Origin of the sequence: Ruminococcus sp. AM26-12LB (assembly GCF_003480785.1) — a bacterium.
In the GTDB taxonomy this organism is placed as follows: Bacteria; Bacillota; Clostridia; order Lachnospirales; family Lachnospiraceae; genus Blautia_A; species Blautia_A fusiformis.
Map to the genome: position 1 here is coordinate 1 of NZ_QUJX01000001.1, position 115,343 is coordinate 115,343.

The 115,343-nt window shown below is 43.3% G+C and carries 103 protein-coding genes, 1 tRNA gene and 1 other annotated feature; of the genes, 86 read left to right on the forward strand and 18 right to left on the reverse strand.

What is annotated here, in order from left to right:
* Positions 1-89 precede the first annotated feature (89 nt).
* From DW694_RS00005 to DW694_RS00035, 7 genes are all read left to right on the forward strand, one after another.
* Positions 90-305 (forward strand): hypothetical protein, encoded by a 216-nt coding sequence (locus DW694_RS00005; RefSeq protein WP_059086284.1) that lies wholly within the window; start codon positions 90-92, stop codon positions 303-305.
* Between the two features lie 15 nt (positions 306-320).
* A complete protein-coding gene (locus DW694_RS00010) occupies positions 321-758 on the forward strand; it encodes a hypothetical protein (protein ID WP_147420716.1) in 438 nt (145 codons plus the stop codon).
* Positions 759-765: 7 nt separating this feature from the next.
* Positions 766-1,197, forward strand: a complete 432-nt coding sequence (gene tnpA / locus DW694_RS00015) for an IS200/IS605 family transposase (protein WP_021651194.1) — start codon at positions 766-768, stop codon at positions 1,195-1,197.
* Positions 1,198-1,242: 45 nt separating this feature from the next.
* Positions 1,243-2,571 (forward strand): transposase, encoded by a 1,329-nt coding sequence (locus DW694_RS00020; RefSeq protein ID WP_118752335.1) that lies wholly within the window; start codon positions 1,243-1,245, stop codon positions 2,569-2,571.
* Between the two features lie 237 nt (positions 2,572-2,808).
* Entirely contained in the window at positions 2,809-3,039 is a 231-nt protein-coding gene (locus tag DW694_RS00025; RefSeq protein WP_059086280.1) for a hypothetical protein, read from the forward strand.
* A 66-nt stretch (positions 3,040-3,105) separates the two neighbouring features.
* The gene (locus tag DW694_RS00030; RefSeq protein WP_242981939.1) at positions 3,106-3,519 is read left to right on the forward strand and encodes a thioesterase family protein; all 414 of its coding nucleotides are present in this window, start codon (positions 3,106-3,108) and stop codon (positions 3,517-3,519) included.
* A gap of 5 nt (positions 3,520-3,524) precedes the next feature.
* On the forward strand, positions 3,525-3,806 hold the full coding sequence (locus tag DW694_RS00035; RefSeq protein ID WP_021651190.1) for a hypothetical protein: 282 nt from the start codon (positions 3,525-3,527) through the stop codon (positions 3,804-3,806).
* Between the two features lie 10 nt (positions 3,807-3,816).
* On the opposite strand, the gene DW694_RS00040 is transcribed toward DW694_RS00035, so the two are convergent.
* Entirely contained in the window at positions 3,817-5,589 is a 1,773-nt protein-coding gene (locus DW694_RS00040; RefSeq protein ID WP_286186684.1) for a DUF885 domain-containing protein, read from the reverse strand.
* 168 nt (positions 5,590-5,757) lie between these two features.
* Here DW694_RS00040 and trxB point away from each other — a divergent pair, with 168 nt between their 5' ends.
* The 13 genes from trxB (at position 5,758) to DW694_RS00105 (ending at position 22,175) form a co-directional block, all read left to right on the forward strand.
* Complete coding sequence (trxB, locus tag DW694_RS00045; RefSeq protein ID WP_114001924.1) at positions 5,758-6,696, forward strand: thioredoxin-disulfide reductase; 939 nt, start codon at positions 5,758-5,760, stop codon at positions 6,694-6,696.
* Positions 6,683-7,720: a LacI family DNA-binding transcriptional regulator gene (locus DW694_RS00050; protein ID WP_270427410.1), complete on the forward strand. Its 1,038-nt coding sequence runs from the start codon at positions 6,683-6,685 to the stop codon at positions 7,718-7,720. Before trxB ends, DW694_RS00050 begins: the two co-directional genes overlap by 14 nt.
* Positions 7,721-8,154: 434 nt before the next feature.
* Positions 8,155-9,186 carry a PTS mannose/fructose/sorbose transporter subunit IIAB gene (locus DW694_RS00055; protein WP_118752336.1) on the forward strand — a complete coding sequence of 344 codons (1,032 nt, stop codon included), beginning with the start codon at positions 8,155-8,157 and terminating at the stop codon, positions 9,184-9,186.
* Between the two features lie 49 nt (positions 9,187-9,235).
* A complete protein-coding gene (locus DW694_RS00060) occupies positions 9,236-10,051 on the forward strand; it encodes a PTS sugar transporter subunit IIC (protein ID WP_118062547.1) in 816 nt (271 codons plus the stop codon).
* Complete coding sequence (locus tag DW694_RS00065; protein WP_118062548.1) at positions 10,048-10,878, forward strand: PTS system mannose/fructose/sorbose family transporter subunit IID; 831 nt, start codon at positions 10,048-10,050, stop codon at positions 10,876-10,878. The genes DW694_RS00060 and DW694_RS00065 overlap by 4 nt, the downstream gene beginning before the upstream one ends.
* A gap of 199 nt (positions 10,879-11,077) precedes the next feature.
* Positions 11,078-12,757, forward strand: coding sequence for an alpha-glucosidase (locus DW694_RS00070; RefSeq protein ID WP_118752337.1), 1,680 nt, complete (start codon positions 11,078-11,080; stop codon positions 12,755-12,757).
* Positions 12,758-12,917: 160 nt separating this feature from the next.
* The gene (locus DW694_RS00075) at positions 12,918-13,760 is read left to right on the forward strand and encodes a Cof-type HAD-IIB family hydrolase (RefSeq protein ID WP_118752338.1); all 843 of its coding nucleotides are present in this window, start codon (positions 12,918-12,920) and stop codon (positions 13,758-13,760) included.
* A 178-nt stretch (positions 13,761-13,938) separates the two neighbouring features.
* The gene (locus DW694_RS00080; RefSeq protein ID WP_118752339.1) at positions 13,939-14,796 is read left to right on the forward strand and encodes a YitT family protein; all 858 of its coding nucleotides are present in this window, start codon (positions 13,939-13,941) and stop codon (positions 14,794-14,796) included.
* A 730-nt stretch (positions 14,797-15,526) separates the two neighbouring features.
* Positions 15,527-16,216: a C40 family peptidase gene (locus DW694_RS00085; RefSeq protein ID WP_118752340.1), complete on the forward strand. Its 690-nt coding sequence runs from the start codon at positions 15,527-15,529 to the stop codon at positions 16,214-16,216.
* Between the two features lie 205 nt (positions 16,217-16,421).
* On the forward strand, positions 16,422-17,735 hold the full coding sequence (locus DW694_RS00090; protein WP_118752341.1) for a M28 family metallopeptidase: 1,314 nt from the start codon (positions 16,422-16,424) through the stop codon (positions 17,733-17,735).
* 420 nt (positions 17,736-18,155) lie between these two features.
* The gene (locus DW694_RS00095) at positions 18,156-18,917 is read left to right on the forward strand and encodes a DeoR/GlpR family DNA-binding transcription regulator (protein WP_015525379.1); all 762 of its coding nucleotides are present in this window, start codon (positions 18,156-18,158) and stop codon (positions 18,915-18,917) included.
* 28 nt (positions 18,918-18,945) lie between these two features.
* Positions 18,946-19,692 (forward strand): copper homeostasis protein CutC, encoded by a 747-nt coding sequence (locus DW694_RS00100; protein ID WP_118752342.1) that lies wholly within the window; start codon positions 18,946-18,948, stop codon positions 19,690-19,692.
* Positions 19,692-22,175 carry a transglutaminase domain-containing protein gene (locus DW694_RS00105; RefSeq protein ID WP_118752343.1) on the forward strand — a complete coding sequence of 828 codons (2,484 nt, stop codon included), beginning with the start codon at positions 19,692-19,694 and terminating at the stop codon, positions 22,173-22,175. Before DW694_RS00100 ends, DW694_RS00105 begins: the two co-directional genes overlap by 1 nt.
* A gap of 185 nt (positions 22,176-22,360) precedes the next feature.
* On the opposite strand, the gene DW694_RS00110 is transcribed toward DW694_RS00105, so the two are convergent.
* Together DW694_RS00110 and DW694_RS00115 are read right to left on the reverse strand one after the other, a co-directional pair.
* Positions 22,361-23,377 (reverse strand): LacI family DNA-binding transcriptional regulator, encoded by a 1,017-nt coding sequence (locus DW694_RS00110; protein ID WP_118752344.1) that lies wholly within the window; start codon positions 23,375-23,377, stop codon positions 22,361-22,363.
* 3 nt (positions 23,378-23,380) lie between these two features.
* A complete protein-coding gene (locus tag DW694_RS00115) occupies positions 23,381-24,445 on the reverse strand; it encodes a LacI family DNA-binding transcriptional regulator (protein ID WP_118752345.1) in 1,065 nt (354 codons plus the stop codon).
* Positions 24,446-24,688: 243 nt separating this feature from the next.
* On the opposite strand from DW694_RS00115, the gene DW694_RS00120 reads away from it, so the two are divergent.
* From DW694_RS00120 to nagB, 6 genes are all read left to right on the forward strand, one after another.
* A complete protein-coding gene (locus tag DW694_RS00120; RefSeq protein WP_227945571.1) occupies positions 24,689-26,053 on the forward strand; it encodes an alpha-L-fucosidase in 1,365 nt (454 codons plus the stop codon).
* A 64-nt stretch (positions 26,054-26,117) separates the two neighbouring features.
* Entirely contained in the window at positions 26,118-27,473 is a 1,356-nt protein-coding gene (locus tag DW694_RS00125; RefSeq protein ID WP_059086268.1) for an extracellular solute-binding protein, read from the forward strand.
* Between the two features lie 90 nt (positions 27,474-27,563).
* On the forward strand, positions 27,564-28,484 hold the full coding sequence (locus DW694_RS00130) for a sugar ABC transporter permease (protein WP_044962507.1): 921 nt from the start codon (positions 27,564-27,566) through the stop codon (positions 28,482-28,484).
* 20 nt (positions 28,485-28,504) lie between these two features.
* A complete protein-coding gene (locus DW694_RS00135) occupies positions 28,505-29,350 on the forward strand; it encodes a carbohydrate ABC transporter permease (RefSeq protein WP_021653145.1) in 846 nt (281 codons plus the stop codon).
* Positions 29,351-29,380: 30 nt separating this feature from the next.
* On the forward strand, positions 29,381-30,691 hold the full coding sequence (locus tag DW694_RS00140; protein WP_021653144.1) for an alpha-L-fucosidase: 1,311 nt from the start codon (positions 29,381-29,383) through the stop codon (positions 30,689-30,691).
* A gap of 103 nt (positions 30,692-30,794) precedes the next feature.
* The gene (gene nagB / locus DW694_RS00145; protein ID WP_015525385.1) at positions 30,795-31,538 is read left to right on the forward strand and encodes a glucosamine-6-phosphate deaminase; all 744 of its coding nucleotides are present in this window, start codon (positions 30,795-30,797) and stop codon (positions 31,536-31,538) included.
* A 658-nt stretch (positions 31,539-32,196) separates the two neighbouring features.
* Here the strand turns inward: nagB and DW694_RS00150 are convergent.
* The 9 genes from DW694_RS00150 to DW694_RS00190 form a co-directional block, all read right to left on the reverse strand.
* Positions 32,197-32,820, reverse strand: a complete 624-nt coding sequence (locus DW694_RS00150; RefSeq protein WP_059086266.1) for a V-type ATP synthase subunit D — start codon at positions 32,818-32,820, stop codon at positions 32,197-32,199.
* 12 nt (positions 32,821-32,832) lie between these two features.
* The gene (locus DW694_RS00155; protein ID WP_015525388.1) at positions 32,833-34,215 is read right to left on the reverse strand and encodes a V-type ATP synthase subunit B; all 1,383 of its coding nucleotides are present in this window, start codon (positions 34,213-34,215) and stop codon (positions 32,833-32,835) included.
* A gap of 15 nt (positions 34,216-34,230) precedes the next feature.
* Positions 34,231-36,000 (reverse strand): V-type ATP synthase subunit A, encoded by a 1,770-nt coding sequence (locus DW694_RS00160; protein ID WP_118752346.1) that lies wholly within the window; start codon positions 35,998-36,000, stop codon positions 34,231-34,233.
* Positions 35,993-36,580, reverse strand: a complete 588-nt coding sequence (locus tag DW694_RS00165) for a V-type ATP synthase subunit E (RefSeq protein WP_118368531.1) — start codon at positions 36,578-36,580, stop codon at positions 35,993-35,995. The genes DW694_RS00160 and DW694_RS00165 overlap by 8 nt, the downstream gene beginning before the upstream one ends.
* A 12-nt stretch (positions 36,581-36,592) precedes the next feature.
* The gene (locus DW694_RS00170) at positions 36,593-36,901 is read right to left on the reverse strand and encodes a V-type ATP synthase subunit F (RefSeq protein ID WP_118368530.1); all 309 of its coding nucleotides are present in this window, start codon (positions 36,899-36,901) and stop codon (positions 36,593-36,595) included.
* Position 36,902: 1 nt separating this feature from the next.
* A complete protein-coding gene (locus DW694_RS00175; protein WP_015525392.1) occupies positions 36,903-37,334 on the reverse strand; it encodes an ATP synthase subunit C in 432 nt (143 codons plus the stop codon).
* Positions 37,335-37,401: 67 nt separating this feature from the next.
* Positions 37,402-39,342: a V-type ATPase 116kDa subunit family protein gene (locus tag DW694_RS00180; RefSeq protein WP_044962505.1), complete on the reverse strand. Its 1,941-nt coding sequence runs from the start codon at positions 39,340-39,342 to the stop codon at positions 37,402-37,404.
* Between the two features lie 18 nt (positions 39,343-39,360).
* Positions 39,361-40,404, reverse strand: coding sequence for a V-type ATPase subunit (locus DW694_RS00185; protein WP_118752347.1), 1,044 nt, complete (start codon positions 40,402-40,404; stop codon positions 39,361-39,363).
* A 19-nt stretch (positions 40,405-40,423) separates the two neighbouring features.
* On the reverse strand, positions 40,424-40,744 hold the full coding sequence (locus DW694_RS00190; RefSeq protein ID WP_118752348.1) for a hypothetical protein: 321 nt from the start codon (positions 40,742-40,744) through the stop codon (positions 40,424-40,426).
* Positions 40,745-41,544: 800 nt separating this feature from the next.
* Between DW694_RS00190 and trmB the strand changes: the two genes are divergently transcribed.
* From trmB to guaA, 5 genes are all read left to right on the forward strand, one after another.
* Complete coding sequence (trmB, locus tag DW694_RS00200; protein WP_092072632.1) at positions 41,545-42,201, forward strand: tRNA (guanosine(46)-N7)-methyltransferase TrmB; 657 nt, start codon at positions 41,545-41,547, stop codon at positions 42,199-42,201.
* A 222-nt stretch (positions 42,202-42,423) separates the two neighbouring features.
* On the forward strand, positions 42,424-42,597 hold the full coding sequence (locus DW694_RS16780) for a hypothetical protein (RefSeq protein WP_182465461.1): 174 nt from the start codon (positions 42,424-42,426) through the stop codon (positions 42,595-42,597).
* Between the two features lie 94 nt (positions 42,598-42,691).
* A tRNA-Lys gene (locus DW694_RS00205) sits at positions 42,692-42,764 on the forward strand.
* An 812-nt stretch (positions 42,765-43,576) separates the two neighbouring features.
* Complete coding sequence (locus DW694_RS00210) at positions 43,577-45,118, forward strand: amino acid carrier protein (protein ID WP_118752350.1); 1,542 nt, start codon at positions 43,577-43,579, stop codon at positions 45,116-45,118.
* A gap of 120 nt (positions 45,119-45,238) precedes the next feature.
* Entirely contained in the window at positions 45,239-46,816 is a 1,578-nt protein-coding gene (gene guaA / locus DW694_RS00215; protein ID WP_021652384.1) for a glutamine-hydrolyzing GMP synthase, read from the forward strand.
* Between the two features lie 292 nt (positions 46,817-47,108).
* Here guaA and DW694_RS00220 read toward each other — a convergent pair whose 3' ends face one another.
* A complete protein-coding gene (locus DW694_RS00220; protein WP_009247529.1) occupies positions 47,109-47,639 on the reverse strand; it encodes a helix-turn-helix transcriptional regulator in 531 nt (176 codons plus the stop codon).
* Positions 47,640-48,087: 448 nt separating this feature from the next.
* Between DW694_RS00220 and DW694_RS00225 the strand changes: the two genes are divergently transcribed.
* From DW694_RS00225 to DW694_RS00260, 8 genes are all read left to right on the forward strand, one after another.
* Positions 48,088-48,276: a transcriptional regulator gene (locus DW694_RS00225; RefSeq protein WP_009247528.1), complete on the forward strand. Its 189-nt coding sequence runs from the start codon at positions 48,088-48,090 to the stop codon at positions 48,274-48,276.
* Positions 48,277-49,368 (forward strand): site-specific integrase, encoded by a 1,092-nt coding sequence (locus DW694_RS00230; protein ID WP_009247527.1) that lies wholly within the window; start codon positions 48,277-48,279, stop codon positions 49,366-49,368.
* On the forward strand, positions 49,358-49,693 hold the full coding sequence (locus DW694_RS00235; RefSeq protein ID WP_009247526.1) for a hypothetical protein: 336 nt from the start codon (positions 49,358-49,360) through the stop codon (positions 49,691-49,693). Before DW694_RS00230 ends, DW694_RS00235 begins: the two co-directional genes overlap by 11 nt.
* Entirely contained in the window at positions 49,683-50,837 is a 1,155-nt protein-coding gene (locus tag DW694_RS00240; RefSeq protein ID WP_009247525.1) for an AAA family ATPase, read from the forward strand. The genes DW694_RS00235 and DW694_RS00240 overlap by 11 nt, the downstream gene beginning before the upstream one ends.
* 334 nt (positions 50,838-51,171) lie before the next feature.
* Positions 51,172-52,332: a plasmid recombination protein gene (locus DW694_RS00245; protein WP_009247524.1), complete on the forward strand. Its 1,161-nt coding sequence runs from the start codon at positions 51,172-51,174 to the stop codon at positions 52,330-52,332.
* Positions 52,333-52,358: 26 nt separating this feature from the next.
* Positions 52,359-52,736 carry a TnpV protein gene (locus tag DW694_RS00250; protein ID WP_009247523.1) on the forward strand — a complete coding sequence of 126 codons (378 nt, stop codon included), beginning with the start codon at positions 52,359-52,361 and terminating at the stop codon, positions 52,734-52,736.
* Between the two features lie 453 nt (positions 52,737-53,189).
* A complete protein-coding gene (locus tag DW694_RS00255) occupies positions 53,190-54,734 on the forward strand; it encodes an ATP-binding cassette domain-containing protein (RefSeq protein ID WP_009247522.1) in 1,545 nt (514 codons plus the stop codon).
* Positions 54,735-54,818: 84 nt separating this feature from the next.
* Positions 54,819-55,316, forward strand: a complete 498-nt coding sequence (locus DW694_RS00260; protein ID WP_009247521.1) for an aminoglycoside nucleotidyltransferase — start codon at positions 54,819-54,821, stop codon at positions 55,314-55,316.
* Between the two features lie 311 nt (positions 55,317-55,627).
* Here DW694_RS00260 and DW694_RS00265 read toward each other — a convergent pair whose 3' ends face one another.
* The 3 genes from DW694_RS00265 to DW694_RS00275 are packed head-to-tail and all read right to left on the reverse strand — an operon-like array spanning position 55,628 to position 57,133.
* The gene (locus tag DW694_RS00265) at positions 55,628-55,810 is read right to left on the reverse strand and encodes a hypothetical protein (protein WP_118516517.1); all 183 of its coding nucleotides are present in this window, start codon (positions 55,808-55,810) and stop codon (positions 55,628-55,630) included.
* A gap of 18 nt (positions 55,811-55,828) precedes the next feature.
* A complete protein-coding gene (locus tag DW694_RS00270; protein ID WP_118752351.1) occupies positions 55,829-56,449 on the reverse strand; it encodes a hypothetical protein in 621 nt (206 codons plus the stop codon).
* 30 nt (positions 56,450-56,479) lie between these two features.
* Positions 56,480-57,133, reverse strand: coding sequence for a helix-turn-helix transcriptional regulator (locus DW694_RS00275; protein WP_118752352.1), 654 nt, complete (start codon positions 57,131-57,133; stop codon positions 56,480-56,482).
* A gap of 159 nt (positions 57,134-57,292) precedes the next feature.
* Between DW694_RS00275 and DW694_RS00280 the strand changes: the two genes are divergently transcribed.
* The 7 genes from DW694_RS00280 (at position 57,293) to DW694_RS00310 (ending at position 62,560) form a co-directional block, all read left to right on the forward strand.
* Complete coding sequence (locus tag DW694_RS00280) at positions 57,293-57,481, forward strand: HTH domain-containing protein (protein WP_118752353.1); 189 nt, start codon at positions 57,293-57,295, stop codon at positions 57,479-57,481.
* A gap of 11 nt (positions 57,482-57,492) precedes the next feature.
* A complete protein-coding gene (locus DW694_RS00285; RefSeq protein WP_118752354.1) occupies positions 57,493-58,557 on the forward strand; it encodes a site-specific integrase in 1,065 nt (354 codons plus the stop codon).
* The gene (locus tag DW694_RS00290) at positions 58,557-58,922 is read left to right on the forward strand and encodes a hypothetical protein (protein WP_118752355.1); all 366 of its coding nucleotides are present in this window, start codon (positions 58,557-58,559) and stop codon (positions 58,920-58,922) included. The genes DW694_RS00285 and DW694_RS00290 overlap by 1 nt, the downstream gene beginning before the upstream one ends.
* 116 nt (positions 58,923-59,038) lie before the next feature.
* Positions 59,039-60,016, forward strand: a complete 978-nt coding sequence (locus DW694_RS00295) for an AAA family ATPase (RefSeq protein ID WP_118752356.1) — start codon at positions 59,039-59,041, stop codon at positions 60,014-60,016.
* A 109-nt stretch (positions 60,017-60,125) separates the two neighbouring features.
* Entirely contained in the window at positions 60,126-60,359 is a 234-nt protein-coding gene (locus tag DW694_RS00300) for a complexin-2 (RefSeq protein WP_118752357.1), read from the forward strand.
* Positions 60,360-60,716: 357 nt separating this feature from the next.
* Positions 60,717-62,156, forward strand: a complete 1,440-nt coding sequence (locus tag DW694_RS00305; RefSeq protein WP_286186692.1) for a MobA/MobL family protein — start codon at positions 60,717-60,719, stop codon at positions 62,154-62,156.
* Positions 62,157-62,182: 26 nt separating this feature from the next.
* Entirely contained in the window at positions 62,183-62,560 is a 378-nt protein-coding gene (locus tag DW694_RS00310; RefSeq protein WP_118752424.1) for a TnpV protein, read from the forward strand.
* 55 nt (positions 62,561-62,615) lie between these two features.
* On the opposite strand, the gene DW694_RS00315 is transcribed toward DW694_RS00310, so the two are convergent.
* On the reverse strand, positions 62,616-62,888 hold the full coding sequence (locus tag DW694_RS00315) for a helix-turn-helix transcriptional regulator (RefSeq protein ID WP_353615785.1): 273 nt from the start codon (positions 62,886-62,888) through the stop codon (positions 62,616-62,618).
* A 234-nt stretch (positions 62,889-63,122) separates the two neighbouring features.
* On the opposite strand from DW694_RS00315, the gene DW694_RS00320 reads away from it, so the two are divergent.
* From DW694_RS00320 to DW694_RS00515, 40 genes are all read left to right on the forward strand, one after another.
* Entirely contained in the window at positions 63,123-63,401 is a 279-nt protein-coding gene (locus DW694_RS00320; protein ID WP_118752358.1) for a hypothetical protein, read from the forward strand.
* A 179-nt stretch (positions 63,402-63,580) separates the two neighbouring features.
* Positions 63,581-67,891, forward strand: a complete 4,311-nt coding sequence (locus tag DW694_RS00325) for a UvrD-helicase domain-containing protein (protein WP_118752359.1) — start codon at positions 63,581-63,583, stop codon at positions 67,889-67,891.
* A gap of 137 nt (positions 67,892-68,028) precedes the next feature.
* On the forward strand, positions 68,029-69,015 hold the full coding sequence (locus tag DW694_RS00330; protein ID WP_118752360.1) for a PDDEXK nuclease domain-containing protein: 987 nt from the start codon (positions 68,029-68,031) through the stop codon (positions 69,013-69,015).
* 243 nt (positions 69,016-69,258) lie between these two features.
* Positions 69,259-69,912: a helix-turn-helix domain-containing protein gene (locus DW694_RS00335; RefSeq protein ID WP_118752361.1), complete on the forward strand. Its 654-nt coding sequence runs from the start codon at positions 69,259-69,261 to the stop codon at positions 69,910-69,912.
* Between the two features lie 292 nt (positions 69,913-70,204).
* The gene (locus DW694_RS00340; protein WP_118752362.1) at positions 70,205-71,281 is read left to right on the forward strand and encodes a DNA repair exonuclease; all 1,077 of its coding nucleotides are present in this window, start codon (positions 70,205-70,207) and stop codon (positions 71,279-71,281) included.
* Complete coding sequence (locus DW694_RS00345; protein ID WP_118752363.1) at positions 71,278-74,172, forward strand: AAA family ATPase; 2,895 nt, start codon at positions 71,278-71,280, stop codon at positions 74,170-74,172. Before DW694_RS00340 ends, DW694_RS00345 begins: the two co-directional genes overlap by 4 nt.
* Complete coding sequence (locus tag DW694_RS00350) at positions 74,114-74,536, forward strand: hypothetical protein (protein WP_118752364.1); 423 nt, start codon at positions 74,114-74,116, stop codon at positions 74,534-74,536. The genes DW694_RS00345 and DW694_RS00350 overlap by 59 nt, the downstream gene beginning before the upstream one ends.
* A 177-nt stretch (positions 74,537-74,713) precedes the next feature.
* On the forward strand, positions 74,714-75,115 hold the full coding sequence (locus DW694_RS00355) for a KilA-N domain-containing protein (RefSeq protein WP_286186722.1): 402 nt from the start codon (positions 74,714-74,716) through the stop codon (positions 75,113-75,115).
* 123 nt (positions 75,116-75,238) lie between these two features.
* Entirely contained in the window at positions 75,239-76,051 is an 813-nt protein-coding gene (locus tag DW694_RS00360; RefSeq protein ID WP_118752365.1) for a hypothetical protein, read from the forward strand.
* On the forward strand, positions 76,048-76,938 hold the full coding sequence (locus DW694_RS00365) for a macro domain-containing protein (RefSeq protein ID WP_118752366.1): 891 nt from the start codon (positions 76,048-76,050) through the stop codon (positions 76,936-76,938). Before DW694_RS00360 ends, DW694_RS00365 begins: the two co-directional genes overlap by 4 nt.
* Before the next feature lie 13 nt (positions 76,939-76,951).
* Complete coding sequence (locus DW694_RS00370) at positions 76,952-77,506, forward strand: TIR domain-containing protein (RefSeq protein WP_118752367.1); 555 nt, start codon at positions 76,952-76,954, stop codon at positions 77,504-77,506.
* A gap of 257 nt (positions 77,507-77,763) precedes the next feature.
* A complete protein-coding gene (locus DW694_RS16785) occupies positions 77,764-77,901 on the forward strand; it encodes a hypothetical protein (RefSeq protein ID WP_158526480.1) in 138 nt (45 codons plus the stop codon).
* Positions 77,901-78,362, forward strand: coding sequence for a hypothetical protein (locus DW694_RS00375; RefSeq protein WP_286186695.1), 462 nt, complete (start codon positions 77,901-77,903; stop codon positions 78,360-78,362). Before DW694_RS16785 ends, DW694_RS00375 begins: the two co-directional genes overlap by 1 nt.
* A gap of 242 nt (positions 78,363-78,604) precedes the next feature.
* A complete protein-coding gene (locus DW694_RS00380) occupies positions 78,605-79,378 on the forward strand; it encodes a NifB/NifX family molybdenum-iron cluster-binding protein (RefSeq protein ID WP_118752368.1) in 774 nt (257 codons plus the stop codon).
* 208 nt (positions 79,379-79,586) lie between these two features.
* Entirely contained in the window at positions 79,587-80,297 is a 711-nt protein-coding gene (locus DW694_RS00385) for a sulfite exporter TauE/SafE family protein (RefSeq protein ID WP_021652660.1), read from the forward strand.
* Between the two features lie 44 nt (positions 80,298-80,341).
* Positions 80,342-81,535, forward strand: coding sequence for a PucR family transcriptional regulator (locus DW694_RS00390; RefSeq protein WP_173745626.1), 1,194 nt, complete (start codon positions 80,342-80,344; stop codon positions 81,533-81,535).
* A gap of 241 nt (positions 81,536-81,776) precedes the next feature.
* Positions 81,777-83,114, forward strand: a complete 1,338-nt coding sequence (locus DW694_RS00395; protein ID WP_015525486.1) for an aminotransferase class III-fold pyridoxal phosphate-dependent enzyme — start codon at positions 81,777-81,779, stop codon at positions 83,112-83,114.
* 18 nt (positions 83,115-83,132) lie between these two features.
* Positions 83,133-84,260, forward strand: a complete 1,128-nt coding sequence (locus DW694_RS00400) for an iron-containing alcohol dehydrogenase family protein (RefSeq protein ID WP_118071903.1) — start codon at positions 83,133-83,135, stop codon at positions 84,258-84,260.
* A 113-nt stretch (positions 84,261-84,373) separates the two neighbouring features.
* The gene (locus DW694_RS00405; RefSeq protein WP_118752370.1) at positions 84,374-84,709 is read left to right on the forward strand and encodes a P-II family nitrogen regulator; all 336 of its coding nucleotides are present in this window, start codon (positions 84,374-84,376) and stop codon (positions 84,707-84,709) included.
* Between the two features lie 27 nt (positions 84,710-84,736).
* Positions 84,737-86,272, forward strand: coding sequence for an APC family permease (locus tag DW694_RS00410; protein WP_118368510.1), 1,536 nt, complete (start codon positions 84,737-84,739; stop codon positions 86,270-86,272).
* 373 nt (positions 86,273-86,645) lie between these two features.
* The gene (locus tag DW694_RS00415) at positions 86,646-89,264 is read left to right on the forward strand and encodes a cation-translocating P-type ATPase (RefSeq protein WP_118752371.1); all 2,619 of its coding nucleotides are present in this window, start codon (positions 86,646-86,648) and stop codon (positions 89,262-89,264) included.
* 2 nt (positions 89,265-89,266) lie between these two features.
* Complete coding sequence (locus DW694_RS00420) at positions 89,267-90,481, forward strand: AI-2E family transporter (protein WP_243113517.1); 1,215 nt, start codon at positions 89,267-89,269, stop codon at positions 90,479-90,481.
* Between the two features lie 58 nt (positions 90,482-90,539).
* On the forward strand, positions 90,540-90,953 hold the full coding sequence (locus DW694_RS00425; protein WP_059086241.1) for an EamA family transporter: 414 nt from the start codon (positions 90,540-90,542) through the stop codon (positions 90,951-90,953).
* A gap of 37 nt (positions 90,954-90,990) precedes the next feature.
* Complete coding sequence (locus DW694_RS00430; protein WP_118752373.1) at positions 90,991-92,964, forward strand: bifunctional UDP-sugar hydrolase/5'-nucleotidase; 1,974 nt, start codon at positions 90,991-90,993, stop codon at positions 92,962-92,964.
* Between the two features lie 352 nt (positions 92,965-93,316).
* Positions 93,317-94,051: a class I SAM-dependent methyltransferase gene (locus DW694_RS00440; protein WP_044962204.1), complete on the forward strand. Its 735-nt coding sequence runs from the start codon at positions 93,317-93,319 to the stop codon at positions 94,049-94,051.
* The gene (locus DW694_RS17080) at positions 94,032-95,123 is read left to right on the forward strand and encodes a hypothetical protein (RefSeq protein WP_242981809.1); all 1,092 of its coding nucleotides are present in this window, start codon (positions 94,032-94,034) and stop codon (positions 95,121-95,123) included. Before DW694_RS00440 ends, DW694_RS17080 begins: the two co-directional genes overlap by 20 nt.
* 4 nt (positions 95,124-95,127) lie before the next feature.
* Entirely contained in the window at positions 95,128-96,060 is a 933-nt protein-coding gene (locus DW694_RS00450) for a DMT family transporter (protein WP_110102703.1), read from the forward strand.
* A 231-nt stretch (positions 96,061-96,291) separates the two neighbouring features.
* Positions 96,292-96,828 (forward strand): nitroreductase family protein, encoded by a 537-nt coding sequence (locus tag DW694_RS00455; protein WP_015525501.1) that lies wholly within the window; start codon positions 96,292-96,294, stop codon positions 96,826-96,828.
* A gap of 212 nt (positions 96,829-97,040) precedes the next feature.
* Positions 97,041-98,069 (forward strand): alpha/beta hydrolase, encoded by a 1,029-nt coding sequence (locus DW694_RS00460; protein WP_021652865.1) that lies wholly within the window; start codon positions 97,041-97,043, stop codon positions 98,067-98,069.
* Positions 98,070-98,270: 201 nt separating this feature from the next.
* Positions 98,271-99,668, forward strand: coding sequence for a sodium:alanine symporter family protein (locus tag DW694_RS00465; RefSeq protein WP_110102704.1), 1,398 nt, complete (start codon positions 98,271-98,273; stop codon positions 99,666-99,668).
* Between the two features lie 86 nt (positions 99,669-99,754).
* Positions 99,755-100,001 (forward strand) — a binding site (T-box leader).
* An 85-nt stretch (positions 100,002-100,086) separates the two neighbouring features.
* On the forward strand, positions 100,087-100,590 hold the full coding sequence (locus tag DW694_RS00470) for a TRAP transporter small permease (RefSeq protein WP_015525504.1): 504 nt from the start codon (positions 100,087-100,089) through the stop codon (positions 100,588-100,590).
* Positions 100,591-103,923 (forward strand): TRAP transporter large permease subunit, encoded by a 3,333-nt coding sequence (locus tag DW694_RS00475; RefSeq protein WP_015525505.1) that lies wholly within the window; start codon positions 100,591-100,593, stop codon positions 103,921-103,923.
* Between the two features lie 225 nt (positions 103,924-104,148).
* On the forward strand, positions 104,149-105,081 hold the full coding sequence (locus DW694_RS00480) for a GTP-binding protein (protein WP_015525506.1): 933 nt from the start codon (positions 104,149-104,151) through the stop codon (positions 105,079-105,081).
* The gene (locus DW694_RS00485) at positions 105,065-106,177 is read left to right on the forward strand and encodes a DUF3878 family protein (RefSeq protein ID WP_015525507.1); all 1,113 of its coding nucleotides are present in this window, start codon (positions 105,065-105,067) and stop codon (positions 106,175-106,177) included. The genes DW694_RS00480 and DW694_RS00485 overlap by 17 nt, the downstream gene beginning before the upstream one ends.
* 136 nt (positions 106,178-106,313) lie before the next feature.
* Positions 106,314-106,547, forward strand: coding sequence for a hypothetical protein (locus DW694_RS00490; RefSeq protein ID WP_015525508.1), 234 nt, complete (start codon positions 106,314-106,316; stop codon positions 106,545-106,547).
* 212 nt (positions 106,548-106,759) lie between these two features.
* A complete protein-coding gene (locus DW694_RS00495) occupies positions 106,760-107,899 on the forward strand; it encodes a CobW family GTP-binding protein (RefSeq protein WP_110102706.1) in 1,140 nt (379 codons plus the stop codon).
* A gap of 122 nt (positions 107,900-108,021) precedes the next feature.
* Positions 108,022-108,972: a GTP-binding protein gene (locus DW694_RS00500; RefSeq protein ID WP_118752374.1), complete on the forward strand. Its 951-nt coding sequence runs from the start codon at positions 108,022-108,024 to the stop codon at positions 108,970-108,972.
* A gap of 79 nt (positions 108,973-109,051) precedes the next feature.
* Positions 109,052-109,630 (forward strand): aminoacyl-tRNA hydrolase, encoded by a 579-nt coding sequence (gene pth, locus DW694_RS00505; protein ID WP_015525511.1) that lies wholly within the window; start codon positions 109,052-109,054, stop codon positions 109,628-109,630.
* Between the two features lie 7 nt (positions 109,631-109,637).
* Entirely contained in the window at positions 109,638-112,964 is a 3,327-nt protein-coding gene (mfd, locus tag DW694_RS00510; protein ID WP_110102707.1) for a transcription-repair coupling factor, read from the forward strand.
* Between the two features lie 213 nt (positions 112,965-113,177).
* Positions 113,178-114,434 (forward strand): FKBP-type peptidylprolyl isomerase, encoded by a 1,257-nt coding sequence (locus tag DW694_RS00515; protein ID WP_110102708.1) that lies wholly within the window; start codon positions 113,178-113,180, stop codon positions 114,432-114,434.
* 105 nt (positions 114,435-114,539) lie between these two features.
* On the opposite strand, the gene DW694_RS00520 is transcribed toward DW694_RS00515, so the two are convergent.
* Positions 114,540-115,337, reverse strand: coding sequence for an HAD family hydrolase (locus DW694_RS00520; protein WP_242981810.1), 798 nt, complete (start codon positions 115,335-115,337; stop codon positions 114,540-114,542).
* Positions 115,338-115,343: the final 6 nt, after the last annotated feature.

The following is a 115,343-nucleotide window of genomic DNA, read 5'->3' on the forward strand; positions in this document are numbered from 1 at the left end:
GTGGGAGAAGCAAGAATCCCCCTGCTTTAGCTGTGGGGAGTGTCAAGTTTTCTTTGTGTGGTATAATTTATATATCAGTAGGAGTGTTAATGAATAACAATACTATATTTGACGATGTTTTCCGGACAATGGTGGAGAGGATGACTTACCTGCTCGTTCCGCTTATCAATGAGGTGTTTCATACTTCGTATCCGGAGAATGTAAAGATTGTGCATCTTCGGAATGAGCATCAGCTGGAGGATGGGGAATTGATCACGGATGCCCGGCTGTTGATCGGGGATAAGGTGTATCATATTGAGTGTTAGAGTGCGGATGATACTATGATGGCGATCAGGATGTTTGAGTATGATTTTGCGATTGCTTTGGAGAGTAGGCGGAGAGTAGGACGGAAGTTTTATGTGGAGTTTCCGAGATCATGTGTAATTTATTTAAGATCTACGAAGAATACGCCGGATGTTGAGGAAGTGGAGCTGCTGCTTCCGGATGGGCAGGTGTGTGTATATCGTGTTCCGACGGTGAAGGTGGAGCGTTATACAAAGGATAGCATTTTTGAGAAGAATTTACTGATGTTACTTCCGTTTTATGTAATGAGATACGAGGAGTCGGCGCATATAATAGGTGAGGATTCTGAGAAACTACGAAGATTATTGAATAACTGTGCGTCGCATTCTCGTTACTTCAGTAGTGATGAGTTAGACGCACTATTTTTGAAAATGAACAGAACAAATGTTTGTAAACTCTTCTTGCGTATGGTATAATAAAAACATGGAGAAAAATATATTTAATATCAATAATAATGGACTTTCATATGGTAGAGGATATGTGTATTCACTGCAGTACCATCTGGTATGGTGTACAAAATATCGGAAAAAAGTTTTAAAAGATGGTATTGATGCAGAATGCAAAGAAATGCTCTGTGACCTTGCAGAAGAATATAAATTTCAGATTCTGGCAATGGAGGTTATGCCGGATCATATCCATCTGCTTGTAGATTGCAGACCACAGTTTTATATCTCGGATATGATCAAGATCATGAAGGGGAACATTGCCAGGCAGATGTTTCTTGTGCATCCAGAACTGAAGAAGGAGCTTTGGGGAGGGCATCTGTGGAATCCATCTTATTGTGCAGTGACGGTAAGTGACAGGAGCAGGGAACAGGTATGTTCTTATATCGAAGGGCAAAAAGAAAAACAGTAATCTGAAAGAACTCGTTTTTTATATTTGTAAGAAAGAGGAAAAAAGATGAGGACAGTATCCAGTTATGGCGTAGAACTGCGAAAACAGAATATCCCGATCCGCCAGACACTGGATATTTATCGTTCTGCGGTCAGCTGCCTGATTGAGATCTATGCCCAGGCATGGGATGAACTGGCAGTGATCACGGAACCTAAAAAACGTTTCAATACTGCAGAACATCTGGTGCATACCACAAAAAAGAATCAGGCAAGGTTTGATTTTGACCTGCGATTTCCAAAGATGCCTTCTTATCTCAGAAGGGCAGCTATCCAGCATGCCTTGGGAAGCGTATCCTCATATAAGACGAGGCTGGAACTGTGGAAAAAAATGGATAAGAAAGGCGGCACGCCGAAGCTGGTGTGTGGTAATCATGCTATGCCGGTATTTTACCGTGATGTGATGTACCGTGAAGATACGGAGGAAAAAGATGGAGCGTACCTGAAACTTTATGACGGCCATGACTGGAAATGGTTCCGGGTCAGTCTCAGCCATACAGATATGGAATATCTGAGGAAATACTGGGCGGGAAAAAGAACAGCAGCTCCCGTGCTGGAAAAAAGGCATCGTAAATACTTCCTGCGTTTTTCTTATACAGAAGAGGTGCCGCTTACAAAGGCACCTGTAAAAGAACAGATCATCTGCAGTGTGGATTTAGGGATCAATACGGATGCAGTCTGCACTATTATGCGGTCAGATGGAACTGTCCTGGGAAGAAAATTTATTGATTTTCCCAGTGAAAAAGACCGGATGTACCGTGTGCTGGGACGGATACGCAGGTTCCAGCGGGAACATGGTCCTGTACAGGTGAAAAGCAGATGGGCTTATGCGAAGCGTCTTAACACAGAACTTGGAAGAAAGATCGCAGGAGCAGTTGCAGGATATGCGGAAGAAAACCACGCGGATGTGATCGTGTTTGAGTATCTGGAAACAAAAGGAAAGATATCCGGAAGAAAGAAACAGAAGCTGCATTTGTGGAGAAAAAGGGATATCCAGATAAGATGTGAACATCAGGCGCATCGCAGAGGGATGCGGATATCCAGGATCTGTGCATGGAATACCAGCAGGCTTGCCTGTGATGGGTCGGGAACAGTTGTCCGTGATCCAGGCAATCACAGTTTATGTACATTCCAGAATGGAAAAAGATATAACTGTGATCTTTCGGCGTCCTATAATATTGGAGCAAGATATTTTATCCGGGAACTCTTAAAACCCCTTCCGGCAACGGAAAGGTCTTTGCTGGAGGCAAAAGTCCCTTCAGTAAAGCGTAGGATCTCATGTGTATATGCGGACTTAAGAGAACTATTTTCAGAAATGGAACTCTTAAGAGCAGCATAAACACAGGCAGATATACAGCGGATTACCTGCAGTGTGGGAACCTGCCATATCTGGCATGGAAAAAGCGCATGACTGTGCATATCCTAAGCTACAGGCGTATCCGCCGATATTTAGCCTTGTCGCTTAAAGCGACTGAGGAGCATGTGACTTTAGTCATGTGAGATCCACTAGATTGATTGTAAGGATATCAGATTACATTTTCCGAAAAGAAGAAAAAATCAAGGAGTAGATGAAGTTATGGGTGGAAAGGTTTTACAGTTGGAATCGGAACGCTTGTTTGAGCTGGGAGAAGCACGTGGGAAAATTATTGGAAAAGCAGAAGGAAAAGCAGAGGGCGAGGCTATTGGAGAAACGAGGATGAGGATGTTGATCAATCGTTTGATCGCGGATGGTCGAATGGATGAGATTGGGAAAATCATAGACAGTGCGGAGGCTTGCAGGGAGTTGTATAAAGAGTATGGTTTGTGAGAAATAAAGAGGATATTTTGTTACTGGTGACAAATGTCAGATTTTTACAGAAGAGAGGATATAAACATGGGTGTTTACAGGCGTAAGGCACAGTATCATGAGACGGATCAGATGGGGATCATCCATCATTCCAATTATGTGAAATGGATGGAAGAGGCTCGGATCGATTTCATGAAGGAGTTGGGCTTTGGTTATGGTGAGGTGGAGAAGCGGGGGATTGTTTCTCCGGTTGCAGAGGTTTCAGTTTCTTATAAGAAGCCGGTGCTTTTTGATGATGTAGTTGGGATTTCGGTTTCGGTGAAGAAGTACAGTGGTGTGGTTCTGGAGCTGGCTTATGAGTTTTTTAATGTGACCAGAAGTGAGGTTTGTACAGAGGCTTCCTCGAAGCATTGTTTTACCAGGAATGGGGAGCTGGTTTCTCTGAAAAAAGAGATTCCGGAACTGGATGTGCTGTTCAGAAGCTGTGTGAAGGGGGATTGAGTCTGATGGAAGTTGTGGAGATGCTTGATAATCTGAAGGAAAAGGCCCGCAGGGACCCGGCGCTTCGGGAGATGTTGCTTGCTACCCGCAGGGAGAAAGCGCCGCTGGCTGCTTTCTGTAAGAAGTGCCGGGAGCTTGGGGTTCCGGTTTATGAGATGGATCTGATCGCAGCTGGTGAGGAATTTTATGCAGCGATGAAGAGGAGTACCAATGGCGGCGGAGAGAATTCTCCGATGCTTGAGGGTGAGGATGATTTTTATGAACTGTTTTTTGCTGGGTTGGAGTGAAAAAATAGTTTCAAAATTCCGCATCAATATACTTCTCCAGCACCGGGAACTGTACACCACCAATCTTCAGTACCTGGCTGTGGAAAGCTTTCAGATCAAAGTCCTGGCCAAGGCGGTTCTGTTCGGAAGTGCATAAGTCCAGAAGACTTAAGTAGCCCCAGTAGTATTTCAGATAATTTCCCGGGGTTTCCAGGATATACTGGTAGATCTCGGAGACAACGGCGCTGTCTTCGATACCAAAGGCTTTTAGAAAGCTGGCGGCTTCGGCCTGAGTCCAGCCGTTGTAATGGATCTCAATGTCCAGAAGGGAGTACATGCATAAATTGATGCTTCGGTTCAGCCAGGAGATCCTAGCAAGCTCTGTGGCAGAAGGATCCTGAATATAATCGGCGGCGTACTGGTAGGCATAGGGTTCGATGTAGGTGGCCCATCCTTCTGCAAAGCCGGAGGTGCAGAGAAGATTTCGGATGTTGGAGGATTTTTGGCGTTGGAAGGTGACAGTCTGGTAAAGATGCCCCGGAAATCCTTCATGTGCCAGTGTGGTAAAAAGCTCCAGACCCTGGTAGTTGGCAGCCGGATTTATGTAGATCACATTGGGGGTTCCGGTATCCATAGGTGGGGTGAGATAAAAGGCGGGGCTTAGATATTCTTTCATGGAATCGTGGACTGTGCGGAGCTCAAAGGTGACATCTGTGAGAGGTGGGAAGTCTGTTTGGATCTTTTGCTGCAAGGCATTCAGCATCTGGGCAGGCTTTATTTCTCTGAAAGTGATTCCCCGGCTGAGAGTAGTCAGAAGCTCCGGGTTTTGTCGAAGTATGGTTCCTGCGATGCCGATCTCGTCGGAAAGCTGTCCGGAGAGTCGTTTTTCCATTTGCTTTACAGGAACGTAAGAGCCGGTCTGACTCTGAAGAAGATAGAGATAGTAGGCTTTTCCTCCCTTGAAATAAGTCAGGCCACGAGTGTTTTTTCCTGTGCCACGCAAAGCTTCCAGACCGGTCATAAGTTCCTGATAGGCTGGGATGACTTCTGTTTTCATAAGATTTTGGTGGGTCAGGACCAGAGCGTTCTGCTCTGAGGAAGGAAGTTTTCCATATTCGGATAGCTTTTTCTGGAAAATTTCCAGCATATAATTGTTGTCGGGATTCTGGATAAAAGCACTGCATTGTGCAAGGACCCGGTCCAGGGTAGTATCGCTCATAAAGAAGCCAGCTTCGGATTTCTTTTTTTCAAATTTCAGGATGCTCTGAAAGTATGGGCGGATGGTGGTGAGAAGATTGAGGTAGTCGGTGATATCACGATCTTCATAAAAGGCATATTCCGCCAGAAGAACCGGAAGCTGAGCCTGAATACCAAGACTTGGGCCAAGAGGCTCCTGAAGCAGATAATTGTCGCCCAGTGATTTTTCCGTGTGGTAATAGAGGAGCATGGAGTCCAGCGTCAGCTGATTTTCCGTGGAAAGGCGGCTGTAGCGGAAGGATTTCAGCTTTTTTTCGTACTGGCTGCAGATCTGGTATGTATTTTTCATATCTGTGGGGACAGTGCCAAGAGAAGCTTTTTTTCGCCGGATACCCTGTTTTTCCGGATGTGCCAGGGTATAATGGAGGGTAAGGGTGCTGCCGGAAACTTCATTTTGAAAAACTTTTCCGGAAAAGGCTTCGAATTTTCCGTTTTCTGTGATCCCGTGAGTGGAAAAATAACCGGCAGTAAGGCCGATGAGAAGTGCCAGGATAAGAAGCAGAGTGATGATAATAGGAGATTTATTTTTCCTGATTTTAAGAGACATAAGACAGTCTTTCATTACTGTTTACAGACATATACCATGTGGAGAGTGCTGATGGTCTCGAAGCAAACAGTAACGTCCTTTCAGAGTGGCGCTTTGTTCTATCATATTGGAAAATTACGGAATCTATGATATTATGTGAGCGGAAATATACAAAAATGGAGAAATAACATGAGTGATATTTATGATCTTGCAATTTTAGGCGGAGGTCCGGCAGGGATCACGGCAGCGATCTATGCGTCCAGGGCCAGGTTAAATACCATATGGATCGATAAAAACTTTGCACCGGGCGGTCAGGTCACAGCTACCTATGCGGTGGATAATTATCCGGGAATGCCGGGGATATCGGGCATGGATCTCGGAGAAGCCTTTGGGGCACATGCCCGGAAGCTGGGATTGGAACCGCAGCGAGAGAAGATTCTTTCCCTGGAAAATATTTCCGGAGAGATCAAGACGATTCGTACAAAAAAGCATGAATATCAGGCGAAAGCCCTGATCCTTGCATTTGGGGCAGAGCACCGGAAGCTGGATATCCCGGGAGAGGATGATCTGAGCGGCCTTGGTGTTTCCTACTGCGCTACCTGTGACGGAGCTTTTTATAAGGATCGGACCGCAGTGGTAGTGGGGGGAGGAAACGTGGCAGCAGAGGATGCAGTTTTTCTTTCCGGCCTCTGTGAAAGGGTATATCTTGTTCATCGCCGTGATGCGCTTCGAGCAGATCAGGCACTTCAGGAGAAAGTCTTTGCCTGTGAGAATATAGAAATGGTGTGGGACAGTGTTCCCCTTGAGATTCTGGGACAGGATGAAGTGACCGGTCTTAAGATCCGTAATATAAAAACAAATGAAGAGAGGGAATTGACCGCAGAAGGTGTTTTCATTGCTGTGGGGATCGTTCCTAATACGACACTTGTAAAGGACCAGCTCAAGCTGGATGAAAATGGATATATCTGTGCAGGAGAGGAGGGTGTTACCAGCGCACCTGGGGTTTTTGCAGCGGGGGATATTCGTACCAAGGCACTTCGCCAGATAGTAACTGCTGTTTCAGACGGAGCCAATGCAGTGGCTTCCGCACAGAAATATCTCTGGAGGAAAGATAATGGCAACGATTAAGGAAATCGCGCAAAGAGCAGGCGTGAGTACAACAACTGTTTCCAACGTCATACATGGAAAAACAAAAAAAGTATCTCCTGCCAATATTCAGAAGATCGAGAATCTTATCCGGGAGATGGGGTATGTCCAGAAAATGGGACTGAGAGTTCTGAATAAAGAAAAATCCCAGCTGATCGCAGTTGTGATCAATTATCATAAAGACTTCAAGGATTCTATCATCGGAGATCCTTTTTATGGAAAGATCATCGGTTTTATCGAGAAATACGTGCAGGAACTGGGATATTATCTGATGCTGTATTCCGCAAAGGATACAGATAAGATATTCCAGATGGTCATGGGTTGGGATGTAGATGGTGTTATTGCCATTTCCTTCAGCAAAAGCAACTGCGAAAAAATCTATCAGCTGATCAACAAACCGATCGTTTCTATTGATGCATATGGTGAGCTTGATGCAGGCCAGGAAAACCATGTCCTGAATATCGGACTGGACGACGAAAGTGGCGGCTATCTTATGACAAAATATCTTCTGGAATGCGGCTATGAGCATATCCAGGTTTGTGCAGGCCGTGATAATGGTGTGGATCATCTTCGTTACATGGGCGCTCAGCGGGCGGCGAAGGATCTTGCAAAGAAAAAGCAGAAGGTGCAGTTTACTGCTCTTGGAATGAACTACGCCAAACGAAAAGAAAGCTATGCGTGGCTGCTCCAGCGGAAAAAACCAAAGGCCGCACTGTTTTTCCTGTCGGACCTCTATGCATTGGAGGCTATCAGCTTTTTCAGCAGTCGTGGAGTAAAGATTCCGGAGGAAATCGGAATTGCAGGATACGATAACATCAGCTATGCGGAATTTTCCGTGCCTCGTCTGACTACTATCAGTCAGAATGTGGAGCAGAAGGCGTCTCTTGCAGTGGAAATTCTGATGGAACGGATCAATGGAGTGGAAAAAGAGCGTGAAAATGAGATCATGCTTCCGGTCACGCTGATCCCCAGGAGATCTGTACAGCCGCAGCATGAGGAAAAGTAAGTCTGCAGAGAATGTACCTGATCTGATCAGGGGGGTAGATACGAGAAGTCACTGCAGAACTGTGAAAAACAGAAAATCGGGACTTTCAATATAGTAAGAGTACAGAGAAAGAGTACAGAAAATCTGAGATATAAAGATATCAAAAGCCGAAATATACGGGAACTGTCAGTGTCTGACAGTCAGAGTATTTTCGGCTTTTTGTAAATTTACCTGAAATCGTAAAAGAGTTATCCTGTGTAGGTTCGTGCTGAAGATGTGGATAATAAACATTTGCTGTTCTATGTGAAACCTGCACAAAACCATGATTTTGAACTTGTTGCAATGATGGGTTATGTACATAACCTATTTACACAGCCTAACTTTGATGCTATAGTGTGAACATAAAGGTTAGGTACATAACCAAAGGGAAAGAGTACAGAAGGAGTGAATACCAGATGAAACAGATTCTGATCGCCACACATGGAAAAATGGCCTCCGGCATTCGTTATACAGCAGAGCTGATTGTTGGAAAAATGGCTGAGATCACAACCATTGATGCTTATGTGACACCGGAAGACAATGTGGAGAAAAAGTTTGAAGAATATTTCGCACAGCATGAAAACGACAGGATTTTCGTTTTCACAGATCTGATGGGAGGAAGCGTAAATCAGAAGCTTCTGAGATACAGCCAGAAAGAAAATGTCACACTGATTACAGGAACCAACCTTCCGGTCCTGATGCAGGTCATGATGGCAGATGACGATGTGACAGAGGAGGAGATCCAGGAGTTCATCGATGATGCCAGAGAAGAGCTTCAGATGGTAGACCTTGGCGGTGGAAAGAAATCCACATCTGAAAAAAATGCTGAAGAAGATACTGCACAGGGTATCGAAAATACTGCGCAGATTTCAGAAGGTGCTGCATCGTATGCAAAAAAATCCGCACCGAAAAAAGCTCTGGCTCCCCAGTCCTATGACAATTCCACAGCAAAGATCACCGCACTTCGTGTAGATGACCGTCTGATCCACGGACAGGTTGCCATGACCTGGACCAAACAGCTGGCAGTACAGGGAATCGTGGTAGCCAACGATGAGGCAGCCAACGACAATACCCAGAAGATGGCATTGAAAATGGCCGTACCGGGCGGAATCAAATCGCTGATCAAACCGGTGGATGAAGCCATTCGTATCTTAAACAATCCGAAGGCATCCAGGATGCGTATTCTGGTTCTGACAAGAACGGTAAAGGATGCTCTGAAGATAAGACAAAGTGTTGGTGAGATCGGATTTCTCAATGTAGGAAATACGGGACGTTTTGATGGGGTCGATGTTTCCGAGAAGCTTGTCCTGACCCCGACTATCATGCTGACAAAAGCAGAACAGCAGGCACTGAAAGAGCTGGTGGCTCTTGATCCGAAGGCCTGTATGCAGCAGGTACCCAATGATGAGCAGAAGCTTGTGAAGGATATACTGGACAAGCTTGACTGACATCCACTGAATAAATAAAACGTAGCACAAAAAAGGGAGGAAAGAAAAAATGTTAAATGCATTTCTTGTAGCACTTGCCGTATTTATCTGCGTCGGCGGTGCAGAGCTGATCGGATTTACCATGCTGAACCGTCCGATCGTCATCGGACCGCTGGTAGGTCTGTTGCTTGGAGATCTTCATACAGGAGTTATCATCGGAGCTTCATTGGAAGCTGTTTTCATGGGAGTTGTAAATATCGGCGGTGCTTCTGCGGCAGAGCCCGGAATCGCCACAGCTGTAGGAACTGCTTTTGCCATCATGCTTGGCAAAGGCTCTGAGGTTGCCCTGACACTGGCACTTCCTATCGGTATCCTTGGTCTTCAGATCAAAACAGTTCTTTATATCTTTATTGTAGGTATGTTTGCAAAAACCTTTGACCGCCTGGCAGCAGAAGGAAAAGAAAAACAGATCGTTGCTCTTCACTATGGGCTCTGGGCTGTAAACTGGTTTTTATATTCTCTGTTTGCATTCTTCGGGATCCTGTTCGGATCTGACGCAGTCAGCGCACTTCTGGATGCCATCCCGGATGTTGTTATGAATGGTCTGACAGTTTGCGGCGGACTTCTTCCGGCAGTAGGTATGGCAATGCTGATGAAGATGCTCTGGGACAACAAGATCTGTATGTTTTATTTCCTGGGCTTTGTTCTTGCAGCATACTTAAAGCTTCCGCTGATCGCCCTTGCCGTGATCGGTGTGATCATTGCCATTTCCATTGGTATGAACGATTACAAGCTGAACCAGCTTGCGGCACAGAGAGTGGCAGCTTCACCAGCCGGTGGTTCTGACGAATATCTTGATGAAGAAGAGGAGGAATTTTTCTCATGAGTAATTTAACGAAATCCATTCCTGCAGATGAAAGAAAAATGCTGAGAAAAGCGTTCTGGCGTTCCTTCACTCTGTATGCGGCAGTAAGCCCGGCAAAACAGGGAGCTTCCGGTTTCTGTTATTCCCTGATGCCGTTTATCAACAAATTTTACAAAAATGATGAGGAGGGCAAAAAAGCAGCCCTCACAAGAAGTATGTCCTATTTCAATACAACCATCACCTGTTCCACTTTCATTATGGGTCTTGTAGCTTCCATGGAGAAGAAAAACAGCGAGCAGAAGGATTTTGATGCAAGCTCTATCAATGCAGTCAAATCCTCTCTGATGGGACCTCTGGCCGGCATCGGTGATTCCATTTTCTGGGGCGTTCTCCGTGTGATCGCGGCCGGGATCGCAGTAGGTCTTGGTGCATCCGGAAACGTTCTGGCACCGATCGTGTTCCTGCTTCTTTTCAATATTCCGTCTATTCTTGTGAAATATTACGGAACCTTCCTGGGATACAAGCTTGGTTCCGAATACATCCAGAAGGTTTATGCAAGCGGTCTTATGAACATCCTGACAAAGGCTGCCAGCATTGTAGGTCTGATCATGGTCGGCGGCATGACTGCCAGCATGGTAACCTTTAATTCCACTTATGAACTCACCATGAAGGGTGAATCTGTTCTGAATCTCCAGAACATGCTGGACCAGATCTTTGTCGGCATCGTTCCTCTTGGACTGACTCTTCTGTGCTACTATCTGCTGAAAAAGAAAAATATCAGCATCACAGTTCTGATCATTGGTGTTATCATCCTGAGCATCCTTCTCTCTCTTCTTGGAATTGCATAAGCCTTAAGGATAAGGAATAAAGATCAGAATTATGAAAAGGCGGGCCGTATAGGGTCCGCCTATAAAAAAGCCTAAAAAAAGTTATATCGAAATAACTGACCGCAAAAAGGGCAGTTGAAGAACACCTGACCGGATATAAATAAGCAGCAAATACGGATTATAAATATCTGCTCAATGCAAAATAAAGGAGACATAAGAAATGAAAGATTGGTGGAAGAATTCCGTTGTATATCAGATTTATCCAAGAAGCTTTAAGGACTCCAACGGAGATGGCTTTGGCGATCTCAGGGGTATTATTGAAAAGCTCCCCTACCTTCAGAACCTTGGGATCGATGTGATCTGGCTTAGTCCTGTTTTTGACTCCCCACAGGACGACAACGGTTACGATATCAGTGATTACCGGAAGATCTACGCAGGTTTCGGAAGTAACGAGGACATGGATGAGCTGATCCAAAAAGCTCATGAGCATGGTATCAAGATCGTTCTGGATCTTGTTGTCAACCATACTTCCGATGAGCATGCATGGTTTGTGGAAAGCCGGAAGTCAAAAGACAGCAAATACAGTGATTATTATATCTGGAAGGATCCGAAAGCAGACGGCAGTGAGCCGAACAACTGGGGTTCCAGCTTCTGCGGAAGTGCCTGGGAATATGACGAAGAGCGTGGCCAGTATTACCTTCATTTCTACAGCAGAAAGCAGCCGGATCTCAACTGGGAAAATGAAACTGTCCGTAAGGAAATCTATGATCTGATGAAGTTCTGGATGGATAAAGGTGCTGATGGATGGCGCATGGATGTGATCGCGTCTATCTCCAAGGATCAGTCCTTCCCGGATTACCCGAAAACGGATGACCGCAAGTATTATACAGGAAAATATCACAGCAACGGACCAAGACTTCATGAGTTTATCCATGAGATGAACCGGGAGGTGCTTTCAAAATATGACTGTATGACGGTAGGTGAGGCGCCGGGCTCCACACCGGAGGTTGCAAGACTGTTTACAGATCCGGAGCGTGAGGAGCTGAATATGATCTTCACATTTGAGCATATGAACATCGACCGTATTCCGGGCTCTGTAAACCGCAAGTGGGAATTGAAGCCTTTTGATCTCCGTGATCTGAAACGTGTTATGAGTGAGTGGCAGAACAAGCTTTATAACAAGGGCTGGAATGCTCTGTATTTTGAAAATCATGACCAGCCACGTGTGATCTCCAGATGGGGAAATGATACTACTTACCGCGAGGAATGTGCAAAGGCTTATGCTACCGTTCTCCATGGTATGCAGGGAACTCCTTATGTATATCAGGGAGAGGAGATCGGTATGACAAACGTGCAGTTTCCGCTGGAGGAGTACGAGGATATCGAGGTTCGTAATGCATATCAGGATCTTGTCGTTAAGAACAAAACCATTTCTGAGGATGATTTTCGCAAGGCAGTATGGAACAAGAGTCGTGACAATGCCAGGGTTCCGATGCAGTGGGATGACAGCGAAAATGCAGGATTTACGACCGGTAAGCCATGGTTCCGCATTTCTGATCGTTACCAGGAGATCAATGTAAAAAAAGCTCTGGAAAAAAATGATTCCGTGTTTTATTATTATAAGGATCTGATCTGTCTTCGTCATGAGGAAGAGCTTCTCACAGAAGGTGACTATCAGCTCCTTCTTCCGGAAGATGAGAGGATCTTTGCATATTTAAGAACCTCCGACAAAGAGCAGTGGATCGTGGTGGCAAACCTTTCTGAGGATACGGTAAGTACAGAAGGTCTTGTGAAATATGTGTCCGATAAAGAGGATATTAAGATTGCAAACTATAAGGACAGAACAGGAATCAAAGCGGACTTAAGACCGTACGAGGCGTTTATGATGAGGATCCGGTAATTCCTGAGCTGTTGTATATGTAGTAGTAAAGTGGAAGAAAAGTCTCCGCTTTACAGAGAGCAGGTATGAGTATTTGTGCGTATCTGTACTGCCAAAGGATATACGGGTGCAGTGCAGATGCGCTTTTTGCCTGTGAGGAGAAGACAAACAGGAGGAATTTATGGAAAAATATATCATTGCAGTGGATATGGACGGAACTCTTCTGAACAGCGAGAATAAGATCTCTGAAAGGAACAGAAATGTTCTGCAACGTCTGATCGATGACGGACATTATGTGGTGCCGGCAACCGGAAGGACCAGAGAGCTGATTCCCCAGGAGTTTTCTGTGCTCCGGGGTGTGAAATGGGGAATCGTGGAAAACGGCTGTGTTGTCTGGGATTACGATAAAAATGAGATGATCTGGCGAAAAACCATGCCAAAAGGAATGGTGAGAAAAATCCTGAAAGAGGTGGAAAACAGCGGTGCAAAAGGCTGGATCGCAGAGGCTTATGCAAATGGGATCGCCTATTCCGATGCGGATGCCAGAGATTATGTGGCATCTGTAGCGGACAAAGATCTGCTGGAGAAAACCTTTGTGGATTATTTTCTCAGCAGACATAAATATGTTAAGGATTTTTATCATCAGGAAGATATTCTGGATCAGGCAGAGAAGATCAATATTTATTTTGATGATATGGAGAACAGCAGGGAACTTCGCGAGAAATGGAAGGATCTGGATGATGTGGCAGTGACCACTTCCATCAGCGGCAATGCGGAGTTTAATGCTGCAGGTGTGGACAAGGGTGTGGGTCTTGCCATGCTCCGCACAAAGCTTGGTATTGACCGGATGCATGTGATCGCTTTCGGAGATAATGAGAATGATCTGGAAATGCTGGAGGGTGCGGGCATTGGTGTTGCCATGGGCAACTCCAAACAGTATGTAAAGGATGCCGCCAATGAGGTGACCGGAGATAATGATCATGATGGTGTGGCGGAATTTCTGGAGAGGTTTTTCGGGCTGTAAGCTGTGGGCGATCGTGATCGCTGACATAAGAGACAGGGAAATGTATTTTTCTCTGTCTTTTTTTATTTTCATTTTCTGTGATATAAGGTATGATAAACGAAGAGGATGAGGGGATTGCCGGCTTTGACCGGTAGTTCCCAGTGAAAATTTTTTGAGGAGATCAGGAGGATATTTTTTAATGAAAAATCTGATACCGAAGCGTGTGATGGAGTATATCATTATCACATTTGCTGTTGTTCTGATGGATGTGGGGATTTATGTGTTTAAGTTTCCGAATAATTTTTCCTTTGGTGGTGTTTCGGGTATGGCGGTTGTGTTTTCGCATTTTATTCCGATGACGTCTGCGCAGATCAACCTGGTGATCAATCTGATTTTGCTGGTGATCGGGTTTATTGTTCTTGGCCGGGATTTTGGAGTGAAGACGGCTTATGTTACGGTTGTTTCTTCTTTGCTTCTGAATGTGTTTGAGAAGGTTTTTCCTATGGACAGAGCGCTGACGGGGAATATTATGCTGGAGCTTTGCTTTGCGATCATTTTGCCAGCGTTGGCTGCGGCGCTGCTGTTTTTTGAGAATGCTTCGGGTGGTGGCACGGATATTGTGGCGATGATCATTAAGAAGTATTCTACGATGAATATTTCGGGTGCATTGTTTGCAGTGGATTGTGTGATCGTTGTTGTTTCGTTTATGGTGTTTGATCTTACTACGGGGCTTTGTTCTGTGTTGGGGCTTATGGCTAAGACGTTGATGATCGATAAGTCTATTGAGAGGATGAAGCTGAATAAGTATTTTACGATCATTTCCAGTAAGCCGGATGAGATCTGTGAGTTTATTATGAATGGGCTGGATCGGAGTGCTACGGTTTATCATGGGGAGGGTGTTTATTCGCATAAGGATAAGAAGATTATTCTGACGGTTGTTGATGTGAGACAGGCGGTGCTTCTGCAGAGGTTTATTGATGAGGTGGATCCGCAGGCGTTTTTGATGGTTACTAAGAGTAGTGAGGTTGTTGGGAAGGGGTTTATGAGTTATATTTGATGCGATCGTATGGGATTGTATGCTGATCGTAGGTGATTGTGTATGATTGTAAGCTGATGGAAATTAGGAGAGCGTTCTTTGCGGGCTGGATGGGCTGCGGGAGCGCTCTTTTTTGTGGTGGATGGTGGATGGCGGATGCCGGACGCCGGGGAGACGGGTGCCGGTTGGCTCCGGGCTTCGTCGGGGGCTGGCTTCTAGGCTGCCGGAATTCTGCTAAAACCGTTTTTAAAAAGTCCGAACTCGCGGCTTGCTGCCGCTCAGACAGCGGACTTTTTAAAAACAACGCAGATTTCCGCCAGCCAAGAATCAGCTCCCCTCCTGCAGAGTCGTAGCAAACCGGCACCCGTCTCCCCGGCTGTTCGGTTCCGGGCGGGAGGTAGTGGTGGGGGTGTGGGGCGACTGGCGGAAGTGGGGATTGATGAGGGCTGGAGGATTGAGTGGATTCCCGGGAGTTGGATGAGCCATCAGCGCTGCGCTGGATGGCTGGGAGGAAAGGCTGAGTTTCTTGTGGAAGCCATCGTCGCTGTGCTGGATGGCTGATTGGTGTGTGAAGGTTTTGTGAAAGGGGTTTGACAGGTGGGGGTTTTTATGGTAGGATACACACTTACGTAACAAATTTAATAAAAATGTAACAAAATGGCGAATGAGGAGCGTGGCGAAGTGGATTGTGAATGTCTGCCTGAATGGGTGGGTGCTGCTGCGTGGTTTTCTGAGAGGAGTTTTATTGTTTATGTTTTATAAGAAATTTGCTGCTGTTGTTCTGAGTGCTGTTCTTGTGGGTGTGGTTCCTTCTGTTGTTTTTGCGGATGTGGATGGTGTCAGTGCTGTGTCTGATGGAGATGTGGAGGAGCTTTCTATTGAGGATGATTTTTCGGATGGTGCGGATTCTATTTCTGCTTTTGCCAGTGCTCTGGCGGATAAGACGGTTTCTGAGGTTCAGGGGTATCAGGAGGCGAAGGCTGAGGCTGAGGTGATCGCACAGGAGAGGCTTGAGGCTGAAGCGGCTGCTGAGGCTGCGCGTAAGGCGGAAGAGGAGCGGAAGGCTGCTGAGGCTGCGCGTCTGGAGATGCGGCAGGGGATTGTGGATTTTGCGCTGCAGTTTGTGGGGAATCCTTATGTTTATGGCGGTACGAGTCTGACTAACGGGGCGGATTGTTCGGGGTTTGTGATGTCTGTGTTTGCGGAATTTGGGTATGAGCTTCCTCGTGTTGCTGCGGCTCAGTGTGCGGCTTCTGAGAAGAAGAGTGTTGCGGATATTGAGGCTGGTGATCTGGTTTTTTATGGTGAGGGTTGTATTGATCATGTGGCTCTTTATATTGGTGATGGCAAGATCGTTCACGCCAGTACAGCGGCTACAGGGATTAAGGTTTCCGACTATGATTACCGGACTCCGGCTGCGGTTGGTTCGTTTGTGGTTTAGGATATAGATACGGTTGATCTATAGATGTGAAATATAAACTGTCTGCGGAGATTTTTTGGCCGGGTTGGCTGAAAAATAGCTGCAGGCAGTTTTTTTGCAGAAAAATAGTGTATAATTTAACCGAATCAAGTAAGTCTCCTGCGGGTTGCGAAAAGCAATAAGCAGTGGGTGGGACTTGGAAAAAATTCAGAAAGGTTGTGGGGGTATGAATACGAAGGAAATCAGTGGCAGGCGGCAGATGGAGTTTTTGACAGGGTTTGATTTTGTCAGAGAAGCGGGTACTGCGGGGGAAGTGAAGGCGGCGAAGATGATCCGTGATACTTTGGACAGCTTCGGAGTGAAGAATCGGATGGAGGAGTTTGATTTTTGGGGCTTTCGGATCAACAGAGCGGTGCTTAAGGTTGTGGAGCCTTATCAGAAGGAGTATGTGGTGACAGGGTATGGAAGATGTGGAAATACTGGGGCAGAAGGTCTGAAAGCGGATTTTTTGTATGTGGAGAATGGAGATGCTGTCAGTCTTTCACGGGCGAAGGGTAAGATCGTTATGGTGAATGGCCGGGTGAGTGGTGATGTGTATCAGAGACTGGTGAGCGCCGGAGCTGTTGGTTTTATCAGTGTGGAGGGTTCTCCGCTGGATGAAGGAGTGGACAGGGTTCCCTGTCAGCGCAGCCTGCCGATGATCTTTCCGGGGGATGCAGCAGAAGAGACAGAAGGATTGTCGGAGTCTGCAGAGGATATTCACAAGATGCAGGAAAAATATAGTGGCAGGATTCCGGGGGCGAATCTTCATTATAAGGATGCAGTGGAGCTGGTGACGGAGGGTGCGTCTGAGGTGTGCTTAGTTGTGGAACAGGATGTGACGGCGTGCAGATCCCGTAATGTAGTGGCGAGGATCGAAGGTACGGATAAGAAAGATGAGATCTTGACGATTACGGCGCATTATGATTCGGTGCCGGAGGGACCGGGGGCCTATGATAATATGGCTGGGGCAGCGATCATCATGGAGCTTTGCAGATATTTTCAGCAGTATAGACCGCGCAGGACTATGGAATTTGTGTGGTTTGGTGCTGAGGAGAAGGGTTTGCTGGGCAGCCGGGATTATATCAGAGTTCATGAGAGTGAGCTTGGAGCGCATCGTTTTAATATGAATGTAGATCTGGCCGGGCAGCTGATCGGAGGAAATGTTCTGGGAGTGACGGGAGAGGCTTCTGTTTGTGATAAGCTTCTTGAGATCGCTGACGGAGCAGGGATCGGAGCGTCTGTGAAGAATCAGATCTGGGGAAGTGATTCCAATTCTTTTGCATGGAAGGGAATTCCGGCCATGACTCTGAACCGGGATGGTTTTGGCATGCATACCCGTTATGATACTATTGATCTGCTGTCTGCCTGGTCGCTGGAGAGAAGTGCAATCCTTCTGGGATGTATTGCAGATGAACTGGGGAATGCGGAGGTTTTCCCATTTGAGAGAAAGATGCCGGAGAAATTTATCGGAGAGCTGGATGAATATATGTGCAGATAGTAAAAATCTGATTTTATCTGCTCATAACTGGATATTTGTTATGGAACTGTGGGGACTTGTCTGTTTCGAGAAGAGTACAGACAAGTCCTCATAAGTTATTCAATATTTTCAATGTTTATTGACCTTTATAATTCCGCAAGGGAACATGTGGCTTTGAGTCAGGGGGATATTTGCAGCTTTGTAAGGGATTCCAGGAACAGGGGGCAAGCGGAGGTTCGCAATTGAACCAGTGGAATTACTTGATTTGATCAAAATACGATAAAACAATAAAAAATAATACAAAATAATTGACAGTAAGATATCGAACTGTTATACTGAAATCACAGGCTTTCCAGGGATCAATGCGCCGGATATTGTTTTGCGGAGTATTGATTTCTGGAACTTTTATCACAGAAAAATCAGGAATGAGGAGATAGGACCATGTTTACAGAAGAACGACAGAATGCAATAGAGAAATGTCTCCGCGAAAAAGGAAAAGTCAGGGTCAAAGAATTAAGCGAGATGTTTCAGGTTACGGAGGACTGTATCCGCAAGGATCTCAAGATTCTTGAAAATGCAGGCAGATTAAAGAGGACTTACGGCGGAGCGATCCTGTCACAGGAGTATCCTCTGGAGAGAAACGTAGTAGACAGGCGTATGTACAATCTTGATAAGAAGAAAGTGATCGCTGCGAAAGCCTTCAAGCTGATCAAAAATAACGAAACGATCTTTCTGGATGTTTCCACTACAAATATAGAGCTGGCAAGGCTTATCGCTTCGTCGGGTATGCATGTTGTGGTTGTCAGCAATATGATCGATATCCTGCAGATCCTTGCTGCGAATCCGTCCATCACGGCCATAGGCACAGGGGGAACTATGTACCGTTCGGTGAACGGATTTATGGGAGCTGCGGCCATTGAGGTGATCAAGCAGTACAGCTTTGACCGGGCATTTTTGGGAAGCTGTGGCGTGGATATGACAGATTTTGCAGTTACTACATCCGGAGTGGAGGATGGATTGACCAAGAAGGCGGCAGTGCAGAGTAGCAGACATAAATATGTGGTTATGGAGAGAGAGAAGTTTTATTTTAACGAATCTTATAAATATACACATTTTGATGATATCAGCGGGATCATTACCGATGAATTTCCGGATGATACCATTGTGAACATACTGAGGAATACCGGAGTGAAATTACTCTGAGCAGACAGTAATAAAGGGGGATTTTTACATGAAAGACTATATTCTGGAAACCTGTGTGGATTCTGTGGAATCCGCCATGGCAGCAGCCGAGGGTGGTGCGGACAGATTGGAGCTTTGCAGCAATCTGATCATCGGGGGGACAACTCCCGGCCCATGGCTTTTTGAGGAAATAAGGAAGCGTTCAGATATCCGGATCCATGCGCTGATCCGTCCGCGGTTTGGAGATTTCTGTTATACAGATGCGGAATTTTCTATGATAAGGAATGCCGTAAAGGATTTCCGCAAAATGGGAGCGGAGGGTGTTGTAATAGGTATCCTGAAACCGGATGGCACCTTGAATATGGAACAGATGCAAGAGCTGATGGATGCGGCGGGAGATATGTCTGTTACGCTGCACAGGGCTTTTGATGTGTGCGCAGATCCGATCGAGGCTATGGAACAGGCAATCTCGCTGGGAATCGATACGATCCTTACCTCCGGACAGAAGAATACCTGCCTTCAGGGTGCGGAGCTTTTGAAGGAACTGGAAACCAGGAGTCAGGGACGTATCACCATCCAGGCGGGGAGTGGCGTCGGTGCGGAAGTGATCCGCCAGCTTTATCCTCTTACCGGGATCAAGGCTTATCATATGAGCGGCAAGGTTGTAACGGACAGTGCGATGCAGTTTCGCAAGGAAGGTGTCAATATGGGACTTCCGACATTCAGTGAATATGAGATATGGCGTACAGATATTGAAAATGTTCGTGCTGCAAAGAAAGTTCTGGAGGAATTATAATGGCTGAGGGGAAGATTTTTCTGAAAGAAAACCGTGATCGGATTGAAAAAAAATATCGGGAGCAGGTGATGGGGTTACCGCAGGCTTTTGCGGAGATTGATAAAAAGCTTGCGGAATGCACAGACGAAGTGGCTCTGGCGTGCAAATATTTATATGCGTTCATGCCGTACAGTGATATCGGAAATTACGCGTTTGAAGTATTTCTGGATTATGCGGAGAATGGCGTACATTTATGGAAGGAAAACTCCGGGGTGGCAGAGCTACCGGAGGAAATCTTTTTGAATTATGTGCTGTTTCATAGAGTAAATGAGGAGGAGATCGCACCCTGCCGTACATTTTTCCGCAGGGAGATCGGAGAGAGAACTGAGGGAATGAGCTTCCGGGAAGCTGCCCTGGAGGTGAACTACTGGTGTGCACAGGAGGCTACCTATCATTGTACAGATGATCGTACCCTGTCTGCACTTGCCGTATACCGCAGAGGAAACGGAAGATGCGGAGAGGAATCTGTATTTACCGTTAATGCATTGAGAAGTGTTGGTGTACCTGCCCGTCAGGTATATGCACCAAAGTGGTCTCATTGTGATGACAATCATGCCTGGGTGGAAATCTGGTGTGATGGAAGCTGGTATTTTCTGGGAGCCTGTGAGCCGGAGGAGATCCTGAATAAGGGATGGTTTACCAACGCTTCCTCAAGGGCTATGATGGTCCATTCAAGAGTTTTTGATACCAGGATCCCGGAGGGAGAAGTGATCGGCAAAGATGGTATGGTGACTATGCTCAACGAGCTGAAACGATATGCACTGACAAAAGAGATCACTGTGTCCGTAAAGGATTCACATGGAAAACCGGCAGAAGGTGCAGAAGTTTCTTTTGAGGTGCTGAATTATTCGGAATATGCCCCGATCGCAGAACTGAAAACCGACAGTCTGGGAAAAGTCAGCCTGACAACAGGGCTTGGAAGTATTCATATTTCTGCAAGGATGTATGCAGATGGAGAATGGCTGCATGCAGAAAACAGCATGGATACAAAAACAGAGGATTGTTGTGAGATCTGTCTGATGCCCGTAGGAAAGGAAAAGGGTATTTTTTATGAGGAGTGGACGGAAATCGATATGATCGCACCTCATGATGCACCTGTAAATAAAGATATGCCAACACCGGAGCAGAAGGAAAGAGGCAGCAGACGTCTGGCAGAGGCAAACGCTTACAGGGAACAGAAGGTAAGAAACCTGAGCAATCCGGAGTGTCGGAAATTCCTGGAAAAAGAAACCGGAGATTCTTCAATGAGAAAAAAACTCCTTGAAGTCCTCACAGAGAAAGACAGAACAGACTGTATCAGCCAGGTTCTGGAGGAGCATCTGAAATTTGCATTGCCGTATGAAAAAAACATGGATGCAGATATTTTTGTACCATATGTACTGAACCCGAGAGTTGACGATGAAGTTTTGCAGAAATACAGAAAAGCGATCCTTGAGCAGCTGTCGGAAGAAGAGAAAAATATGCTGCAAAAGGATCCGGCAAAGATTCGGAAATGGATTGAGGATAAGATCATTTCCAGCCCGGAGAAAGAACGCAGCAGTGTGATCACCACGCCGTCCGGATGTCTGAAAACGGGAACAGGAAGCATTCTGTCAAAGAAGATCCTTTTTGTGGCAATGGCGAGAACGCTGGGAATTCCGGCACGCCTGAACCCTCATGACCGTTCCATGGAGTATATGAAAAACGGAAAATTCATCCCGGTATCTGCGGAAACGGAGAAAAACGCATCGATTCTTCTGAAGGCAAGTGAGGATATACAGTGGAAATATTTCCAGAACTGGAGCATTGCAAAACTGGAAGCCGGAAAATATATCACACGGAAGCTGGAAGCCGAAAATTTCAGAGATCAGATGATGAAGCTGCCGCTGGAAGCGGGAAATTACAGGATCCTTACCTCAAATAGACTGCCAAATGGAAATATATTTGCAGCGGAATATTGTTTTGAGGTTCAGATCGGAGAAATGAAGAGGGTGGAGCTGGCATTTCGGAATGCAAACCTGGAAGACATGCTGGAGAATATTTCTATACCGGAATTTACTCTCAGAAAAGAGGATGGAAGCACCGTGAAGGCGTCAGAACTGACGGCAGATGGGAAGCATATCCTGGCGTTTCTGGAAGAGGAGAAAGAACCGACGGAGCATATCTTAAATGAGATGATGGAGCAGGAAGAAGCTTTTTCCCGATATGCGAATAGGATCATTTTTGTAGTAAAAAGCAAAAAAGCGCTGGAGACCCCTACCCTTTCAAGAGCACTGGGTAAGCTTGGAAATGTTCAGATCTTATATGATGATTTTTCAGAGATCATCAATACACTGGGAAGAAGAATGTACGTAGATCCGGATAAGCTTCCGCTGATCATTGTGACAAACGGAAGTCTGAATGGGATCTATGCAACCAGCGGATACAATGTGGGAACCGGAGATATGCTGCTGAGACTGCTGTGACAGATATAACGGATATATACAGAAGGAACACAGGCCGTATCATCGACTGTGTCGGTGACGGTCTGTGCCCCCTGTAAAAGCTGTGAAATTATTGCAGTGGTTCAGATGCTCAGAATATGCGGGCAGATCGGAATGAAAATGCCTGTTGTGCTTCCCGAAATTGCCGTAATAAAAGTTGCTTTGCATTACTTAGCATCAGAAAAGAGATCACGCACGGAATCCCGGTAGATACATTCTGGCTTCAGGCGTATCGTCCTTGGAAAATCACTGTAGTCTCCGTTCATTCTGCGAAGCAGCAGATCACAGGCCTGCTCTGCCAGACCGGTCAGCGGCTGACGGACAGCGGTCAGCTGAGGAGAAAGCAGCATGGACAGTTCAAAATCATCAAAGGAGACAACAGACAGGTCTTCCGGGATCCGGATGCCAAGGCTGTAGATCGCTTCATAAATACCGAGGCATAGTGTATAGTTCGCAGAAAATACGGCAGTCGGACGTTCCGGAAGATTCCATAATTTCTGCATTGCCTGATATCCAAAGTCGTTTGCGTAATTTTCAGCGATGATATAATCGGGGTTAACAGGAATATCGTAGTCTTCCAGTGCCCGGAGATAGCCTTTTTTTCGTTCGCATGCGGTATAGGATGCAGGAGAACCGGTGACAAGGGCGATCTTCTGATGCCCCATTTTTATCAGATGCTCCACGATCTCATAGGCTCCGGAGGTACAGCTGGTCTGTACACAGTCTGTACGGTGGAAATGGCTGTGTTCTTCCAGCTCCACAACAGGGATTTTGGCGTGTTCCACAGCAGAACAGATGTCCTGGTTCAGACTGAAAGAGGTAATGATAAGGCCGTCGATCCCAGAACGGAGCATGTGAGGGACGAATTTATTGACATGATCCTTATATTTGTCGCCGCTCATAAATGTGAGAGAATAACCGTGAGCGCGCATGGTGTTTTCTATTTTGCTCAGAAGAAAAGCATTATGCGGAGTATTGGGAGGACCGGATACCAGACCGATACGGTAAGTCTTGGAGGAACGAAGTCCCCGGGCCGTATTTCGTGGAACGTAATTCAGTTTCCGGATCGCTTCGTCGATCTGCTTTTTGTTTTGCGGCCGTACAGTTCCGCCGTTGATATATTTTGAAATGGTGGCCAGTGCCAGACCGGTTTCTCTGGCAATGTCCTTGATGGTTGCACTCATAAATCAATCCTTTCCGGATGCTGTACTGTTGTGTTCGGACAGGTCTTTTACAGAGCGCCGCGGGTGGAATACAACATCCAGCATGTCTATTTTTGGAAAATCCGTATAGTCTCCATGGATCCTTTTTAAAAGTAATTCCACAGCATGTTTCCCTATGCTTGTCAGATCCTGTGAGACACAGGTCATAGCCGCACTCATGGTCTTGAAAAGCGGATCATCGTCAAAGCACACAAAGGAAATATCCTGAGGAACGGAAATCCGTGCCTGGCTGGCAGCGCTTAAACCACCCATTGCGGAGAGATAGCAGTCAAAAAAAACAGCAGTAGGGGGATCGGAAGAATCAATAAGCTTCTGGAAATGCAGGTTGCTTTGGGTGATCGTTTCTGCAGTGGAACCAAAGGAAACAGGGGGGAAAGAATCCTGCTGCTTCAGAAGGTCAATGCCATTTTTCTGATATACATCCACAAAGCCCTGGATCCGCTGCTCGATGGTGTAGGCGTCCAGATACTGTTCCATGATCCAGACCTTTGTGTGGCCTTTTTCCAAAAGGTGCTCTGCCAGCAGTGCACCGCCTTTGTAATTATCAGAAATGACACAGTCTACAGGAAAATGTCTCATGGAAGCAGGAATCTGATCGAGCAGTACAACCGGTATGCCAGCATTCTGTAAAAGCTGGTACAGGTCATCATGCCAGCAGGATGGGAGCATGATAACTCCGTCAAAGTGCTGGGAGATAATATCCTGTATCGTATCGATCTCCTTCTGATGTTCAAAAAAGAAGGAACAGACAATAACTGTATAGCCATGATCTGTGAAATGCTTGATAATGGAGTTGACAAGCTCGCCCCAGAAATAATTACCAAGATCTGAGATCAGGATACCGATGGTATGTGTGTTTTTGGCACGGAGAAGCTGGGCATTCCGGTTTGGGGTATATCCAAGCTCCTGAATTGCCTTTTCTATAAGGATACGATTTTCTTCCCGTATTTTTTTGTGGTTTATATATTTGGAGATCGTTGCGGTGGACAGGCCTGTCGCACGGGCGATATCATTGATTGTAACGTTCATGTAAAGCCTCCGGTTCTGATGCATTTACAGATAATATAGTATTTTCATATTATATCATGAAAAAGAAAATGCCTCAACACACAAGGCATTTTTTACACATAAAGTATCAGAAAAAACGAGTGTATTGTACATAAAATTGATAAAAATGAAACGTTTAACAAAACCTGATACGAAAAAATACACAAAAACAAGACGGAATAATTGTAAAAAATAGGAAAAATGATTTTTGCCCTATGATTTTACTTGAAAAGCTGCTTCGGATGCGGTAAGATAGTCTTAACAAAAAACGAAACGTTTTACGTAACAAGAAAATCAGCTATACGAAACAAGGAGAAGGTTATGGCAGACACAAAGCAGCAGTGGTATAAAGATGCCAAATACGGATTATTCATCCATTGGGGACTTTATTCCATCCTTGCAGGAGAGTGGAAAGATCCGAAGACCGGCGAGGTCACCAAGACAGACCGTATCGCAGAGTGGATCGAGAACAATCTCAACATTGACAAGGAAGATTACAGAAAGCTGAAAGATGAGTTCCATCCGGACAAATTTGACGCGGACATGTTTGTGAAAAGAGCGAAAGAGCAGTGGGGTGTTAAATATATCGTTCTTACTTCCAAGCATCACGAGGGATTCGCAATGTACGATTCCAAAGTCAGTGATTTTAATGTAGTGAAGGCTGCAGGAAGAGATATCTTAAGAGAGCTTTCCGATGCTTGTAAGAAATATGACATGACAATGGGTATCTATTATTCACAGGCTCAGGACTGGGATGATGACAATGCCTATAAGAAGGATTACGAAGACAAGAACGAATGGAAGCCGGAATTCCGTACATACTTCGATGAGAAATGCAAGCCGCAGTTAAAAGAGCTTCTTGAGAATTACGATAACATTTCCCTGATCTGGTTTGATACTCCGATGGGAATGACCGCAGACGAAGCTCAGGAATTAAGAGACTGGGTTAAGGGTATTAAGCCTGACTGCATCATCAGCGGACGTATCGGACACCAGAAGGGCGATTACATGACCACCGGTGATAACTTTATCCCACGTCTTCCATACGACGGTGACTGGGAAGTACCGGCAACTGTAAATGATACATGGGGTTATAATAAATACGATACAAACTGGAAGAATCCGGATGATATCCTGAACCTTCTTCTCAAGATCGTCGGCAGAGGCGGAAATTACCTGCTGAACGTAGGACCAATGGCAGACGGAACTGTTCCGGAAGCTTGTGTCGAGGTTATGAATGAGGTTGGTAAATACGTGACTGAGAATGCGGAAGCAATTTACGGAACCAAGAATGTTGGTATCTATCCGTATGAGATCCCGAGCATTGAATTTACAAAGAGACCACATAAGCTTTACGTACATGTACTTGCACCGAGATATCGTGTTGAGTTACTGAACATCGGTAACCAGTTAAAGGGTGCATATGTGGTAAGCACAGGAGAAAAGCTTCCGTGCCGCGCATTAAAGTGCTGCGAAGGAAACTCGATGATAGAGGTAGAGCTTCCGGAGAAGCTTCAGGGGGCAAAGAACTACTGTGTATGCCTGGAGCTTGAGGAAGAAGAGCCGATCTTTGAGGCGATCATCGATTGATCAATTTATGAACATCAATGGGAAAACTATATAATAAAAAATCATATTAAGGGAGGATTTATTCATGAAGAAACGAATGAAAAAAGTTGCAACACTGTGTCTCGCCGGTGTAACAGCAATGTCAACAGTAGGCGTAACAGGAAGCGCCGTATTTGCAAAAGGTGACACAAACTACGATGTAGACAATATGGATTTTGAAAACGTTGAGCTTCGTGTAGCATTCAGATTTAACAACGGATCTGATACAGACGGACAGGCTAAATGGTATTACAAAGCACTTGAAGAGTTCAATAAAGAGAACGAAGGAAAGATCCATGTAACAGATGAGAGTATTTCTACAGAGTCTGATTACGAAGAGAAGCTTACAACAGATTTCGCTTCCGGTAATGTACCGAACGCATTCCTTCAGTATGGCGGAAGCCGTACAAGAGAGTATGTAGATGCAGGATATATACTGGATCTGACACCATACTTTGAACAGTATCCGGAATGGAAAGAGGGAGTTCAGGATTTTGCATGGGAGACAACACAGTTTGACGGCATTGAAGGAACCTATGGTATTCCGTGGTCCGCTTATCAGCTCTGTCTCTACTACAACAAAGATTACCTTGATCAGGTTGGCGTAGATGTTCCGGAGTCCTGGGATGATCTTGTTGATGCCTGCGCAAAATTAAAAGATGCAGGAATCCAGCCATTCAACTACTCTGACAAAGATAACTATCACTTCGAGCATCTGATGAGTGCTCTTGCTCTGAAAGCTTACGGAACAAGCATCGCAGATGATCTTGCAAGCGACAAAGAGGCTTACAACGGCGAGAAGATGGTTGCAATCTATCAGAAGATGAAAGATATGATTGATGCAGGATACTGGGGAGACGGAATCCTCAGCACAGACTTCAACACAGAGAGAAATATGTTCGAGGCAGGAAAAGCTGCATTCACAGTTGACGGAACATGGAACTGCGGTAACTTCCAGAATGACTCCGATACAACTCTCTTCGATGCTCAGAAGATCGGTGTTACAAGAATTCCTTATATCGACGAAGCAAACAAGACTGTAGAGATGGGCGGCGGTTCTGATACATACTACATCACTACATTAAACAAGAGCGATGAGGAAATCGCAGCAACTGTTAAATTCATCAAATACCTTACAAGTGTAGATTCCATCAACGAAATGTGCAAATCCAGCCCGACAACATATGCTGAGAAGGTTACGATTGATACAGGTAACTATCTGCTTGACGATGTAAATGCGATCATGGCTGAGAATACAGAGTCTAAACTTGAGATTCCTACATATGACAGCAACACAGCAGCTATGGATACAATCCGTAATTCTCTTCAGGCATTAGCGACAGGCGCAAGTGCACAGGAAGTTGGAGACGATATCGTTGACAAAATGTCTGCTTACGAATAAAGAGAATTTTGACTGAACGCATGATGTGTGGATAAGAGAAACAGGGGGAAGCATCATCTGCTTCCCCTTGTTTATTACGGAGGTATACATATGGCAGGTAAATCTGTACCAAAGGTAAAACAGAAGCTGGATAAAAAAGATCTTACGCTTTCTTTAGCGTTCCTTCTTCCGGCAATTTTAATAACTGTTATTTTTGTCATCTACCCTGTTTTTGATACCGTAGGCTTATCATTCCGTAAATGGAACGGTATGTTTGGTGCGGCAAAGCAATGGGTAGGACTTGAGAACTATCAGAAGATTTTTTCAGATAAGCTGTTCTGGAATGCAATGCTCAACAGTGTGTACTTTATGATCGGTGGTTTCGTTATCCTGATGCCGCTTTCATTTGGTCTCGCAATGCTGGTAACTGCAAAGATCAAGGGAACCGGATTCTTCAGAACCTGCTACTTCCTTCCGAATATGTTAGGAACAACAGCAGTAGCCCTGATGTGGACATTTATGTTAAATCCGAACTTTGGTATCTTTAATACCATTGAAAATATTTTCGGCCTTCATGGTACGATCCCTGATGTGCTGACGATAAAGACTGTAAACGTCTGGATCGTTGTTCTGGTAAACGAATGGATGTATGCCGGATATAACATGCTGATCTTTGCAGCTGGTCTGGTGGCGATCCCTGATGAGTTAAATGAGGCTGCAGCGCTGGATGGTGCTACAGGATGGCAGAGGATCCGCTATATCATCCTTCCTCTGATGAAAAACTCCTTCAAGGTATTCTCTATTTTGTGTATTACAGGATGTCTGAAAGTATTCGATATCATCTGGGCAATGACAAGAGGAGGCCCGAACGATATCAGCTCCACACCTTCAATCATGCTTTATACACAGGGATTCTCCTATAAGCTGTTCGGACGAAGCAGTGCATACGGCGTTATTCTGTTAGTGCTGGGTGTTGTGCTGAGTCTTGTGACCAATCATTTGTTCCGTGAAGATAAAGATCTTGCAATGTAGGCGGAAGGAGAAGAGACGATATGGAAAAAACAGCTAATAAACAGAAAATGCATGGAGGAAAGATAGCGCTGTACATTATCGCGATCCTGTGGACAGTTGTTACACTGTTTCCGGTAGTAGTGACCGTAATGGCTTCCTTCAAAACAAACTCAGAGATTTACCTGAACCTGTTAAGCTTCCCTAAGAAGATTATGTTCCAGAACTATATCAGCGCAAACAAAACAGCGGATGCATTGAATACCATCAAGAACTCCCTGGTTGTAGCGACTCTGACAACTGTATTTAATACTGTAGTCGGAATGATGGCAGCATACATCTTATCAAGAAAAGATTACAAATTCCTGAAATGGGTATATGTATTCTTCATGATCGGAGTAATGGTTCCGGTTCACTGTACACTGATCCCGATCAACAACATTGCAACAGCATTAAATGCAAAGAACAACCTGTTCTTCCTGATCCTGATCTATGTTGCGTTTGGTATGTCCCAGGCGATATTCCTTTATACAGGATTCATGGATGGAATCTCCAGGAACCTGGATGAGGCGGCGATCATTGATGGATGTAACAACTGGCAGCTGCTGTGGAAGATCCTTTTCCCTGTTTGCAAGCCGATCATCGCAACAGAGGCGATCTTCGTATTCATCTATGGATACAGTGAACTTGTATTCTCCATGATCCTGATGACAGATACCAAATATTTCACAGTTTCACGTGCGATGCTGAACTTCTCTTCTGCACATACACAGGAGATCGGAAGTCAGTTTGCATATGTAGTAATGTCCGTAATTCCGATGCTTATCATTTACATCGTGTTCCATAAACAGATTGAAAAAGGTATGCTTTCCGGAGCTATCAAAGGCTGATGCTTTTAATCTAAACAGGAGGAAAAAATCATGTATCAGTTTGACAGAAAAGAATATGAAAAACGTATGGAGTGGTACCAGGATGCCCGTTTTGGAATGTTTATCCACTGGGGATTATATTCTATCCCTGCAAGAGGCGAGTGGGTACGAAGCGTAGAGGAAATACCTGAGGAAGAATATCTTCCGTTTATGAAAGAATTTGATGCAAGAGACTACAACCCGAAGCAGTGGGCAAAAGAGGCCAAGGCTGCAGGTATGAAATATGTAGTCCTGACAGCAAAACATCACGACGGCTTCTGCTTATTTGACAGTAAATACACAGACTACAAGGTAACAAACACACCGGCAGGAAGAGACCTGATCAAGGAGTATGTAGAGGCACTTCGTGAGGAAGGCCTTAAGGTTGGAATCTATTTCACACTGCTTGACTGGCATCATCCGGATTATCCGCATTACGGAGACCGTATCCATCCGATGAGAAACCACAAAGAGTGCGGAAATGAGAACCGTGATTTCTCACGTTATACAGAATATCTGTATAATCAGGTAGAAGAGATCTGTACAAACTACGGACAGATCGATATCATCTGGTTTGATTTCTCCTACGACGATATGAGAGGGGAAAAATGGGGCGCAACAAAGCTGATCAACATGGTGCGCAGCTTACAGCCGCAGGTTATCATCGATAACCGTCTGGAAGCCAGCGGAGAGGGAAGAGGATCCCTGTATGAGTGTGATCCGACACCGTACCATGGCGATTTTGTAAGCCCTGAGCAGATCATCCCGCCGGAAGGAATCTGCGATAAGGAAGGCAACCCGATGGTCTGGGAAGCATGCTTCACCATGAACAACAACTGGGGATACTGTGCAAACGACCATTATTACAAACCGGCTTCCATGCTGATCAAGAAGCTGGTAGAGTGTGTTTCCAAGGGTGGAAATATGATCCTGAACGTAGGACCGGATGCCAAAGGTAAATTCCCGAAGGAATCTTCTGCGATCCTGGCTGAGATCGGTCGCTGGATGGATAAGAATCATGACAGTATCTACGGCTGTGTACCGGCTGAAAACATTCCGAAGCCGGATTACGGACGTATCACCAGAAACGGAAACAAATACTATGTGCATATTTATGAGAATACACTGGGACCACTTCCGCTTCTGGGATTTGATAAGGATAAGATCGTGAAGGTGCGTGCACTGGATGACGGACATGAGGTGCCAATCTCCAACGCATGGATGCACAGCGATTACCCGGATATCGCATTCGTTGATCTGGGACCTGACCCGGTACTTCCGGACCCGGTAGACTATGTTCTCGAAGTAGAGATGGCTGAGTAAAAAAACGAATCAATAATAAAAAAGAACGACAGGAAAAGCAGGAGTTATGTGAATCTCAGTTATCCGGTTGTTCTTTTTTACCATAAGGAGAAGGGAAAAGATTATGATCATTTATACAGGAAAAGATTACTATGACGTAAGTAGAAAAGCGGCAAACATCATGTCTGCACAGATCATCATGAAGCCAAACGCTGTTCTCGGACTTGCTACAGGCTCCACACCGGTGGGAATGTACAAGCAGCTGATCGAGTGGTACAAAAAAGGAGATCTGGACTTTTCGCAGATCACATCCGTAAATCTTGATGAATACAAAGGACTTTCCGGAGACAACGATCAGAGTTATCGTTATTTTATGAACACAAATCTGTTTGACCATGTAAATATCGATAAGGCAAGAACCTATGTGCCAAACGGACTGGAAGAGGACAGTGAGAAAGCCTGTGCGGATTACAATGAGATCATCCGCAGCGTGGGTGGTATCGATATGCAGCTGCTTGGAATCGGCGGAAATGGCCACATCGGCTTCAACGAGCCGGGTGCAGCATTTGAGAAGGAGACTCACTGCGTAGACCTTACGGAGAGCACCATCAAGGCAAATGCAAGATTCTTTGAGACTATGGATGATGTGCCGAAGCAGGCATATACCATGGGTATCAAAAACATCATGACTGCAAAGAAAATCCTTCTGGTCGCTACCGGAGAGGCAAAGGCAGATGCCCTTTACAAATCTCTCTACGGACCGATCACGCCCAACGTGCCGGCATCTATCCTGCAGCTTCACCCGGATGTGACGGTAGTGGCCGATGAAGGCGCTTTAAAGCTGATCCGTGAGAAGGGACTGCTGTAAGATAAATATCTGCCTGATCAAAAGAAAAAGCTTCGATCCAATTCTCATTGTGAGAAAGGACCGGAGCTTTTTTTGATACTTTCCGGACGTATTTTGAGAACGGCTGGAAACATGCAGATGAAGGAATCAGCAGCCCCAAAATACCATTATGGCAATATGCACAAAACTTGTCGAACCATGGTGGATAAGTGAAAAACTTTCCAAAAAGTTTTCCACATGACAAAAATCCGCAAATCCGCCAATAATCAAGTTATGCACAAATTTATCCACATTATCCACAAGGATAACCATGTGGATGACCTGATTTACATAAATAAATTTAAACATATGTTTTGTGTAAAATGATAAAATTGTAAAAAATGGGAAAAAAGTTTTTAAAACTATTGACATTTTTAAATTCTAAATATCATAAAATTTATTGCAAAAAAGACATAATATAAAAGAATAAAAACAAATAATCAGATAATAATAAATGAATTCTTGAAAAACTAATCTATTTAAAAGAGGGACTATCGGATGTATGGAAATGAGGATAAAAAAGAACAGTGCCCAGTTAAAACGATCACTGCAAGGTGTTGAAAAGTCATTTTCAGGTGTGGATAAATGTGGATAACCAAAAAATCCTCCGCAGAACCGGAAAGATCTGCGGAGGATTTTTTTAACTATTTTGTTTCATACGTTTGATCACCTTCAGACGAGTAAACTCTTCACGCTCTTTTTCTTCCAGAGCATTGGTGATATCTCTGGTGAGAGTTTCGTATCTGGGGATGGTGATGTTTTTCAGCGCATTGGCACGCTTCTGGGTTTTTTTGATGTTGGTGGCAAGACGGATGGCGGCGTTTTCGATCATGGAGAGCTGGATGGACAGCTCCTTTACACGCTCGAAGGCTGCCTTGGCCTCGTCCAGGGACAGCTTGGTGCTGTAGTAGGCGTAGGTCGGCGTGTTGCCTGCTTTTTTGTCATATTCCACAAGAGGGATCTCGGTTCCCATGACACTCCTGGTTTTGATCCGGATGGAATCTTCCACAGGAACGGTATGAGAGATCTGGTCTACGAAAGCGATTCCAATTTCCATATTTGCCTTCTGAAGAGCCGCATAAGCGGTACGGAAGGTCTCATCGATCTGGGACTGGATATCCTTTGCCTGATCGATCAGCTCCATCATTTCACGGATCAGGATATTACGCTTTTTGTCCATAAGCTCATAGCCCTGTTTGGAAAGAGCCAGAGAGTTTTTTGCAAGTATGAGATTTCCCTTGGTGGGAAAGGTATTCGGATCCATAAAATCACCTCACTAACGGACGGTTTCTCTGTAATACTGATCCAGAACTTTGGTATCGATACGGTCGAGCTCTTCTCTTGGAAGAAGGCCAAGAAGCTCCCAGCCCTTATCCAGAGTTTCGATGATGCTTCGATTCTCTGTTTCTGACTGTCCTACAAATTCTGCCTCGAAGGCTTTTCCGAATACAAGGTACTGCTTATCCAGCGGAGAAAGCTCATCCTCACCGATAACGGATGCCAGAGCTCTTGCATCGCCTACCTTTGCGTAGCAGGAGAAGAGCTGGTTGGCAACATCCTGATGATCAGCACGTGTGAAGCCTTCACCGATACCGTCCTTCATCAGACGGGACAGGGATGGCAGAACATTGATCGGCGGATAGATCGCCTGACCGTGAAGCTGGCGGTCCAGTACGATCTGGCCTTCTGTGATATATCCGGTAAGGTCGGGGATCGGGTGTGTGATGTCGTCGTTTGGCATGGTCAGGATTGGGATCTGGGTTACAGAACCGGTGCCGCCACGGACGATTCCCGCACGCTCGTAAAGGGTTGCAAGCTCACTGTACAGATATCCGGGATAACCCTTTCGGGAAGGGATCTCACCCTTGGAGGAGGAAACCTCTCGCATGGCCTCACAGAAGGAGGTGATATCAGTCAGGATTACCAGGATATGCATGCCTTTTTCAAAAGCAAGATACTCAGCGGCAGTGAGGGCGATCTTCGGTGTCAGAAGACGCTCTACAACCGGATCGTTTGCAAGGTTCAAAAACATCACAACGTGGTCGGACGCACCGCTTTCTTCGAAGGTCCTGCGGAAGAATTCCGCTACGTCGTATTTCACACCCATTGCTGCAAAAACAATGGCGAATTTTTCATCGGAGTCTGCTCCCAGGGAAGCCTGCTGAACGATCTGTGCAGCCAGCTTATCATGTGGAAGACCGTTACCGGAAAAGATCGGAAGCTTCTGGCCGCGGATCAGTGTGGTCAGTCCGTCAATAGCGGAGATACCGGTGTTGATATAGTTTCGTGGATATTCACGGGTTACCGGATTCAGCGGAAGCCCGTTAATGTTCAGGCTGACCTCCGGTGTGATCTCGCCAAGCCCGTCAATGGGCTGGCCGATACCGTTAAAGGTACGTCCCAGGATCTCAGGAGAAAGCCCGATCTCCATAGGATGTCCGGTAAGACGTGTGTGTGTATTGCCGAGGGACATATTGTCAGTTCCCTCAAAAACCTGGATAACGGCCTTGTCCTCATAGATTTCCACGATACGGCCGATCTTCTGGGTGCCGTCCTCCATGTGGAATTCCACGATCTCCTCGTAAGATGCGTTTTTTACACCCTCAAGGACAACAAGAGGGCCGTTTATTTCACTCAGGCCAAGATATTCGATTGCCATAAACTGATCCCTCCTTTAACCGTTTCTTTCCAGTACATTGTCGTAGAAGCGGTCGATATCTTTATGATATTCATCAAAACGCTCCAGCTCTTTGTTTGGAACTTCGTATTTGATGGCGATGATACGTTCAAAGATCTTATCCTCTTTCAGTACGGAAACCGGCATGCCACGGTTTACAAGAGCACGGCATTTCTCGTAGAGATAGAGGATGGTTTCCATCATCAGGAACTGTTTTTCCATAGGAACACTGGTGTCTTCCTGGTGGAAAGCGTTCTGCTGCAGGAAACCCAGACGGATGACTCTGGCGATCTCCAGCGTCAGTTTCTGGTCATCCGGAAGAACGTCGCTTCCGATCAGTTTGACGATTTCCATAAGAGAACTTTCCTGATTGAGGATTGCCATGATCTGGTTTCTGTCGTAGACGAATTTCGGGGAAACATGCTCTCTGTACCAGGGAGTCAGGTCCTCCAGATATTCGCTATAACTGGTCAGCCACTGGATAGCAGGGAAATGGCGGGCATAGGCAAGGGCCTTGTCCAGTCCCCAGAAGCAGCGGACAAATCGTTTCGTATTCTGTGTAACAGGCTCGGAGAAATCACCACCCTGAGGGGAAACTGCACCGATAATGGATACGGAACCCTCTGTTCCGTTCAGGTTCTGCATCATTCCCGCGCGCTCATAGAAGGCGGAAAGCTTACTTGCCAGATATGCAGGGAAGCCTTCCTCTGCAGGCATCTCCTCCAGACGTCCGGAAAGCTCACGGAGAGCCTCGGCCCATCGGGATGTGGAGTCTGCCATGATTGCTACATCATAACCCATATCACGGTAATATTCCGCAAGTGTAACACCTGTGTAGATGGAAGCCTCACGGGCTGCAACCGGCATGTTGGAGGTGTTGGCGATCAGTGTGGTACGGTCCATCATCAGGTTTCCGGATTTCGGGTCGATCAGTTTGCTGAAGTCCTCGAGAACCTGTGTCATCTCGTTTCCACGCTCGCCGCAGCCGATATAGATGATGATATCTGCGTCAGACCACTTGGCGATCTGGTGCTGTGTCATGGTTTTTCCTGTTCCGAATCCACCGGGAACTGCGGCAGTGCCTCCCTTGGCAATAGGGAAAAGGGTATCCAGGATTCGCTGACCGGTAAGGAGTGGAACGCTGGCCGGGAAACGCTTGTAGGTCGGTCGTGGAACACGGATCGGCCATTTCTGGGCAAGTGCCAGTTCTTTTTCAGTTCCGTCATCAAGGCGGATGGTAACAATGGGCTCCAGAACGGTATAGGCACCGTCAGGAGCTGCATGGATAACGGTTCCGTGTGTGATCGTGGGCGGAACCATGGATTTGTGAAGGATGGAGGCGGTTTCCTGTGTCTCGGCAATAACCGTGCCTGCACCGATGACGTCACCTTCCTTTACGGTAATGTGGGTTTCCCATTTTTTTTCTGTGTCAAGAGAGTCAACGCTGACACCACGGGAAATATATTTTCCAGAGGCCTGGGCAATCTCTGCCAGAGGTCTCTGGATACCATCAAAAATATTGTGGATGATTCCCGGACCAAGGAGAACGGAAATAGCGTCTCCTGTTCCGATAACAGTTTCTCCGGGTTTCAGCCCTGTAGTTTCCTCAAAAACCTGTATGGTCGTCATATGTTTCTTAAGACCGATGACTTCTCCAACCAGTTTTTCGGGGCCTACATAGACCATCTCGGAGATCTTGAAGCCGGTGTCGCCCTTGAGGTAGATAACAGGACCGTTAACACCGTAGATAATACCTGTTTTACTCATGTGCTGGACCTCCGTCAAATTTGAATTCTCTGTAAGCTGCCTGATAGCCTTCCTCAAAGGAATTGTCGATGAGGATATTTTTTTCAGGGATTATCGCCTTGATCCCGCCGATAAAGGATTCATCGGAAACCTTCAGCGGGAAACCGGTCTTTACAGTGAGAGACTTCAGACGGGGTTCATCTTCTTTTGAAAGATAGATCTGGATCTCATCGTGTTCCGCGAAGCAGACAGCTTCCTCGATCTTTGTACAAAGATATTCTTCATAGCGGGGAGATTCCATGAATTTCAGGATCTGTACCCGGACATCTGCAAAAAGTTTTTCTTTTAAGCGGCTCTGTCTGGCAGTCCAGTTTCGCCGGATGTGAAGCTGCTCTGCGGAAAGTGCCTTGTTGATCTCACGCTTTGCGTTTGCGATCTCGGCTTTGCGGGAACTGGCAGCATTTCCCAGAGACATTTTTTTATGTTCCTCCAGTGCGGCATCCAGGGCTTCCTTGTGTTCCCGGACATCTTTTTCCGCCTGACGGCGTGCTTCGTCCACGGAGGTGTCATAGAAGTGTGTAAGCTTCTCTTCAATTGTCATAATATCACCTGCCTATAATTTTAATCCGATGGCCTCATTTACATAAGATGTAATGAAATCAGGTCTGCGGCCGGTACCATGTCTGTCAGGAATTTCAATGATGAGAGGTGTTTTGTGATGAAGCTTGACATCATCAATGATCTCAGGAAACTCCCGGCCGAATTTTTCGGTCAGGAGTATGATTCCAATCTCTTTGTCTGCGATGGTGCGCTCCAGAGCTTCCTTCAGCTCGTCGTGCTTATGAACGATCACACCCTCTACACCGGCCAGTCTCATTCCTGTCAGAGTATCAATATTGTCACTGATCAGATACATTTTCATATCAAAGTTTACCCAGGATCATGAAGGAGATGATCAGTCCATAAAGAGCAACACCTTCGGCAAGACCTACGAAGATAAGAGATTTACCAAGGATGCTCTGATCCTCACTGATCGCTCCAAGTGCTGCGCTTGCCGCACTGGCAACGGCAATACCACCACCGATACAGGAAAGTCCGGTAACAAGTGCTGCTGCGATGTAACCCATACCTGTTGCAAGGCCTGCGTCAGCGCCTGTAGCAGCCTGTACGGAAGCTCCGCCTGCAAATGTTACTGCAATGGCAACAAGCATGATCCCGAAGAAGAAAAAGGCGTTGACACCAAGAGCTGTTTTGTAGCGGCCGCGGCTTTTTTCGCCGAGAAGATAATAACCAAATGGAAGAATGATGCTGAGTACAAGTGCAACTGCGATTGTGATCTGTGTAATGACTGTCATGATGATGACCTCCTTAATATTCGTTTAATTGAATGCCCGGATCAGAATGCGTTCCGACTCTGGCATTTTATTTGTTTTTTGAGCAGAACGGCTCGAATTTCCGTCCGCTGCCCTTGTAAAAACGGCTGAACATTTCGTAATATTCCAGACGGAGTACCTGGATACCTACGATCAGGCCCTCCATAGCGCATACGAACAGGTTTCCGAGAATGATGACGATCCAGTTCGGACTGCCGTTCTCCGCGCCTGCAAGCATAAGTACAACCTCCATCATAGCTGCGTGGCTGACTGCAAAAGCACCGATACGCACGAAGGAGAGTGTATTGGAAAAGTAGCTCAGGATAACCTCGAACAGTTCAAAGATACCCTGTACGATAAACATGCCTTTTTCTTTTGGCATAACCTCGGCCTTTTTTTCTACCAGGTTTGTAAGAGGCTCCTTGAAGAAAATAAGAAGCAGCGGTAAACCAAACATAATGGCAAGGACTGCACCACCCGGAACTGCATGCCCGGATACAAAGAGTCCGATGCAGAGAACTGCGGAGCCATAAAATACAAGTCCTGCCACAGCGTTGGTGTCAAACCAGGTTTTTTCAACATCATGCGTCTTAAAGGAATTGATGATGTTGAAAACCATACACAGGAGGATGATTCCCATGCCGAAGCCGATGGCAACGATAAATACGGTATTCAGTTTTCCGATAAAAGGTATGGTCGTCATACTGTCCACAGGCCGCAGCCACAGAGCAGGTATGACATCCTCAAATCCAAAGATACTTCCGAACATCAGACCGAAAAATGTGGAAAAGACTCCGGCGCAGCTGATGATTCCGGCAAGATCGATATGCTTCAGCTTGTACAGGAGCAATCCTCCGATAAAGAGCAGGAGTCCCTGTCCTGCATCACCGAACATGGCTCCGAAAATAAAGGAGTAGGTGATGGCAACAAACCAGGTAGGGTCCATCTCGCCATAGGCGGGAAGTCCGTACATTTTTACATACATTTCAAAGGGCTTGAAAAGTTTCGGGTTTTTCAGCTTGGTCGGCGGCTGATGGTTCTGGTCGTGCTCCGGCGTATTGGTATCTTCTCCGTCTACCAGGCAGAAGATTTTTTCGTCGGATGAGATATCGGCTTGAAAAGCTCTGGTGTCGGCTTCTGTCATCCATCCGCAGAGAATATAGAAATTTTCATGCTTTCCGGTGCAGGCTGCCGCTTTCCGGACATCGAAATTTCTGGAAAACTGAAGAAGTGTGTTTCTGGCGGTAACGATGGTTTCTGCCTGATCCGCAAGAAATCTCTGGTATTTCTGTTTCTGTGCTTCCAGATGCTTCAGGGCATCCTCGTATTGTTTGCTTACGCTTGAAAATGCCTGCTGGGCAGTTCCGGTATAATTATCCGGCACAAAGATCTTTTCAAAGTGCATAGAAGAGTAGGCGGCATCAATTTTGTGCGCATCATGCTTCGGTACGAAGTAAACGCCCCAGACGTATTGGTCATCTTCATCGCATTTAAGGAAGATCGTGTTCAGATTGTCGTAAATATATTTCTTGAATTTCTCATAATACTGTTTCTCGATACGTCCGAAATGAAAATGGATATACTTCAGATGAAGTATGGATGAAATATCATAATCAATATTTCGGAAGGGACGTATGATCCGCAGTGACTCTTCCAGAGAGGAACATTTTTCTTCCAGTTCGGACTGTTCCTTCTGGAGCTGATCCGCCTGGGAGCGGATCTCCTTTACTGTGGAAAGTGCTGTTTCAATACCCGGGCTTCTGTTGGAAGTGGACGGAGGAGTTTTCAGCTCCTCATAAATGGTATTGATGGAATTTAAGGCATCTCTGTAGGGGTTGACATCCAGGAAAGGCGTCAGACTTTCTACTGTGGTCAGCTCTGAGAGAGCGTTTTCCAGATGGATCTCGTACTTGCACAGGTAGGTGTTTACAACCCGGTCGATATCTGCCTTGGGACCGGTGATGCTCAGAAAATTCATTTTTTCAATCACGTTGCTACCTCCTGGTTATTAACCGTTGCGTATATAACGCAGGGATTGTTCTGGGTCCACGCCATAGCGCACGCATTCAAGGGCAATGGTCAGACGGTTGACTTCATGTTCTTTGTGATATAAATAGGAATAGATGACTGCTACGGAATAGGGATCCTTGCGTGCTTCCTGTTCCAGTATGCTGCGAAGAATATAGTTATAAAATTCTTCCAGACTGGCAACGGTCAGCTGTTCGTATTTCTTACCATAATAAGTTCCATTGAAGATACGACGGAACTCTTCTGGTGTAGGGGCCTCCACAAGGGTGGTGATCTCCTCTTTGCGGAGCTTGTAGTTCATGGGGACCAGCAATGCGTAAATAGCAGCCGGTTCCATCTGAAAGCAGCATTTGGAGCGCTGGATGAACTGCAGGTTCAGCATATCGAATTTTTCACCGTAAGCCTTGGTGATCTGTTTCAGATCGTTACCTTTGAAAAGCTTCTTCCGCACATTCCAGATCTGTGAAAAATACGAAAGGTCAAGTGCCATGCCGAAGTCAAAAAGCGTGGCATTTCCACGTTCGTTGACCTGAGACAGCGGAATAAAAAAATCATTTCCCTTCAGTGTCGCAATGAATTCATCCATATTGGTGCAGGCGGTAAGCCTGTCAATGTCCAGCTTGGAATGATGTCTGAAAAAATCGCGGTAGGGAGAAATATCTACGGGATCGGTGTCCCGGTGGTCAAAGAGATTCGTCATGATTTCTTTCAGGACGCGGATCTCATAACGCTTCGAGTAAAGCGACAGGAACGTTCGCTGTTCCTGATTTGCAAAGTGGTAAAGCCTTGAAAAATTCAGGAAGATGGATTTCTTCAGGAGTTTTTCTATCTGTCCGCGGTGAAGATCATTTTCATCGAGACCGGACCAGATATTCTGATATTCGGGAGTCCGTTTCAGGTAGGCTGTTACCTGGGGGACATTGGGAAGCTGAACGATTTCTTCCAGCTGCTCATCTGTCACAAGCCTGCTCTGCATGGCGCGGATCTTGGTGGAGAGTCCGCTGTATGAGAGGACAGAGCCCATTGAATCACTTCCTTTCCCTTCAGGTTTCGGTGATGCCTGTTATTTTCTGAAACAGCTCACTGCAAAGACTTTCGTGATGGGCTTCGTAATAGGCATCCAGCCTGGATAGCTGGTCTTCGGTTTCTGCACGAAGCTCATTGATCCGGGCGTCTTTCTCGCAGGCCAGATCTTCACGGATCTTCCGGATCTCGTCGCTGGTTTCTTTTTCAAGTGAAGCGTCGAATTCCTTCGTCTGTTTTTCTGCTTCTTCCGAGAGAGCCTGTTTCTGTCGCGCAGCGTCCTGCATGATGGCATTGGCTGTAGCTTCGATTTCCGAAAGCTTATTTAGGATTTGTTCCATAGCGCCCTCCTTGTTTGTTTATTGTTTATAATTGATTTTTATATGATACACCTTTTTATGGTAAAAACAACTAAAATTTTGTTAATTTTTCTGCAAACTTTTGAGGGAAATGTGGGTAAAAAGATATTTTTGGGGGTTTTTGTGGGAAAAGAGGAAAACCGCAAAGGGGCCATAGAGCCATGGCCCCTCTGCACACCCCTCGGGCTTTTTTTTAGGAGTTCTTGGTTGTGGTGGTGTGAGGTTGTTGACTTGTGTATGTATGCTGCGGTGTTGGATGTGTGAGGTTGAGCCGATGTGTGTGGATGCGGATGGTGCTGGATGTGGACGGCGAGGCGCGTTGCTGTCGCCTGGTTGAGAGGATGTGTATATGGATGCGGATGGTGTTGGGGGTGGACGGCGAGGCGCGTTGCTGTCGCCTGGTTGAGAGGATGTGTATATGGATGTTGCTGTCGCCTGGTTGAGGGGATGTGTATATGGATGCGGATGGTATTGGGGGTGGACGGCGAGGCGCGTTGTTGTTGCTTGGTTGAGGATTTTTTTTATTTTTTGCTTGCGGCGGGGTGGGGGTTACATGTATAGTTGAATATTGGGATGCCTTGCACAGGGTGTTTTATCGGATATTCTGGAAGAGGAATGATGATTTTTTTGGATTTGTGCAGGTATTCTGGTTTGTGTGGCTGGTGGCGGATGTATTATAGTGGTTTCATTGGTTTGGGGAATTGTTATAGACTGCTTTTGCTGGCTGTGCAAGATAGTTATTTGATTTGTATATTATAGGAAGATTAATTTGGAGGTTATTTATGAGATTACGTAATATTCCCGGGGCGAAGGATGCAATTTTGGAGTGTGACTGGGTGATTGATGAACCGGAGAAGTTTAAAGGGGAATGGGCGAGTGTTTTTGGGGAGAAGAGACCGCTTTTTCTTGAGGTTGGTATGGGAAAAGGGCGTTTTCTGATGGATATGGCGAGGCTGCATCCTGAGAGGAATTATGTTGGGATCGAGATGTATGACAGTGTGCTGCTTCGGGCACTTCAGAAGAGGGAGGAGCTTGAGGAGGCCGGGGAGAAGTTTTCAAATCTGGTGTTCATCCGTGTGGATGCAAGGCTTTTGCCGGAGATTTTTGAGAAGGATGAGGTTGACGGGATTTATCTGAATTTTTCCGATCCGTGGCCGAAGGCCCGTCATGCCAAGAGAAGACTGACTTCCAGGGAGTTTTTGAAGAGGTATGAGCAGGTCCTGAAAAAAGAGGGTACTGTGGAATTTAAGACAGATAACCGTGGATTGTTTGAATTTTCCCTGGAAGAGGTGAAGGAGTCTGACTGGAACCTGGAGGTTTGTACGTTTGATCTTCATCATGATGAGGAGCTGGTGAAGGGAAATGTGATGACGGAGTATGAGGAGAAGTTTTCTTCCATGGGCAATCCGATCTGTAAGATGGTGATCAGACAAAAATAGAAGAGGTAAGGTTAAGTGGTTTTCAGAAGGTATCTGATATCAAAGCTTATCTGGCGCATAGATATTCTGCATTAATATAGAAGGTTGTTTTATCGGGCTGATCTGTAAACAGATCGGCCTGTTTTCATATAATAAATAAGAGGGAGCGTCAGGCAGGAATATATGAATGAATCTGCAGGAGAAGCTGCCTGATCTGTATAAAGAAAGAGGGGAAGATAAGGTTTGAAAAAAAGAAAATCTAACTCATTTCGTCGAAATCTCAATAGTGTAAAACGCGGCGTCAAAAGCCAGGCATTTCAGATCAGAAGTTCGCTGTCAGAAATAGAAAAATCACTGAACAAAATTGCATCAAATGAAGATATAAAAAATAAAAAAGAAAAAAATAAAAAAAATTAAAAAAAGGTGTTGACTTTCCGCAAATCATAACGTATAATACAACATGTCTTGAGGAACGAATGAAACAAAAAACGAAAGACAAATAATTAAATAAGCGTCTTTAGCTCAGTTGGTAGAGCACCTGACTCTTAATCAGGGTGTCCAGGGTTCGAACCCCTGAAGACGCACTAAAGGCACTGTTTTTGCAGATATAGAGCTGCGGGGACGGTGTTTTTTTGTTGTGTTTATGCGGGCTTCAGGGGTTTTGAGGTTTTGTCTGGACGGAGTGATCTGGAGGAAATGGACCGAGATGAAAATGTCGATCATCAGATAGAATCAGAATGTCTAATATAGACACCATGATTATAGGTATAGATCCTTTTGAATAAAGAAAGGATGGTATACTATGGGAGTTTGTAAGAAGATAAAAAGGAGGGCCGGGTCTTGGAAGGGACCCGGCAGAGTATGAAAAGAAAAATAAGTAATGATCTATAAGATGAAAAAGCTTTGTGCTTTATTTGATTAATAATATACCGTCAAAATGTGATGGAACTGTGAGAAGCGTTTTAAAAATTTGTGAGGAAAGTCTAAATATCTTATAAAGTCTGATACACTGCGAAGCAGTTATTCGGTGTAGAGCCGCGTAGCGAAGCGGATTGCGAATATCCGCTTGACTCGAATCAAGTAAGTCCCTTGCGGGGGTGCGAAAAGCAATAGCAGTCGGTGGGGCTTGTAAGAATAGAAAATTCTGAAATTTGTACAAAAATAGTGAAAATAAATAAGACTTTTTTAAGCCGATACGGTATAATAAACCATAGCATAAAAATCCGGAGGGGAAATGAACAAGTATGGATGTGGTACACATGTTATATGAACAGGTGCGGAAATTTTTCTGAGGGGTATAAATGAATATATCTATATTTTATGTCCAGCGGAAAATGTGATATCCGGAAAGATGGTTCAATTCTGAGGTATTCAGATGAAAAGGGAGGAGATGGCTATGGAGAAAGTGTTTGAGGCGATCAATGGAGTGTTCAGCTTTATCGGTCCACTGTCTGATTTTCTGTGGGAGTTCCCCACGAATTTTGACTGGTACAGCAGTATTCCGATTCTGGGAAATATATCCTTTGCGATCATATTACTTCTTGGGTCCGGGATTTTTTTCAGTTTCAGGATCGGTTTTATGCAGGTGACTTACTTTAAAAAAGGAATCAGGACCATGACGGAGAAACGTGTTGTGGAAACAGGAATTTCGCCGCTTGCATCGTTTTTTCTGAGTTCAGCTATGCGTGTAGGACCGGGAAATATCCTGGGCGTAACAGGTGCTATTGCAGTGGGTGGACCGGGGGCCCTGTTCTGGATGTGGATATCTGCGTTTTTCGGGATGGCAGTTGCATACATGGAGGGTGTCCTTGCTCAGATTTTCAAGGAGAAGAAGGACGATGAGTTCGTAGGAGGTCTTCCTTTTTATGGGAGAAAGCTTCTTGGAAATAAGGTATGGATCGGTGTTTTTCTTTCGGTATTGTATATTCTGTATGCGCTTTGCTGTCTGCCGGCACAGGGCTTTAACGTTGTTTCATCAGTAGGACGCATGGCAGAGATCGTAACCGGAAAAACCATTCCAAGCGGATCAGCCTTCTATTATATAGTAGGTACGCTGATCGTAATCCTCACAGCAGCTATCGCATTTGGCGGAATCAAAAAAGTATCCAAATGGACAGATATGATGGTGCCGGTGATGGCGGTGCTCTATATGGTAGTAGTGTTACTTCTTATCATATTGAATTTTACCCGTATTCCGTATTTCTTCGGAAGCGTGTTTGCAGGAGCCTTTAAGCCGGATGCATTTTTTGGAGGTGTTTTTGGAACAGTTCTTGCACAGGGCGTAAAACGAGGCCTGATGTCCAATGAGGCTGGTCAGGGAACGATCACCATGTCAGCGGCAGCAGCTGACGCAAAGCATCCATGTGAGCAGGGTGTCATCGCTTCTCTGGGAGTTTTTCTTGATACCATTGTGATTTGCACACTTACCGGATTTGTGGTAGTTATGGCACATTGCTGGACAGGAGCAGATGCGGAAGCCTGGCAGGCATTGGATAAACTTCCTAAATATACGGAATCTATTGCTGTTCTCACACCAGGAACAGCGATGAACGGAATTGTTACTTTCCTTGTAACCTTATGTTTCTGCCTGTTTGCATTTACCTGTCTGCTTGGAATGATCAGCTTTTCCGAGATCGCGGCAAACCGTATTCGCAAGGATAAGATATGTATTAATTTTGTACGCTGCATCGGACTTTTTGTTGCAGGATTTGGTATCCTCTGTAATATCGCAGGACTGGAGCTTGGAAATCTCTGGGCATTTTCTGATCTTGGAAATATTCTGATCGTATTTTTCAACGTACCGATCGTTTATGTCGGTGCGAAATATGTTTTCCGGGCGACCAGACATTATAAGAAGAATGACGGTACTCCGTTTACATCGGAGGTAATTGGAAGAAATGACTGCGCTTACTGGGATGAGCAGGCAAAAAAGCAGTGAAAAATTTTTCCGGAAAATAAAAATTCCGGCGGGAGATAAAATTAGCATTGTAAAAGTGCATATACTCATTTATAATGAGTAACAGATTCTAAAGATGTTATAAATAACAGGAGGAAAGCCTTGAAAAGAGAATTAGTTATTGTCATTGATTTTGGCGGTCAGTACAATCAGCTGGTTGCAAGACGTGTCAGAGAATGCAATGTATATTGCGAAATTTATTCTTACAAGACAGATCTTGAGAAGATTAAAGCGATGAATCCTAAGGGAATCATCCTTACCGGTGGACCAAACAGCTGCTATGAGGCAGATTCACCGACTTACCAGAAGGAATTATTTGAGCTTGGTATTCCGGTACTTGGACTTTGCTATGGAGCACAGCTTATGATGCATGTCCTTGGCGGAAAAGTTGAGAAGGCAGATGTCAGCGAATACGGTAAGACAGAGCTTCTCATCGATAAGAAAGATTCCAGGATCTTCAAAAATGTATCCGACAAAACAATCTGCTGGATGAGCCATACAGACTATATTTCCCAGACTGCACCGGGATTTGAGATCGCTGCACATACTGCAGACTGTCCGGTAGCAACTGCACAGAATGAAGAGAAGAAACTGTATGCGATCCAGTTCCATCCGGAAGTACTGCACACAGTAGAAGGAAAGACAATGCTGTCCAACTTCGTACTTGGTGTCTGCGAATGTGCCGGAGACTGGAAGATGGATGCCTTTGTTGAACACACGATCAAAGAGATCCGCGAGAAAGTCGGTGATGGAAAAGTTCTCCTTGCCCTGTCAGGTGGTGTAGATTCCTCCGTGGCAGCAGGACTTCTTTCCAGAGCGATCGGCAAGCAGCTTACCTGCGTATTTGTAGATCATGGCCTTCTTCGTAAGGATGAAGGTGATGAGGTTGAAGGTGTATTCGGACCGAATGGTCAGTTTGACCTGAACTTTATCCGCGTGAATGCACAGCAGAGATATTACGACAAGCTTGCTGGTGTTACAGAGCCTGAAGCGAAGCGTAAGATCATCGGTGAGGAATTTATCCGTATCTTCGAGGAGGAAGCCAAGAAGATCGGTGCTGTGGATTTCCTTGCACAGGGAACCATTTATCCGGACGTTGTAGAGAGCGGTCTCGGCGGAGAATCCGCAGTGATCAAATCCCATCACAACGTAGGAGGCCTTCCGGATTTCGTTGATTTCAAAGAAATCATTGAGCCGCTTCGTGACCTGTTCAAAGATGAGGTCCGTAAAGCCGGCCTTGAGCTTGGAATTCCGGAAAGACTGGTATTCCGTCAGCCATTCCCGGGCCCGGGACTTGGAATCCGTATCATCGGTGAAGTCACCGAGGAAAAAGTACGCATCGTACAGGATGCAGACTACATCTACCGTGAAGAAGTCGACAATGCAGCCGCCGACTACAAAAAAGAACACGGAGAAGATCCGTCCTGGATGCCGAACCAGTACTTTGCAGCCCTTACAAATATGCGAAGCGTAGGTGTAATGGGAGACTTCAGAACATACGATTATGCAGTGGCGCTTCGCGCCGTTAAGACCATTGACTTCATGACTGCTGAGTCTGCTGAGATTCCTTATGCAGTACTTAATAAGGTGATGAACCGTATTATTAATGAAGTTAAGGGCGTAAACCGCGTATTCTATGATCTTACTAGTAAGCCGCCTGGAACGATTGAGTTTGAATAAATCGAGTTGCTTAAAAAAGCCAGTGTTTATGCGGGTTTCAGCGATTTCGATTAGTCTTTTGATAACAAATTGATAACAGTCATAGCAAGTGCCATTATTCTTGTTATCCAGTGGTTTATGGGTAACGGAACAATTAACAGGTGGCTTGCAGACTAAAGTTCGGAGCTTGGCTCTGAACAAATTCCATATTATAAACTAAGCCCTTAGCTGTGGTTAATAACCATAGTTAAGGGCTTTTTTGTCGTTGCCAAAGCATCTGTAGGGAGCTGCCAGTGGCAGGTCCTGTAGGTGCTTATTTATCTTTCAAGTGGTCTTTGAATGCTTCCACGAGAGCGTCACTTAATTCCTGTGATGGAACTTTTGCCCAACGCTGTGTGGTGTCGAACTCTGGATAATGGTAACGCCAGTTATCGTATTCTTCTCTGTTGATTTCTTCGGAAGATAGCTTGTCTGCCTGTTCTTTCCAAGCATACAGCATTTTGAGGAGTTCATATGCTTCTCTGCCTTTGTCCTTGTTGACCTTTAAGCATACCTCTCCGTCTGCTTCACTGACAGTAAGACCGTAAATATCTTCAAGGGTAAACAGAGTGTGCATAAGACCGATATAGCTGTCTATGTCAGGAACATCAAGAGCCTGTGGAGAAACATCAAGCACCTGTGCCAATGCATTTGTAAGGTCTGCTTTCGGTTTGCGTGTACCAGTTTCGTACTGTGCCAAACGCACATCAGCACTCTTTTCTGGAAAACCGATTGCTGTACCGAGATACTTTTGTGTCATACCACGCATTAGTCTGAAAAAATGTATTCTTTCGCTGATAGCCATAATGATACGCTCCTTTTATATTTAGTGAAATAAGTATAGCAGAAATGTTTAGTGGAAGTCAAGAAAAACCGAAACAAAAATGTTTAATATTTTCTTTGCAACCACTTGACAATAGCAAATATGTTTAGTAAAATAAATTACGAATTAAACAAATATGCTTAATGCGACAACTGAATGACCGTCCGAAAAGCCAAACCGCCAAGACCTCGTCGGAGCAAGTTCCGTATCGTTCGCTTGTGTGCAAGCACAAAAGCTCATTCGCTGCACTGCTCCTCCTCTTCCCCAAAAGTCTCCGACTTTTCGGGAACCCCTATACGAGCGAGCGCCTGATGTACTGCGGTGCATTGGGACAGCACAGCGCCTGCCGACAAGCAGGAGTGCCTGTTGGAACTTTAACACGGAGAAAGCGGCAAGCAAAAAATTATTTTAAGAAAGGAAGAAAAAGGATATGGAAAACAGATTTATCCGAGCCGAAGATGTGGCTCAGGAACTAAACGTATCAAAACCTTATGCATATAAACTCATCAGACAATTAAATGAGGAATTGAAAGCAAAGGGCTTTATTACGATTGCAGGGCGTGTAAATCGCCAGTATTTTTACGAAAGGCTCTACGGAGCAGGAAAGGGGGAAATGTAAATGCCGGTATTTAAGAATGAAGATAACGGTACTTGGTATGTGATGGCAAGGTATGTGAACTGGAAAGGGGAACGCAAGCAGAAATGCAAGCGTGGCTTTGCTACCAAACGAGAAGCACAGGAATGGGAAAGAATGTTCAAATTGCAGACTTCTTCAGACCTTGATATGAGTTTTGAAGCCTTTACGGAGCTTTATATCAATGATGTGAAGAACCGTTTGAAGGAAAACACGTGGCTTACCAAAGAGCATATCATACGCACAAAGATACTTCCGTATTTCGGGAAACTGAAAATCAGCGAGATTTCCACAAAGGAGATTATTACTTGGCAGAATGAAATGCTTGCCTATCGTGATGAGAAGAAAAAGCCTTATTCACAGACGTATCTGAAAACGCTGCACAATCAGTTGTCCGCCATTTTCAATCACGCTGTCCGCTACTATGAACTGCGTTCCAATCCTGCGGCAAAGGTGGGAAATATGGGACGTGAGGAACACAAGGAAATGCTGTTCTGGACAAAGGAAGAATACAAGAAATTCTCTTTTGAGATGATGGACAAGCCTGTTTCCTTTTATGCGTTTGAAATGCTTTACTGGTGCGGTATCCGAGAGGGCGAGCTGTTAGCTTTGACTCCGGCAGATTTCAACTTTGATAAGGAAACAGTCACAATCAATAAATCCTATCAGCGTTTGAAAGGGCAGGATGTGATTACTTCTCCGAAAACGAAAAAGAGCAACCGCACGATTAAAATGCCGAAGTTTCTGTGTGAGGAAATGAAAGAATATCTCGGTATGCTTTACGGATTGAAGAAGAAAGACCGTATCTTTACGGTGACGAAAAGCTATCTTCATCACGAGATGGACAGAGGGGCAAAGGCGGCAGGCGTGAAGCGTATCCGCATTCACGATCTCCGTCACAGCCACATTTCACTCTTGATTGATATGGGCTTTTCTGCGGTGGCGATTGCTGACCGAGTTGGTCACGAAAGTATTGATATTACTTATCAGTACGCACACCTCTTTCCGTCAAAGCAGATTGAGATGGCAGAAAAATTAGATGATTTAGGGAAAGGAGATTTTGAAAATGTCAGCTAAGAACAGAGATAACAAAAATCGTTGGAGGAATATCACAGTAGGGTTTCGAGTATCGCCCGAAGAAAACGAACTCATTAACAGAGCTGTAGCTCTATCAGGATTGCCAAAACAGGAGTATTGTTACCGCCGTTGCTTAAATCAGGATGTGGTGGTACAGGGCAATCCGAGAGTGTATAAGGCGTTGAAAACGGAATTTGCCACAGTCCTTGCGGAACTGAAAAGGATTGAAGCAGGAAAAGGTGTGGATGATGAACTGCTGAGTGTAATAGAACTGATTTCCATTATTCTCGGCGGTTTGAAAGGAGAGGATGCGAATGGAGAATAAAAAAGAAATGACTATTCCAAATGTATCTGCGGCAACAGATGCGGAACAGTCACTTTCCAAATGTACTGACAATAGTATAGTCAATCAGGATACGGATTTCAAGGGGTACGAGCAATCTTTTGAAGAAATGCAAAGGGAAATACTCAGACAGTTAGACCCTTCCTATCTGAAAACAGTATCAATGACAACGCTGTATGATACGGTGTTTGAGGTTCAGACACCACTTATCGACGGTCTGCTCCAAAGGGGAACTTACCTTTTCGTAGGTTCCCCGAAAGTGGGAAAGAGCTTTATGATGGCACAGCTTGCCTATCATATCAGCACAGGCACACCGCTTTGGGAGTATAAGGTGCGTAAGGCAACGGTGCTTTATTTTGCCCTTGAAGATGATTACCCACGTTTGCAGAAGCGATTGTTTCAGATGTTCGGTGCAAAGGAGACAGGCAATCTGTATTTCGCAACGGAATGTAAAACGGTCAATGGCGGACTGGAAGAACAGATAAGAGGGTTTATGAGGGAACACCCAGACACAGGCTTGATTATCATAGACACCTTAAAGCGTGTGCGTGAAGCAGGCGGAGCAGATTACAGCTACGCAAGTGATTATGATGTTGTGGCAAGGCTGAAAGCGTTGGCAGACAGTTACAAGGTTTCAATGCTTATTGTTCATCATACACGCAAACAAAAATCGGAAGATATATTCGATATGATTTCAGGCACGAATGGTCTGATGGGTGCGGCAGACGGTGCATTTGTTCTCAGTAAGGACAAGCGTACTTCCAACAATGCCACACTTGATGTTGCTGGCAGAGACCAGCAGGATATGAAAATCCATCTTGTAAGGGACAGCGAGCGATTGGTGTGGAACTTTGCAAAATCGGAAACGGAGATGTGGAAAGAACCGCCCGAACCTCTGCTTGAGAAGATAGCGGATACGCTCTTTTCGGAAAGTGACAGATGGGAAGGAACTGCTTCGGAACTTTGCGAAAGGCTTGCGGTGGATATAAAGCCGAATGTACTTTCTTTAAGGCTCAGTATCAACGCAAGCAGGCTGTTTCGTGATTACGGTATCCGTTATCAGAACAGCCGCACACACGACGGAAGAAAGGTTTCACTTTGGAAAGAAACCGAGCAGACGGCGTGACAAACGGTGTCAAAGGTGTCAATGTTTTTGAGAGCAGCACGCTGTGAAAAACATTGTCACCATCGTCACACTTTGACACCGGATAAAGTTTAGGGGAGTGTGCAGAGAGTGCCTTTTCAAAGGCGGCTCTTTGGTCTCGCCTGCTGGCTCGGTCGGTTCGCAGGCGTGTGTGCCACCGGCACACGCTCACCCCTCGGAGAGCCTTCGGAGAACGCAAAACCTGTTTACAGGTCGCATTTTTGATGGGTGTACCCGTCAAAAGTGCTTTTGCGTTACTTTTGACAAAAGTAACAAAACCTGAGAATGTTGAAATTTACAGATGGGAGATGAAAAAATGCAGAGAACGATAAGTGCAATGGTCGGTAAAGGCTCGGTCAATCACAATAGCCGAAAGTTCCGAGCAGAAAATGTAGACGGAACTCGTACTCATCTCAATATCGACTACTGCAATGAAAATATAAAGACAGTTTATCACGAATTGTTTGATGAAGCATTGGAAAGATACAATGCCAAGCAGATAAGGTCAGACCGAAAGATAAAAGATTATTATGAAAAAATCCGAAGTTCCAAGCAGGAAAAACCGTTCCACGAAATCATTTTACAGGTGGGCGGTAAGGGAAATATGAACGCCGATACGGAAAACGGAGAACTGGCAAAGCAGATTTTAGATGAATACTATCAGGGTTTTCAGGAGCGAAATCCACAGCTTCGGGTGTTCTCGGCTCATCTGCATATGGATGAAGCTACACCACATCTGCACATAGATTTTGTACCTTTTACCACAGGCAGCAAGCGTGGACTTGATACAAGAGTGTCACTAAAGCAGGCTCTTGCAACGCAAGGTTTTAAGGGCGGCAGTCGTGGCGATACGGAGTGGTCGCAATGGATACAGTCCGAAAAAGAACAGCTTGCGGCGGTGATGGAACGTTATGGGATTGAGTGGGAACATTTAGGCACACACGAAAAACATCTTTCTGTTTTGGATTATAAAAAGCAGGAAAGAGAAAAAGAAGTGGCGGCATTAGGTGCGAAAATCGAGCAGAAACAGATTGAATTTGATGTGTTGTCGGAACGAGTATTGAACTATGATAAGGCAAAAGACGAGCTGTCAAATCTTGAAATAGAGCTTGATACTGCACCGAAATATCAGTTGCCAGAACCAGAGAAATTTATGACTGCAAAGGCATATAAAACCAAAATGGCAGAGCCGGTTGTAAGGAAATTGAAGCAACTTGTCAAAACGGTGCTTGCCCGCTGCTTTGAGGGGTGGGACAACTATCATAGGCTGAATACAGCGAATGCACAGTTATACCGCACCAATCAGCGTTTGGAGAAAGTCAATGAAAGATTGACCGAAGAAAACAAAATCCTAAAAGCAGAAAATAAAGATTACAGCCTGCTCCGTAAGGTTTTTGGTCGCAAACAGATAGATGATTTGTTGGAGCAGGCAAGAACAGTTAAAGGTCGCAAGCGTGATAATACACGATCACGATAGACAAAAATCACAGGAGGAAAAGGAAAATGACAAAGACAATTTTTGAAGAAATGGGCGGAACTTATAGACAGGTGGGTGATTATTTATTGCCGAACATCACAGTACCAGCCGAAGAAGAAATAGAGCCGATTGGTTTATGGGGGAAACGACATGCAAGGCATTTAAAGGAACACTATAAAGTGTTATATATGAACCTGCTGACAAGCGGAAAGCTGCATAGTTATCTTGCAGAAGTCGATAAGCAAGCAGAGGATATGTTTCTTCGACTGGTAAAGGAATATGCCGACAGACAAGATGTGACGGAACAATTAAAGAAAGATAATCCCTACGAATGGATTGGAAGAATGAATAATATTCAGGCTTGTGTGAGGGAAGTTGTAGGAACGGAGTTGATTTACACATAAGCGTTTTACGGTATGGTGCTCCTGCGTTTGCTGGAGTGCTGTGGTTGTGGTTGTAAAGAGGTTGTGAAAGATTGAATTTCGTAATGGTTGGATGTATAATTAGGAAGTGAAAATTTTAATTTGCACTTCCATAAGGTGAAATGTATTGACACAAAAAATAAAGTATGATAGTATTGCCATTAGAAGAAAGAAAGGCACATTTTGTGTAAGGTGAGGAAATGATTAATAGATAATTTGATTTAAGTAAGACACATATAGTTATTGAGCCTGTAGAGAATAGGTTTGTTTTGTGTACGCTTAAGTTGGATTATCGCAAGAGGCATTTCCTTTGTTTTCCTTTTGGAAAAGAAATAAGGGTCTATTTAGCGAGTCTATTTTTGCGTATGCAAAAAAGACTCGTTTTTGTGTGTTCAAAATAATAATTGGCTCAGACTTCGAAAAGGAGAAACTTTAATGTTGCAGATAAAAAAATTAAATTTAACACATAAAAAAGACCTGAGAATAATTCTTAATGATTTCAACCTTGTGCTAAATGATGGAGATAAGGCAGTTATTATTGGAGAAGAGGGAAATGGGAAATCGACATTAATGAAGTGGATATACAATCCGTCGCTTGTAGAAAACTATATAGAAGCAGATGGGGAAAGGATAATGGGACACGAACGTCTTGGTTATCTTCCGCAGGAGATGCTCGATGAAGATAAGGAAAAAACAATATACGAATATTTTTCTGAAGAGGAAATATTCTGGGAGAAAACGCCTAAAGAATTGTCTGTTATTGCGGGAAAATTTGGAATGAAAAATGATTTTTTCTACAGTAACCAGACAATGGGTAGTCTTTCAGGAGGCGAAAAAGTCAAGACACAACTTATGAGGCTTTTCATTCGCGATGTTTCTGTGCTGTTGTTGGACGAACCTTCCAATGACATCGACATTGCGACGCTTACATTACTGGAAAAAATCATAAATGACTGGAAGCACATTGTGCTTTTTATTTCACACGATGAAACGCTGATAGAGCGTACTGCCAACATGGTGATACATATCGAGCAGATTATACGAAAAACAAAGGCGAGATATACCGTGGCAAAGCTTCCCTATAGACGCTATGTGGAAGAACGGCTTCATAAATTTGAAATCCAAAAACAGCGGGCACTGAGTGACCGTAGGGAGAAAAAGATTCGCGATGAAAAATATCAAAGAGTTATGCAGAGTGTACAAGGTGCATTAAGAAGTTGTACCAGACAAGCACCGTCTGTTGCCAAAAACTTAAAGGACAAAATGCATACGGTTAAGGCAATGGAACGAAGATTTGAAAAAGAAGATGAAAATATGACTCAGATGCCGGAACAGGAAGAAGCAATCTTTGTCAAATTAGGGGATGAAAACTCACACATTCCCGCAGGAAAAACGGTCATAGAATATGAACTTTCAAAGCTTGTGACTCCGGATGGCAAAAGAATTTTAGCAGAAGGAATTCATTTAAAAATAAAAGGTTCAGAAAAAATCTGTATGATAGGAGCCAACGGGGCAGGAAAAACGACTCTTCTAAAAAAGATAGCGGAAGAACTCCTAAATCGGAATGACATTAAAGCAGAATATATGCCTCAAACTTATGAAGACCTGCTGGATTTGGATGTTACACCGGTTGATTACCTTGATAAAACAGGAGATAAAGAAGAGCGTACAAGAATTAGAACATACCTTGGTTCACTTAAATACACACCAGATGAAATGGAGCATCCGATTCGGGAGTTATCAGGCGGACAAAAGGCGAAAGTGCTTCTCTTGAGGATGAGCTTAAGTGGTGCAAATGTTCTTATTCTGGATGAACCGACAAGAAATTTTTCACCATTGTCCGGTCCGGTAATAAGAAAAATGCTCCGAGAATTTCCGGGGGCTGTCATTAGCATTTCTCACGATAGAAAGTATATTGAAGAGGTGTGCGATAAAATATATCAGCTAAATCCTAATGGATTACAGCTAATTGGTGATTGATAACAAAAAGGATGAAAGACTGACAAATTTCAGGCTTTTAGTGAGTTGGAAAGCATACAAAGATTTGAATTTGGAGGATAGATTATGGTACGTACAGAAGATGCATGTGAAATTATAAAATATGCTTTGCAAAACGAAATTAAAGTATATTTAGATGGCGGATGGGGTGTTGATGCACTTCTTAAAAGAGAATCAAGAATACACAATGATATTGATTTGTTTGTTGAACTGAAACATTATCATGATTATATTTATGTGATTAAGCAGCATGGATTTGAGGAAGTAAATACTGATTATACAACGGATGGTCATACTGTCTGGAAAGATGATAAACAAAGAATCATTGATTTACATTGTTTTGAATTTACAGATGACGGAATTGTTTATGAGGGAGATATATTTCCATCAAAAACTTTTTCCGGTATTGGAAAAGTTGGAGATATAACTGTTTCTTGTATTGAACCATTGAGTCAGGTAATGCTTCATTTGGGATATGAACACGATAAAAATGATGTGCATGATGTGATGCTGTTGTGTGAAACATTTCAAATAGCAATACCAGATGAATATAAGGAAAAGTAAAATTTCAGTTTTGTGTTGAATCTCTAAGCAAAATAGCTTATAATTTGACATGCTACATATAGTTATTATCCACAGTTATCGAGTAGGTGTTATCAATGCCGATAACAAAATGATAACATTAGCTCGTATAGGCAGGATAATATGGATATATCAAATAATCAAAAGAACGAGAAACATTACAGAGAATAATTCCTAAACAAAAAGCGTTAGTCTTTGTAGAATTTGAATAAAAAAATAGAGCTCGGAAATCCAGTGTTTATGCGGGTTTCCGGGCTCTTGCTATGTGGTTTGAGTACAGATTGAGTACAAAATTATTTTTTGTTTTTATTTTGAGTGTTGAGTTCAAAGTGTAAAGGTGTTGTACCTTCTGTTAAATAAGTAGTTGCTTGTGTATTTGCCGTAGGTGTTCCTAAGTCTTGAGGAGTAATGGTTCCACCTGAGCAAATTTTATTTAATAATTCTGTTGCATTGGTAGTATTGCTCTTATCTGCCATTGTTTCACCTCCTTTCGTTTATGAAGCTGCTTTGGTAATGAATAAATTTAAAAAGTGTAACGCAAACGCTAAAAATAGAACCATAGCGGTTCGGTATGCACACCAATTAAAGCTTTTAAAACGTTTTTTTAAGGATTCATTTGCGTCATTAATGGCTTGAATATATAAACTTGCTACAAAAATTCGAGCGTGTTTTTCCTTTTTGTCATAGACTTTCTCTAAAATCAAATAGTCTGGAGTTAATCTTAGAGTTTGTTTTGCCGTTAATAAGATTCCTAATTTTAAAATAGTGTACAAATAAATTAATGACATGAGTATTGTTAATGCAATATAACTTCGGACTAACCAAGTTTGGGCAATATCTGTTGGCACTTGGAAAGTACCTAAATTTGAGATTATGTCTGTAATGAAAACAAAAATAAATCCGCAAATGGTAGATAGAATATAGACTTTGTTATCCAGTTTTTCACTTCTGCGTACAGAATGTTGATATTCTTCCAATACAGCATTAAGGCATATTTCGGAAGAATCTTCTTCAACAGTTATTGTATTTAAGTTTTCTGGAGAAGTATCAGAGTTTCGTTTGTTTATTTTTATGACATATTCTTTGTTGTCGATAATAGCAGTATATTCATTCATAATTTGTCCTTTGTAATAGTAGAATTAGGGCTAACCATTGAAATGGTCTGGATTAATTTTTACTTTAATACCATCAGAAGTATCAAGCAATACCTGGCTTCTCTGCAATTCCAACTCCACTTTTTCTTTCGTCTCTGCTATTTCATCTATAGTTGCCTGTGTAGCTTCATTTGGATTATCTCCACCGGATTTCAAAGCCCTCTGGTAGAGGTAATTCATCTTTTCCCATTTCAATAGGTCATTAAATACCTTATAACTTCTGATATTCAACAAAGCGTCCTGCAAGGACAGTGTATGTGCTTTCCCTCTGGCTGTATATCTGATTTCGAGATAAGAGGAAAGCACCGGATTCAGATGGATAGATACGGTATCATCCTTTAACAGCTTGTCTTCCCCTCTCTCTCCGTTGATCTGGAGGATGCCGGAATTGCAAAGAACCATAAGCACGCCCATCAGATCACCGACTGTTTCCAGACGAAGTCCGGCTGTATCACTGCCATTGAGAGCGTTATAACTAACTCCGAGTGCGGCTGCAATCTTCTCTAACTGAGGAGGCTGTGGCTGCATTTTGTTTGTTTCGTATTTTCGGATTGAAACTGGATGGATGCCAGTCAGTTCAGCCAACCGATCTTGTGTAATGCCAATCTGTTTTCTGCAATATTTTATTTTTTCTCCAATGGTCATTATGATCATCCTCCATGTATCGAGATGGCTACATTATATCACGCTTAAAAATTTTTTTCTACAGGCATTTTAAAATACTTGACAATAGCGAAGACGCTACATATAATGAGAATATAAAAAGTAGCGAATGCGCTATAATAAGAAAAGGAGGGATGTCAGATGACAGAGAACAACAAGATTTATATTACTGCAAGTGAACTCGCAGATATGCTGGGTGTATCTGTAGGTCATGCTTACAAGCTCATCCGTAAGCTGAATCAGGAATTGGAAAAAGACGGATTCCTGGTGATTGCAGGAAAAGTTCCCAGAAGATATTTTGAAAAACGTTGGTATGGCTATAGTGCATAGGAGGAATGTAAATGAAAGCAGAAAAAGACAAGAAAACAGGAAAATGGTTAATTCAGTATCGTTATACAGATTGGCAGGGCAAACGCCGAAAATCTACGAAAAGAGGCTTTGCTACAAAAAGAGAAGCGGAGGAATGGCTGAGAAATTTTCTTATTACACAAAATGCAGACTTCGATATGAAGTTTGAGGAATTTTGGAAAATGTATTGTTCAGATATGGGGACTCGTTTAAGAGAACACACCATGAGAACCAAAACGTATATTGTGGAGTTGAAGATTCTTCCGTATTTCGGAAATAAGCGGGTAAATGATATTACAGCGGCAGATATTCGTAAATGGCAGAATGAACTGATCGAAATGGGATATTCATCCACTTATCTGAAAACAATCAATAATCAGTTGAGTGCAATCTTTAATTATGCGGTTCGATATTACGATCTGAAAAGTAATCCCTGTGCAAAAGCAGGAAGTATGGGTAAGAGCAAGGCAGAAGAAATGGATTTCTGGACAGGAGAGGAATTTAGGAAGTTTATCGACAGTGTTATGAATAAAAGGCTTTCTTATATGGCATTTATGACCTTGTACTGGACGGGAATGCGTTTGGGAGAACTTCTGGCTCTGAATCCGAAAGATGTGGATTTGGAAAAGAGAACAATTTCTATCACAAAATCTTATCAGCGTCTTGGTAAGAAAGATGTGATTACTCCACCAAAGACACCGAAGAGCAAGAGCGTGATTACCATTCCGGAGTTTCTGGCTGCAGATATCAAAGATTATATGGACAGTTTATATGATTTGCAGGAGAACGACAGGTTGTTTCCCATTACAAAATATTATCTGGAGCATGAAATGCAGCGAGGAATTAAAGAAAGTGGCGTAAAACGGATAAGAGTACACGATTTGAGGCGTTCCCATGCAAGTATGCTGATTGAATTGGGCTTTTCACCGCTGGAGATTGCAAATCGGCTCGGACATGAAAAGGTGGAAACAACGCTGAACACTTATGCACATCTTTATCCGAACAAGCAGACAAAACTTGCTGACAGATTAGACAGTGAATATAAGGAGGCTTTGTAATGAGTGGATTAGATAAGAATAGAAAACGTAACCAGACGGTTTGTTTTCGCATGACACCGGAGGAACGTAGAGGATTGGAGGCTCGGATAACGGTGAGTGGGTTGCCAAAAGGAAAATATTTTATCCAGTCGCTTCTTCATCAGGAAATCAAGATTGCGGTTGGCAAGTATCAGAGTGACCGATTAAGTCTTGAGATACGGCGATTGTGGGAACGGCTGGATAGTCTGGAAACGGAAGAGTTATATGAGGTATTGGCAGACTGCCGGGAACTGATGAAACAGATCATAAAAATTACAGATAATTCTTGTTCGGTCAAATGGACAGCAAGCGATTTTAAAACAGAGGTATTGGAAGATGAAAAATAAAAGCCTTTAAATGTCGGCAAACACTTAAAGGCGGAGACTTGGTAGAAAATCCAAATCAATTACTAAAGATATTCTACCAAAGTCTCCAAGGTCTTTCAACAGAAAATGGAGAAAAAATGGAAGAACAAAAGTGCGTATTGAAAATTATTAAAATGTCAGATGTGCAGTTACAGGAAATAGAGTGGTTATGGTACCCATTTATTCCTTATGGAAAACTAACAATCATTCAGGGAGACCCCGGCGATGGAAAGACAACATTAGTGCTGAATATAGCGGCTAAATTGTCGAAAGGAGAAGGCTTGGATGAAAATATGCAGATAGCAGAACCTATCAACATTATTTACCAGACTGCTGAGGATGGATTGGCAGATACAGTAAAACCACGATTGGAGCTTGCCGGAGCAGACTGTGAAAAAATTATGGTCATTGATGAAAGTGATAAATCTTTATCCATGATAGATGAACGTCTGGAAGAGGCTATCGTAAAGACCGGAGCAAGACTGCTGATTTTAGATCCGATACAGGCTTATCTCGGTGGTGGAATGGATATGAATCGGGCAAACGAAGCAAGAGATATGACAAAAAAGTTGGGAGCGTTAGCAGAGAAAACGAAGTGTGCAATTATCCTTATCGGTCATATGAATAAAGCAGCTGGAAACAAAGTAGCTTACAGGGGTATGGGTTCCATTGATTTCTTTGCAGTAGCACGAAGTGTTCTGTTGGTCGGCAGAATAGAAGGAGAAGCCAATACAAGAGCAGTTGTTCAGATAAAAAATAATCTGGCAGCATTTGGACATGCCAAGGCATTTGAGTTATCTGAAAGCGGATTTCAGTGGCTTGGGGATTATGAAATTACAGTAGATGAAGTTCTCGGCGGTATTGCTCCAAAGGCAAATAAAATGGAACAGGCCAAGAAGATTCTCAGGGAATTGGCGGAAACACAAAATGCAGTACAGAGCAATGAGGTGTTTGAACTGGCAGAAGAACATGGAATTTCGAAAAGAACAATGGAAAATGCAAAGAAAGAATTGGGAATCAAGGCGAAGAAAATCAATAATGCCTGGTACTGGGAACTGGATAAAATAGGTCTTTAATATGAGAAGAACGCAACAATGCAGAGTATCTATAAAAAGCAGTCTTTTCTTTGGCAAGGTTGCAAATGGTATAGAGATTGCATTGTTGCGGTGTTGATGGAGGGTGGAAATGAAAAATGTACAGATAACATACGAGTTATTTCTTGAACTGATTAAATATCACTTGCTGGAATCAGATGCAGATACAGAAAAAATCAAGAAGGAGCTTACCAATAAAATAGATGCATTGGTCATGCGGGAATTATATTCAAAATATAAAACAGCACCTACGGAGGAAGAAAAGGAAAAAGCCAGAAAAGAATATCTGGACAGACGAGGCGTGCCGGACAGTTTCCGATGGTGATTGTTCCTTGGGTGATAAAACAGGAGCGTGACACGCTCACTGTAATGAGCGATTAAGGAAATAATGAAGATTGATAGCCGGATGGCGGTTGACTAAAAATGAAAAAGAAACAGGTCGGATACGACCATAAATAATGTATTTTATGAGACTGTGCTACGGAAGACAAGTCCTCGGCGTTTGAGAGCGAAATACACCCTTTGCACAAATCTGAAGATTTATGACAAAAGGTATTTCGCCCTCCGGGGGTAACTGCCAAGAAAATCTCATCAATTTAAATGCTGACGCATTTGGAAATCCATGCGGAAACGCACAGAAAATCCGTAGACGGTATCCTAAGATACACTCACAAAGGAGGCGGTGAATATAGCGAGGAGGCATTCCTTTATCAGACAATATAAGTTAGATGATGTTTGTGGAAGATGTGATTATGTTGGTAATCCAGACCGGCAGGAACATTTATACGCAACGTATTCCACAGTAGAGCCAGAATTTTGGAAAGAGCTTGCGGAGCAGAACCAATATGATTTCAAGCGAAGCGGTTCAAAAGGAAATTGTATTGAAGCAAGAGAACTGGTCATTGCACTGCCGGAAAGTTTTCAAGAATATGATCGGAACTTGTTATTACAGTTGTTTGCAGAACAGTTTCGAAGCACTTATGGAGTGCAGTGTACGGCTGCTTTGCATCATAATAAAAAGAAAACAAATTACCATATTCATTTGATTTACAGTGAACGAAAGGTTTTGGAGAAGAAAGAGATAAAGCGAGCCAGCCGGAATATGTTTTACGATGAAAAAGGGAAGCATGTTCGAACAAAGAAGGAAATTCTGGATGAAAGCGGAAATATTAGACCCGGCTGTTATATTGTTCCGAAAGGTGAAATTTATGAAAAGACTTTCTTTGACAGCAAGGAAGAAATCTTTAAACATTCATCTTTTTTAAAAGATGTAAAGCAGATGTATACGGATTTGATGAATCAGTTGGTGAAAGATGAAGCAGAAAAACTAAGTGTCTTTGAACCAGATGGACCATATCTGGCAACGAAGAAGATTGGAAAGAACAATCCAAAGGCGGAAGAAATTCAGGCTGATAATGAAGCAAGGAAGGAGTGGAATCGAACAGTAGATGAAGCTCTTGTTGTGGGCGTTCCCTCTGATGAGATTGCAGAAGTCAAACAGAAAAATATCAGTCTGCCGGTAAAAAAATCTATTCAAAAAGAAGGTCAAAAGCCTGGATTACTGAGAGCAATTTTGCAAAAAGCGGTTGCTGTTCTTTTGGAAAAGATTAGGATGGCTGCAGCTCCTGAGAAACCAGAATTAAAAGTTGATATGGAAATATTTAAGCAGATGCAGAAAGTGCGAAGGAAACTTTTAGGAATCCGAAAATCAATTCGAGAGATTGATGATCAGATTCAGAAGAAGCAGAAACGTCTGGTTGAATTGACTGGTCTATCCGGCACATTTCGTCTGAAAGAGAAAAAAGAGTTGATGAATTCCATCACAGATCTGATTTCAGAAAGAACAAAGCAAAGTTCATTATTGAAAGAAACAGTGACCGAGGCTGGTTATCGCAGCGTTGACAGTTTTATGAGGGCGTTTAATAAATCGCAGATGTTGGTTGAGGAATATTTAAAAACTCAGGGCGGTATCGAAAATGGCAATAAAAGCTCTCAGCAAACACAGCAGAAGAAGCAAAGTGTACTTGATAAGCTTCATCAATATGATGAGGAAGCGAAACGGAGTAAAAGCTCCTGCAAACGCAGGGAAAACGTACCGAAAAAGGGCATGGAAGTTGAATGATAATTACAGGAAGTGAGGACAAAAATATGCAGGAATTAATAAAGAGAATTCATGAAAACGGAATTGATTATGTGTTGGTGGGTGATTACTATGTTCCAGAATTAAAAATGCAAGAAGAAAAAAGAAGTATCGGGCATTATGGCAGATTGCACAGAGAGTATCTGAGACAAGTAAAGCCAATAGTGTTTAATGAGCTGATTTTATCCGGACAGTTGTGGACGTATCTGGCTGATCTGAATGAGCAGGCAACGGAACGCAGAAATGTGATGATGAAGCAGTTCATGGAAAAAGAAGGTGTGACGGAGGATTTAAAGAAAAAAGACAGGTACGAATGGGTACGGAGAATGAATGGGATACGGAGCAGAGTGGATGAAATTATTATGAAGGAAATGATCTACGCATAACAGAATTGTGAAATAACGAAACCCTGGATGACAGAATAAAACTGTTAATCCAGGGTTATTTGTTGTTGGATAATCCATTAAATATTGTATTGAAATCGGTATGGAAAATTTCTGCCAATGCAATAAGTTCGCTGATTTTAATATTGTAGGTGCCGGCCTCTATTTGAGAGTAGATACTGCGTGTGGTTGGAAGGTTGCGTAATTGTAATTGAGCAACGACCTGTTCTTGAGTAAGATTAGCTGCATTTCTTAAATTTCGTAGATTGTTTCCGAGAGAAATATCATTAATTTGTCGTAGCTTTTGCTCCATAAAATCTATACCTTTCATCAATATCATTGTACCTGTATTGATTTTACTTTAAAAAATTCTTATAATTGCAATGTATAGCTTGCAATTATAAGGAATAGAGATATGAATAAAAAATGTATATGGGTATTATGTGTAATGGCGGTATTGATTATTACAATGGAGTATTTTATAAAGCCGAATTCTGAGGAAGATGTACCAATGGCTTCAGACGTTGTTAGCAGTGTAAGTATGAATCGAGATTAATATCTTACAGTGGTAGCTAATCGAGATAATATTGAAGATAAAGAAGAGTTTGCAAAATTATTGATTGAGATGTGTAAGGAAAATTCATTTCATACAATTAAATTTTCTACAGACAGAGGATATGCGACCAGTGTCGATATGAGGGTATATCTTTTTCAAGACAAAATAGAAGGACATGAGCCAGTAATGATAGTGAAATATGAACCTATTGAATACGGAAAAGGGTATGATATTGTGCATAATCCAGACCAGTTTAAATTGACTATTGATGGAAAAACATATGAATAAGCGTATTAAGAAGGATGTAAAAGAATCAAATTTGATGTATAATATCTTTAATATTGTCTGAAAAATGTTTTTGATTAAGTAATCGAAAATGGAATTGAGTAGTGGTATTACCATCATGGAAGAAAGACAGAATTTTATAATTTTGGTTGAAAAGTTATTGTACCGAAGGGGAAAGAAAAATGGCAAAAAACGTATATGATAAATTTGGATTTGATAGAGATGGCTATAACCGTGATGGGTATGATCGAATGGGTTACAATAGAGAAGGCTATGACCGTCAAGGATATAATAAACAGGGTGTGAATAAAAATGGCATTAATAAATTATCGGGAAGAGATAAAGATGGTTATGATGCAGAAGGTTTTAACGAAGAAGGCTATGGCCGAGATGGCTATAATCGAGAAGGTTATGACAAAGAAGGTTTTAACCGAGAAGGGATAGATGCGGAAGGTTATGATCGAGAAGGTTTTAACATAGAAGGTTACAATCGAGATGGCTACAATCGTGCAGGATATGATGCAGAAGGTTACGGTCGAGATGGCTATAGTAAAGAAGGCTATGATCGAGATGGGTTTAATCGAGACGGATTTGATATTGAAGGATATACACGAGATGGATTTGATGTATATGGATTTGATAGAAATGGTTATGATAAAGATGGTTTTAATTTGAATGGTATTTCTGAAGATGGTTACAATATTCTTGGTTATGGTATTGATGGCTTTGATCGAGATGGTGTAAGCGTAGACGGATATACTAAGAATCTGTTTGATGAGTCTGGTTTTCATATTTATACCGGATTTAATTTGCATGGCTTTGACAAAGACGGCTTTAACATTAATGGTTTTGATATAGATGGTTATGATCGGGAGGGATACCATAGTGTAACTGGGTACAATCATTCAGGTTATGATCGAGAAGGTTACAATCGTGCGGGATATAATGCAGAAGGCTATGATCGAGATGGTTATAACCGAAATGGGTATGATATCAAAGGCTATGACCGAGATGGTTATAATGAAAATGGCTATGATGAGGATGGTTACAACAAAGCCGGTTATGATTATAGGGGCTATGATGCCAGTGGTTATGATGAGGAAGGAAATCTTGACCCAGCAAGAAAGAAAATTATAGAAAAAGCTGAAATGGATCCGAAACAGGATATGCTGGAAGCTGCTTATTTCAAAAAATGCGTTGCTCAGATCAAAGGATATTATAAAGATAAACTTAGAGAAGATGTTTTGAAAGATTACGAACCATTTTCAAGAACATACATAGACCGTTGGGGATTTGTGCAAACAGATTGGGTTTATCCTGACACAAGAAATGCTGAGTATGAAGTTGATAGAAAAGTAAAAAAGGTATTAAAAGAACCCTATTTCTGTCATATTGATTATAAAGATGATTGTGAGTTATACATAGGAAGGCAAGCAATTCATGGTTGGGTAACAGACTGGGCTGATAAGAGGGCATCCCTTTATCATCAATATGAAATGTATATCGGAGATAAGAAAACAGGATTAAACTTTGTGAGAGATATACATATTGTTAATTCTGCTTATAAAGGATACGAAGATAAATATAATCGAGGCGGCGGACAGAAAAAAGAAATTTTAAAGTTTACAGATACACATCTTGCTAAAATTATCGCAGCAAATCAGCAGAATAAAAGAATACACGATATTGTTGAATCTATTCAGCAAAATCAGTATAACATTATCACTTCTGATAAAGATAGGAATATTTTAGTTCTTGGTTGTGCTGGTTCTGGAAAAACGATGATTTTAATGCACAAAATCCGTTATATGAGATATAACAATCCAGATATTCGTATGGATGATATCATGGTTATTTCTCCAACGGATATTTTAGGAAGAGAAAGCAAGGAATTATCTAAGTTACTTCAAATAGAAAAAGTACAACAGTTTACAACAGCATCTTTTTATGAGGCGTGTTGTAAGCAATATTTTGATGCAATGGGAATTAGCTATGAGCCATTTGCAGTTATAGATGATGGTACAGTCATTGAGGATTATTATGACGAAGGGTATCTTTGGGATTTATTGGAGGATGTAAACGATAATTTCAACTCGAATACAAAAGGAAAACAATTTTTCAATACGGAGCAAAATACTATCACGAATATGATGGATAAGCATATAGCGTTGCTTGGTGGTAAAAAAGATTTTGCAAATGAAATGTATAAATTGTATACAAGTTCAGCAAAAGAGATTAGTCAGTGTGGAAAAAAAGATATTGAAAGATTGATTAGGCAAATTGATAATGCAATTCGTGAAAGAGAATTGTATGAACTGACAAAAGATTTGGTTTGTTTTTTACAAGAAAGAAAATGCTTTACTAAAGAAAAATCTAATAGAATGTTATCAAAAGAAGAACTTTCAAGAGGCTTTTACTATACGAGAAAAGCATGTTCTGAAATGGATTATGACGAATTTTCCAGAGTCCGGTATTTCAAATCTATTACGCTGGAAGGTGCAGTTCCAATGTTGCAGTTATTGCAACTATATAGAAACGAAGCAATGGATAAAGAAGATGCTTATAAACTCTTAACAGAATGGAATAATATTTCTGAAGAAGAAGCGGAAGAATATTGTAAATATATTGATTGGCAATTAGCCAGAATTGAACGTCTGGAAAATAAAAGAGAAGTTTTACAGTATCTTCTGGATAATAAAATGGTAATTGAACGTTCAATAGAAAACAAAAATCTTCAATACGATACTTCATTTGAAAAATTGTTACAACTGTTTGCTAAAACAGAAGAATTATTGGAGAAGGTAGGATATACGCCATTTTCATATTTTGAAGAATATGAGAAGATTGAGCGAAAGAGAAAACGCTTGGCAGAACAAAGAGGAGCAAAAGGAAAATACCAGTATTTGTTCGATGGAATTTTATCAATGCTTGGCGTGACATTTGTAACAGATAAGGAAATAGAGGTACCACTGACAAAAGCATTTGAAATGACATATATTTTGCATCAACTTTTTGGTACTTGTGATGGAAATAGAAAGTATATGTATATTGATGAATTTCAAGATTTTTCACCGGTTGAATTAAGAATGGTTAGAACAATGTACCCGTCTGCAGTTCTGAATGTTTTTGGAGATGTCAACCAGTGTATTAACTGTAAAGGTATTATGCAGTTAGATGATATTCCAGAAGAAATATATTCTGATAAGTATGAAATAAAAGAGAACTATCGTAATGCAAGAGAGATTACCACTTATGTGAAAGACAATTTGAACATTGCAATGGAACCTTACGGTTTAGAGGGCATACAAAAAACAGTTGAAGAAATACCTGAAATTACAGTTGCCGATGATGATCGAGTTGCGGTTATTGTAGAAGATGATAGTATGATTTCAGCAGATATCAGAGAAAAAATGGAATTGAATTTCTATTCAGATAGTAAGGAAATTTTGCGAGGAATATATAATGTTATTCCGGTGACAATGACAAAGGGGTTGGAATTTGAAAAAGTTATTGTTGTTCAGCGTGGGATGGATAAAAATCAGTTTTATGTTGCATGTACCAGAGCAATCAGTGAATTATATGTAGTATCAGATAATTATCAGGATATGTATGATTCAGATGATTATAAGGAAACACGTGATGAAAAAGTTGAAAACGTGATCGTTATAGAGAATAAAGATGAACAGAAAATGAGTGATTCAAGCGAAGGTACGTTGGAAGTTCTTGAAAATACAGCGGATATTCAGCAGTATAAATTAGTACCATACAATGGAAAACTGAAAAAGATAACTGGTATGAAGCATGTACCAACAATGCATATTTCTATCAATTCTACTAATGGAGAAAAGAAGATTCCGGTATGTTACCTGGTTGACAAACAATGTGCATATATCCCAGAAACTACATATAAAAAATACGAAAATGAGCTTAATAGTTATTTCTCGGGTGAAAGCAATGATAAATTTGTTATGCCTTCATTGACAGAAGAACAGGAAACAGATGCTGCAGAAAAAGAATCAGTTCGTGAATTAGAAGTATATGTATCAGCTAATACCAGTACAGTAAATTTATTAGATAAATTTGAAGGATTGGGTACGGATGCTCCATACGAAAGATTAGTTATTAAAAATGCGATGAGAATATACAAAGGAAGTCAATCAGAAGTGATTAGCCTGGTAGTAGAGCGTAGTAAAAATCATGATTATGAAGGCGATATTACGTTTACGAAATTCAAACAAGGATATACATTAAAGTTAAAAACATTTATAGATAATCAAATATCTAAAAGTGATTTTGTAGCATATAAAAATTCAGGAAAAATGTTCCGGTTTTCTAAACCATACCTTTTACGAGCACAAAATAGCAGGAATCGTAGTGGATATGGATGGGAGTGGGACTGGTCTACACCATATGCTCCATTAGTAACCGAAGGAACTTTGTATGGAGAAACGACGGACTATGTGTTTGTAGGAGCTTATATCGGCTACAGGTAGTTATATTTATGAAATTTTCTCAAGTTTCTATAAATGTGAAGTAATTTGTAAGTTAATGAATTTGTGCCAACACTGTTGACACAAATTGCAATGGTAGAAGGAACACTGTAGATTGTGTTACTGAAAGAGGTGGTTTGATGAAAGATGAAATCAGTTCTGCTGGGAATCTTATAAAAATTATAGAGGATTCAAGAAACAATGCATTAAAAAGGGTAAATGAAGAACTTATCCAAATGTATTGGAAGGTTGGTGAATATTTAAGCAAAGAAGCTGAAAGTGCAGCTTTTGGGGATGCTTATATTGATTCTGTTGTTAAAGAGATTCAGGAGGCTTTTCCGGGCATCAAAGGATTCAACAGACGCGGTCTATACAGAATGAAAAAATTTTATGAGACTTACTGCGATGATGAATTTGTGACAACACTGTTGACACAAATTAGTTGGAGTAATCATCTTGCTATTATGTCCAAAGCAAAAACTGCGGAAGAAAGACATTTCTATATAACCCTTTGTATAAAAGAAGCTTATTCAGCCAGAGAGTTGGATAGACAGATTAACAGCGGATATTATGAGAGGTATATGCTTTCTAAGGAAAAACTCTTGCCGGAACCGATAAAAGGTTTGAAAGAAAATCCGTTCTTAGATTCGTATGTTATCGAATTTTTGGATTTACCTAAAAATTTTAAGGAATCTGATTTGCGAAAAGGTCTTATCCAGAATATGAAAGAGTTTATTCTGGAAGTAGGCAAGGATTTTACATTCATTGGTGAAGAATATCGAGTACAGGTCGGTGTTGAAGATTTCCGAATTGATTTGTTGTTTTTCCATAGAGGACTCCAGTGTCTGGTTGCCTTCGAATTGAAGATTGGAAAATTCAAACCGGAATACATTTCTAAAATGGATTTCTACTTGGAGGCATTGGATCGTCAGAAGAAGAAAGAGAATGAGAACCCAAGCGTGGGAATGATTCTTTGTGCTTCTAAGGATGATGAAGTGGTAGAATATGCAATGAGCAGAACATTATCTCCGATGATGGTTGCGGAATATAAATTACAATTGCCGGATAAAGCGGTATTGCAGAAAAAACTGCAGGAATTGGTAAATATGCCACTGATTGAAGAATAATTTTCGGTGTTTTGCGTGAGTTTAATTTGAGTACATTTTTGATGACAGTCAAAATAAACGTAGCAGATTTGAATAATACGGACACAAAAAATAGCTAACAAGCTACAAAAACAGCATGATTAAACTTCCTTGAGTCGAGTTTGAATAAACAAAAATGCTTAGCAAACCAAGCGTTTTGATATGCTCCCCATATGGTAGACAATGGAAATATCCAAAAATCTATCATATGAGGAGCATATTTTTATGTCTATGAAACAGTATAGTAAGGAGTTGAAACTTGAGCTCGTAAAGAAACACCTTGAGGATGGAATCTCTTATTGGAAATTAGGTAAAGAGTATGGAATTGAGGCTAGTATCATCCGCAGGTGGGGGCATAAATACGAAACATTTGGAGAAGACGGTCTAGAAAAGCAAAATGCTGATTTATGTAATTACTCTGCAGAATTTAAGAAGATTGTTCTTGAATATCTTGGAGGTAATATAACGAGTCAGGATTTAGCTGCAAAATACAAAATTCATGCACCAAGTACTGTTCGTACATGGATTAAGCAGTATAATAACCATGAAGATTTAACAAATTCCAGAAAAGAAGGTGTATATCTCATGGCAAAAAACGGTGCTAGAAAAAATACAACCCTTGAAGAAAGAATAAACATTGTCGAAGAATGCATAAACACGGGATGTAATTATGCTTCTACAGCGAATAAATATGGTTGCTCCTACGGACAAGTTTATGCATGGGTTAGAAAATATAAAGATAAAGGAATCGAAGGATTATATGATCGACGAGGTAAGAACAAAGCGATTTCTCAATTATCAGATATTGAGAAGTTGAAAGCTGAAAACCGACTACTAAAAGCTCAAACACAGCAGCAACAAATGGAGATTGATTTCTAAAAAAAATTCGACGAAATAGAGAGGAGGTGAACCTGACCAAGACACGCAATACAACAAAATACCTTGCAATCAAAGAATTATCTGATGAAAATAAGACATACTCCATATCGGCGTTATGCGAGTTTGCTGGAAATAATTTATCAGTAAAAGTAATGCAGTAGAGAACAAGGTAGAAAATGGCTTGTTCCCTACTTTACAATAATATATAATTGAGGAGAGAAAGAAAAATCAGGACATTATAATTAGTAGCAAATTATAAATCAAATGTTCTTTCGGATAGGGGGGGAAATCATTGACAAAGATTATCCATTGTGCAGATCTGCATTTAGACTCTCCTATGGAGACTCACATGACAGAGGAACAAGCATCGATAAGAAATACTGAGATAATTCATACGTTTCTCAGACTGACTGAATATGCAGCTAAAAATGATGTACGAGCTGTCATTATTGCGGGCGATATGTTTGACGGTGAACGTATAAAGATTCGAACTGTAGATGAAATTTTGGATGCTATACGACGGACACCAAATGTAGATTATCTATATCTTGCTGGTAATCACGATGGGGCTACATACGCGTTTGCTGATCATGATATGCCAGACAACCTGAAAATATTTGGCAAGGAATGGAAAACTTATAAATATGATAGCGTGGCGATATCTGGAGTTGAGATTTGTGAAGCAAACTCACAGTCCCTTTATTTGCAGGTTCCACATGAAAATGGTGTGGCCAATATCGTTACTCTGCATGGACAGGCAGGAGTAGTTTCAGGTGTAGACCAAGTCAATATTTCTAAACTTAAGAATAAAGGAATTGACTATTTGGCATTGGGGCATATACATACTTATGCTGAGCAAACATTGGATGGTAAAGGTATCTATTGCTATTCTGGTTGCTTGGAAGGCCGTGGTTTTGATGAGTGTGGACCGAAAGGTTTTGTACTGCTTACCGTAGATTCAGACCGGATCCAGCATGAATTTGTGCCTTTTTCTCGTCGGCAACTGCACCGAATTTTGGTCGATATTACAGGACTGACAAAAAATTCTGAGATTGGACAAAAAATGAAAAGAGCTGCGCAGAACATTTCTTCAGATGATATGGTCGAGTTTGTTCTTTCAGGTGGGATAGACCCTATGGCCAATATTGCGTTATCATATTTACAGAATCTTGCAAAAAGCAACTTTTTCTTTGTTAAGGTTAAGGATGAAACCCGTATGACTATCACCCCGGAGGACTACAAGAATGATATCTCACTGAAGGGAGAATTTATTCGTTTAACATTATCCAGTGATGCGAGCGAAGAGGATAAGGCAGCCATTATCCGCGCGGGTATGCAGGCATTGATGGGAGAGGAGATTACGCTATGAAATTGATCAGATGTCATATTGAAAACTTCGGCGTACTGTCTGATTTTGATTTTGCCTTTGATGATGGGTTGACAATAATCTGTCAAGGTAACGGTTTTGGTAAGAGTACCTTTGCTGCTTTTATCAAAGCTATGTTCTATGGATTCCCTCGTACAGGTGCACGGAATATCGTAGAAAATGAACGCAAGCGCTATGATCCGTGGCAGGGTGGAAAGTATGGTGGCTATCTGGAGTTTAAAATACAGGACACCAGCTACCGCGTTACTCGTTATTTTGGTAAGACGGCTGCGAAAGATACCTTTTCTTTGTTAGATTTGAGCAGCCGGCGACCAAGTGAAGTATATTCGGAAAAACTTGGGGAAGAGCTGTTCCGATTGGATGCGGATTCTTTTGCCCGTAGTACCTATGTTCCGCAGTTATCTGCAAGTGACGTAGAAGCAACAACGTCAATTCGAACAAAACTGAGTAATTTGGTAGAGGATACCAATGATCTTAGCAATTATGATACCGCTGAGAAAAAACTGCGCGACTATCGAACAAAATTCCGCGCATATCGTGGTAATGGGGGAATTATCAATGAAGTACGCGATAAACACCTTACTCTTGAAAACCAGAAAGATCAAGCTGAACAGCAAAAACCGCGACTGCAGGATATTGTAGAAGAAATCGAACAATTGAATAGAGAGAAAACAGCCAAAACTGAGGACGTAAGCGTCTTGCGTGAGAAAATTCGACGGGCATCGCATCAAAAAGCACGGCAAGTTACTCAAAGACATTTAGGGGAATTGCGTACAGATATCAGCAAGAATCAGCAATATTTGCACGAGATGGATAAGAATTATCCTGCAGGGTATCCGACTCCAGAGGAAATCAAGACGCAACGCGAGAATCTGAGTGTGATTCAGCAGGAGAGGCAACGCCTGCAGGCATTAAAGTTTAACAATGCAGACAGGGAGATAGTCGATAGAGAACAGCAGTGGTTTGCAGATAATGATAAGGTAGTATCGGATATTGATCATTGTGATCAAGACTGTAAGGAACTGGGAGAAGTTTCCGCAAAGGTGACGGCCCAGATGCTGCCGGAAGAATTGGAACGGCTTAAAATATTGTCTGAGCGCTTTAAATCTTCTCTCCCTACGGAAGAAGAGCTGCAAAAATATATGGATATTGCAGATGAGTTAAGCGATGCACAGCATCGGCAAGCCGATTTTTCGATACCTGTTGAAAATCAGAAATGTCTTGCCCGGCTTAAAGAGTTATTCGGTTCTGGGATGCCGAGTGATAGTGTTTTGGATGCCTGCGAACAGGCTCAGCATGATCGTGATGTACTGAAACAAAGCCGTGCTGTACATGGTTTTCCCGAAAGCGAACAACAACAATACGAGGCGCTGAAACGTACCTTTGCATCGTGTGTGCCTACGGAAGATGAAATTCGAGATAAGCAAAAGGATAGTCGCCGAATCGCAGAACTTATTACCAGGAAAAATACGCAAACAACCATCGTGCAGCAGGAGCGTGTAAGTGAAACTCCGCCAGCATTAAAAATGCCCTTGCTTTGCGGTGGTGCAGGGGTAGTATTTCTGATTGTTGGTATTGTTGGCTTGGTACTGAATTTCTTGATTCCCGGCACTATCCTTCTCGTTATTGGTTTTGGGGCTTTATTTGCTTCATTTTGGCTGCATACTCAATCTGCAATTAAAAATCAAAAACAAGGCACGACTTCGGTCATTAAAGCAAGTGCAATTTCTGATGCAGAAAATCAAGAGCTTTACGATTTGCAGCATGCCTTGAACGATTTTCTGTTACGCTTTTACGAGAATGCAGCGGAGCCGGACAACAAACTGGTGCAACTGCTTATTGACGTAAAAACTTACACAGAGTTAAATGAAAAGAAGAAGACTGTAGAGAGCGAGTTGAAGGAAATTGATGCAGAGATTGAAGGGAAGAATCAGGATATTCGGTCACTGTTTGACCAATATTTTCCTCATACCGAATACCGGGATGACTTTGTAAAAGAGTTGCGTGAAAGCTGTAGCCGATATCAGACTTTAATGGCAGAGAGCAAAGCGGTAACGGAAAAGCGTGAAGCGTTGAATAAAAAGATAAATAGTTGTCGTGAACAAATTGTTTCCGTTCTACATACATATTATCCTGTTATTCTGCCTGATGACTTGCGGCAAGGGATTCGTGAACTGAGTAGTGAGGTTAGGGATTATCGAGAACTTACAGCTAAGAAACAAGCGATGTTGGAGGGCAACGCAGAATATCAAGCGCGTGCGAATGCATTGACGGAGGAGATTCGCAGAATTTTGCTTTCTTACAATGCGCTGGATCAGACCTTGCCATATAATATCTGTCTGCAAAATCTTCGGAAACGGTTTGATGGGTATAGAGAAGCAACCGAACGCCTTGCTCGCTATACGCAAGATTTTGAAAGCACTTCGTCCCGAAAAATGCAAGCCAATGCGTTGGTGGAACAGTTCTTGGCAAAATATCAACTTTCGGGAGATACCCCGGAGAACCTGCTTGACCATGCAGATGAGGATGTACATAGCAGAGAATCTACCGAGAAAGCCCTTGCCGAAGCTCAGAGAAAACTGATAACTTTTATGGAAGAAAATCCTGATGTTGAAAACGATACAGCTGATGCAGATGCGAGTATTCCGAATATGGAAGAATTGCAGATATCTGAAAAAAACATCCAAGAACAAATTGATAATATTGATGAAAAACTGCGCAATCTACGTCAGGAGCGTGATAGCATTCGTCGTTTAGTCGAGAACATCCCTGTATGGGAAGATCGTATGGCACGATTAAAGATTGAAGAGGAGAATGCAGAAAAAAAAATGTGCTCTTACCGAACAGACAATGTTCTTATTGAACCGAGCTAAGGATAATCTTGCCAATAGTTATATAGGTAAAGTTGAACGTGGTTTTAAGTATTATTCTGATACTCTTATGGAAAAAGGAATTGGTAAGGTGATGGTCGATAACAACTTGCATTTACATATTGACGAGAAAGGTGCGGCTCGTGAGGTAGGCAGTTTCAGTGCTGGTATGATAGATTGTATCGTACTATGTATGAGATTAGCCCTTGTGGATGCACTGTTTGGCGAGGAAAAACCGTTTTTGATTCTTGATGATCCGTTTGTAAATTTGGACGATAAACACACGAAACGCGCACGAGAAATGTTGGACAAGATTGCACAAGATCATCAGGTAATATATTTGGTTTGCAACTCAAGCCGACAATAATACTTACTTATGGTAAGTTCTATCAAAGCCACATTCAAATTCAATTAGAATGTGGCTTTCATCACAGCATAAGTAGATAAGATATTTGTAAAGGATATAGGTATAACACCGAAATAGCTATTTAGTGTGAAAATAGTGTCAATATTACAGAAAGGGGAAGCTTCAAGATTGAAAAACATGAAAATAGATGCCAATGGAACAGAAATCAGAGTGATGGGCGATGTTGTTAATGAAGATGCTTACATTTCACTCACTGATATTGCAAAATATAAAAATCCAGACAATGCTTTTATCGTGGTAGCAAACTGGATGCGTAATCATTCTACGATTTCATTTTTGGGCTTGTGGGAACAAATTCACAATCCTAATTTTAAACCTATCGAATTCGATAGGTTTAAAGCGGAATCAGGAGATAATGCTTTTACATTGACACCGCAACAATGGATAAAAGCAACGGATGCAATCGGCATCGTATCAAAATCGGGACGATATGGCGGTACTTATGCTCATACGAATTCATGTTTAGAAATGTTGATGGAGCGATTATCTCAGAGATGTGGTAAGATGAACAGGTACTGATTATTGAGGATTAACGAGTGTCTGGATGGAAATCCGGAAGATTATTTAAAGTATAAACTATAACGCAATAGCGGCATAGCTATTTGCCATGTAATCACATGATAAAGATGAGAGGGATACAGTATGGGATTAAGTTATTTGACAAGATATAATCTTTTTATGGAAAGTGGAGATTCAATAGAAAGTGATGATGGAATAGTACGCTTTAGGAATTACTTATCAGTTAAGAATATGTATTATGATTCTGCAAGACTCATACGGGGCTTTGAAGACATTATTAATAATGAGGAAAGAATGCCTCAAATGGAAGAATATCAAGGAATCTTTGATCGTAATGCAAACGAAGTCCAAGATTTATTGTTCGTGCAGAGAATAACAAATCAAATACAGCAACAAATGAGTAAAAAAATGGAAAAAGAACAGTCTTCTTCCAACTCATTTAAAACATACTTTAGATACTTGTTAAAGGCTATTGCAGATTATCAAGAAGAAGTTATAGAAACCAATTTTATTGGGCTTTCGGACAATGAGATTATTCGTACCGCGAGAAAGCAAACCTTTTTGTCATACGCATATTACGACAAGGGGTTAACTCAAGCTTTGTTTTACTATTTTTGGCTTCGCTCTGGCTTTTTATATGTTAATTGGATGTGGGATGGAGCAAATAATCACAGTTCCGCCACCAAGAAGAAATTGGAATATGCTTTAAAAGATAGCAATCAGTTTTTGTTCCTGAGAACGACGAATAGTGAGTTACGAATTCGAGGTAATAATAACAGCATTCGCCAATGGTGTGCTTGGGAAATCGGAAATTTCTACACAAAGCATAAAGAAGAAAAATATTACACAAGTTTTTATGATAAAACAGAACCTCGAAACGATATCTTAGATACATTTAGGCCAATGAGAGAAGTAGTTCTAGGAGAGATACGATGAAAATATTATTTCGTACAATGAGATATAACTGGCGTTACATATTTTCTAAAAGTAACAAAATCGCAGTAGCCCTATTTTCTGTTTGGGGGTTTGTTACATTAGTTACACCTACAGATATTATGTTAAATTGTATTGATAATGTAGTTCTGCGAATAATTGTAGCCGTGCTTATTTTGATGGTAATCTATTTTGCTATAGTAATAGGGGTCACGATTTATACGAAGCAAAGAAAACAAGTGAAAATTTTTGATCTTCACTCAAATCATTCGTTGTTTGTGGAATATGGGGATTTATTTAATAGCGGAGATCCAAATGAAGAGAAGAACATTGCTTTTGCTGGGAATCGATGTTTCGACACGATTGTGGATGATGATTTAATAGGGTCAAAAAAAATTCACGGTATGGCACTTAAACGAATATATGAGCAAGGCAATAGGGATTCAGATACAGTCTCGAATGAGATACAAAACAATTTGTCATTGCATGGATATAAGTATATAGATCTCAAACCAAAAGAAAAACGAAGTGGAAACTTGCGTCGATATGATGTCGGATCGGTTGCTGAAATAAATGGTCTCAACAATGAACAGTATTTTATCTTGGGGCTAACATATTTTGACAATGAATTAAGAGCCCATGTCGAAAAGATAGACTATATAAAAGCTATAGCTTCTTTAGTAAAGTATATTTCAGAACGCTCTCAAGGGTTTTCTACATATATGCCTGTAATTGGGACGGGAGGGGCTGATGCAGGCAGTGTAAATGACTTAGTTGTCTATATTGTTAAAACAATTGAGCTTTTTAAGGATGAAATAGATTGCGATATACATATTGTTGTAAGTGATAAAGAAGAAAAATTAGGTTTGATGAACCTGAAAATGTTATAGGGAGGAATCACACGTGAACAGAACAGGTACATATGTTGCCTTTGACGGGCAGGGATCGACAGATCCTACAGAAAGCGATATTCATTATTTTAACTTGCTGAAGGCATGGAATAAATCTGGAAGTATAGATTTTAGGTTTACTAATTCACATGAAAAAACTTATCAGGTACGTGATAGCTCATCAAAAGCAACGCTTTTTAACAGATTAGAAACTAGATTATCAGCGAGTAAGAATTTTCTTCTGATTATATCGGATAAGACAAATTATGACAGAGGAATTCTTAATTGGGAAATTGAAAAGGCCGTTGATTATTATGAGTTGCCAATCATAATAGCATATCCAGGGTATTCTAAGATTGGCGCACCTTCAGAATTGAATAGCATGTGGACAAAATCTTTGGCGGAACGAATAAAAAATGAAAGGGCACATTGTATACATATACCGTTTAAAAAAGAACCGATATTTGACGCGATTAATCAGTTTTCTGTTGTTAATTCAAAGTATCCTAAGGGAGGCGCTTTGGGGTGTTACTCAGAGGAAGCGTATAAAAGCTGGGGTATTGTTTAGCAACGTGAAAACGAGCTTCGGCTTATATGCTATTCTGGGTACAGCAGCTTTGTAACCACATTAATAAGATACAAAACCGTATCAAAATGATGCGGTTTTGAAACACAATAACAATAAAGTAACATGAAAAATGAAAGATTCAGCATTCCGGTATAAACACGTGATAGAGACAAATGGAGTCGAATTATAAAAAGAAGAGACCGGATATGAAGATCCATCTTTTTGCGATCTGATGTGGAAAATCTGGAGAAGAATCATTGGGTCCGGCAGAAGTATTGAAGCTTCATGAGGTTTCAGTAAAAGAATTCCAGACGCTTGTGGCAACAGGGGAAGTGAAGCATGTTGCAGGCCTTGCAGCGTGGGCACGCTGGATGAGCAGAGAAGACGAAAAATAATGGAATATCATGGACTGGTGTCTTATAACACGGACAAATATCAGGAAGATCATGTATCCTGGTGGGACTGTGTCGATGTGATCTCTTCCAGCGGATATTATCCGATTGATCAATGGGAGCAGGAACTGGATCGTATCGAAAAAACAGTCTTAAAATATAAGAAACCATTTTTCTTTGCCGAAGTGGGATGTATGTCGCGAGAAGGTTCCGGGATGATTCCGAATAACTGGGGATTGCAAGGAGAACTTCGCCTGGAAGAACAGTGTGAATGGTATCGTGCAATGTTTGAGGCCTGTAAGAAACGACCATGGCTTCGTGGCTTTGCTTTATGGGAGTGGGCACCAAAGCTGCCTTCTGCGTCCGAGGCATGGAAGGACGACAGTTATGAAATATGTGAGAAACCGGTGCAGGTGATAATAAAGAGATTCTATGAGCATGAGGCAGGAACCTCATTAATGTAATATTTGTAAAGGAAAAAGAACAGTCTGTTTTGATGGGATTAATTTCTGTCATGACAGACTGTTTTTTCTATTCCATTATCAATAGTTGATTTGCGGAAAACATCGAAATATATGTGTCGTGAGGAGAAGTTTATGCTGTATATAATACTATTAGTTGAGCTATATGGGCATATGTCAAAAATATTATTGACATATGCCTTTTATAGAGCTATTATATAAGAAAAGCAAGAAAGGAGCAGTTTATGCCGAGACCAGTAAAATGCAGAAAAGTTTGCCATTTCCCCAATGTTTTAGAATTCTTTCCGGCAGATGATACTGAGAAAAAAACACCTATTGTTTTGACGGTAGATGAGTATGAAACCATCCGTCTTTTGGACAAGAAAGGTTATAGTCAGGAGCAGTGCGCAGCATCTATGCAAGTCGCAAGAACAACCGTTCAACGAATTTATGAGATTGCCAGGAAGAAAATAGCAGATGCACTCATTGATGGATATCCGCTTAAAATTGAAGGTGGAGATTTCAAAATCTGTGATGGTCAGAGCAGTAACTGTGGGCTTGGAGGATGTTACAAGCAGGAGCTTCATCAAAAATATGCAGCGGAAAAAGGAGAAGGTATCATGAGAATAGCAGTAACGTATGAAAATGGACAGATTTTTCAGCACTTTGGACACACAGAGACATTTAAGATTTACGATGTAGAGGAAGGAAAAGTAGTACATTCAGAAGTAGTAGATACGAATGGAAGCGGACATGGCGCATTGGCAGGAGTTCTTAAAGCATTGAATGCAGATGTTTTGATCTGTGGCGGAATCGGAGGCGGCGCACAGACAGCGTTAGCGGCAGCCGGCATTAAGCTTTTCGGAGGAGTTTCCGGAGATGCGGATGAAGCAGTAGAAGCGTTTATCAATGAAACACTCGATTATAATCCGGATGTGAAGTGTTCTCATCATGAGCACAGCCACGGGGAAGGACATACATGTGGCGACCATGGATGTGGAAGCCATAGCTGTCATTAAGAAAAATAGCAAAAAATAATAATACAAAAGAATGTGTCAAGGTAATGGAGAAAGACAGCTGTTGACTTTTGCTTTTTAGCGTGCTAAAATCGGGAGTGTAGAAAAACAAAGACGTTTTGCAGTCACTATTGCAAAGCGTCTTTTTATTTTATCAGCAGTGATAAAGAGTGTGCGGTAAACAGATAATACAGAAAAGGAAGAATGCTCTATGAAAGAATTGTTATTTTTGCTTGTATTGTTTGTTTCTAATGTTATTCAAGCTATCACAGGGTTTGCCGGTACGGTATTGGCGATGCCGCCCTCCGTTTATTTGCTTGGACTGGATCATGCAAAGGTGGTCCTGAATGTTATGGCCTGGCTGTCCGGACTGATGATCGCAGTGACCGGATATCGACATATAAACTGGAAAGAATTGCTTAAGATGTCTGCGGTCATGTTGGTTGGAATGTTTGCAGGGATACAGATCTGCCGGATCGTGAAATCTGAAAATATTCTTCTGACAATATATGGAATCATAATCGTCGTAGTTGCATTAAAGAATCTGTGCATCCATACAGAGAAAAAACTTCCGGATCTCATTTTGTGGATAGTTCTGATCCTGGCAGGGATAATTCATGGTATGTTTGTATCAGGAGGGGCGTTACTTGTGATCTATGCAACACAGGTACTGAAAGAAAAAGAAGAATTTCGTGCGACAGTGGCCCCTGTATGGGTGGTGCTGAATTTTTTTCTGATGGTTACCCAGTTCAGGAGCGGCCTGGTTGGAACGGCAGATATTCGACTGATCTGTATCAGTATCCTGCCATTACTTATAGCTACATGGTTAGGTAAAAAGCTGGTATGTAAAGTATCTCAGAAGGTATTTCTGAATCTGACTTATATACTGCTTCTGATATCTGGAGTATCTTTGATCGTCTGATGCAGTTGATCACAGGAAGCTGCGGTGGAGAAAGGTGTATAAATATGGCAGTAACATTGCGTGAGATCATAAAACAGGTACAGCATCTGGAGATGAAGCTGGTAGCAGGTGAGACAGGACTGGATCATGAAGTGTCATGGACGCATATGGTAGACAGCGACACGATTTCTGCATTTCTGCAGGGACAGGAACTTACCTTTACAACAGGGTTGGGACTGAATGAAAATCTGACTCTTCTTCGTCTGGTAAAGGAAGTATGGCGAAACAAAGCCAGTGGGATCGTGATCAATACAGGGCCTTATATCAGTGAGATCGGACAGGATGTTATTGATTTTGCAAATGAAAAGGGATTCCCGGTATTTGAAGTACCGTGGAAGGTTCGAATGGCTGAAATCATGCGGATCATATGTTTTGCAATAACAAAAGAGCAGCAGAACGCAATTGAGGTTGCGACGGCACTGAACAATGCCTTTTTATGTCCGTCCCAGGAAGAATTGTATGTTTCGGCACTGATGAGAAAAGGGTATTTTACAGACAGTGCATATACGGTTGTGAATGTGTGTGTTCTGGAAGACAATGATCGTGTAACAGGAACAAGGCTAGAGCAGATTTTATCTAAACTGAGCAGTCATATCCGCTGTAATTATAATGGGATTTTGTGTTGTGCCCAGGATAAGCAGATTCTTCTGGTTTTGTGTGATTATTCTGATGAAGCATGCAGAAAAACTACAGAGAGGATTTTTCAGATACTATGCAGGATGGTATGTCAGAAGGAACAGATTTTTGTAAGTGTAAGTAAGCAGATTTCCGGGATCAGGCAGATTTATAAGAGCTATCAGTTTGCGGAAAAAATGTCTGATCTATTATGTGTCTGTCAGGTTCCGGGCGAGCAAAGCACAGATGGCGGAAAGATTATTTTTTACAAAGATCTTGGGATTTACAGGGTACTGCTCACACTTACAGATAAGGAAGCAATAAAAGAATATCTGGCAGATACAGTAGCTCCATTGTATGAATATGATGAGATGAACCACTCAGATCTGGTCAGAGTACTTCAGTGCTACCTGGCTAACGACTGCAGTGTCAAAAGTGCGTCACAGGAATTGATCGTACATCGAAATACAATTAATTATAAGATTGGAAAGGCCGCTGAGATACTTGGAAAAAATCTTTCTGATTTTGATGTGCGTTTTCAGCTGAGGCTGGGTTTCCTGTTATATCAGATGAATGAAATGTAAAAGGAAAATGCGGCAGCAGAATAATAACGATTGTGCTGCAGCACAAAAATAATTGGATAGATGTCTATTGCAGACAGCCAGTGTCGAGAGTAATATATGACTCAGATAAGACAAAGGCGTCTGGTTCACAAATGAATGTGGGCCGGGCGCTTTTCTTATTCTACAACAAATAATAAGTTTGTTTACCGCAAAAATGAACAATATTTAAAACTGAATTACAGATAAAGAGGAGGAAGTTATTATGAGTTTAACAGGAAAAGAAGTAGCACAGATGCACAAAGATTATGTGATGCAGTCATGGGCAAGATCAGGAGCAGATACTTTACCGGTAGAAAGAGCTGAGGGAATTTATTTTTACGATTATGATGGAAAAAAATATGCAGATATGGCTTCGCTTCTGGTGTGTTCCAACCTCGGACATGAGCTTCCGGAGATCGTTGAAGCGATCAAGGAACAGGCTGATAAGATGTGCTTCATGGCACCGGCATATGCATCCGAGCCTAAGAGCATGCTGGCAAAAATGCTTGTAGAAGCAGCAGGAGCAGATACATACAAGAGAGTTTTCTTCACAAATGGTGGAGCAGAATCCAATGAGAATGCTATAAAAATGGCACGTATGGTAACCGGAAGAACCAAGATCTTTTCCTGCTACAGAAGCTATCATGGAGCTACACTTGGAGCATCCAATGCTTCCGGTGACTGGAGAAGATATGCAGCAGAGATCGGTGGTGCAAATGGGTTCGTACACTTTATGAACCCTCAGATGTATCGTGACGGATATACAAAAGGAGTTGATGATGCAGAGGTAACGAAAAAATATCTGGATGCGCTGGATCTGCAGCTCAGATATGAAGGCCCCGGAAATGTGGCAGCGATCCTGATGGAGTCTATAGTAGGTGCAAACGGTGTCATTCTTCCTCCAGACGGATATATGGAAGGTGTTCGTGCACTTTGTGACAAATATGGAATCCTTCTGATCTGTGATGAGGTTATGGCAGGATTTTACCGTACAGGAAAAATGTTTGCATTTATGAATTTCGACATGAAACCTGATATCATTACATTTGCAAAAGGTGTTACCTGTGGTTATGTACAGCTGGGCGGATGTATTGTAAGTAAAAAGGTTGCGGAGTATTTTGAGGAAAATGTTCTTCAGTGCGGACTTACTTACAGTGGACATACACTTGCATGTGCGGCTGGTGTAGCAGCAATGAAATATTATAAAGAACACGACATCGAGGGCCATGTAGCCGAGATGCACGAGATCGTTGCTCCGTTTATGGATGAGATGGTAAAGAAGCATAAATGTATTGGTGAAGCAAGATGTATCGGTTTGTTCGGTGCACTTGAAGTAGTCAAGAATAAAGAAACCAGAGAACCGATGCAGGAATACGGCGTACCCGGACCGGTAATGCCGTGGATATTTGCAGAATTAAAAAAACGTGGCTTTGCAACCTTCGGACGTGAGAACTTTATTGAAATCTGTCCGCCACTGATCATCACGAAAGAGGAGCTGGAAGAGTATCTCCCGATCCTTGATGAAGTGCTTACAATGGTCGATGAAAAATTTTGTGACTGATAAAGCAGGAGGTAGCCTATGAACTGGGATTATCTACAGCCGGTAAAAATTCATTTCGGCAAAGGCAGAGTAAAAGAAATCAAAGAAATAGCCAGAGAGCTTGGCTGCGAAAGAGGCCTTCTGGTGGCAGGACCGTTTTTCTTTAAAAGCGGTCTTGCCGAAAAGGTCATAAAAGAGTCAGAAGGAATGATCGTTGCTTCTTTTGGAGATGTTTCTCCAAACCCGGACGTTGCAGAGGTAGATGCCTGTGCGGAAGTGATCCGGCAGAAAAATATCGGATTTGTGGTAGCACTGGGTGGAGGCAGTCCCATGGATTGTGCCAAAGCAGCTGCCAGTGTAGCTCTGACTTCGGATTCCATCCGTAAGTATCATGGAACCGGAGTAGCAATGCCGGAGAAACATCTTCCACTGATCGCAGTTCCTACGACTGCAGGAACAGGAAGTGAAGTGACCTGTGTATCAGTTCTTTCGGATCATGCAAATGGAAAAAAAGCGCCGATCGTATCAGAGGGATTTTATCCGGCAGCAGCTATCATTGATCCGGAACTTACTTATACAATGCCACCGCAGGTTACGGCAGGAACAGGAATTGATGTTCTTTCCCATGCGATCGAAGGCTATTGGAGCAAAGGTCATCAGCCGATCTGTGATGTACTTGCGATGCATGCAGCAGAACTGGTATTTAAATATGTTTACAGAGCATACAGGAAGCCCGATGATGAGGAAGCAAGGGAGAAAATGTGCGAAGCATCTTTGATTGCAGGATTGGCGTTTACTTTACCGAAAACCACTTCGTCCCATGCGTGTTCATTTCCATTGACCAATATTTATCACATCCCGCATGGCGAGGCGTGTGGCCTGACCCTGGATTATTTTATAAGAATCAATGCAAAAGGCGAAGGTGGTGAACGTGTAGAGGAATTTGCCAGAAGGATTGGATTCAAAGATGCAGAAGAGATGGCGGATGCAGTTCTTGAATTAAAGAAAAAAATGGGATTGCGGTGTGATCTGAAAGATCTGGAGCTTGATGATGATCAGATTGCGGAGCTGGTTCGCATCAGCAGACACCCGAACCTTTATAACAATCCGGTGGAGATCACAGATGAGATGCTGGATGAGATGTATCGATATCTGGCCGGAAAGTGAAAGATTTTGATTGAATATTGAAAAAAATAATGATAATATAAAGAGAGACGATGGAGTCCGGATACTTTGGTATCTGGGCTCTTTTTGTATTTATGGATGGGAGATGAAGGATTATGAAACTGATCACAGCAATCGTAAGACCTGAGAAAGTGATGGACGTCATCAAAGCACTGGAGCAGGAAGGATATTTTGCTTTTTCAAAATGGGCAATTTCAGGAAGAGGTAAGGAAAAAGGAATTCAGGTAGGGGATGTCCTTTATCAGGAAATGGCAAAAAACATGCTGTATATTACTGTTGGGGACAAAGAAAAAGATGAGGTTGTAGATATTATCATTAACAGTGCAAAGAGTGGGCAGTATGGACATTATGGTGATGGAAAAATTTTTGTTTCCGATATCAGTGAGGCATATACGATCAGTGAAGAAACCAGAGAAGAAGATGATGAATGATATGATTGATGAAGCAGGAGGATATATATGGGTGAAAGAAATAAAAGAACAAAATTAAAAAAATCCATGGGACCTGGTTCGATCTGGGCAGTTGCAGTCGGTTCCATCATTGGATGGGGATGTTTTATACAGGGTGGTCTCTGGACAGAACGTGCAGGTGGACCGCTCCCGCTGTTTCTGGGATTTCTGGCAGGCGGTCTTTTAATGATCGTGGTAGGTTACAGCTATTCTTATATGATCGCAAAATTCCCGGTAGCGGGTGGTGAATTTGCCTATGCATATAAAGGCTTTGGAAGAACTGCTTCGTACATATGCGGATGGATGCTGTCGCTTGGATATCTGTCTATTGTAGCTTTAAATGCAACGGCACTTCCGGTATTGGCATCCTATATTTTTCCTGGAGTCTTTAACAGAGGTTACCTGTATACAATTGCAGGATATGATGTATATATGGGTGAAGTCGGATTATCCCTGTTCTTTATCATACTTTTCGGGATCATGAATTACAAAGGTGCGAAATCTGTAGGAAATCTTCAGCTTGCGATGGTCCTTATCATGTGTGCAGCGGTTGTTGTATCAGTCATTGGTGTGATCGCAACAGGACATTTTGATGCTTCAAACTTGCAGCCGGCATACGGAGCCGAAGGCAAGTCTCTTGGAAGCGGTTTTGTATCTATCCTGGCATTGGCTCCGTTCCTTTATGTAGGATTTGACTGTATTCCACAGGCGGCAGAAGAATATGATTTTCCACCACAGAAGTGCAAAATGCTGATCATTTCAGCATTGATCGTAGGTGCTTTGATCTATGGTGCAATGGCACTGGTGACAGATTGTGTTGTTCCCTGGCAGCAGGTTCTGACTATGACAGATGCGAATGGAACTCTTGTAAAATGGCATACAGGTGCAGTTCTTGATCTTGCAATGGGAAAAGTTGGTGTGTGCTTTGTGGCACTGGCAGTGTGTATGGGGATTTTTACCGGTATGAACGGATTCTTTATGACATCCAGCCGTCTTTTATTTGGTATGGCAAGAGCAAAAATGCTTCCGTCAGCTTTTGAAAAGGTTCATCCGGAGCATAAAACTCCGTCCATATGTGTTGGGTTTACCATGATCATCTGCTGTATCTGCCCATTTTTCGGCAGAGAAGTGATCGGCTGGGTTGTAGATATGTGTTCCGTAGGTACTGCGTTCGGATATTTCTTTACCTGTGCAGGTGCTTATATTCTTCTGAAAAAATATGGCGATGATACAGATACAAATAAAATCCATCCGGCAGTAGCAATGGGCGGCTGCGTGATCTCTGTTGTAATATTGCTGCTCCTGATCGTGCCCGGTTCTCCAGCATTCATGGCTCCACAGTCCTTTGCAGCACTGATCGTGTGGGTGTTGATGGGAGTTACCTTCTATTTTGTTTCAAAGAAAAATTTTGCGAAAGTCACTAAGAGGGAAATGGATTATCTGATTCTTGGAAATGTACAGGTAGTTCGAGGACTGAGAAAAGGAAAAGATCAGGGAAGAGTTGTACAGGGAAATATTGTGGCTGATCAGAGTAATAAATCTTAAAAGGTAATAAAACGGCTGCAGGCCTATAATACTTTCAGGGTAACAGAAAAACTTCCATTCAAAAAATGGGAGTTTTTCTGTTACCGGAGTATCATATTTGAAAGGTGTGATTTATAAAGTATCTTGACAGAGGTACCGATCCTGTTATACTATTAAAACTGATAAAGGGGAGTAACCTACGTTTGGAAATCTGCGTTTGCAGTGTCGTCAGTACGGTGGAAACATCCGGCGCTGCAGGGAAATGGTGAGACTTTTATTGCATTTTTTGTTGTGCAATAAGGGTTTCTTTTTTTATATCCTTTTATCAAAAAAATCCTTTATTGCATAAAAAAATTACAGTTGGTGAATATTTGCAAAAAAGGAGGCAAAGGGAATGAAAGAAATTTATCAGCAGACAGCAGAAGAAGTTCTCGAGCGTGTGGAAAGCAGGGAATCAGGGCTTACCGATGAACAGGTCAGACGGTCCAGAGAGAAGTGCGGATGGAATGAGCTTGCAGAAGGAAAGAAAAAAAGTATTTTGCAGATCTTCTTTGAACAGTATAAGGATTTTCTGGTGCTGATCCTGATCGCATCGGCAGTGATATCCGGTATGTTTGGAGATGTGGAAAGTGCAGCAGTTATCGTGATCGTTATTACGATCAATGCGATTTTGGGAACTGTGCAGACAGTAAAGGCTGAGCAGTCCCTGCAGAGCTTAAAGAAGCTTTCCGGACCGGAGGCAAAGGTATTACGTGATGGTGTGGCGGTACAGCTCCCGGCAAGAGAACTGGTTGTAGGAGATGTGATCCTTCTTGAAGCAGGTGATATGATCCCGGCCGATGGAAGATTGATTGAAAATGCAAGCCTTAAGGTCGATGAAAGTGCCCTTACCGGAGAAAGTCTTGCGGTTGAAAAGAGTATGGACATTATTTTGGAGGAAGCACCGCTTGGTGATCGGACAAATATGCTGTTTTCCGGAAGCTTTGTCACATATGGGCGTGGCAGAGCGGTTGTAACGAATGTAGGAATGCAGACAGAGGTTGGAAAGATTGCGGGACTTCTGAAATCGACTTCGGAAAAACAGACGCCACTTCAGGCGAATCTGGATGATTTTGGAAAGAAGCTTTCCATTCTGATCCTGATATTTTGCGGAATTCTGTTTGCGATCAGTGTATTCCGCGGTGAGAAGATCAGCAGTGCATTTATGTTTGCAGTAGCACTTGCAGTCGCAGCGATTCCGGAAGCTTTAAGCTCCATCGTGACGATCGTCCTTTCTTTCGGAACACAGAAGATGGCAAAGGAGCACGCGATCATTCGTAAGCTTCAGGCTGTGGAAGGTCTTGGAAGCGTATCTGTTATCTGTTCGGATAAGACCGGAACACTCACACAGAATAAAATGACAGTAGAAGATTATTATATTGATGGAAAAAGAATCACAGCAGATGCAATTGATGTAGCAGATCCGGCGCAGAGATGTCTTTTGGACTACAGCATTTTATGTAATGATTCAACAAATGAAAATGGAGTGGAGATCGGAGATCCGACGGAAACGGCATTGATCAATCTGGGCAGCCGGTACGGAATCGAGGCTGCTGGTGTAAGAAAGCTTTATCCAAGGGAAGGAGAGCTTCCCTTTGACAGTGACCGTAAGATGATGTCAACACTTCACAGAATTGATGATGAAAACCGGATGATCGTAAAAGGTGCGGTTGACCGGCTTCTGGAGCTGACAGACAGGATCTGGACAAAGGACGGAGTTCGAGAAATCACAGAAGCAGATAAAGAAAAGATCCGGCGCCAGAATCAGGAATTTTCAATGGAAGGGTTACGGGTACTGGCATTTACCTATCGTGAAATTCCGGAGAAGCATGTATTGACGACAGAAGATGAGAATCATCTGGTATTTCTTGGCTTGATCGCTATGATGGATCCGCCGAGGGAAGAATCAAAGGCTGCAGTTGCAGAATGTATAAAAGCGGGGATCCGGCCGGTCATGATCACGGGAGATCATAAGATCACAGCAGCGGCAATCGCAAAAAGGATCGGGATCCTACATGATCTGTCAGAGGCCTGCGAAGGTGCTGATATTGAAAATATGAGTGATGAGCAGCTGAAGGAATTTGTCCCGAATATTTCTGTGTATGCAAGAGTGTCACCGGAGCACAAGATCCGTATTGTCCGTGCATGGCAGGAGAAGGGGATGATCGTGGCAATGACCGGAGACGGTGTGAATGATGCTCCGGCATTGAAGCAGGCAGACATTGGTGTTGCAATGGGAGTGACCGGAACCGAGGTCGCAAAGGATGCCGCAGCAATGGTGCTTACAGATGATAATTTTGCAACAATTGTAAAAGCAGTGGAAAACGGACGAAATTTATATCAGAATATCAAGTATGCGATCCAGTTTCTTCTGTCAGGAAACTTTGGTGCGATCCTGGCAGTTCTTTGTGCATCCCTTGCAGGACTTCCGGTTCCTTTTGCACCGGTACATCTGCTGTTTATCAATCTTTTGACAGACAGTCTTCCGGCGATCGCGTTAGGCGTGGAGCCGCACAGCAGTGAGGTGATGAATGAGAAACCAAGATCAGCAGACGAGTTAATACTGACAAAGGATTTTCTTGGTAAAATCGGTCTGGAAGGACTGGTGATCGGTATGATGACGATGATCGGATTTTTGACAGGATATCATCAGAATGGTGCACTGCTTGGCAGTACTTATGCCTTCGGAACACTTTGTCTGGCACGTCTGTTCCATGGATTCAACTGCAAATCGGATCATCCGGTTATCTTTACAAAACGTTTCTTTAATAATAAATGGCTTCAGGGAGCATTTGTACTTGGGGCAGTACTTATTACCGTTGTACTGACGGTTCCGGGATTTCATCTCCTGTTTAAAGTAGAGACGCTGGATCTGATGCAGCTTGGCTGTGTATATCTGTATGCGTTTGCAAGTCTTCCGATCATTCAGCTGCTTAAATGGATACGCATGAAATTAAGAAAAAGAGGAGAATGATAGTGGATATAAGTAAAATATCTGTAAAAAAAATCCGAGAGCTTATTGTGTTTACAGCATTTCTTGTGGTTGCCCTGTGGAAGTTTGATGTGGTGCTCGATGTGCTGAAAGAAATATGGGGAATCGCATTTCCTTTTGTACTTGGCGGAGCGATCGCATTTGTGACCAACGTGCCAATGAGCTTTTTGGAAAAGAAAATTTTTGGAAGGGTAAAAAAAGAAAATAAGATAGGTGCAAAACTGGCAAGACCGATAAGTCTGTTCCTTACGATCGTATTTGCGGTTGGCGTGATCGTACTGGTGATGTTTGGTGTGATCCCGCAGCTTACGCGGACAATGGGAACTCTGATGATGAGTATCGCTGATTTTATTCCGCAGATGCAAAGCTGGATCCGGGAATTCTCCCATAATAACCAGGAAATCATGAAGCTGGTAGATCAGGTACAGTTTAATCCGGATCAGGCGATCAAGTGGGGGATAAGCCTTCTTGGAAACGGTGCAGGAAATATGATGAATACCACAATGTCAGCAGTGGGTTCCATAGTCAGTGGATTGGCAACCTTTTTTATTGCTTTTTCATTTGCCTGCTATGTCCTTTTTCAGAAGGAGAAGCTGCATGTGCAGATCCGAAAAGTATTTTTTGCTTTTCTCCCAAAGAAAAAGGCAGATGCTTTTCTTAAAGTCTGTTCTCTGACTTATCGGACATTTGCAAATTTTCTTGCAGGCCAGTGTCTGGAAGCTGTGATCCTCGGCTGTATGTTTGTTGTGATACTGAGTATTTTGAGGATGCCATATGCACTTTTGATCGGAGTTTTGATTGCGTTTACCGCATTGATTCCGATTTTCGGGGCCTTCATCGGGTGTGCGGTGGGAAGCTTTTTGATCTTTATGGTAAATCCGAAACAGGCAATTTTATTTATTATAGTATTTCTGGTGCTGCAGCAGATCGAGGGAAATCTGATCTATCCTCATGTTGTGGGTGAATCCGTAGGACTTCCGTCGATCTGGGTTCTTGCAGCAGTTACGATCGGCGGAAACCTTATGGGAATTGTAGGTATGCTTGTTTTCATTCCGCTGCTTTCCGTATTCTATACTATCTTTCGGGAATTCATATATCTGCGCCTGAAAAAAAAGCATATCAAACAGGTGACAAAGACAGAAATAGAGGAATATACGGCGGAGGAAATTGTAAATAGTGACATATCAGAGGGGAAATGATATGATGGACTTGTATTGGGATAGTTAAGAAAAATCTTATATTTAAGGGGGAGTTACTATGTGGTTTGTGTTTGCCTTGCTGTCTGCTGTATTTGCGGCACTGACCTCCATACTGGCCAAGATAGGTATTGCCGGTGTTAATTCGAATCTTGCAACAGCGATTCGAACGATAGTGGTGCTAGTTATGGCTTGGGGAATGGTTTTCCTCACAAATACCCAGGGCGGGATCGCAGCGATCAGCAAAAAAAGCTGGCTGTTTCTGACCCTTTCAGGTCTGGCAACGGGTGCTTCGTGGTTATGCTATTATCGTGCCCTGCAGATAGGCGATGCATCCAAGGTTGTGCCGATAGACAAGCTGAGTGTTGTGATCACACTGGTACTGGCATTTGTTTTTTTGCATGAGAAATTCACAGCAAAATCGATGATGGGATGTATTTTGATCGGTGTGGGAACATTATTGATGGTTTTGTAAAAAGGCATAAGAAAACTATATACAAAAGGAGAGTGTTATGAAAACACGAAAGAAAATTTCAGCAAGGCTGCTGGCGATCATGCTTATTGCTGCATTGCTACTTCCTCTTGCATGGAATGTCCCGGTGGAAGCAGCCGAGACAAAACAGATCGATGTTTTGTTCAGCCATGATACACATTCGCATTTGAACAGCTTTTCAACCATCGTAGATGGAGAGCAAAAAGAGGTTGGCGGATTTGCAAGGATCAAAACCCTGATCGATGAAAAGAAGCAGGAAGATCCGGACACCCTGGTGCTGGATGGCGGCGATTTTTCCATGGGAACCCTGATCCAGACCGTATACGAAACGGAGGCGGCAGAGCTTCGGATGCTGGGATATCTGGGGTATGATGTGACGACTCTGGGGAATCATGAATATGATTATCGTTCAAAGGGACTGGCAAATATGCTGGAGGCTGCGAAGACTTCTGGTGAGACAGTGCCGGCACTGGTAGTGTGCAACGTGGACTGGGACAGCATGGAGCAGGATGGATTAAGCGATGGTCAGAAGCAGATCCGGTCGGCATTTGAAGCCTACGGTGTGAAGGATTATGTAGTAGTTCAAAAAGGAGATGTAAAGGCTGCAGTAGTCGGTGTGTTCGGTAAGGATGCCCTGGAATGTGCACCGACCTGTGAATTAAAGTTCAAGGATCCGGTTGAGGCCGTAAAACAGACGGTAGAAGAGATCCGAAAAAATGAAAAAGTGGATATGATCGCTTGTGTGTCCCATGGAGGAACCTGGGAGGATGAGAACAAATCGGAGGATGAGATCCTTGCAAAAGAGGTGCCGGATATCGACTTGATCATCAGCGGACATACGCACTCAGAGCTGAAAGAGGCAATTCAGCATGGGAACACATATATCGTATCCTGCGGCGAATACGGAAGAAATCTGGGATCACTTTCCATGACACAGAAACAGGACGGACGGTGGGAGCTGACATCCTATGAGCTGATCCCTGTTTCTGAGGATGTAAAACCGGACCAGGCGACACAGGAACAGATCGATGCCCTGATGGATACGGTAGATAAGAATTATCTTGCCGATTTCGGCTATACAAGGGAAGAGGTTCTTGCTGAAAATGATGTTGAATTCAACAGTCTGGAAGAAATGGGCACGAAGCACGAAGAGTTGAATCTTGGTGATATCATGTCCGATGCATACATATATGCAGTGGAAAATTCCGAGTATTATGATGGTGATCCGGTTGATGTAGCCGTTGTTCCAAGCGGAACCGTGCGGGATACATACACAAAGGGCGATATCACAGTAGAGGATGTTTTTAATTCCTTTTCACTGGGGATCGGAAAGGACGGTGTTGCCGGATATCCGCTGATCAGTGCATACCTGACCGGAAAAGAGCTGAAGCTGGCAGCGGAGGTGGACGCTTCTGTATCGGATTTTATGACAACGGCAAGGTTATATTGCAGTGGATTGAATTTTGCATACAATCCACATCGGATGATCCTGAATAAGGTGACAGATTGTTATCTCACCAGGGCAGACGGAGAGCGGATCGAGATCCAGGATGACAAGCTGTATCATGTTGTGACAGATCTGTATACCGGCCAGATGCTTGGTTCAGTGATGAAAATGTCCTATGGACTGCTGTCTCTTGAACCGAAGGACAGGGATGGAAATCCTATTGAAAATCTGGAAGATCAGGCGATCATGGAAGGTGACAGGGAGTTAAAGGCCTGGGATGCGATCGCAAGATATATGCAGTCCTTTGCGGATACAGACGGCGACGGAATTGCCAATGTGCCGGAATATTATGAGACGACACATGGACGTAAGGTTGTGGAGGACAGCAGAAATATCATTGATTTGGTGAAGCAGCCGAATAAGTTTTCGGCAATGATCGCAGGTATTTGTTTGATCTTTATTGTGATCATTGTGCTTGTGGTATTTCTGATCCGAAGGATGATCCGCAGGATCAAAGTCAGAAAAGGAAAGAGAAATTCAAAATAAATATACGGCTGAGATCGTTAAAGTCCGTAAGTCGACGAAATCCCACGTGTCCTCTTCTCTGAAAAATCTGGAGAGCAGAGGTCTGATCGAAAGGATCCAGAGTGCGGACAATAAGAAGCCTGATGATCCCAAAGACCTGTGCATATATGTGGATCATTGCAATGGGACTTCAGCTTCTGTTTTAGGACAGCAAGCATTAAGTAACCGCCTGACTATGGATCAGACATTGGATGTCCGCAGCGTATTTTGGTACGTCTGCGGACATCTTTTTTGAGATGAATTGCAATTTCTTTTGTAAAATTGTAGAATGAAAGAGCTTATGAAAAAGAGTCATGAAAGAGAGAATCGGGAAATGAATGATAAAATCGCAGTCTGTCTTGGAAAGGGCGGACAGAGAGATATGGCGGAAGCCTTTTGCAGGAGGACCGGAGCGCAGCTTCAGGATAAGCCGGGAGATTTTCTGACGGTGCGGTTTGATTCCAGGGGCGTTTCGCTGTCCGGTTTCGGGCTGACCTATCAGGGGGATTTTGTGGAGACGATGCTTCACAGAGTTACCAGAGGCAGACTTCAGCATGAGATGCTGGTGAAGGCGGTGAAGTCAGATAAGGAGGGAAGGAAGGCCATCGATGCTACGGCAGGAATGGGTGAGGATGCCTTTCTTCTGGCAGCCCAGGGCTATGAGGTGACGCTGTACGAGCAGAATCCGGTGATCGCAGCCCTTCTTAAAGATGCCATTCGCCGTGCCAAGAAAAATATGGATCTGAAAGATATTGCCGGTCGTATGAAGGTGATCGAGGGAAACAGTGTAGAAGGTATGTCAAAGCTTCTTGATCCTGTAGACGTGATCTATCTGGATCCCATGTTTCCGGCAAGACAGAAATCCAGCCTGATCAACAAGAAACTTCAATTGATCCAGAAGCTGGAACCACCGTGTTCCGGGGAAAAGGATCTTTTTGATGCAGCTATCAGAGCAAATCCGGATAAGATCATCGTCAAGCGTCCGCTGAAAAGTGAATGTCTTGCCGGCCGGGAGCCGTCTTATACATTGAAGGGGAAGGCAATACGATATGACTGCTATGTATTATAAAGTCAGACACTATCAATACAAAAATCGAATCGGAAATCTTAAGTCTGAAGCTGTAGGCGTGGTAAGCGGGGAAAAACATTTCCCCATATTTCCTGGAAATATAATTTTTAAGCCACTGACGAAATCCAAACCATTTTCCACGCCACTGTATGCTTATGCAGAGGTGTTCTGGTCAACGATCATTAATGAATATTTTATGCCTGCGCCCAGGTATGAACTGGCCATCTGTGAAGGGTATGAGGCAGTAAATGAAAAATATCTTGACTACGGAACAGCAGTACCCATGGCCTATAAAGAAGGGGAATCCATTTTGAATCTTCTGGAGTTTTTCAGGAAATATCCGGATGAAAAGGTAGATATAGATAATTATGTAAACTATTGCCAGATGTTTTATGATTATAGAGATATTTTTGAAGCTGATTTTTTGCAGAAGCATCAGGAAATAGCGGAACAGCTTGCCATGCAGGTGCTGATCTCTGTCCTGAGGGGAGACCAGAATTATCATTATGAAAATGTAACGTTTCTCTGTGATAAAGATGGCGGGATCATAAGTCTTGCACCTATGATCGATCATGAATTTTCTACGTATTTTATGTTTCCGGACGATATTTCCCGTCATGTATACTGGCTGATGGAATTAAGCAAATCCATCCGCGGATGGGAAGTCCGGCCTGGGGAATATGATAATTTCAAAGATCCGGAAGAACGGAAACTAATGGAAAAAAGTGCCACCTGTATTCATAAAAATCTCCTTTATATAAAAGAACATTATCCGCAGACAACGGAAGAATTTCTGGATAAAGCAGAAAAACTGAAAACAGCATTGACGGAAGCTTCAGAGGATTTTCTGATCCGGGGAAATACGGAATATCCGGACTGTGCGGATTCCAGTGCCTGGCTGATCGGAAAAGCCCGATACAAGGATAAAGATGAAGAGAAAGCCAGCGCTTATGAGGCGGAATTATACGGAAAGGGGAAAAAGATTGATTTCCGGGACGTAAGTATCAGTGCAATAAATGAAATAAAAGCTGTGATCAGTCAGATGGAAGAAGTTTTGAGAAAGAGAGAATAAACAAATGGAACAAACAAAAACAATATTAAAAAAAACCTGGGTGGTGGCAGCGCTTGCCTGCGTCTGCTGTCTTCTCTGGGGGAGTGCGATCCCGCTGATCAAGACAGGATACCGTCTGATGCAGATGGATTCTGCAGATACGGCAAGTCAGATCGTTTTTGCAGGTGTGCGTTTTGCACTGGCAGGAATCCTTGTACTGATCTTTGCATCTTTGCGTGAGCGCAAGGTTCTGCTTCCGGATCGAACTGTTCTGAAATATGCGGTGCCGGTATGTATAGCTCAGACGGTATGTCAGTATTTCTTCTTTTATATAGGTGTGGCACATACCTCCGGTGTAAAAGGCGCTATTATCACAGGTCTTGGGAATTTTATTGCGATCCTGCTGTCCTGCCTTGTTTTTCACAAGGAAAAAATGACCGGGCGAAAGATGCTCGGCTGTATCCTCGGTTTTGCCGGCGTGGTCGTGATCAATCTCATGGGAAATTCTCTGGATGCAGGTTTTAGGCTTACAGGAGAAGGATTTATTCTGATCGCGCAGTTTTCTTACGGAATGTCCACGGTGCTGATCAATATTTTTTCCAGAAAGGTATCTCCGGTGGTACTCAGCGGAACGCAGTTTACCATGGGCGGGATCATTCTGTTCCTGATCGGAAAAGGGATGGGAGGACATTTCGGAGTGGTAAATGCCGCCGGTATCGGGATCATCTTTTATCTGGCAATGGTGTCTGCAGTGGCCTATACACTGTGGTCAGTGCTGCTTGCCTGGAATGATGTATCCAGGGTAGCGATCTTTGGCTTTGTAAATCCTTTGTTCAGTGTGATCCTGTCTGCACTGGTTCTGGGAGAGGTACGTCAGGCATTTAATATGGGAAGTCTCATCGCACTGTTTCTTGTCTGTGTGGGAATTTATGTGGTAAATCAAAAAAAATCTTCATAAGTGGTATTGCAGTTATTGTTCCCAGGCAATATTTTTTGAAGCGTGTTGCTGAGAACGGAGTGAACAGTAACGGTCGCAGAATGAACAGTAACGATGCCGGAGTTTTGAAATTGATTTCAATACGGCATTGTGTTAAAATAGCTCCATAAAAAGTGTGAACATAAAAATCCATGCCGGAATAACTGCAGGATCCGGAAGCAGATCCTGCACCGGACAGTAAGGAGGAAAAATATGGAATTTCAGAAACTGATCGAAGAGAGAAGGACCATCCGTAAATACAGCCCGGAGAGCAGGATCACAAAAGAAGATCTTCTTGCAGTGATCCGGGCCGCTCAGGAAGCACCCAGCTGGAAAAACTCCCAGACCGGAAGATATTATTGTGTAATGTCCGAAGAGATGGTGGAGAAGGTCAGCAGAGAATGTCTGCCGGAAATGAACCAGGCAAAAGCAGAGAATGCCTCCCTGATCGTTACAACCTTTGTACATAACCATGCCGGATTTCAGAAAGACGGAACACCGGATAATGAGCTTGGAAACGGCTGGGGCTGCTATGATCTGGGACTTCAGAACGAGAATCTGATCCTGAAGGCAAAGGAGCTTGGATATGGAACCCTGATCATGGGACTTCGTGCCGGAGACAAGCTCCGTGAGATCCTTTCCATTCCGGAAACAGAAACGGTAATGGCAGTGATCGCCATCGGAAAAGCAGCCGAAGAGCCTGCAAGACCGAAACGTAAAGATGTGGAAGATATTGTGAGATTTTATTAAATAATAGAAGAAATGCCCGGTACATATCAAAATGTTCGGGCATTTTTTAATGGAAATTAAAGAGCAAAATGGTCTAAAAAGGATTGCCTGGAAGAGTGAATTCTGTTATCCTGTAAGAAAACAGCTGTGACAACATGGAAGGGTTTTGAAAAGCAGAGTTTGGGAGAAGCAAAAAAGCAATACAGTAAAAGCAAGGGAGGTTTTTAACCAATATGCAGATCATACATGAAAATGAATACGAAGAAACCATGAAAAATATCGTAATGCCATATCTTCTGTCTCACAGAAGGGAACTTTATGTACCGGGTGCGGATTATCCGTTTCGTAACGAAAGCAAACGGATCACAGGTAAGATCCATATGCTGCAGTATCTGTCTGATATTGATATGCCTAAAGGTGTGGTAGTCATCAGCCACGGATTCACAGAATCAGCAGTAAAATATGATGAAGTGGCCTATTATTTTCTTAAGGAAGGCTATCATGTATATATTCCGGAGCATTGCGGCCATGGCCGCAGCTATCGTCTTACCGCAGACCCGTCTCTGGTCCACATCGATACATGGAGAAGATATATCCGCGATTTTCTGAAAGCATGCCGCTACATAAAGAAAGCACATCCGGATCTGTCACTTAACTTGTATGCACATTCCATGGGTGGTGCCATCGGTGGTATTGCTGCAGCCTGGGAGCCGGACTGGTTTCACAAGGTGATCCTTTCTTCTCCGATGATCCGTCCTCTTACAGATAATGTTCCGTGGCCGGCAGCCACCGGCATAGCTCTGGAGAAATGCATTTTCGGAAAAGATGAGGAATATGTAGCTGGCCGAAAGCCTTACGATGGCAGCGGTTCTTTTGAGACAAGCTCCGCAACATCAAAACCAAGATACGAGCGATACAAAAATCTCCGTGCAGAACATAAGGAGCTCCAGACCTGGTCTCCATCCTACGGCTGGCTCTGGGCTTCTGCGGAAATGAGCTGGTATCTGCGTCTCTACGGATGGAAAAAATATACGGCACCAATGCTGCTCATCCAGGCCCAGACGGAAGATCTGGTGTCTGTTCGTGCCCTGAAAAATTTTGCCGGAAAGATCAATCGCCAGGGAAAAACAAGCTGTGATTATATCCATATGATCGGAACAAAGCATGAGATCTATGGAAGCAGAGGTAAGATCCTGGAGAAATACTGGGGATATATATTTACATTCCTGGACGATACGGAAAATGATATTGATCACAGATAAGTATTTTTACTACAGGTGTATCACATATTTAACAACAGGATTGGCAGCTTTTATTCACTTCCTTTCTTTATCATAGTAAAATTATAAAGCTTTTCTCTTATACATTCGACAAAAAATGTGATATAATCTAACGAATCGTCTTTTTGTACAGACAAACCTACAATCCAAAAAGACAAAATTAAATAAGGGAAGGATTATAGAATGTTATCTGTTATTGAATCAGTGAATGCTGCCGTAAACAATTTTATCTGGGGCGTTCCTGCGATGATCTGTATTATTGGTGTAGGTCTTTATTTAAGTATCCGCACGAATTTTCTCCAGATTCGGAAATTTCCCTATGCCATCAGGGTCACTATCGGACGTATGCTTCGGAAAAGAGAAGCTTCCGATGGAAGTCTGACACCGTTTCAGGCTGTTTGTACGGCGTTAGCTGCTACCGTGGGAACGGGAAATATTGCAGGTGTGGCAGGTGCTATTGCCATCGGAGGACCGGGAGCCGTATTCTGGATGTGGATTTCCGCACTTCTTGGAATGTGTACAAAGTTTTCAGAAGTAACACTTGCGGTACATTTCCGCGAAACCAATGCCAATGGAGATCTGGTTGGAGGACCAATGTATTACATTAAGAATGGTCTAAAAAAACACTGGCACTGGCTGGCATATCTGTTTTCCGCTTTTGGTGTGCTTACTGTTTTCGGAACCGGAAATGCAACCCAGGTTAATACCATTACAACAGCTATTGATTCTGCACTGATCAATTACAATGTGATCGCTGCAGACAATACTTCTACGGTAAACCTTGTTATGGGGATCATCCTTGCGATTCTTGTGGCAATGATCCTGCTTGGCGGAATCAAAAGGATCGGCCAGGTTACAGAAAAGCTGGTACCGTTTATGGCATTGTTTTATATTATTCTTGCCGTCGGTGTAATTATCATCAACTGGAAAAATGTTCCGGGTGTTTTCAGCGCTATCATCAGAGGGGCATTTAATCCGGCATCTGTGACAGGCGGCGTAGTAGGAAGCTTTTTCATGAGTATGAAAAAAGGTGTTTCCAGAGGTATTTTTTCCAATGAGGCAGGTCTTGGTACCGGTTCTATCGCACATGCCTGTGCAGACACCAGAAAACCTGTAAAACAGGGATTTTTCGGGATCTTTGAGGTATTCACGGACACGATCGTGATCTGTACGCTGACAGCGCTTGTCATCCTCTGCAGCGGGGTGCCGGTTGGTTATGGCGCAGCAGCAGGAGCGGAGCTTACCATCAGCGGTTTTACCAGTACATACGGAAACTGGGTTTCCATCTTTACAGCAGTTGCCATGTGCTGCTTCGCATTTTCCACTATCATTGGATGGGGACTTTACGGAGCCAGATGTGCGGAGTTCCTTTTTAAGGAAAAAGCTATCAGACCTTTTATGGTACTGTACTCTCTGGTAGCGATCATCGGCGCAACTGTTGACCTTGGACTTCTCTGGAGTATCGCAGAGACCTTCAACGGTCTGATGGCGATCCCTAACCTGATCGCAGTATTCCTGCTTTCCGGTGTGGTTGTAAAGCTTGTGAAGGAGTACTTCGCCGGAGAAGGAAAGAACGCCTGAAGGAGTTTTTGAAAAAAAAACTTGACTATCAAAACAAACAGAGTTAGAATTGGTTTAACTCATTAAAGAGTTAACACATAACAGAAGTAAATTCCGTGAAGGGAATCAGTAAAGACAGAGGAACCGTCTTCAGAGAGCTGTAACTGGTGTGATGCAGCGGCGGAACTGCCTTGAATATCATCCCTGAGAAGGAAAGCCGAAAGTTTCAGACAAGTAAGTAGGTTTTCACGGGTGCTTCCCGTTACAGAAGTCGCGTATGCCGGTACGTTGCAGAATCGTGCTTGTTTCAATGGAGAAACAGGGTGGTTGCGGAATTTTATATCCGTCCCTGAAAGGGGACGGATTTTTTTTATCCAAAACATTTTAAACCACGCGGTAAGGATCTGAAACCGGAAAAATATACAAAAGGGGAAAGAGTATGAAAGTGTACAAAAAACTCATGAACGCACTTGCAGCAGTAGAAAAAATTGTACTGGTCATTTCCACACTGCTGATCCTTGTGCTGACTGTGGGAAATGTATTTTCCCGTAAGGTCATCCATCGCTCATGGTCTTTTACAGAAGAGCTTGTTGTAGCGGTGTTTGTTCTCATCACACTTTTGGCAGCAGCACTTGCCTGCCGTGAAAAAGGAGGACTGGTAAGTCTGACACTGGTTACGGACCGTCTTCCGAAAAAACTGGAAAAACCATCTGTGATCCTGATCACGGTCCTGAGTATTGTTTTTTCCGCAATTTTATTTAAATATGGAATGGACAAAGTTCTTACACAGCTGGCAAACGGCAAGAGAACTTTCGTATTGAACTGGCCGGAGTGGATCTTCTGGTCCTTCGTGCCGATCGGAGCAGGCTGTATGATCCTTCATTTTATTGAGTACTGCCTGGACTTCTGCCTGAAAAAAGATGATGAAAAGGAGGACAAATAAATGATCAGTGCAATCTTATTTATCTCCTTCTTTGTTTTCCTGATCCTGGGACTTCCCATTGCAATCTGCTTAGGTCTGTCATCTGTATGTGCCATCCTTTATTCCGGTACATCTCTGACGATCGTAGCTACAAATATGTACTCCGGAATCAGTAAATTCCTGCTTCTTGCTATCCCGTTCTTTGTTCTGTCCGGAAACATTATGGCAAAAGCCGGTATTTCCAAACGACTGATCAACTTCGTAGATACCTGCGTAGGACATAAAAAGGGCGGTATCGCCATTGTATGTGTTATCGTAGCCTGCTTCTTCGGAGCGATCTCCGGTTCCGGTCCTGCAACGGTTGCGGCACTTGGAGCAGTTCTGATCCCGGCTATGGTTGAGCAGGGCGGTTTCTCCGCACCGTTTTCCACGGCATTGATGGCAACCTCCAGTTCCATCGCCATTGTCATACCGCCGAGTATCGCATTCGTTGTATACGCTTCTATCACAGGGGTATCTATTGCAGATATGTTTATGGCTGGTATCGTTCCGGGACTTCTGATGGGTGTTGCTCTTGTGATCATCGTTATGATCGAGGCAAAGAAACATAACATTCAGCCATCCCGTGAAAAAGCTTCCGCAAAAGAACGCTGGGATACATTTAAAGATGCATTCTGGGGATTCCTGATGCCGGTTATCATCCTCGGGGGAATTTACGGTGGTATCTTTACACCAACTGAGGCTGCAGCCGTATCTGTTGTTTACGGTCTGTTTGTTGGTATGGTGATCTACCGTGAGGTTAAGCTCAAAGATCTGTTTGACATTCTTGTGGATTCTGCAAAGACAACCGGTGGAATCATGCTGATCGTAGCGAGTGCTTCCCTGTTCTCTTTTGTATGTACCAAGTTTGGTATTGCAAATGCGGCATCTGAGCTTCTTGCCGGCATTGCACATAATCAGTTTACCTTCCTTCTGATCGTAAACATCATTTTCCTGATCGCAGGATGCTTCATTGATGCAAACTCTGCGATGTACATTTTTATACCGATCATGCTTCCGGTATGTAAGGCTCTGGGCTATGATGTGGTAGCATTCGGTGTTATGGCAACAGTTAACCTTGCGATCGGACAGGTAACACCTCCGGTAGGTGTAAATCTTTTCGTTGCCATCAGTATCAAGATCAAAAAAGGTCTGGAGGTTACTCTTCAGCAGATCTCCAGAGCAGTTATGCCGATGATCGCTGCATCCGTTGCAGTTCTTCTGATCATCACTTATATTCCGGCTGTTTCCACAGCTCTTCCGAAGGCTCTTGCAAAAGAGGGTTCCTATACAGGAGACCAGTCTTCTGACACAGAAAGCCAGAGTTCCAAGGATTCCGGAGACGGAAGTGATTCCTTTAATACCATCGCGGATTACAGTGATCTTGACTGGCCGGAGATGACATGGAACTTTGCATGCTCTACAACTGAAACAAGTACCTGGGCTGACGGAGGACGTAAGTTTGGTGAGCTTATGGAAAAAGCAACCGGCGGAAAAGTCAAGGTTAATATTTACGCAGCAGATCAGCTGACAAACGGAAATCAGTCCGAGGGAATCCAGGCACTGATGAACGGAGATCCGGTACAGATCTCCATGCATTCCAATCTGATCTATTCTGCATTTGACCCGAGATTCAATGTAGTATCCCTGCCGTTTATCTATGATTCCTACGATGACGCGGATGCAAAATTTGACGGTGAGGCCGGAGAAAAGCTGAAAGAGATCCTTGGTGAGTACGGACTTCATTGTATGGGAATCGCAGAGAATGGTTTCCGTGAGCTGACAAACAGCAAGCATGAAGTAAAAACAGTAGACGACATGAAGAACCTGAAGGTTCGTGTGGCCGGTTCCAACCTTCTTATGGAATGCTATAAGAGATGGGGGGCAGATGCCACAAATATGAACTGGTCTGAGACATACACAGCACTTCAGCAGAATACGGTAGAGGGTGAGGAGAACCCGTTGCCTGCGATCGACGCAGCCAGTGTACAGGAGGTACAGCCGTACTGCTCCATGTGGGATGCAATCTATGATTGTCTGTTCTTCTGTATCAACCAGGATATCTATGACAGCCTGACACCGGAACAGCAGCAGGTTGTTGATGAGGCAGGCCAGAAGGCTGTTGAGTATGAGCGTTATATCAACCGTTCCGGCGACGAGGAGATCATGAGCCGCTGGGAGAAGAGCAACGGTGTGACCTTTACAAAGAAAGAGGATATGGATATCGATTCCTTCAAGAAAGCAGTAGACGGAATCGACGACTGGTTTGTAAAGGAGCTTAAGAGTGAAGGCTATGACGATGCACAGGATCTTGTAGATCTGTTTACAGAGGATTCGGTAGATACCGTGGAGGATTACAGTGATCTGAACTGGCCTGAGACAACCTGGAACTTTGCATGCTCCACAACGGAGACAAGTACCTGGGCTGATGGAGGACGTAAGTTCGGTGAACTCATGGAAAAGGCTACCGGAGGAAAGGTCAAGGTTAACATTTACGCAGCGGATCAGCTGACAAACGGAAATCAGTCCGAGGGAATCCAGGCATTGATGAACGGAGACCCGGTACAGATCTCCATGCATTCCAATCTGATCTATTCTGCATTTGATCCACGCTTCAATGTGGTATCCCTGCCGTTCATCTATGATTCCTATGATGATGCAGATGCGAAGTTTGACGGAGAGGCCGGAGACAAGCTGAAGGAGATCCTTAACGGCTACGGACTTCACTGCATGGGTATTGCAGAGAACGGATTCCGTGAGTTGACAAACAGCAAGCATGAGGTAAAATCTGTAGATGATATGAAGAATCTGAAGGTTCGTGTAGCCGGCTCTAATCTCCTTATGGAGTGTTATAAGAGATGGGGGGCAGATGCTACAAATATGAACTGGTCCGAGACCTACACAGCACTTCAGCAGAATACGGTAGAGGGCGAGGAGAATCCGTTGCCCGCCATCGATGCAGCCAGTGTACAGGAGGTACAGCCATATTGCTCCATGTGGGATGCAATCTATGACTGCCTGTTCTTCTGCATCAACCAGGATATTTATGATGCGCTGACACCGGAGCAGCAGGCTGTTGTTGACGAGTGTGGTCAGAAAGCTGTTGAGTATGAGCGTTACATCAACCGTTCCAGTGATGATGAGATCAAAGCACGCTGGGCAGACAAAAACGGTGTGACCTTCACAGAGAAAAAGGACATGGATATCGATTCCTTTAAGAAAGCAGTAGACGGTGTAGATGACTGGTTTGTTCAGGAACTGAAAAAACAGGGCTATAATGATGGTCAGGATCTGGTAGATCTGTTTACAAAGTAATCTTCATATATGTTTATAAAAAGATAAAATAGCCGGAAAGAGGCAGTTCTGAGAGGATTTTTCAGGACCGCCTCTTTTCTTTGCGGAAAAAAGATTATATACTGATAGCAGTCCGACATTTGTCGGGCAGGAGATTATTGAAATATGACCGGAACATAAGTAAAGCATATATTCGCATTTATTTTACTGTATGCTCCGGAGAGTTGATAAGGTAAAGGAAGAAATATGATAAAGATCGATCTGATAACTGGATTTCTCGGATCCGGAAAGACAACATTTATAAAAAAATATGCCTCCTATCTTCTGAAAAAAGGCATGAACATCGGGATCCTGGAAAATGATTTCGGGGCAGTGAATGTGGATATGATGCTGCTTCAGGATCTAATGGGAGACAATTGTGAGCTGGAGATGGTTTCCGGGGGCTGTGATGCGGACTGTCACAGACGGCGATTTAAGACAAAGCTGATCGCCATGGGAATGTGCGGTTACGACCGTGTCATCGTAGAACCATCCGGAATCTTTGATGTGGATGAGTTCTTTGACGCCCTCCATGAGGAACCGTTGGATAAATGGTATGAGATCGGAAATGTGATCGCCATTGTGGATGCGAAGCTGGCAGAGGATCTTTCTGCGGAAGCGGATTATCTGCTGGCTTCCGAGGTGGCAGATGCAGGCTATGTGTTACTGAGCAGGAGCCAGGAAGCCACGGTGGAAGAGATCAGCAGCACAAAAGAGCATCTCAACCGTGCACTTGGCCAGATTCAGTGCAGGCGCCGTCTGGACAGTGAGATTCTCACCGGAAACTGGGATGATCTCACAGACACAGACCTGGAAAAGATCCTGGATTGCGGGTATGTGGCAGAGGATTACGTGAAGGAATCCTATGCGGAAGGCGGCGGATTTGATTCTCTGTTTTTTATGAACGTTCATAAAAGCGAGGAGGAACTTCATGAAACTGCAGAAAGGATCCTGAATGATCCATCTTGCGGAGATGTTTTTCGCGTAAAAGGTTTTCTCAGAAAAGAAGATGGACAATGGCTGGAGCTGAATGCTACCCGCCATGAGATCTGCATCCGGCCGGCAAAGCTGGGACAGGAGATCATGATCGTTATTGGGGAGAAACTGAATAAAGAGGTAATTGATGGATACTGGAAATAATACTGCAGGAAAAACAGCACCGGAGAGATATGTCTCAGAGAAGGCCTTTGAAGAGCTGCCAGATACCTTTCAGAAGCTAGCAGAGCTGCTTGGAGAAGATCAGTTTGAACTGGTGGCAGTGAATGATGAGAAAGATCCGCAGGATCAGAAAGCAGCTTCAGAAAGTGCTTTTTCGGAAGCAATTGCGGAAAAGTCCGATGACAATATGTACAGAGTGGATTCTTATGTAAAAAACGGCGAAATCCGTCTTGTGTATCTTATGAATGATGCGGTAGAAAGCTTTCTTGTTTTTGGAAATGCCCGTATGACAGGTGTATACAAACCGGATTACGAGGGCGAGATCCTGGCAGATTTAAGCCGGCAGGGCAGAGAATACATCCTTGTGGTTCACCAGGATGATTCGGTGGTGACTTTGTTTTTTGAAACCCTGTCTCTGGAAAAACATCTCTACGATTACAGCCGGATCGGTCATTTCTGGGTAGAAGGGTATGAATACTTACGGCAGCTGGAATATCGGCTGGCGATCCTCCGCGACAAATATGATTATATAGGCGGGGACAGCTGCAACGCTCTGGAGGAGAAGCTTTCTGCACTGGTGGAATTTCCGCCATTGAATTACTGCTGTTATCCGGCTGTTCCGGAAAAGTATATTGTTCCCAGGGAAAATCCGTGGATTCCCTCGGAAAAGGCATTTGAGGTAATGGGAGAGATCGCAAGGCAGGCAGGAGACCGTACCTTTGTCAGGTGGCTTGAAATTTACCGGAAACTTCGGTTTAAATGGGTAGCACGGAAACTGGCAGGAATGCTTCACCGTACAAAACACATCCAGGTAACGATGTGCCTTTCTGAAAAGCTGCGGGAAGCTTCATCCGGATATGGGAATCGTTCTTTTGGAAAAGAAGCCGATGAAGAACTTAGAGTTCTTACAGAAAAAGCCAGGACAAAGCAGGCAGAGCTGAACGAGCAGGGTATGGGATCCGAAGTACTCAGGGAAGAACCGTTTACCATTGCCAGAGATTCTCTGGGATTTAAGGTTTATCTCATGAAATGGAACAAAGGAAGAAAAGACTGTACCGTTGAAATTGAAGAAATATGACGAAATATATATAGATCCGTAGAGAATATCTGTGAAGTGTTTTTGCCCGGCAGGGATTGCTTTTTTAAAAACACTGGGGTATAATCTAACGGAAAGAGTTAAGAACAGCCCTTTAATAAGAAAGGAGATTTTTAAAATGAAAGTAACACATATTACAGATATTGATAAATTTTTTGAGGTAATTGACAGCTGCAAGGGTAGAGTAGAGCTTGTAACAGGAGAGGGAGACAGATTGAACCTGAAATCCAAACTTTCCCAGTATGTATCTCTTGCAAACATCTTTTCCGCTGGTGAGATCCCGGAGCTTGAGATCGTTGCAGCAGAGAAAGAGGATATCGACAAGCTTATGAACTTTATGATCAACGGCTGATAGGAAGAACGATTTTCAGGGATGTGAGCTTTTCACATCCCTCTATTAATCTGAATATAAAGCAGAATAGGAATGTCTGTTTTGTAAAATGGATATAATGACAGCAGATACAGAAACAGGTATTTTTTTCTCTGTCATCATGAGCATAACAGGATACAACCAGGGGGTATAATACTTCCTGGTCAAACTACGTTAAAAGGAGTGTATACAAAATGGTTAAAATTGATATTATCTCCGGTTTCCTTGGCGCCGGAAAAACAACTCTGATCAAAAAGCTTCTGAAGGATGGATTTCAGGGTGAGCAGGTAGTGCTGATCGAGAACGAGTTCGGTGAGATCGGTATTGACGGCGGCTTCCTGAAAGAGGCAGGGATCCAGATCCGTGAGATGAACTCCGGATGTATCTGCTGCTCTCTGGTAGGAGATTTCGGAACCTCTCTGAAAGAGGTTGTTACCAAATATGATCCGGACAGGATCCTGATCGAGCCATCAGGAGTTGGTAAGCTTTCTGACGTTATCAAGGCTGTACAGGGTGTTCAGGACGAGGTTGACATTAAACTGAACAGCTATACAACTGTTGTTGATGCAAAAAAATGCAAAATGTATATGAAGAACTTCGGTGAGTTCTTTGATAATCAGATCCAGTATGCAGGTGCTATCATCATGAGCCGTACTGATATTGCAAGTGAGAAAAAGGTTCAGGAGTCCCTGGAGCTTCTCCGCAGCCTGAATAAGGATGCTGCTATCATTACAACTCCGATCGAGAATCTTGACGGTAAGAAGCTGGTAGAGGTTATGGAGCATCCGGTATCCCTGGAGCAGGAGATGCTTGAGGAGGAGCATGAGCATCATCATCACCACGACGGAGAGTGTGGCTGCGGCCATGATCATGAAGAGCATGAGCATCATCACCATGACGGAGAGTGCGGTTGTGGCCATGATCATGAAGAGCATGAGCATCACCATCACCATGACGGAGAGTGCGGTTGCGGCCATGATCATGAAGAGCATGAGCATCACCATCACCACGACGGAGAGTGTGGCTGTGGACATGACCACCACCATCATCATGCAGATGAGGTCTTCACAAGCTGGGGCCGTGAGACTATTAAAAAATATACACGTGAGGGACTTGAGAAGATCCTTGAGGCACTTTCCGAGTCTGATAAATACGGTATCATCCTCCGTGCAAAGGGAATGCTTCCGGCAGAAGACGGAACATGGATCTATTTTGATATGGTTCCGGAAGAAACTGAGATCCGTGAGGGTGCACCGGAATATACAGGCCGTCTGTGCGTGATCGGTTCTAAGCTTGACGAGCATGCACTGGAGGAGCTTTTCGGGATCGCATAAAGCATATGATAAAATAAATGTTCGTTTTGACGCAAAGCCAAAGCGGAATACAGATATAGATTGTTACAGAAAGGAAACAGATACTGTACATTAAATCGTACAGTATCTGATAGGATGGATTTATGGAAGAGACCAGAGTACCCGTTTATCTGATCACAGGTTTTCTGGAAAGCGGCAAGACCTCTTTCCTGAGCTTTACCCTGCAGCAGGATTACTTTCAGATCGATGGAAAAACACTGCTGATCCTTTGCGAAGAGGGTGAGGAAGAATATGATGAGGAAGCACTGAAACAGTGCAATACCGTTGTGGAGAGCATTGACAGCGAGGAAGAGCTTACACCGGAACGACTTGCGGCAATGGAGATCCTGCATCAGCCGGAGCGGGTGATCATTGAGTATAATGGTATGTGGCTGGTAAGTAAATTCGAAGAAATGGAAAAACCGGAAGGCTGGGGCGTGGAGCAGCATATCACCTGTGTGGATGCAAGCACATTCCAAGTCTATATGGCGAATATGAAGTCACTTTTTATGGACATGGTCCGCAATGCGGATATGGTTATCTTTAACCACTGCCAGGAGAACGACCCGCTTCCTTCTTACAGAAGAAGCATCAAGGTGGTGAACCAGCGTGCGGAGATCATCTTTGAGGATGAAGAGGGCGAGCTTGGTGATCTTTTTGAGGATGAGATGCCATTTGATATTGATGCGCCGGTGATCGATATCCTTCCGGAGGATTATGGTATCTGGTTTGTGGATTCCATGGATCATCCGGACCGTTATGTTGGAAAAACCGTTCACTTTAAAGCACGTGCCCTGAAGCCGCGTGGAATGGGAAGCAAATTCTTTGTTCCCGGAAGAACAGCCATGACATGCTGTGCAGATGATACCACATTCCTTGGTTACATCTGCAAGAGCGCTTTTGCTCCGAAGATCGCAGAAGGCCAGTGGGTGGATGTTACTGCGAAGGTTGCGTTTGAGAAGAGAATGGAATATCAGGGAGAGGGAATCGTACTTTACGCAGAGCATGTAGAAGTTTGTGAGCCACTTGCTGATGAGATGGTATATTTCAACTGATACGATCAGAGCATTTGTATGCCTTAAGGCATAAGAAGGCCTGACATTGAAACAGGTAGATTACAGCTGAGGAGTTTTTATGTATTTAATTGCAGGTTTGGGAAATCCGGGAAAGCAGTATGAGGCTACACGCCACAATATGGGCTTTGACACCGTTGACTGTCTTGTGGAGAAGCATAATATCCCGCAGGGCGGCGTAAAATTTAATGCCATGTATGGAAAAGGTATCATCGGCGGTGAAAAAGCTATTCTGATGAAACCGCTTTCCTATATGAATTTAAGCGGCGGTCCGATCCAGGAGATGTCCGGCTATTTCAAGATCGATCCGGAGACAGAGCTGATCGTGATCTACGATGATATCGATCTGGAACCTGGGCAGCTTCGTATCCGCAAAAAGGGCAGTGCAGGCGGACATAACGGGATCAAGGATATCATCCGCCGCCTTGGAACTGAAAAATTTATCCGCATCCGTGTTGGTGTCGGTGCAAAACCGAAAGACTGGGATCTGGCAGATTTTGTGCTGGGTCATTTTTCGGACAGTGACCGCAAGCTTGTGGACGAAGGGATCAATGATGCGGCAGAGGCTGTGGAGATGATCCTGTCCGAGGGCGTAGATGCGGCGATGAATAAATATAACAGGAAAAAGCCTAAGAATTGAGGTTTGTATGGAAGCATTTTTGCATCCTCTGCAGGGTCTTGCAGAGTTTGAGGAAATAAAAAAGCGCTGTGGCGCAAACTGCGGAATTCTCAATGTTTCCGGATGTATGGAGTCCCAGAAGGTCCATCTGATGTATGGACTTTCCGGGCTTTTTCCATATCATCTGATCCTTGCGGATGATGAGCGCAACGCAAAGGAAATCTATGAGGATTACCGCTTCTATGACAAAAATGTATATTTTTATCCGGCAAAGGATCTTCTGTTTTTTCAGGCAGATATTCACGGAAATCTTCTGATCCGGCAGCGGATGCGTGTGATCCGGGCACTTCTGGAACAGGAAGAAGTGACCGTTGTTACCAGCATTGACGGATGTATGGATTTCCTGATGCCGCTGGAAAAGATCAGAAGCAGACTTCTTCATTTTAAAAGTGACAGTGTGATCGATCTGGATCAGCTGAAGGAAGAGCTGGTAGAGCTGGGGTATGAACGCACTGGTCAGGTAGAGCTTCCGGGGCAGTTTTCTGTGCGTGGAGGAATCATTGATATCTATCCGCTGACAGAGGATAATCCCTGGCGTATCGAACTGTGGGATGATGAGGTGGATTCTATCCGGAGCTTTGATGCGGAAAGTCAGAGATCTCTAGAAAATGTAGATGAAATTACGATTTATCCGGCCGTCGAAAAGATGGACGGAGAAGATATGGTATCCTTTCTGGATTATTTTCCGGAAGAAAAAACACTGGTGTTTCTGGATGAACTGAACCACCTGGCAGAAAACGGCGAGGGTGTGGAGGAAGAGTACCGTCAGAGTCGTATGCACAGAGAGGAAAAAGGCGAGGCAAATCTTCCGGAGCAGTGGCTATGTGGCTTTCAGGAACTGCAGAAGAAGCTGAACAGACGGAATTGTGTGGCTGTATCCGCACTTTCTCCCAGACGTTCCGGATGGAAGATCAATGAGGAATTTGATCTTACGGTGAAGTCTGTAGATTCTTATAACAGCAGCTTTGAACTTCTGGTAAAGGATCTCCTTCAGTATAAGAGTCAGGGATACCGGATCGCATTGCTCTCCGGTTCCAGGACCAGGGCGGAGCGTCTGGCAAAGGATCTTTCAGAGGAAGGACTGAATGCTTTTTACAGCCAGGACATGGATCGTATCATCAGTCCCGGGGAGATCATGGTGGTCTATGGTCACGCAAGACGTGGCTTCCAGTATCCGCTGATCAAATTTGCAGTGATGACGGAAACCGATATTTTCGGCAAAGAGCAGAAAAAGCGCAAAAAAAAGAAAAAGTACAGCGGAAACAGGATCCAGGACTTTGCAGAGCTTTCCATTGGTGATCTTGTTGTTCATGAAAAGCATGGACTGGGTATTTACCGTGGAATCGAAAAGGTAGAGGTTGACCGTGTTGTGAAGGATTACATCAAGATCGAATACCGGGGCGGCAGTAATCTCTATATCCTGGCAACCCAGCTAGATGCTTTGCAGAAATATTCCGGATCCTCCGAAAATGCAAAAACGCCCAAGCTGAACAAGCTTGGCGGTCAGGAGTGGAATAAGACCAAGAGCCGTGTTAAGGGTGCGGTAAAAAATATCGCAAAAGAGCTGGTAGAGCTTTATGCAGTACGCCAGGAGAAAGAGGGGTATGTCTGCGGACCGGATACCGTATGGCAAAAGGAATTTGAGGAGATGTTTCCTTATGAGGAGACAGAGGATCAGCTGGCAGCCATTGAGGATACCAAGAGAGATATGGAAAGCACCAGGATCATGGACCGTCTTGTGTGTGGTGACGTTGGTTACGGAAAGACGGAGGTGGCTTTAAGAGCTGCGTTTAAGGCAGTACAGGAAAGCCGGCAGGTGGTTTATCTGGTCCCTACTACCATTCTTGCCCAACAGCATTACAATACCTTTGTACAGCGTATGAAAGAATTTCCGGTGAAGGTGGAGCTTCTCTGCCGTTTCCGGACATCTGCCCAGCAGAAAAAGACCATCGAAGGGATCAAAAAGGGGCAGGTAGATATTGTGATCGGCACCCACAGAGTTCTTTCAAAAGATGTGGAATTTAAAAATCTTGGACTTCTGATCATTGATGAGGAGCAGCGCTTCGGTGTTACTCACAAGGAGAAGATCAAGCAGATGAAAAAAGATGTGGATGTACTGACGCTGACGGCAACGCCGATTCCGAGAACTCTTCATATGAGTCTCATCGGTATCCGTGATATGAGCGTTCTGGAAGAGCCGCCGATGGATCGTGTGCCGATCCAGACATACGTTATGGAGTACGATGAGGAGACTGTTCGGGAAGCCATCCGCAGGGAGCTTCGCCGGGGTGGACAGGTGTATTACGTATATAATCGAGTCAATGACATTGCCGAAGTAGCCCTTCGGATATCCAGACTTGTGCCGGAGGCCAGAGTGGATTTTGCACATGGACAGATGAGTCAGAGGGAACTGGAGCAGGTAATGTATGATTTTATCAACGGAGATGTGGATGTACTGGTTTCCACCACTATTATTGAGACAGGACTGGATATTTCCAACGTAAACACTATGATCATCCATGATTCGGACAGATATGGCCTTTCCCAGCTTTATCAGCTTCGTGGGCGTGTAGGACGTTCCAACAGGACTGCTTATGCATTTCTAATGTATACCAAAAACAAGATGCTCCAGGAGACCGCGGAGAAACGGCTTAGCGCCATGCGGGAGTATTCAGACCTTGGAAGCGGTTTTAAGATAGCTATGAAGGATCTGGAACTTCGTGGAGCAGGAAATCTTCTTGGTGCTCAGCAGCACGGGCATATGAACGCAGTTGGTTATGACCTTTACTGCAAGATGCTCAGTGAGGCTGTCAAGGAGGCAAAGGGAATCCGGACTATGGATGATTTTGAGACGACCATTGATCTCAACATCGATGCGTTTATCCCGGATTCCTATATCAGCAACGAGTTCCAGAAGCTGGATATTTATAAGCGTATTGCCGGTATTGAAAGCCAGCAGGAATATGACGATATGCTGGAGGAACTGATCGACCGTTTTGGCGAGCCGACAAAAGCTGTGCTGAATCTTCTTGCCATTGCAAGACTGAAGGCTCTTGCCCATCAGGGATATGTGACGGAGATCAAGCAGCTTGGAAAAGATGTCCGGATCACGCTCTATGAAAAGGCCAAGCTGGATCCCGCAGGTATCCCGGCTATTATGGCGCAGTACCGGAGAGGTTTGCAGTTTAAGGCTGATCATGAGCCGAAATTTATCCTGACACCACAGGGAAGGCTGATTGAAGAGCTGATGAAGTTTGCGGGGGAGCTGGCAAAACTGGCAGAGCCACTGGAGTAAAGGGAAGAATCAGCTAAGCTTAGGGTTATCCACGGGAAAAAACATCCGGTTTGTGGATACCGGATATTTTCCCGGAAAGACTTGTGGATAATTTGTGAAATGTCGTGTAAGTTCGTGAAATTCCTTGCTCTTAAAGGTGAAAACGTTTATAATCAAGTATTATGGAATAAGAGCCGGACCGTGATTCTTATGGACGGATAGATGGAGGATGAAATGAGAAATTCAGTAAAGAAAGCGGCAGTTACTGCTCTTGTCTGCGTTACAGCGGCAGGAATGATGGCAGGCTGCGGAAATAAAAAACTCGATGGTACAAAGATCGCAGTGACAGTCAATAAGCAGGAAATCCCGTTTGGCGTTGTAAGTCTGGCAGCACGTATGCAGCAGGCACAGGCTGAGGCAATGTACAAGATGTATCTTGGCGGCGGAAGCGATATGTCTATCTGGAGTACCAAAATGGATGATTCCGATGAGACTTACGGTGAAAATGCGGTAACAACTTCTGTTGAAACTGTTGAAAAGATGTGTCTGGAGAAAGAACACGCTTCCGAGTATGATGTTGAAATCACAGATGATGAGCAGAAGGCTCTTGAGGAAGCTGCCAAGAACTTCATGGCTGCCAATTCTGATGAGACAATTGCAGAGCTTGCGGTTGATGAAGATATGGTAAAGACTTTCCTCGAGCTTGAAACATACGATGTGAAGATGAAGGATGCCATTGAAGCCAAAGCGGACGTGAAGCTGGATGAGAAAGAATATCAGCAGATGTCCTTCAGCTATGCAAGTGCAAAGGTCAGCGGAGATGATCTTTCCGATGATGATATCAAGAAGAATAAAGAGAATCTTCAGAAGTTTTATGACAAGGTTAAAGAGGATCCGGCTGCAGATTTCAATACTCTTGGAGATGAGATCTCCGAGGATATGACCGCAACAACCGGAACATGCCCTACCTATGAGGAAGGTGATGACAGTGCTGCCAACGGAACTACTTATCCGGATGAGGTTCGTACCGCTTTAAGAAAGCTGGACGAGGGTGCACTGAACGAGGAGATCATAAAGACAGATTCCGTATGGTATGTTGTGAGACTGGATTCCAAGAATGATAAAACTGCAACGGAGAGTAAGAAAGAGTCTCTGACAAACACCAAGAAGGATGATTTCTATAATGATACAACAGATGGCTGGAAGAAGAAAGCTGATATCAAAGAAGAGAAAAAACTGATCAAGAAGATCAAGATCACAGATAATCACAGCTTTACGATCCAGACTTCAACTCCGACACCGGACCCGGATGTAACTGAGACACCGACAGCAGATTCTGCAGCGGCTGAGGCAACTGAGACACCGGCAGCTGAGGAGCAGACCGATGTGACCGAGACACCGGAGACAGAGGGAGATTCTGCAAAGGCTGATGAGGAGACTGCAGACAGTACAGAATCTGAGGCAGCTGCTACACCGGAAGCTGAGAAATAAGATACAATGTTTACAATGGAATGATAAGAGAAAAGACAACGAGCCGTGTACGGGTTTATCGTACACGGCTCGTTTTTGTAATGCTCATGCCTGCTTTACGGATCATCAGATCAGATTGAGATGCTCTAGTGCGTGAAGGATCCCGTCCTTGTCCACTGAGTCTGTCTGGTATGTGCAGTGCTCTTCGATGCCTCCGTAAGCATTTCCCATAGCAACGCTGACTCCGGCAGCTTTCAGCATGGGAAGGTCGTTGGGACTGTCTCCGAATGCATAGCAGTCTTCCTTGGGGATGGAAAGGCGGTCCAGGAGAAATTCCATGCCTGTGGCTTTGCTGGTACCCTTTTGTGTGACTTCCCAGATTCCGTTTCCGTGATCAAAATAGGTGTAATGATCATTACAGAAGCTGCGGAATTTTTCGACATCGGAATCCGGCAGCATATGTACCAGGAATTTGTCATAAGAGTAAGTGCAGGCATCCTCCCGATTGAATTTCGTGATGTCGACCATTGGAATTTCTTTTCGCATTTTGACTCCGAATTCGGACTGGGCCGGAGATGCGCCATCATACAGGATCTCAGTGTTGGATTCAAAAATTGCCTCGATCTTGCATTTGCGGAGAAGGTCTACGGTTTCCTTGCACAGAAGATTTGGGACTGTACGGAAAAAAAGCAATTTGTTGTCCATGTAAATGTGGGTTCCACAGCCGTATATATAGCCATCGAAATGAAGCTCTGAGAGTGCAGAGGGCATCATTACTTTGGTGCGGCCGGTGTTGATGAAAAGAAGATGACCGTTTTCATGGGCTTTTGTGAGGGCGCGGCTGGTGCTCTCCGGAACCTTGAAAGGGTGAGGCGTAAGCAGTGTGCCGTCTATGTCGAAGAACAGGATTTTTTTATCGTTCATAAGGTC

Coding starts and splice junctions, on each gene's coding strand:
- DW694_RS00005 (WP_059086284.1), top strand. CDS start 90: ATGAATAACAATACTATATTTGACGATGTTTTCCGGACAATGGTGGAG.
- DW694_RS00010 (WP_147420716.1), top strand. CDS start 321: ATGATGGCGATCAGGATGTTTGAGTATGATTTTGCGATTGCTTTGGAG.
- tnpA (WP_021651194.1), top strand. CDS start 766: ATGGAGAAAAATATATTTAATATCAATAATAATGGACTTTCATATGGT.
- DW694_RS00020 (WP_118752335.1), top strand. CDS start 1,243: ATGAGGACAGTATCCAGTTATGGCGTAGAACTGCGAAAACAGAATATC.
- DW694_RS00025 (WP_059086280.1), top strand. CDS start 2,809: ATGGGTGGAAAGGTTTTACAGTTGGAATCGGAACGCTTGTTTGAGCTG.
- DW694_RS00030 (WP_242981939.1), top strand. CDS start 3,106: ATGGGTGTTTACAGGCGTAAGGCACAGTATCATGAGACGGATCAGATG.
- DW694_RS00035 (WP_021651190.1), top strand. CDS start 3,525: ATGGAAGTTGTGGAGATGCTTGATAATCTGAAGGAAAAGGCCCGCAGG.
- DW694_RS00040 (WP_286186684.1), bottom strand. CDS start 5,589: ATGTCTCTTAAAATCAGGAAAAATAAATCTCCTATTATCATCACTCTG.
- trxB (WP_114001924.1), top strand. CDS start 5,758: ATGAGTGATATTTATGATCTTGCAATTTTAGGCGGAGGTCCGGCAGGG.
- DW694_RS00050 (WP_270427410.1), top strand. CDS start 6,683: ATGGCAACGATTAAGGAAATCGCGCAAAGAGCAGGCGTGAGTACAACA.
- DW694_RS00055 (WP_118752336.1), top strand. CDS start 8,155: ATGAAACAGATTCTGATCGCCACACATGGAAAAATGGCCTCCGGCATT.
- DW694_RS00060 (WP_118062547.1), top strand. CDS start 9,236: ATGTTAAATGCATTTCTTGTAGCACTTGCCGTATTTATCTGCGTCGGC.
- DW694_RS00065 (WP_118062548.1), top strand. CDS start 10,048: ATGAGTAATTTAACGAAATCCATTCCTGCAGATGAAAGAAAAATGCTG.
- DW694_RS00070 (WP_118752337.1), top strand. CDS start 11,078: ATGAAAGATTGGTGGAAGAATTCCGTTGTATATCAGATTTATCCAAGA.
- DW694_RS00075 (WP_118752338.1), top strand. CDS start 12,918: ATGGAAAAATATATCATTGCAGTGGATATGGACGGAACTCTTCTGAAC.
- DW694_RS00080 (WP_118752339.1), top strand. CDS start 13,939: ATGAAAAATCTGATACCGAAGCGTGTGATGGAGTATATCATTATCACA.
- DW694_RS00085 (WP_118752340.1), top strand. CDS start 15,527: ATGTTTTATAAGAAATTTGCTGCTGTTGTTCTGAGTGCTGTTCTTGTG.
- DW694_RS00090 (WP_118752341.1), top strand. CDS start 16,422: ATGAATACGAAGGAAATCAGTGGCAGGCGGCAGATGGAGTTTTTGACA.
- DW694_RS00095 (WP_015525379.1), top strand. CDS start 18,156: ATGTTTACAGAAGAACGACAGAATGCAATAGAGAAATGTCTCCGCGAA.
- DW694_RS00100 (WP_118752342.1), top strand. CDS start 18,946: ATGAAAGACTATATTCTGGAAACCTGTGTGGATTCTGTGGAATCCGCC.
- DW694_RS00105 (WP_118752343.1), top strand. CDS start 19,692: ATGGCTGAGGGGAAGATTTTTCTGAAAGAAAACCGTGATCGGATTGAA.
- DW694_RS00110 (WP_118752344.1), bottom strand. CDS start 23,377: ATGAGTGCAACCATCAAGGACATTGCCAGAGAAACCGGTCTGGCACTG.
- DW694_RS00115 (WP_118752345.1), bottom strand. CDS start 24,445: ATGAACGTTACAATCAATGATATCGCCCGTGCGACAGGCCTGTCCACC.
- DW694_RS00125 (WP_059086268.1), top strand. CDS start 26,118: ATGAAGAAACGAATGAAAAAAGTTGCAACACTGTGTCTCGCCGGTGTA.
- DW694_RS00130 (WP_044962507.1), top strand. CDS start 27,564: ATGGCAGGTAAATCTGTACCAAAGGTAAAACAGAAGCTGGATAAAAAA.
- DW694_RS00135 (WP_021653145.1), top strand. CDS start 28,505: ATGGAAAAAACAGCTAATAAACAGAAAATGCATGGAGGAAAGATAGCG.
- DW694_RS00140 (WP_021653144.1), top strand. CDS start 29,381: ATGTATCAGTTTGACAGAAAAGAATATGAAAAACGTATGGAGTGGTAC.
- nagB (WP_015525385.1), top strand. CDS start 30,795: ATGATCATTTATACAGGAAAAGATTACTATGACGTAAGTAGAAAAGCG.
- DW694_RS00150 (WP_059086266.1), bottom strand. CDS start 32,820: ATGGATCCGAATACCTTTCCCACCAAGGGAAATCTCATACTTGCAAAA.
- DW694_RS00155 (WP_015525388.1), bottom strand. CDS start 34,215: ATGGCAATCGAATATCTTGGCCTGAGTGAAATAAACGGCCCTCTTGTT.
- DW694_RS00160 (WP_118752346.1), bottom strand. CDS start 36,000: ATGAGTAAAACAGGTATTATCTACGGTGTTAACGGTCCTGTTATCTAC.
- DW694_RS00165 (WP_118368531.1), bottom strand. CDS start 36,580: ATGACAATTGAAGAGAAGCTTACACACTTCTATGACACCTCCGTGGAC.
- DW694_RS00170 (WP_118368530.1), bottom strand. CDS start 36,901: ATGAAAATGTATCTGATCAGTGACAATATTGATACTCTGACAGGAATG.
- DW694_RS00175 (WP_015525392.1), bottom strand. CDS start 37,334: ATGACAGTCATTACACAGATCACAATCGCAGTTGCACTTGTACTCAGC.
- DW694_RS00185 (WP_118752347.1), bottom strand. CDS start 40,404: ATGGGCTCTGTCCTCTCATACAGCGGACTCTCCACCAAGATCCGCGCC.
- DW694_RS00190 (WP_118752348.1), bottom strand. CDS start 40,744: ATGGAACAAATCCTAAATAAGCTTTCGGAAATCGAAGCTACAGCCAAT.
- trmB (WP_092072632.1), top strand. CDS start 41,545: ATGAGATTACGTAATATTCCCGGGGCGAAGGATGCAATTTTGGAGTGT.
- DW694_RS00210 (WP_118752350.1), top strand. CDS start 43,577: ATGGAGAAAGTGTTTGAGGCGATCAATGGAGTGTTCAGCTTTATCGGT.
- DW694_RS00220 (WP_009247529.1), bottom strand. CDS start 47,639: ATGGCTATCAGCGAAAGAATACATTTTTTCAGACTAATGCGTGGTATG.
- DW694_RS00225 (WP_009247528.1), top strand. CDS start 48,088: ATGGAAAACAGATTTATCCGAGCCGAAGATGTGGCTCAGGAACTAAAC.
- DW694_RS00230 (WP_009247527.1), top strand. CDS start 48,277: ATGCCGGTATTTAAGAATGAAGATAACGGTACTTGGTATGTGATGGCA.
- DW694_RS00235 (WP_009247526.1), top strand. CDS start 49,358: ATGTCAGCTAAGAACAGAGATAACAAAAATCGTTGGAGGAATATCACA.
- DW694_RS00240 (WP_009247525.1), top strand. CDS start 49,683: ATGGAGAATAAAAAAGAAATGACTATTCCAAATGTATCTGCGGCAACA.
- DW694_RS00245 (WP_009247524.1), top strand. CDS start 51,172: ATGCAGAGAACGATAAGTGCAATGGTCGGTAAAGGCTCGGTCAATCAC.
- DW694_RS00250 (WP_009247523.1), top strand. CDS start 52,359: ATGACAAAGACAATTTTTGAAGAAATGGGCGGAACTTATAGACAGGTG.
- DW694_RS00255 (WP_009247522.1), top strand. CDS start 53,190: ATGTTGCAGATAAAAAAATTAAATTTAACACATAAAAAAGACCTGAGA.
- DW694_RS00260 (WP_009247521.1), top strand. CDS start 54,819: ATGGTACGTACAGAAGATGCATGTGAAATTATAAAATATGCTTTGCAA.
- DW694_RS00265 (WP_118516517.1), bottom strand. CDS start 55,810: ATGGCAGATAAGAGCAATACTACCAATGCAACAGAATTATTAAATAAA.
- DW694_RS00270 (WP_118752351.1), bottom strand. CDS start 56,449: ATGAATGAATATACTGCTATTATCGACAACAAAGAATATGTCATAAAA.
- DW694_RS00275 (WP_118752352.1), bottom strand. CDS start 57,133: ATGACCATTGGAGAAAAAATAAAATATTGCAGAAAACAGATTGGCATT.
- DW694_RS00280 (WP_118752353.1), top strand. CDS start 57,293: ATGACAGAGAACAACAAGATTTATATTACTGCAAGTGAACTCGCAGAT.
- DW694_RS00285 (WP_118752354.1), top strand. CDS start 57,493: ATGAAAGCAGAAAAAGACAAGAAAACAGGAAAATGGTTAATTCAGTAT.
- DW694_RS00290 (WP_118752355.1), top strand. CDS start 58,557: ATGAGTGGATTAGATAAGAATAGAAAACGTAACCAGACGGTTTGTTTT.
- DW694_RS00295 (WP_118752356.1), top strand. CDS start 59,039: ATGGAAGAACAAAAGTGCGTATTGAAAATTATTAAAATGTCAGATGTG.
- DW694_RS00300 (WP_118752357.1), top strand. CDS start 60,126: ATGAAAAATGTACAGATAACATACGAGTTATTTCTTGAACTGATTAAA.
- DW694_RS00310 (WP_118752424.1), top strand. CDS start 62,183: ATGCAGGAATTAATAAAGAGAATTCATGAAAACGGAATTGATTATGTG.
- DW694_RS00315 (WP_353615785.1), bottom strand. CDS start 62,888: ATGAAAGGTATAGATTTTATGGAGCAAAAGCTACGACAAATTAATGAT.
- DW694_RS00325 (WP_118752359.1), top strand. CDS start 63,581: ATGGCAAAAAACGTATATGATAAATTTGGATTTGATAGAGATGGCTAT.
- DW694_RS00330 (WP_118752360.1), top strand. CDS start 68,029: ATGAAAGATGAAATCAGTTCTGCTGGGAATCTTATAAAAATTATAGAG.
- DW694_RS00335 (WP_118752361.1), top strand. CDS start 69,259: ATGTCTATGAAACAGTATAGTAAGGAGTTGAAACTTGAGCTCGTAAAG.
- DW694_RS00345 (WP_118752363.1), top strand. CDS start 71,278: ATGAAATTGATCAGATGTCATATTGAAAACTTCGGCGTACTGTCTGAT.
- DW694_RS00350 (WP_118752364.1), top strand. CDS start 74,114: ATGCAGAAAAAAAAATGTGCTCTTACCGAACAGACAATGTTCTTATTG.
- DW694_RS00355 (WP_286186722.1), top strand. CDS start 74,714: ATGAAAATAGATGCCAATGGAACAGAAATCAGAGTGATGGGCGATGTT.
- DW694_RS00360 (WP_118752365.1), top strand. CDS start 75,239: ATGGGATTAAGTTATTTGACAAGATATAATCTTTTTATGGAAAGTGGA.
- DW694_RS00365 (WP_118752366.1), top strand. CDS start 76,048: ATGAAAATATTATTTCGTACAATGAGATATAACTGGCGTTACATATTT.
- DW694_RS00375 (WP_286186695.1), top strand. CDS start 77,901: ATGGAATATCATGGACTGGTGTCTTATAACACGGACAAATATCAGGAA.
- DW694_RS00380 (WP_118752368.1), top strand. CDS start 78,605: ATGCCGAGACCAGTAAAATGCAGAAAAGTTTGCCATTTCCCCAATGTT.
- DW694_RS00385 (WP_021652660.1), top strand. CDS start 79,587: ATGAAAGAATTGTTATTTTTGCTTGTATTGTTTGTTTCTAATGTTATT.
- DW694_RS00390 (WP_173745626.1), top strand. CDS start 80,342: ATGGCAGTAACATTGCGTGAGATCATAAAACAGGTACAGCATCTGGAG.
- DW694_RS00395 (WP_015525486.1), top strand. CDS start 81,777: ATGAGTTTAACAGGAAAAGAAGTAGCACAGATGCACAAAGATTATGTG.
- DW694_RS00400 (WP_118071903.1), top strand. CDS start 83,133: ATGAACTGGGATTATCTACAGCCGGTAAAAATTCATTTCGGCAAAGGC.
- DW694_RS00405 (WP_118752370.1), top strand. CDS start 84,374: ATGAAACTGATCACAGCAATCGTAAGACCTGAGAAAGTGATGGACGTC.
- DW694_RS00410 (WP_118368510.1), top strand. CDS start 84,737: ATGGGTGAAAGAAATAAAAGAACAAAATTAAAAAAATCCATGGGACCT.
- DW694_RS00415 (WP_118752371.1), top strand. CDS start 86,646: ATGAAAGAAATTTATCAGCAGACAGCAGAAGAAGTTCTCGAGCGTGTG.
- DW694_RS00425 (WP_059086241.1), top strand. CDS start 90,540: ATGTGGTTTGTGTTTGCCTTGCTGTCTGCTGTATTTGCGGCACTGACC.
- DW694_RS00430 (WP_118752373.1), top strand. CDS start 90,991: ATGAAAACACGAAAGAAAATTTCAGCAAGGCTGCTGGCGATCATGCTT.
- DW694_RS00440 (WP_044962204.1), top strand. CDS start 93,317: ATGAATGATAAAATCGCAGTCTGTCTTGGAAAGGGCGGACAGAGAGAT.
- DW694_RS17080 (WP_242981809.1), top strand. CDS start 94,032: ATGACTGCTATGTATTATAAAGTCAGACACTATCAATACAAAAATCGA.
- DW694_RS00450 (WP_110102703.1), top strand. CDS start 95,128: ATGGAACAAACAAAAACAATATTAAAAAAAACCTGGGTGGTGGCAGCG.
- DW694_RS00455 (WP_015525501.1), top strand. CDS start 96,292: ATGGAATTTCAGAAACTGATCGAAGAGAGAAGGACCATCCGTAAATAC.
- DW694_RS00460 (WP_021652865.1), top strand. CDS start 97,041: ATGCAGATCATACATGAAAATGAATACGAAGAAACCATGAAAAATATC.
- DW694_RS00465 (WP_110102704.1), top strand. CDS start 98,271: ATGTTATCTGTTATTGAATCAGTGAATGCTGCCGTAAACAATTTTATC.
- DW694_RS00470 (WP_015525504.1), top strand. CDS start 100,087: ATGAAAGTGTACAAAAAACTCATGAACGCACTTGCAGCAGTAGAAAAA.
- DW694_RS00475 (WP_015525505.1), top strand. CDS start 100,591: ATGATCAGTGCAATCTTATTTATCTCCTTCTTTGTTTTCCTGATCCTG.
- DW694_RS00480 (WP_015525506.1), top strand. CDS start 104,149: ATGATAAAGATCGATCTGATAACTGGATTTCTCGGATCCGGAAAGACA.
- DW694_RS00485 (WP_015525507.1), top strand. CDS start 105,065: ATGGATACTGGAAATAATACTGCAGGAAAAACAGCACCGGAGAGATAT.
- DW694_RS00490 (WP_015525508.1), top strand. CDS start 106,314: ATGAAAGTAACACATATTACAGATATTGATAAATTTTTTGAGGTAATT.
- DW694_RS00495 (WP_110102706.1), top strand. CDS start 106,760: ATGGTTAAAATTGATATTATCTCCGGTTTCCTTGGCGCCGGAAAAACA.
- DW694_RS00500 (WP_118752374.1), top strand. CDS start 108,022: ATGGAAGAGACCAGAGTACCCGTTTATCTGATCACAGGTTTTCTGGAA.
- pth (WP_015525511.1), top strand. CDS start 109,052: ATGTATTTAATTGCAGGTTTGGGAAATCCGGGAAAGCAGTATGAGGCT.
- mfd (WP_110102707.1), top strand. CDS start 109,638: ATGGAAGCATTTTTGCATCCTCTGCAGGGTCTTGCAGAGTTTGAGGAA.
- DW694_RS00515 (WP_110102708.1), top strand. CDS start 113,178: ATGAGAAATTCAGTAAAGAAAGCGGCAGTTACTGCTCTTGTCTGCGTT.
- DW694_RS00520 (WP_242981810.1), bottom strand. CDS start 115,337: ATGAACGATAAAAAAATCCTGTTCTTCGACATAGACGGCACACTGCTT.